The sequence below is a fragment of the Microcoleus sp. Pol1C5 genome, assembly GCF_036701115.1.
Lineage (GTDB): Bacteria > Cyanobacteriota > Cyanobacteriia > Cyanobacteriales > Microcoleaceae > Microcoleus.
On the sequence record NZ_JAUBQE010000023.1, the window covers coordinates 1 to 109,345 of the forward strand.

The 109,345-nt window shown below is 45.7% G+C and carries 86 protein-coding genes, 1 other RNA gene and 3 pseudogenes; 52 read left to right on the forward strand and 38 right to left on the reverse strand.

The features are described 5' to 3' along the window. The first annotated feature begins 241 nt into the window (after positions 1–241). Entirely contained in the window at positions 242–1,159 is a 918-nt protein-coding gene (locus QUA23_RS14370) for a fructosamine kinase family protein (RefSeq protein WP_333077148.1), read from the forward strand. Between the two features lie 79 nt (positions 1,160–1,238). Here the strand turns inward: QUA23_RS14370 and QUA23_RS14375 are convergent, their stop codons facing one another. Continuing rightward, entirely contained in the window at positions 1,239–2,939 is a 1,701-nt protein-coding gene (locus QUA23_RS14375) for an ABC-F family ATP-binding cassette domain-containing protein (protein WP_333077147.1), read from the reverse strand. Between the two features lie 411 nt (positions 2,940–3,350). Here QUA23_RS14375 and QUA23_RS14380 point away from each other — a divergent pair, with 411 nt between their 5' ends. Continuing rightward, positions 3,351–3,995 (forward strand): Uma2 family endonuclease, encoded by a 645-nt coding sequence (locus QUA23_RS14380; protein WP_333077146.1) that lies wholly within the window; start codon positions 3,351–3,353, stop codon positions 3,993–3,995. A gap of 112 nt (positions 3,996–4,107) precedes the next feature. On the opposite strand, the gene QUA23_RS14385 is transcribed toward QUA23_RS14380, so the two are convergent. The 4 genes from QUA23_RS14385 to QUA23_RS14400 all read right to left on the reverse strand — a co-directional run bounded on the left by QUA23_RS14385 (position 4,108) and on the right by QUA23_RS14400 (position 10,364). Next, the gene (locus QUA23_RS14385; protein ID WP_333077145.1) at positions 4,108–5,127 is read right to left on the reverse strand and encodes a hypothetical protein; all 1,020 of its coding nucleotides are present in this window, start codon (positions 5,125–5,127) and stop codon (positions 4,108–4,110) included. Between the two features lie 246 nt (positions 5,128–5,373). Continuing rightward, entirely contained in the window at positions 5,374–8,829 is a 3,456-nt protein-coding gene (locus tag QUA23_RS14390; protein WP_333077144.1) for a hypothetical protein, read from the reverse strand. A 118-nt stretch (positions 8,830–8,947) separates the two neighbouring features. After that, positions 8,948–9,673: a ribonuclease PH gene (gene rph, locus QUA23_RS14395; RefSeq protein WP_333077143.1), complete on the reverse strand. Its 726-nt coding sequence runs from the start codon at positions 9,671–9,673 to the stop codon at positions 8,948–8,950. A gap of 133 nt (positions 9,674–9,806) precedes the next feature. After that, positions 9,807–10,364 carry a nucleoside monophosphate kinase gene (locus tag QUA23_RS14400; RefSeq protein ID WP_333077152.1) on the reverse strand — a complete coding sequence of 186 codons (558 nt, stop codon included), beginning with the start codon at positions 10,362–10,364 and terminating at the stop codon, positions 9,807–9,809. Positions 10,365–10,720: 356 nt separating this feature from the next. Here QUA23_RS14400 and QUA23_RS14405 point away from each other — a divergent pair, with 356 nt between their 5' ends. Beyond that, positions 10,721–11,248, forward strand: coding sequence for a P-loop NTPase family protein (locus QUA23_RS14405; protein ID WP_333077142.1), 528 nt, complete (start codon positions 10,721–10,723; stop codon positions 11,246–11,248). A 128-nt stretch (positions 11,249–11,376) separates the two neighbouring features. Here QUA23_RS14405 and QUA23_RS14410 read toward each other — a convergent pair whose 3' ends face one another. Together QUA23_RS14410 and QUA23_RS14415 are read right to left on the reverse strand one after the other, a co-directional pair. Next, the gene (locus tag QUA23_RS14410) at positions 11,377–11,556 is read right to left on the reverse strand and encodes a hypothetical protein (RefSeq protein WP_333077141.1); all 180 of its coding nucleotides are present in this window, start codon (positions 11,554–11,556) and stop codon (positions 11,377–11,379) included. A gap of 302 nt (positions 11,557–11,858) precedes the next feature. Further along, positions 11,859–13,358, reverse strand: a complete 1,500-nt coding sequence (locus QUA23_RS14415; protein ID WP_333077140.1) for a GUN4 domain-containing protein — start codon at positions 13,356–13,358, stop codon at positions 11,859–11,861. A gap of 687 nt (positions 13,359–14,045) precedes the next feature. Between QUA23_RS14415 and QUA23_RS14420 the strand changes: the two genes are divergently transcribed. Beyond that, on the forward strand, positions 14,046–15,419 hold the full coding sequence (locus QUA23_RS14420) for a hypothetical protein (RefSeq protein WP_333077139.1): 1,374 nt from the start codon (positions 14,046–14,048) through the stop codon (positions 15,417–15,419). Here QUA23_RS14420 and QUA23_RS14425 read toward each other — a convergent pair. Continuing rightward, positions 15,419–15,539, reverse strand: a pseudogene (locus tag QUA23_RS14425) (IS5/IS1182 family transposase); the annotation flags it as partial. The gene QUA23_RS14420 and the pseudogene QUA23_RS14425 sit on opposite strands and share 1 nt — an antisense overlap. An 870-nt stretch (positions 15,540–16,409) precedes the next feature. Here QUA23_RS14425 and QUA23_RS14430 point away from each other — a divergent pair. The 6 genes from QUA23_RS14430 to QUA23_RS14455 all read left to right on the forward strand — a co-directional run bounded on the left by QUA23_RS14430 (position 16,410) and on the right by QUA23_RS14455 (position 23,728). Next, on the forward strand, positions 16,410–19,235 hold the full coding sequence (locus QUA23_RS14430) for an ATP-binding protein (RefSeq protein WP_333077138.1): 2,826 nt from the start codon (positions 16,410–16,412) through the stop codon (positions 19,233–19,235). Next, positions 19,232–20,623, forward strand: coding sequence for a response regulator (locus QUA23_RS14435; protein ID WP_333077137.1), 1,392 nt, complete (start codon positions 19,232–19,234; stop codon positions 20,621–20,623). The genes QUA23_RS14430 and QUA23_RS14435 overlap by 4 nt, the downstream gene beginning before the upstream one ends. 198 nt (positions 20,624–20,821) lie before the next feature. After that, positions 20,822–21,010 (forward strand): hypothetical protein, encoded by a 189-nt coding sequence (locus QUA23_RS14440; RefSeq protein WP_333077136.1) that lies wholly within the window; start codon positions 20,822–20,824, stop codon positions 21,008–21,010. A 325-nt stretch (positions 21,011–21,335) separates the two neighbouring features. Continuing rightward, a complete protein-coding gene (rimP, locus tag QUA23_RS14445) occupies positions 21,336–21,803 on the forward strand; it encodes a ribosome maturation factor RimP (protein ID WP_333040953.1) in 468 nt (155 codons plus the stop codon). 270 nt (positions 21,804–22,073) lie between these two features. Continuing rightward, complete coding sequence (gene nusA, locus QUA23_RS14450) at positions 22,074–23,363, forward strand: transcription termination factor NusA (RefSeq protein ID WP_333077135.1); 1,290 nt, start codon at positions 22,074–22,076, stop codon at positions 23,361–23,363. Between the two features lie 83 nt (positions 23,364–23,446). After that, positions 23,447–23,728: a YlxR family protein gene (locus tag QUA23_RS14455; RefSeq protein ID WP_333066666.1), complete on the forward strand. Its 282-nt coding sequence runs from the start codon at positions 23,447–23,449 to the stop codon at positions 23,726–23,728. 74 nt (positions 23,729–23,802) lie between these two features. On the opposite strand, the gene QUA23_RS14460 is transcribed toward QUA23_RS14455, so the two are convergent. Continuing rightward, complete coding sequence (locus QUA23_RS14460; RefSeq protein WP_333093896.1) at positions 23,803–24,072, reverse strand: hypothetical protein; 270 nt, start codon at positions 24,070–24,072, stop codon at positions 23,803–23,805. 72 nt (positions 24,073–24,144) lie between these two features. Between QUA23_RS14460 and infB the strand changes: the two genes are divergently transcribed. The 3 genes from infB to QUA23_RS14475 all read left to right on the forward strand — a co-directional run bounded on the left by infB (position 24,145) and on the right by QUA23_RS14475 (position 28,926). After that, a complete protein-coding gene (gene infB / locus QUA23_RS14465) occupies positions 24,145–27,312 on the forward strand; it encodes a translation initiation factor IF-2 (protein WP_333077132.1) in 3,168 nt (1,055 codons plus the stop codon). Between the two features lie 405 nt (positions 27,313–27,717). Further along, positions 27,718–28,458 (forward strand): low-complexity tail membrane protein, encoded by a 741-nt coding sequence (locus QUA23_RS14470; RefSeq protein ID WP_333077131.1) that lies wholly within the window; start codon positions 27,718–27,720, stop codon positions 28,456–28,458. Positions 28,459–28,701: 243 nt separating this feature from the next. Beyond that, on the forward strand, positions 28,702–28,926 hold the full coding sequence (locus QUA23_RS14475; protein WP_333040946.1) for a hypothetical protein: 225 nt from the start codon (positions 28,702–28,704) through the stop codon (positions 28,924–28,926). A gap of 507 nt (positions 28,927–29,433) precedes the next feature. Here the strand turns inward: QUA23_RS14475 and QUA23_RS14480 are convergent. The 7 genes from QUA23_RS14480 to QUA23_RS14510 all read right to left on the reverse strand — a co-directional run bounded on the left by QUA23_RS14480 (position 29,434) and on the right by QUA23_RS14510 (position 37,622). Then, positions 29,434–30,453 (reverse strand): glycosyltransferase family 4 protein, encoded by a 1,020-nt coding sequence (locus QUA23_RS14480; RefSeq protein WP_333077130.1) that lies wholly within the window; start codon positions 30,451–30,453, stop codon positions 29,434–29,436. Positions 30,454–30,958: 505 nt separating this feature from the next. Beyond that, on the reverse strand, positions 30,959–32,167 hold the full coding sequence (locus QUA23_RS14485; RefSeq protein ID WP_333077129.1) for a DegT/DnrJ/EryC1/StrS family aminotransferase: 1,209 nt from the start codon (positions 32,165–32,167) through the stop codon (positions 30,959–30,961). Between the two features lie 613 nt (positions 32,168–32,780). Further along, positions 32,781–33,356 carry an alpha/beta hydrolase gene (locus QUA23_RS14490; protein WP_333077128.1) on the reverse strand — a complete coding sequence of 192 codons (576 nt, stop codon included), beginning with the start codon at positions 33,354–33,356 and terminating at the stop codon, positions 32,781–32,783. A 597-nt stretch (positions 33,357–33,953) separates the two neighbouring features. Continuing rightward, positions 33,954–34,262 (reverse strand): DUF3493 domain-containing protein, encoded by a 309-nt coding sequence (locus QUA23_RS14495; protein ID WP_333057719.1) that lies wholly within the window; start codon positions 34,260–34,262, stop codon positions 33,954–33,956. Positions 34,263–34,431: 169 nt separating this feature from the next. Further along, entirely contained in the window at positions 34,432–35,664 is a 1,233-nt protein-coding gene (locus QUA23_RS14500; protein WP_333077127.1) for a DUF445 family protein, read from the reverse strand. An 85-nt stretch (positions 35,665–35,749) separates the two neighbouring features. Next, positions 35,750–36,457 (reverse strand): bifunctional demethylmenaquinone methyltransferase/2-methoxy-6-polyprenyl-1,4-benzoquinol methylase UbiE, encoded by a 708-nt coding sequence (ubiE, locus tag QUA23_RS14505; protein ID WP_333077126.1) that lies wholly within the window; start codon positions 36,455–36,457, stop codon positions 35,750–35,752. 220 nt (positions 36,458–36,677) lie between these two features. After that, the gene (locus QUA23_RS14510) at positions 36,678–37,622 is read right to left on the reverse strand and encodes a response regulator (protein ID WP_333077125.1); all 945 of its coding nucleotides are present in this window, start codon (positions 37,620–37,622) and stop codon (positions 36,678–36,680) included. A 156-nt stretch (positions 37,623–37,778) separates the two neighbouring features. On the opposite strand from QUA23_RS14510, the gene QUA23_RS14515 reads away from it, so the two are divergent. Beyond that, a complete protein-coding gene (locus QUA23_RS14515) occupies positions 37,779–38,873 on the forward strand; it encodes a RuBisCO accumulation factor 1 (protein ID WP_333077123.1) in 1,095 nt (364 codons plus the stop codon). Between the two features lie 104 nt (positions 38,874–38,977). Here the strand turns inward: QUA23_RS14515 and QUA23_RS14520 are convergent, their stop codons facing one another. Next, positions 38,978–39,979 (reverse strand): DUF4349 domain-containing protein, encoded by a 1,002-nt coding sequence (locus QUA23_RS14520; RefSeq protein ID WP_333077122.1) that lies wholly within the window; start codon positions 39,977–39,979, stop codon positions 38,978–38,980. A 284-nt stretch (positions 39,980–40,263) separates the two neighbouring features. Between QUA23_RS14520 and QUA23_RS14525 the strand changes: the two genes are divergently transcribed. Beyond that, entirely contained in the window at positions 40,264–42,726 is a 2,463-nt protein-coding gene (locus QUA23_RS14525; RefSeq protein WP_333077121.1) for an ATP-dependent helicase, read from the forward strand. 173 nt (positions 42,727–42,899) lie between these two features. Here QUA23_RS14525 and QUA23_RS14530 read toward each other — a convergent pair whose 3' ends face one another. Then, entirely contained in the window at positions 42,900–44,627 is a 1,728-nt protein-coding gene (locus QUA23_RS14530) for a pseudouridine synthase (protein ID WP_333077120.1), read from the reverse strand. Positions 44,628–44,923: 296 nt separating this feature from the next. Between QUA23_RS14530 and QUA23_RS14535 the strand changes: the two genes are divergently transcribed. Continuing rightward, a complete protein-coding gene (locus QUA23_RS14535; RefSeq protein ID WP_333077119.1) occupies positions 44,924–46,606 on the forward strand; it encodes a tetratricopeptide repeat protein in 1,683 nt (560 codons plus the stop codon). 268 nt (positions 46,607–46,874) lie between these two features. On the opposite strand, the gene QUA23_RS14540 is transcribed toward QUA23_RS14535, so the two are convergent. The 4 genes from QUA23_RS14540 to QUA23_RS14555 all read right to left on the reverse strand — a co-directional run bounded on the left by QUA23_RS14540 (position 46,875) and on the right by QUA23_RS14555 (position 50,544). After that, complete coding sequence (locus QUA23_RS14540; protein WP_333077118.1) at positions 46,875–47,939, reverse strand: aldo/keto reductase; 1,065 nt, start codon at positions 47,937–47,939, stop codon at positions 46,875–46,877. A gap of 82 nt (positions 47,940–48,021) precedes the next feature. After that, positions 48,022–48,174, reverse strand: coding sequence for a hypothetical protein (locus tag QUA23_RS14545; RefSeq protein ID WP_333077117.1), 153 nt, complete (start codon positions 48,172–48,174; stop codon positions 48,022–48,024). A gap of 326 nt (positions 48,175–48,500) precedes the next feature. Beyond that, positions 48,501–49,685 carry an L-dopachrome tautomerase-related protein gene (locus tag QUA23_RS14550; RefSeq protein WP_333077115.1) on the reverse strand — a complete coding sequence of 395 codons (1,185 nt, stop codon included), beginning with the start codon at positions 49,683–49,685 and terminating at the stop codon, positions 48,501–48,503. Positions 49,686–49,827: 142 nt separating this feature from the next. Further along, positions 49,828–50,544: an MBL fold metallo-hydrolase gene (locus tag QUA23_RS14555; protein WP_333110412.1), complete on the reverse strand. Its 717-nt coding sequence runs from the start codon at positions 50,542–50,544 to the stop codon at positions 49,828–49,830. Here QUA23_RS14555 and QUA23_RS14560 point away from each other — a divergent pair. After that, complete coding sequence (locus QUA23_RS14560; protein ID WP_333077153.1) at positions 50,425–50,778, forward strand: hypothetical protein; 354 nt, start codon at positions 50,425–50,427, stop codon at positions 50,776–50,778. The genes QUA23_RS14555 and QUA23_RS14560 overlap by 120 nt on opposite strands. 112 nt (positions 50,779–50,890) lie before the next feature. On the opposite strand, the gene QUA23_RS14565 is transcribed toward QUA23_RS14560, so the two are convergent. Then, positions 50,891–51,700, reverse strand: coding sequence for an SDR family NAD(P)-dependent oxidoreductase (locus QUA23_RS14565; protein ID WP_333077114.1), 810 nt, complete (start codon positions 51,698–51,700; stop codon positions 50,891–50,893). A gap of 944 nt (positions 51,701–52,644) precedes the next feature. Between QUA23_RS14565 and QUA23_RS14570 the strand changes: the two genes are divergently transcribed. Both QUA23_RS14570 and QUA23_RS14575 read left to right on the forward strand, forming a co-directional pair. Then, positions 52,645–52,959, forward strand: a complete 315-nt coding sequence (locus QUA23_RS14570) for an RNA-binding protein (protein ID WP_333077113.1) — start codon at positions 52,645–52,647, stop codon at positions 52,957–52,959. 409 nt (positions 52,960–53,368) lie between these two features. After that, positions 53,369–53,980 (forward strand): hypothetical protein, encoded by a 612-nt coding sequence (locus QUA23_RS14575; RefSeq protein ID WP_172191765.1) that lies wholly within the window; start codon positions 53,369–53,371, stop codon positions 53,978–53,980. Between the two features lie 112 nt (positions 53,981–54,092). On the opposite strand, the gene egtD is transcribed toward QUA23_RS14575, so the two are convergent. The 3 genes from egtD to egtC all read right to left on the reverse strand — a co-directional run bounded on the left by egtD (position 54,093) and on the right by egtC (position 57,574). After that, entirely contained in the window at positions 54,093–55,139 is a 1,047-nt protein-coding gene (gene egtD / locus QUA23_RS14580; RefSeq protein ID WP_333077111.1) for an L-histidine N(alpha)-methyltransferase, read from the reverse strand. A 379-nt stretch (positions 55,140–55,518) separates the two neighbouring features. Then, positions 55,519–56,814 (reverse strand): ergothioneine biosynthesis protein EgtB, encoded by a 1,296-nt coding sequence (egtB, locus tag QUA23_RS14585; protein ID WP_333077109.1) that lies wholly within the window; start codon positions 56,812–56,814, stop codon positions 55,519–55,521. After that, positions 56,786–57,574, reverse strand: a complete 789-nt coding sequence (gene egtC, locus QUA23_RS14590) for an ergothioneine biosynthesis protein EgtC (RefSeq protein WP_333077108.1) — start codon at positions 57,572–57,574, stop codon at positions 56,786–56,788. Before egtC ends, egtB begins: the two co-directional genes overlap by 29 nt. Positions 57,575–57,735: 161 nt before the next feature. Between egtC and QUA23_RS14595 the strand changes: the two genes are divergently transcribed. From QUA23_RS14595 to QUA23_RS14605, 3 genes are all read left to right on the forward strand, one after another. Beyond that, positions 57,736–57,954, forward strand: a complete 219-nt coding sequence (locus tag QUA23_RS14595; RefSeq protein WP_190736419.1) for a hypothetical protein — start codon at positions 57,736–57,738, stop codon at positions 57,952–57,954. A gap of 1,440 nt (positions 57,955–59,394) precedes the next feature. After that, positions 59,395–60,960 carry a methyl-accepting chemotaxis protein gene (locus QUA23_RS14600; RefSeq protein WP_333077106.1) on the forward strand — a complete coding sequence of 522 codons (1,566 nt, stop codon included), beginning with the start codon at positions 59,395–59,397 and terminating at the stop codon, positions 60,958–60,960. A gap of 637 nt (positions 60,961–61,597) precedes the next feature. After that, positions 61,598–61,885, forward strand: a complete 288-nt coding sequence (locus tag QUA23_RS14605) for an RNA-binding protein (protein WP_333040719.1) — start codon at positions 61,598–61,600, stop codon at positions 61,883–61,885. A gap of 269 nt (positions 61,886–62,154) precedes the next feature. Here the strand turns inward: QUA23_RS14605 and QUA23_RS14610 are convergent, their stop codons facing one another. Together QUA23_RS14610 and QUA23_RS14615 are read right to left on the reverse strand one after the other, a co-directional pair. After that, a complete protein-coding gene (locus QUA23_RS14610; protein WP_333077105.1) occupies positions 62,155–62,601 on the reverse strand; it encodes a hypothetical protein in 447 nt (148 codons plus the stop codon). Positions 62,602–63,029: 428 nt separating this feature from the next. Continuing rightward, positions 63,030–65,516: a putative PEP-binding protein gene (locus QUA23_RS14615; protein ID WP_333077103.1), complete on the reverse strand. Its 2,487-nt coding sequence runs from the start codon at positions 65,514–65,516 to the stop codon at positions 63,030–63,032. Between the two features lie 72 nt (positions 65,517–65,588). Between QUA23_RS14615 and QUA23_RS14620 the strand changes: the two genes are divergently transcribed. Beyond that, on the forward strand, positions 65,589–66,275 hold the full coding sequence (locus tag QUA23_RS14620) for a ComF family protein (protein ID WP_333060981.1): 687 nt from the start codon (positions 65,589–65,591) through the stop codon (positions 66,273–66,275). Positions 66,276–66,410: 135 nt separating this feature from the next. On the opposite strand, the gene QUA23_RS14625 is transcribed toward QUA23_RS14620, so the two are convergent. Continuing rightward, positions 66,411–66,965, reverse strand: a complete 555-nt coding sequence (locus QUA23_RS14625) for a 2'-5' RNA ligase family protein (protein WP_333077101.1) — start codon at positions 66,963–66,965, stop codon at positions 66,411–66,413. Positions 66,966–67,085: 120 nt separating this feature from the next. Here QUA23_RS14625 and QUA23_RS14630 point away from each other — a divergent pair, with 120 nt between their 5' ends. From QUA23_RS14630 to QUA23_RS14700, 15 genes are all read left to right on the forward strand, one after another. Next, a complete protein-coding gene (locus QUA23_RS14630; protein WP_333077099.1) occupies positions 67,086–67,352 on the forward strand; it encodes a YciI family protein in 267 nt (88 codons plus the stop codon). Between the two features lie 23 nt (positions 67,353–67,375). After that, an RNA gene (gene ffs / locus QUA23_RS14635) (signal recognition particle sRNA small type) lies at positions 67,376–67,472 on the forward strand. A 23-nt stretch (positions 67,473–67,495) separates the two neighbouring features. Then, positions 67,496–67,876, forward strand: coding sequence for a phasin-related domain-containing protein (locus tag QUA23_RS14640; RefSeq protein ID WP_333040711.1), 381 nt, complete (start codon positions 67,496–67,498; stop codon positions 67,874–67,876). A 198-nt stretch (positions 67,877–68,074) separates the two neighbouring features. Further along, complete coding sequence (locus tag QUA23_RS14645; protein WP_333060985.1) at positions 68,075–68,518, forward strand: hypothetical protein; 444 nt, start codon at positions 68,075–68,077, stop codon at positions 68,516–68,518. A 34-nt stretch (positions 68,519–68,552) separates the two neighbouring features. Further along, complete coding sequence (locus tag QUA23_RS14650) at positions 68,553–69,122, forward strand: Uma2 family endonuclease (protein ID WP_333077098.1); 570 nt, start codon at positions 68,553–68,555, stop codon at positions 69,120–69,122. A gap of 96 nt (positions 69,123–69,218) precedes the next feature. Then, a complete protein-coding gene (locus tag QUA23_RS14655; RefSeq protein WP_333066876.1) occupies positions 69,219–70,565 on the forward strand; it encodes a DNA phosphorothioation system restriction enzyme in 1,347 nt (448 codons plus the stop codon). A 203-nt stretch (positions 70,566–70,768) separates the two neighbouring features. After that, positions 70,769–71,044 (forward strand): hypothetical protein, encoded by a 276-nt coding sequence (locus QUA23_RS14660; RefSeq protein WP_333040705.1) that lies wholly within the window; start codon positions 70,769–70,771, stop codon positions 71,042–71,044. After that, positions 71,041–73,107, forward strand: coding sequence for an AAA family ATPase (locus tag QUA23_RS14665; RefSeq protein WP_333077096.1), 2,067 nt, complete (start codon positions 71,041–71,043; stop codon positions 73,105–73,107). Before QUA23_RS14660 ends, QUA23_RS14665 begins: the two co-directional genes overlap by 4 nt. Then, complete coding sequence (locus QUA23_RS14670; protein ID WP_333077095.1) at positions 73,097–73,753, forward strand: Uma2 family endonuclease; 657 nt, start codon at positions 73,097–73,099, stop codon at positions 73,751–73,753. Before QUA23_RS14665 ends, QUA23_RS14670 begins: the two co-directional genes overlap by 11 nt. 12 nt (positions 73,754–73,765) lie before the next feature. Beyond that, the gene (locus tag QUA23_RS14675) at positions 73,766–74,086 is read left to right on the forward strand and encodes a nucleoside triphosphate pyrophosphohydrolase (protein ID WP_333077093.1); all 321 of its coding nucleotides are present in this window, start codon (positions 73,766–73,768) and stop codon (positions 74,084–74,086) included. Positions 74,087–74,178: 92 nt separating this feature from the next. After that, positions 74,179–74,649, forward strand: coding sequence for a DNA phosphorothioation-associated protein 4 (locus QUA23_RS14680; RefSeq protein WP_333077092.1), 471 nt, complete (start codon positions 74,179–74,181; stop codon positions 74,647–74,649). A 10-nt stretch (positions 74,650–74,659) separates the two neighbouring features. Beyond that, positions 74,660–75,718, forward strand: a complete 1,059-nt coding sequence (locus tag QUA23_RS14685; RefSeq protein WP_333077090.1) for an endonuclease/exonuclease/phosphatase family protein — start codon at positions 74,660–74,662, stop codon at positions 75,716–75,718. After that, the gene (locus QUA23_RS14690) at positions 75,715–75,993 is read left to right on the forward strand and encodes a hypothetical protein (RefSeq protein ID WP_333077088.1); all 279 of its coding nucleotides are present in this window, start codon (positions 75,715–75,717) and stop codon (positions 75,991–75,993) included. Before QUA23_RS14685 ends, QUA23_RS14690 begins: the two co-directional genes overlap by 4 nt. A 185-nt stretch (positions 75,994–76,178) precedes the next feature. Then, a complete protein-coding gene (locus tag QUA23_RS14695) occupies positions 76,179–76,367 on the forward strand; it encodes a DUF6888 family protein (protein ID WP_333077086.1) in 189 nt (62 codons plus the stop codon). Then, on the forward strand, positions 76,354–76,569 hold the full coding sequence (locus QUA23_RS14700; protein ID WP_333077085.1) for a DUF6887 family protein: 216 nt from the start codon (positions 76,354–76,356) through the stop codon (positions 76,567–76,569). Before QUA23_RS14695 ends, QUA23_RS14700 begins: the two co-directional genes overlap by 14 nt. A 62-nt stretch (positions 76,570–76,631) precedes the next feature. Here the strand turns inward: QUA23_RS14700 and QUA23_RS14705 are convergent, their stop codons facing one another. Beyond that, on the reverse strand, positions 76,632–78,224 hold the full coding sequence (locus tag QUA23_RS14705) for a DGQHR domain-containing protein (protein ID WP_333077084.1): 1,593 nt from the start codon (positions 78,222–78,224) through the stop codon (positions 76,632–76,634). Positions 78,225–78,542: 318 nt separating this feature from the next. Here QUA23_RS14705 and dndB point away from each other — a divergent pair, with 318 nt between their 5' ends. The 5 genes from dndB (at position 78,543) to dndE (ending at position 85,315) form a co-directional block, all read left to right on the forward strand. Then, entirely contained in the window at positions 78,543–79,640 is a 1,098-nt protein-coding gene (dndB, locus tag QUA23_RS14710; RefSeq protein ID WP_333077083.1) for a DNA sulfur modification protein DndB, read from the forward strand. Between the two features lie 180 nt (positions 79,641–79,820). Then, on the forward strand, positions 79,821–80,789 hold the full coding sequence (locus tag QUA23_RS14715) for an HNH endonuclease (RefSeq protein WP_333077082.1): 969 nt from the start codon (positions 79,821–79,823) through the stop codon (positions 80,787–80,789). 22 nt (positions 80,790–80,811) lie between these two features. Beyond that, positions 80,812–82,527 carry a DNA phosphorothioation system sulfurtransferase DndC gene (dndC, locus tag QUA23_RS14720; protein ID WP_333077150.1) on the forward strand — a complete coding sequence of 572 codons (1,716 nt, stop codon included), beginning with the start codon at positions 80,812–80,814 and terminating at the stop codon, positions 82,525–82,527. A gap of 122 nt (positions 82,528–82,649) precedes the next feature. Next, a complete protein-coding gene (gene dndD, locus QUA23_RS14725) occupies positions 82,650–84,647 on the forward strand; it encodes a DNA sulfur modification protein DndD (protein WP_333077081.1) in 1,998 nt (665 codons plus the stop codon). Positions 84,648–84,913: 266 nt separating this feature from the next. Next, positions 84,914–85,315 (forward strand): DNA sulfur modification protein DndE, encoded by a 402-nt coding sequence (gene dndE / locus QUA23_RS14730; RefSeq protein WP_015179042.1) that lies wholly within the window; start codon positions 84,914–84,916, stop codon positions 85,313–85,315. A gap of 62 nt (positions 85,316–85,377) precedes the next feature. On the opposite strand, the gene thiD is transcribed toward dndE, so the two are convergent. Continuing rightward, positions 85,378–86,187: a bifunctional hydroxymethylpyrimidine kinase/phosphomethylpyrimidine kinase gene (gene thiD / locus QUA23_RS14735; RefSeq protein ID WP_333077080.1), complete on the reverse strand. Its 810-nt coding sequence runs from the start codon at positions 86,185–86,187 to the stop codon at positions 85,378–85,380. Positions 86,188–86,394: 207 nt separating this feature from the next. Here thiD and QUA23_RS14740 point away from each other — a divergent pair, with 207 nt between their 5' ends. Continuing rightward, a complete protein-coding gene (locus QUA23_RS14740; protein ID WP_333077079.1) occupies positions 86,395–87,159 on the forward strand; it encodes an MBL fold metallo-hydrolase in 765 nt (254 codons plus the stop codon). A 56-nt stretch (positions 87,160–87,215) separates the two neighbouring features. On the opposite strand, the gene ftsZ is transcribed toward QUA23_RS14740, so the two are convergent. Beyond that, a complete protein-coding gene (gene ftsZ / locus QUA23_RS14745; protein WP_333060508.1) occupies positions 87,216–88,490 on the reverse strand; it encodes a cell division protein FtsZ in 1,275 nt (424 codons plus the stop codon). Between the two features lie 334 nt (positions 88,491–88,824). Continuing rightward, a complete protein-coding gene (locus QUA23_RS14750) occupies positions 88,825–89,727 on the reverse strand; it encodes an FtsQ-type POTRA domain-containing protein (RefSeq protein WP_333077077.1) in 903 nt (300 codons plus the stop codon). Positions 89,728–90,065: 338 nt separating this feature from the next. Between QUA23_RS14750 and QUA23_RS14755 the strand changes: the two genes are divergently transcribed. The 4 genes from QUA23_RS14755 to QUA23_RS14770 all read left to right on the forward strand — a co-directional run bounded on the left by QUA23_RS14755 (position 90,066) and on the right by QUA23_RS14770 (position 99,349). Beyond that, complete coding sequence (locus QUA23_RS14755) at positions 90,066–91,397, forward strand: P-loop NTPase fold protein (protein WP_333066744.1); 1,332 nt, start codon at positions 90,066–90,068, stop codon at positions 91,395–91,397. Between the two features lie 683 nt (positions 91,398–92,080). Continuing rightward, a complete protein-coding gene (locus QUA23_RS14760) occupies positions 92,081–97,555 on the forward strand; it encodes a WD40 domain-containing protein (protein WP_333077076.1) in 5,475 nt (1,824 codons plus the stop codon). Between the two features lie 266 nt (positions 97,556–97,821). Next, complete coding sequence (locus tag QUA23_RS14765) at positions 97,822–98,625, forward strand: TPM domain-containing protein (protein ID WP_333077074.1); 804 nt, start codon at positions 97,822–97,824, stop codon at positions 98,623–98,625. A 100-nt stretch (positions 98,626–98,725) separates the two neighbouring features. Beyond that, entirely contained in the window at positions 98,726–99,349 is a 624-nt protein-coding gene (locus QUA23_RS14770; protein WP_015179019.1) for a precorrin-8X methylmutase, read from the forward strand. Positions 99,350–99,683: 334 nt separating this feature from the next. Here the strand turns inward: QUA23_RS14770 and QUA23_RS14775 are convergent, their stop codons facing one another. Together QUA23_RS14775 and dapB are read right to left on the reverse strand one after the other, a co-directional pair. Continuing rightward, entirely contained in the window at positions 99,684–100,394 is a 711-nt protein-coding gene (locus QUA23_RS14775; RefSeq protein ID WP_333077073.1) for a phosphate ABC transporter permease, read from the reverse strand. A 189-nt stretch (positions 100,395–100,583) separates the two neighbouring features. Then, on the reverse strand, positions 100,584–101,411 hold the full coding sequence (gene dapB / locus QUA23_RS14780; protein ID WP_333077149.1) for a 4-hydroxy-tetrahydrodipicolinate reductase: 828 nt from the start codon (positions 101,409–101,411) through the stop codon (positions 100,584–100,586). A 302-nt stretch (positions 101,412–101,713) separates the two neighbouring features. Here dapB and QUA23_RS14785 point away from each other — a divergent pair, with 302 nt between their 5' ends. Both QUA23_RS14785 and QUA23_RS14790 read left to right on the forward strand, forming a co-directional pair. Beyond that, complete coding sequence (locus tag QUA23_RS14785; RefSeq protein ID WP_333077072.1) at positions 101,714–104,233, forward strand: EAL domain-containing protein; 2,520 nt, start codon at positions 101,714–101,716, stop codon at positions 104,231–104,233. 130 nt (positions 104,234–104,363) lie between these two features. Beyond that, positions 104,364–104,705: pseudogene (locus QUA23_RS14790) on the forward strand (DUF6883 domain-containing protein). Positions 104,706–104,763: 58 nt separating this feature from the next. On the opposite strand, the pseudogene QUA23_RS14795 reads toward QUA23_RS14790, so the two are convergent. Further along, a pseudogene (locus tag QUA23_RS14795) lies at positions 104,764–105,613 on the reverse strand (IS630 transposase-related protein). 541 nt (positions 105,614–106,154) lie between these two features. On the opposite strand from QUA23_RS14795, the gene QUA23_RS14800 reads away from it, so the two are divergent. Then, complete coding sequence (locus QUA23_RS14800; protein WP_333076904.1) at positions 106,155–106,289, forward strand: hypothetical protein; 135 nt, start codon at positions 106,155–106,157, stop codon at positions 106,287–106,289. Between the two features lie 434 nt (positions 106,290–106,723). Here the strand turns inward: QUA23_RS14800 and QUA23_RS14805 are convergent, their stop codons facing one another. Next, positions 106,724–107,851 carry a tetratricopeptide repeat protein gene (locus QUA23_RS14805; protein WP_333076903.1) on the reverse strand — a complete coding sequence of 376 codons (1,128 nt, stop codon included), beginning with the start codon at positions 107,849–107,851 and terminating at the stop codon, positions 106,724–106,726. A gap of 27 nt (positions 107,852–107,878) precedes the next feature. Next, entirely contained in the window at positions 107,879–108,118 is a 240-nt protein-coding gene (locus QUA23_RS14810) for a hypothetical protein (protein ID WP_333076901.1), read from the reverse strand. A 100-nt stretch (positions 108,119–108,218) separates the two neighbouring features. Here QUA23_RS14810 and QUA23_RS14815 point away from each other — a divergent pair, with 100 nt between their 5' ends. Continuing rightward, on the forward strand, positions 108,219–109,046 hold the full coding sequence (locus QUA23_RS14815; RefSeq protein WP_333076900.1) for a GNAT family N-acetyltransferase: 828 nt from the start codon (positions 108,219–108,221) through the stop codon (positions 109,044–109,046). The last annotated feature ends 299 nt before the right edge of the window (positions 109,047–109,345 follow it).

A 109,345-nucleotide genomic window follows, 5' to 3' on the forward strand; every position in this document is an offset into this window, starting at 1 on the left:
AAGGCAGAGATTTTTGAGAAGAGTTATAATTCGCAAAGCCTTTGCCAGATAAGCTTTGCGAGTTTTGGGAGATGTCTTTTGGTTACTGGTTGATAAAATAGCTCGATGCCTGAGATATTATTTGATAATACACACCCTCTTTCTGAGCTTCAGATAGGGGTTTTGTTGTTTTTGCGGATTAAGTTGCCATACCTGTTAAACTAATTCCGATCGCCCTCAACCCTCAACACGATTTGATGCTATGTGGGACAAAATTGCCGCACACATCTGTGAAACAACCGGAGAAACATTTTCTCTCGACAATCGGCGTTCTGTCAGCGGTGGCTGCATCAATCAAGGCTATTATATCAGCAGCAGTTCCCGCGCTTACTTCGCGAAAATCAATCAAGCTTCCCAAGTCGCGATGTTTGAAGCTGAAGCGCTGGGTTTGCAGCAAATGGGGGAAACCCAGACGATTCGAGTGCCTGAGCCGATTTGCTGGGGAATAGAGGGAAATTCAGCTTATATTGTGCTGGAATGGCTGGATTTGGGAAGTCGCGGTGGCGATCGAGCTTGGGAAGAAATGGGGCGAGAACTCGCCGAAATGCACAAATACACCCCCCCCAACCCCCCCTTGCTAAGGGGGAGAGAAGAGCCTAATTCGGGCTTGTGGAGGGGAGTTTTTGGGTGGGATATTAATAATACGATCGGATCAACTATACAAATTAATAATTGGACGGCAAACTGGGCAGAATTTTGGACAGAACATCGGATTGGTTATCAGTTAAAACTGGCTAGGCGTCGGGGCGGTCATTTTCCGCAAGGGGAAGGTTTATTAGAGATGATTCCTGAATTGTTAGCTGGTTATGAACCTCAACCCTCGCTAGTTCACGGGGATTTGTGGGGGGGAAATGCGGGGGTGACATCTGCGGGGGAACCGGTGATTTTTGACCCGGCGGCATATTTTGGAGATAGAGAAGTTGATCTTGCGATGACTGAGCTATTTGGGGGATTTTCGGCGCAATTTTACCGGGGATATAATCAGGTTTGGCCTTTGGATTCAGGGTATGAAGAACGCAAAACTCTTTATAATCTATATCACATTTTAAATCATTTTAATTTGTTTGGTGGGAGTTACGAGTCCCAGGCGAATCAAATGATTAATCGAATTTTGGGTTAGTTAAGAATCAAATTCTTTTTTAACCGCAGATGCACGCAGATAAACGCGGATTTAAGGTTTATCTGCGAGGGTTACAAGTTTATTTTTGCTTAGCAGCAGCTTTTTTCTTTGCCTCTTTTTCGGCTTTTTTAGCCACTTTTTCTGCTTCAAGTTTGGCTAACTTAGCTAGCTCTTTTTCCTCAGCAATTTTATCGAGATAGTAGTGGTAATCTCCCAAATAAGGGCGAAATTCTCCATCCCGAATCTCGACAATTTTGTTAGCTACTTGGGAGATGAAATAGCGATCGTGCGAAACGATAATTACAGTACCGTCATAATTCTGAATCGCCTCTTCCATCATCTCTTTCGCCGGAATGTCGAGGTGATTTGTCGGTTCGTCCAAAATTAGCAAATTCACGGGAGTCAACAGCATTTTTGCCAAAGCGAGGCGGGCTTTTTCGCCGCCGCTTAAAGCGCCAACCTGTTTGAATACTGTTTCGCCAGTAAACAAGAACCGCCCCAATAAAGTCCGAACTTCTTCATTTTTCCAGTCCGGTACTTCGTCGTGAATGGTTTCCATCACGCTTTTATTCAAATCTAAGGCTTCTGCCTGATTCTGTTCAAAGTAACCGGGAATGACGTTGTGACCTCCCAATTTGACCGTACCTTCGGTCGGCTTTTCTAAACCCATAATCAGGCGCAGTAGGGTTGATTTGCCGGCGCCGTTGGGGCCTAGAAAGGCAATGCGATCGCCCCGTTCAATCAACAAGTCGGCTCCCAAGAATAGGATTTTTTCCCCGTACGTATGCACCAAATCTTCAATTATTACTACTTCGCGGCCGCTGCGGGGTGCGGGGGGAAAGCGGAAATGCAAAGTTTTTAATCCGCCGGTGGGCGCTTCGATGCGTTCGATTTTGTCTAACTGTTTCTCGCGGCTTTTGGCTTGGGTGCTGCGAGTGGCGCTGGCGCGGAATTTTTCTACGAATGCTTGCTGTTTTTCGAGTTCTTTTTGCTGGCTTTCGTAGGCGCTGAGTTGGGCTTCTCTGGCTTCTGCTTTTTGCAGTAAATAAGAGGAATAGTTGCCGAGGTAGGTACTGGAAACGCCGCGTTCTGTTTCGACGATTTGGGTGCAGAGCCGATCGAGAAATTCTCGGTCATGGGATACGATTACCATCGGGGTTGTCAGCCCTTTGAGGTATACTTCCAGCCATTCGATCGTTTCTAAGTCGAGGTGGTTGGTAGGTTCGTCGAGTAGCAGGATGTCGGGTTTTTGGAGGAGAATTTTGCCCAAACTCATCCGCATTTGCCAGCCGCCGCTGAACGCGCTGACTAATCGATCGCCATCTTCGGGTTCAAATCCGATTTCGGGCAGAATTTTCTCGATTTGGGCTTCTAAACCGTAGCCGTTTAAGCCTTCAAATTGCCGTTGCAGCCGATCCATTTTGTGGATCAGTTCGTCGAGATTTTCTGGGGAGGAGTTTTCCAAGTCTCGATGGACTTGCATCAGGGATTCGTGGACTTCGTTGGCTTCGCTGAAGGCACGCCAAAATTCTTCTTTGACGGTGCGAGTCGGATCTACTTCAAATTCTTGGGAGAGGTAGGCGATGTGCAAGCTGGCGGGGCGAATAACTTCGCCGGCGGTGGGTTCGATTTCGCCGGCGATGATTTTGAGTTGGGTGGATTTACCGGCACCGTTAACGCCGACTAAGCCGATGCGATCGCCCGGTTTGACTTCCCAGGTGACATCTTTGAGTACGACGCCTGTGGGGTAAATTTTACTGATGTGTTCGAGTCGCAGCATTGTTGTGGGGACTGGGGAAGGGCAGGTTTAGCGGCGGATGGGATGCCGGCGCTGAGGTCGAGTTAATCTTAACAAATTTTAATTATATTTAGACAGTGGCAATATTTTGATTTGGTGGGACTTACGCGAAGAAACGGGGTTTCTATGAAAAATCGCAGATTCTCCACTAGAAATCTACGAAGAAACCGGGTTTCTGGTCTCGACGTGGGTTCAGGACTATTTGGGTGGGGCGATCGCTGCCGATCCTACGAGTCAATAAACTTGTCAATAATCCGCTATGTTTTTCGTGGTTCAGCAGCCTCAATGCTCTTATAATGAAAGTTTCAGAGGCGTTCTCACCCCCTCAGTGCGTTTCGTAAAGCTGAGTTTTGCTAAGATTTTATAAATAAGCTAAAAAGCAAGCAGGTAGCCATGACAGCCACCCTGATTCAAACCCCACAACCGGGAGTTGTCCTGAAAAATATTAGTTGGCAGACTTACGAATCTTTGGTAAACGAGTTAGCCCAACAGCGGGGAATTCGTTTAACTTACGATCGCGGAACATTAGAAATTATGACTCCATCAGATCCCCATGAAGGTAATAAACAAATCTTAGGACGTTTCGTAGAAACTGTCACCGAAGAATTAAATGTAGAAATTTGCAGCTTGGGTTCTAGAACTTGCAAGCGGGAAGATTTGGCTCGCGGATTAGAACCGGATCAGTGCTACTATATCGAGAATGAGCGACTTATTCGAGCTGTAAATCAAATTGACTTAAATGAATATCCGCCACCTGATTTAGTAATCGAGATTGACCTTACTAGCAGTTCTATCAACCGCATGGAATTGTATGCGAGTTTGGGGGTGCAAGAGGTTTGGCGTTATGACGGTTCGCGTCTAATATTCTATCAGTTAGAAGGTCAGGAATATGTTGAACGGGAGGTTTCTCCTCACTTTCCTTTTTTGTCGCCATCTGAGATTATGGGATTTTTGGAAATGCAAAAAGATGTGGGTGAAACGTCGATGATTCGAGGGTTTAGGCCGTGGGTGAGGAGTCAAATTCAGTCAGAGGAATGAAAGGGCGATCGCCTACGGGATAGCTCCGCTTCACGCTCTTTTTTAAACCGATACTATCGCGCAGGCGGGAGGCTCGTGCCACGATGAAGGCGGATAGATAAAAGGGCGATAGTCAAATATTCGAGCTTTTGAGAAGCACATCGGGTTTTCTATGCCAAGTATTCAGCTTTTCTCCATCTATTACACCATTTTTTAGCCGATACACACCATAAATTTCTAGGCGTCCAGGCCATTCATTATAATTTCCACCAATCAATTGACGTTCTCCTAATACTGTCCAAATAATATCTAAATTATTTTCACTTAGAAAGTTAACCAGTTGATTTTTGGAGATTAAAAAGTTTGCTGGGGACAGTTGATTTAAAGGATTAAACGCCACAACTTCATTGTTTGAATTCCTAAACTTCAAATATTCTCCTGACCATCTTAATTCCCTATTCTTCATTAGCCAAGCGGAAGGAATTAAAGCAGATATTGTTTCATCTGTTGAACAATCAAAACTACTACTAAAAGAATATCCGGTTGTTGTTACAACGACTGGATAAGGTAAATCTCCGTCTGTACTATTTATTTGAGGAACCCAAGAATTAGCTTCAATCCATTTATGATAAGGTAAACCCCAAGAAAATTCGCCAATAAATATATCAGAAATTTCTCCAGATTCTGGCATCCATCTCCCTTCAAAATTCTTATCTTTTAACCATTGGTAGGTTTCTTCCATATTTTCACAACGCACAATATAGCTTCGTATCTGATACCACATTTGTCGTTGAGAACTTTGATATTTTTCTTCTTCTAAAGGTTCTTTTTCTTCCCAACTATAATGACCTTCTAGAGTTAACCAAACTGTTCGATCATTAGGAGTAGTTAATTCAATGAGTTGACATGGATCCGGACAGTCATCTTGTTGCTTTATCCAGTCTATCTGTCCTTGTTTATCAACTTCGTCAAATATATAGTCGATAGGTTTTAACCAACTTTTTTGATTATTTTGTTGAGATTCAGGAAGTTGTTTTAACAAAAAGGATGGATCGATATCTCGGATTCCTATCTGCCAAGTTCCTTCATAAACAGATGATTCAGATGCTTCATCCAACCCAGAAGAAACTGTAAACTCTAAATTATCTGCCATGCAACCAAGAAATTCATGAAGGGCAATCCATTGGTATTTCTTACCAATTCGTTCTGGTTTATCCGCAGCACGACCATTACTACCACAACGCCCATCAAACCAACCGAACTTTTCAATTGTCCATCCTAATTCAAGAACTCGCTTAACAATCCAGCGTTTTGCAATAGAAGTATCGAACCGACATTCATCTTCTCTTGGATTTTCTAAAAATTGTACAACATACTTTTCAAAAAATTCTGTTTTTTCCTAGTCAATAATTTCATAAAAAGATGCTTTGCCAGATGTAATAGCTTCCTTTAATTCTTCATCTGTAAACTCTTCTTCAAAATATTTTATACGACTTTCAGGCTCTAGTTGTTTATACAACTTGACATTCTCGGATATTGTTTTATATTCTTCCCATACTGGTTTCTGTGTAGTTGTAAGAGAGTCTATAAATTGCTCATATCTCTGTTTTTTAGTGGGTTCATTTGGCTCTCCTAATATAGAGGAAGACCAGTAACGAGTACGATATTCTATAACATACCGAGAAAAATCGCCTCCCATAAAATAGTCCATAACTGATGTATAGAGAACATCAAGGCTCCATTTAGGATCTTCTTTAAAACTATTAAATTGAGTTTTCTTTGAAACCCTTCTTAGCTTACATATAATTAAAGACTTTGACTCCCATGACTTAAATAATAAAAGTAATAGTAATAGAGGTATATTGATGTCAAAATCAAGCTTTATTAATTCAATATATAGTTTTAATTCTTCTTCTGTTGGTAGATCGAAATTCCAATCACTTTTATAAGGGGGATGAGTTTTATCAATATCTACCTTGTCTGATAAAGTACCCAGATGATTAGCTACTTCAATAACACCACGAGCATAATCACGCAAAAGTATATGTACTGGTGGTGTACCTTCTTTAAATACCCATTCATAGATTTTGTTTGCAAGTTCTCCTATTTTGTCAGCATCATTGCTAACCATTGCGACTCCATAAGCAACAGCATAGAGCCGTTCTAATACATAAATATCATCAACTTCTAAAAACTGCTCGATAACTTTGACTAAAACTTGAGGTCTTGGATGTAGCATTGAAACAAGAGCTTTTGTTGCACGATCGCGAAGAAAACGATGAGATATTGTTAAAAACCATGTCAAAGCAATTGCACAAAGTTCGATGGATTCATCTGAGATATGGTCTTTTTCGGCTTCCCAGACCCATTCAAGTAAACGATCGACTGCCCCTTTTTGTTCATACTGATCGAATAAATAAATAGACCAAATTGCATCGCGATCTGGCATTCTGAGATTTATGAGATGACGATGAAGAGATTTTGCATTTAAAGGATGTTCAGGATCGGTAGCTACTGTCAGTAGTACATTATAAACTTTTTCTTCGTTTCCTTCTTCTTGGAATATTTCATCAAGATAATCTTTGGTTGTTTGAGTTATTTTAGTGGGATTACGCCAAATAAGACTTTGTAAAAATGGATGTTCAAACCACCATAATCTAATTGATGTTAATTCCATTACTTCTTTTCCAAGTCGTTCAGGAATTTGAATACATAAAGCTTCCAGTAAACCACTTATACTCTGTGTATTCCATCTAGCTGCTACTAACCTACCTAGCGGTTTATTTTCATCAAATGATTCAGTTGGCTTGTCTTTATCAAGGTAGTTTTTCAGCAAATAACGGACTATTAAATGATCGCTAAATTTTTCGTAGGGAAACTTAATAATATCAATCTTTTGATTTTGTTCTTCTTCATATTCGTCTTCTGAGGCACGATAAATTAAATCTTCTGATAGTAACCCCTCAGCAAGCAGGTGAGAAAATAAGCTCTGTGAAAAAATCTTATTAGGCAAGAAATAATTAACAATACTTTTTGCTTCTTCTCTATGTATCCAAGGCTGTTCTTTTTCTGCTATTCTACAGGCTAAAGCTTCTACTGATTTTCTTACTAAATTAGTCTTATCATCATAATCGAGTCGTACACATAAAACCTCATTAACTGAATCTATAAATAGATTAAAAACAGCAGTAATCCCCTTCATGCCTTTAGGGATTCGTGTTAATTTACGATTTTTAATACCTTTACAAAGTGTTTTTAAGAAAAGTGGATTAGAAAACTCTGGAACTAACAAAGGAACGTTAGGATGTTCAATGCCATAATGAGAAAAAAAGGTTTTAGTAGCAATATATTCATGGTTAGCAAATCCATGATGTTCAACTGTAACTAACTTTTCTGGAACAATGCTTTTTGGTATTGTTACGCTTTCGTATGAAGTACGACAGCTTACTGCAATAGTAATGCGTGGATAGTTATGCAAAACAGCTAACATACCTGCTAGTTCCTTTTTCCATAAACCTTTATCATCACTCTCATTAAGAGCATCAATCAAAATCATTGCATGACTACCACAAGCTTGTGCAGCAGCATCTAATGCGCCTAAAAACTCGTCACGCTGACAAGAAAGGTGCAATCTCTGCATTATTTGAATCCAAGGGTTGCCTTGACAAAAGTGCTGACCCAATAAAATTATGGTCGGAAGTGAGTTATCAAGACGATGTTTAGCTATATCACAGAAGAGATGAGTTTTACCTGTTCCAGCTTCACCCGTAAGTAGAAGTGCGCCTTGATTACACGCAGCAGTAATATCACTGGTAGCAAAATCGTAAATTTCAATTCCTATTTCTTTTACTTTTGAAATTTTATAACGAACTGTTTGTAATAAGTCTTCAATTGAACGATGAATGTCTCTATTTTCTATTTTTTCTCCTTGGTCTTCGTTATGAGATGGATTCACTTGCCGAATTTGTGTGTAACTATCATATTGAAAAACTTTTTTTGACCAACAAGCAATTAAATCAAAATCAATGGGTGACAATTCCTGTCTATCAGATGCTTTTTTCAATGCAGTGATGAGTAAGTTGACATCTTTACTCAGATCGTTTAAAGAGTTAGCTACATTAGGAACTTTCTCCTGTAAGTCTTCTGATAGCTTGGCATCTTTCCACTTTCGACAAAGCTGACTGTATAAGTTATCAATGCGGTCAAAGAAAATATCTGTTCTACCAAGTCCTTCAAATATTTGAGCTTGTGGTAAATCAACATGAATTTCTGGTGTGTATCGTGGGCAAGCATTTTCTCTAACTTCTTGAAAACGCTGAATCATCCATTCATTAGTTAGTTCTTGTTTATTAAACCAAAAATAGGCACGACCAGCATACTGAGGTTGTGGGCGAGAAAGCCTTTCAAGAATTTCTGATTCTCCCCAATAAACAAACTGAACTGTCATATCACGTTCTTTAGCCCATCCTTTCCATTTTTGAACACCCTTATCCCAGCGATCCATTTGGGATTGTTTTCCGTCCTGGCGTCCTTCAGTACGGTTAATGGGCAAACAGACTATATATTCAGTTAAATTTGGATGTTTATTCAAAGCTGTTTCAACAGAGTCATCAATTTGTGTCCATTGACTAGAGCCCAATCCATCAGGAAAATATTTTGCTTGCCAAGCCTTCTCATTTCCATTAGGTAATCGCCAGTAACATTCAACACCACCATCTCCTCCAGCACCTTTGCGACGAAAAATAGAGCCTTTTGGTACTTCCTCAAATGATGCAAGTTGACAGCATAGTTCTTCAAATCCTTTATCTTGACTACCTTTGTGAGTGCGAATGTCTTTTAAATCGATTTTAGTCATTACTAATACTCTCCTAGACAAAACTAACGTTCTACTTAGCTAATCTCTGATTCACGGACAGGCTTATATTTTATTCATCTGCCCGATCGAGTACATAAAACTGACTGCTGACTAATGACTAATGACTGCTGACCAAAGCTTGCCGCTGAGCGTCCAACAATTCTTGAATCCCGGTTTCTGCCACATCCAAAATTTGATTTAACTGACTCCGGCTGAAACTTCCTGCTTCCGCCGTTCCCTGAATTTCGATGATATTCAAATCTGCATTCATCACCACATTGCAATCAATTTCAGCCGCCACATCTTCCAGATAATTCAAATCTAAAAACGGCTCCCCTTCCAAAAGTCCGACAGACACCGCCGCTACTTGACGAATCATGGGCGATCGCACTAAATCACCTTTTTGCACCAACTTATTCAAAGCATCAGCCACAGCCACAAACCCGCCAGTAATTGAAGTCGTGCGAGTCCCCGCATCCGCTTGCAAAACATCCGCATCCACAAGTATGGTGCGTTCCCCCAATAATTGCATATCCAAGCACGATCGCAAACTGCGTCCAATCAACCGCTGAATCTCTTGAGTCCGTCCCGATAATTTCATAAATTCCCGCTCTTGTCGCTGCGGGGTAGAACCAGGCAACATTCGGTATTCCGCTGTCAGCCAACCTTGTCCGGTATTCTCCAGAAATCTCGGCACTCCCGGCTTGATTGTAACGCTGCAAAGTACCTGAGTATCGCCACTTTTTGCTAGCACGGAACCGCTAGCAAATTTAGTAAACTGTCGATCGAAACTAATCGGACGAAGTTGATTTGGTTGTCTGCCATCTGGACGCTGGAAAGACATAATATTTAGGTGATTGGTAATGGGTAATTGGGCATTAAAAATTTAAAATAGGGTATTAATCTTCCGGTTTTTTTTTATTCGGTAAATATGCAGTCATTCAATCTAAAATCTAAAATCTAAAATGCTATGACGATTAGCCCTTAGCCTCGATTAACTTGAGAATATCCTGCTGGACTTGTTGTGGGGGTTGAGCGCCATCAATAGTTAACAATTTGTTGCGGTATTCGTAATACTCTAAAAGAGGAATAGTGCGTTCGTGGAACAAATCGAGCCGACGCTGTAAAATTTCAGGGTGGTCATCCGATCGATCGCGCTCGATCGACCTGCTCAGCAAAACCTCGATCGGCACTTTCAGCCAAACTGCCCAATCTAGCTCCTGCGCCAACTCCTCTAATAAAAAATCCAACTCCTCAGCTTGAAAAGCAGTTCGCGGATAGCCCTCCAATACCCAGCCATTAAAGACATCCCACAGCAGCAGTCGGCGGCGAAAGAATTTAATCATAGTTGCGTCGGGAACTAATTCCCCTCTTTCGACATAAGACGCCGCCAACTTGCCTAAATCTGTGTCTTCTGCGATCGCCTCCCGTAGAATGTCCCCCACAGCCAGCAAAGGAAGGCTCAAATTGCTGCACAGTAGTTCAGCCTGAGTTCCCTTTCCCGCTCCTGGCCCTCCCAGAATCACCACTCTCACAGTCCCTGCTCCTAGTGCCGCGACATTCAAATTTTACGCGATGTGTGTACCTTTTCTGAAAAGCCCTAGACGCAGCGAGACTCTCATCACCTTGGTTTTTCACCCTATAACTGTATAAATGTCAAGCTCCACGCCGTATTTTCCTAAAAAACCCCGTTTCTGTGTAACTGCTAATTGAGTTCAAAAATCGCACAAACGACTGCGAATGCCACTGCCGCGAGCTTTTGACAACTTGTATATCTAGTGTTCGATCCGATGTGCACTCGGCCCCGTACACTATATATTGTCAAGCAGGCTTCAGCCACGCCAAGGTCGGAGCTGCACTCAAGACTTAGTTGCTGATTAAATATTGCCCTATGGTTGCTCAGTTACAAACCCCTAAACTAAATTTAAACCACAGCTTGCCCTACACAGTTCAAGGGCTGGTGCAAGTCTTTACAGGCCCGCACCGCTGCTTTTTTACCAGTGTGATGGCTCAAGCCCTCAGAATTGCAGGACAGGGAGCTCCCGTGCTAGCTGTGCAGTTCCTCAAAGGGGGAATTAATCAAGGGCATCAGCATCCGGTGCGGCTGGGGCAAAATTTAGATTGGGTGCGCTGCGATTTGTCACGCCCGATTGAGAATGCTGATTTAGATGAGCTGGAGACGCGATCGATCGAACAATTGTGGCAGTATGTTCAAAATGCGGTGCGCGAAGGTCGTTATTCCTTAGTTATTCTCGATGAATTGAGTTTAGCTGTTAATTTGGGGTTGATTCCCGAAGCCGAAGTGGTGGCATTGATTGACAGCAAGCCGCATCATTTGGATATGATTTTTACCGGGCCATCCATGCCCCAAAGAATTTTGGATGTTGCCGACCAAATTACTGAAATTCGCCGCAGTTAAGGACAATGATTCAAGTTGCGATCGCTTTTTTAGCGGTCGCATTTTTTATGTAAAAAAACAGTATCAAAAAAAAGAGGCGATCGCTTAGCTCAAAGAGCGATCGCACGCTGATCAATTTACCAGCGACGTTACGCTTGAACTACCGGATCGAAAACAACACTCAATCGATCCGCCGGCACCATCCGCTTGAGAATTTTCAAGTGACCGTCTGCATCAGACCAACTGCGAAACTCACCCACAACCACCTTTTCCACATTTGGAAGCGAGCGAACTATAGTCCACGGCTTGAGACGTTTTTCTTGCAACATACTAGATAAATCTCCTTGGTAAATTGGAGCAAAAGCCAGTCCCCATGGTTGGCCACGGTCGAGGACTGGCTTTTGACTTTGCAAACTTGCCCTTCTCTAAGAACATAGCACAAAAAAAAGGGTTTGTGATTATATCTTATTTTTCGCTTTTTTTAGAGCTATTTTCTACATAACAGATGATTAAACTCAAAACTTGTTAACTCTTTAATTCCCAACTCAAAACTATTTCATGACAAACACTTCGACTTCGCTTGGGGTGCAGCCTGACTAATAAATTCTGCCTTCTACCTTCTACCTTCCTTCTACAAATCCCGCCGCGACAGCAGAAACCAGATCCCACCCAAACCCAAAACACCGCACAAAACCCCGCCTTCCCACCCAAAAACAGTCCCCCCCGGCAAATGTCCAGGCTTTGCTTTAGAAGTAAAATTCAGCTCCGAATAGTATACCCACTGGCTGTTAACCCGCCAGCCCACGCGATCGCCAAACTTCTCCCAAACTGTAGCATCATAAACACCAGGCTTTCCCCCCAACTTGAGCCACAAACCCTTTTGCACAGAAAAACCAAATCTGCGGTGACTGTGCCGCACCCAAAGTTGATCGATAGTCTGCAAATCCTTAGCTGGAAACTTCCTAATATCTTCCTCGCTCAAATAACCCCGTGAATTTTGCTGCATCACCTCCAGCATTTTCGCAGAAGTTTCCTCATCAGCACCCCGCCAATTTTTAGCAGCCAGCAGCCTTGCCAAGTGAGAATAATCAATACCTTTTTCCGACTCTAAATTCACAGAAATTAGCGGAGTCTCAGTCACAGGTTGAGTCGGAACCGAAGGACTAACAACAGTTGCCTGCTGCGACTTTTCCAGCACGGGGACAACAACAACAGGAGGTTTTAAAGCATCCAAAACTTCCACAGCCGATTTGTAGCGATCTTTAACATATTCCTGAATCAACTTATCCAAAACCCGACCTAAATCCTCGCTAATTTGTGTTCCTTTTGGCAAAGCCTCCCTCCAAAGCCAGCGGCCTTCAAGTGGATCGTAAAGGTCATCGTGAATGTCCCCATAGATATCCAGGTAAGGCATAACAGAAGTCAGCAAGCGGATGCAAGTCACCCCCAAACTATAAAGGTCGCTAGCAGGAACAGCCCTACCGTGACGCTGTTCAAGAGCCGCGTAGCCGGGAGTTCCCAACTTAGTTCCTGTTTTGGTCGGAGCAGCAGCTACTACCTGTTTAGAAACCCCAAAATCTATTAGCACTAACTTACGATCGCGAGATCTGCGGATCACATTCTCAGGCTTAATATCGCGGTGAATTACATTTCTGTCGTGAACAAACTTCAGTAAAGGCAACAAATCTAACAGCAGTTCGCAAGTTTTAATTTCGCTATAAGCACCGTAGTTATCTAACTCATCCTTTAAATTATTGCCATCAATAAACTCTTGGACTAAATACAAGCGCCCATCTTCCTCAAAATAAGAAATTAACTGAGGAATTTGCGGGTGCTTCAGTTCGTATAACCGCCTTGCCTCTTGTTCAAACAGTCGAACATATTTTTTAAAATGACCGGGCTTCCGCTGAAATTCTTGAGGGGGTGACAACTGTTTAATCACGCACAATTCCTCAAATTTTCCATGATTAACAGCTCGAAAAGTCCTACCAAATCCCCCGTCGCGCAGCGGCTCAGTTGCTGAATAAAGGTCTTTTAGCAGCAGCTTTGAACCACAATTAAGACAATACTTTGTGCCTGGTGGGTTCTGACGCTTGTCTCTTGGGCAATCGAGATTAAGGCAGTATGTCATATATTAAAAAAATGCGAACAAAATTATACTCAGGGTTTTATATTATTCAAGAGTCCGATCGCGAGCTGGTTTTTGTAGAGGCGAGACCTCGAACCTTACGGAGACGGCAGCCACCCTCGCGCTCGGAGGGGGCGCTCTCACCAAACTGCCCCTGAGCAAGTATAACTCTCTTGAGGGTTGGACCTCAAACTCGAAGTCCATATCTAACCTTAGACTCCGCTCCGTGCAAAACATTTGATTTAGCGGTCAAAGAGCCAGCAGATCAAACAGAAATAGTAATTTATTACCAGCCCCGTGAGTTCTGCAACGCCAAAAAAACTGAGGATTCCGCCTGAGATATAATTTTATTGCCAGAGAGAAGCACGCTAACGGGAGCCACAGCTTCCGTCAAGTTCGATCTACTTTAATATCTTACCCGGATAATTTTTAACTTAACCAGGCATAATTAACAACCCAAAAATCCCCAACAAACGCACGTTAAAATCAATAATAGCTTCCTCGATCGCAACCCGATCCAGACCAGACACTTAGCCAGTTTTCCCTGTTTCCTTTTTTCAGCTATTACCAGTTATATCTAATTCGATCGGTCTACTTAATTAGGAATCGCCAGTGACACCAAAACTACAGCCCTCTCCCACTCCAAACTCCCGCATAAAATCACCAAAAGTACCATGGTTCGAGCGGTTCATGGCACTGGTCGCCCTAGGAAATTTAAGTCTAGTATTATTTGACATAACTTACGTCCCCGGTCGAGATTTCTACCTCCGGCAACTGCCAGTTCTAACTCAAGTATACGACCCATTTAAAGGAATTAAACCCCACCGAGACACCCAGCAATATCTAGAAACCTTAGAGGAGTTAAAAATTCAAGTAGTTCAAACAGGGTTGCCCTCTCCCCAAGTAGCAGCAAAATTGCAGGAAATAAACACTCTGAGCGCGAAAATGATCGACGAAGATCCCTTTCGAGTAGCATCAAAAAGCGGCACCCTAGAAAAAATCAAAGACCGGATGCGCCATCGCGTCCCAAATCCGCAAGACTCCGCTAAACAATCATTCCAAACATTCTGGAGTCCTGACTATTTAAACAAACAAGGCTGGCAAAAAGAAATCAAGTGGTTTGACTCCAAAATCAAGCCATTAATCGCCACCAACTATTTCCGCGAGATTGGAGAAAACGGCGAATTCACCGATAACTTCTGGCTAATTGACCTGCCATTCATTGCCATATTCGCGATCGAATTTCTCGCCCGTACCTACTTGATCAGCCGCCGCCACCGCAGCGTCACTTGGCGATCAGCTATGCTTTGGCGATGGTACGACATCTTTCTGCTCCTCCCATTCTGGCGCCTGTTGCGAGTATTACCTGTCACAATTCGCATCCACCAAGCCAAAATGCCGGATCTCCAACCCATACGCACCCAAATCAGCCGAGGTTTCGTCGCCAACTTCGCCCAAGAATTGACCGAAGTAGTAGTAATTCAACTCATCAACCAGATGCAACAATCAATTACCACAGGCGAACTAGCTCGTCAACTATTTCAATCTAAAAAACAGCGCTATCTAGACATCAACAATATCAATGAAATAGAAGCGATCGCCACCCATCTAGTCCAAATAACCGTCTACAAAGTCCTCCCCCAACTCCAGCCAGACCTAGAAGCCCTTCTGCGGTACAATATTGAAACCTTCCTCAAACAATCCCCCCTGTATGAAGGATGGAAGCAAGTACCCGGTCTGGGTAACCTGCCCGGACAGCTAGCAGAGCAATTAGTTGCAGAACTCTCAAAATTAGTCACCCTCGGCCCCCAAGATGCCTACGAAGCCTTCAAAATCGCCAGCGAAGACCCCATAAGCATCAAACTCTCCAGCCAGCTAGTCCAACATTTCGGGCAAGCTTTAGGAACCGAACTGCAACAGCAGCACACCTGGCAAGAAATACAACTGCTGCTGTGCGACTTCCTAGAAGAGTTCAAAATCAACTACATTCAGCGGTTGAGCGAAGAAGACTTCGAGAAAATTTTAGAACAAGCCAAAGAATTGCAACGGATAGCCCCGCGTTAGGGCAAGTCTCCCCAGGCGATGCCCCCTTGGTAGCGGTACAACACCGCTTCGACGAACAACCAATTGTAAGCAGACTGTCCCACCCACATCACCTTCACGTCCGCGCCACAAATCTTTGATCCTTTCCCACTGTTAATCCTGTAGGGCATAACGGCGACTTGTCATGGCGATGAAATCCTTCTAGTCGGCTGTATCTCTCCTTTACCTTTTTTTTCATCAACTGATGACAAACCCTAGCCTCTCGGATTTGAAGAACCTTAAAATCCTTGCCAGCCATGTGTTCACCTCTAATACCAAATTCACTATTAAGCTGAGAAAGTGTCGCAGAATTAAAAGAATAGCCTCAGCTTTCTCCTGTGTCATAATCCCCTCTGCTCCCTCGCTCTAGTTATTTTTTTCTTCCCCAATTAGCAATTAGCAATTACCCTGCTGTAACTCTTGCAAATAAAACTTGCTGGAATTGTAAAGTTTCATCTGCGATCGGCATTCTCTACGAGAGTCATCTACAGGTTTGTGCATCAAATCTTCAGCGCGGTAGTGAGTTAGACCGCCGTTACGGTTCTCAGCGGCCTGCGTGTCATTTTTTTAGCGAGAAAGGTCTATTTTTTTTAGACGTATATTATATCACTTTATATGTAAGTTTAATGAAATTATACTTTTTAGTAGCACTGTGTAAAGTAAAGTTAAAAACTACTACAAATATCTCTAAACGAGGTAATCTATTAGATAGGGTTTCTAACTGCTTTGCTAAGCGATAAAAAACTTACAACTGCTAGAAAAAAATAAGCGAGTCAGGATTTTAAGTCAGCTATAATTATAACACTTTCAGGGAAAATACGTAAGTAGCAATGCTTGTTTAAGCAAGTTACTGTCTCAAACTTTTCACTAACTATTAGAGATTGCTTTTCAATATATATTTCCTCAGCCTCATTTCACTAAATCCACTGAGATTTTTCAGCCAACTCGTTACCTCAGGAGTAACACGAATCAATGTCACAGACCTCTCCAAGCACTTTCCTGTCAAATCGTTCTAAAAAAAAGGTGTCCCTGCGCCTGATTTTAGTATTGCCATTCGTTCTGCAAATATTTGCTGCCGTCGGGTTGACAGGCTGGCTATCCTTACGCAACGGGCAAAAAGCAGTCAACGAAGTGGCCAGCCAGTTGCGGAGTGAAATTACGGCCCGCATCCAGCAGCAGCTCAACACTTACCTAGATACAGCCCCTCGCGTCAATCAACTGAATGCCAATGCCCTTCGCCTAGGATACTTAAATCCCGACAAATTGGAGAGTATGGAGCGCTATTTGTGGGAGCAACTTCAAGCTTTTCCTTCTCTGCCCCAGATGGGTTTTGCTACTAAAACGGGAGAGTTCATGGCGATTGAACGCCAAGAGAATGGCAAAATATTTTTTAAAATAGCAGACAAAGAGCATCGGAATGAACTTCATATTTATGAATCTGATAGCAAAAACAATCAAAGAAAGCTCTTACAAGTCTCCCGCAACTACAATATACTCCGCCGTTCATGGTATAAAGACAGTGTACGCTTAGGCCAGCCCACATGGAGCGAAATTTTTCCGCTTACAGGTCAGAAAACGCTCTCCCTCCCTGCCGGACATCCAGTTTATGACGAAAGTGGCGAACTGCGCGGAGTATTCGTTGCTAATTTTTTGATCTCTTTCCTCAGCGACTTTCTGCAAAGCATAAAAATCGGTCGATCGGGACAGACATTCATTATGGAACGTTCTGGACTCCTAGTAGGGAGTTCCACTCTCAAAGAAGCATTTATCATCAACAATGGCAAACTAGATCGCCTGAATGCTTTAGAGAGCACAGATGATTTAATTCGGCTGACAACAGCGCATTTAAAAGAACACTTTGGCGACCTCACTAAAATTAATAGCTCTCAGCAATTGGATTTTACGATCGCCGGCCAGCGAGAATTCCTCCAAGTTCTGCCCTTTCAGGATAGCCGAGGATTGGACTGGCTGATCGTCGTCGTAGTTCCTGAAAGCGATTTCATGGATCAAATTAACGCCAATACCCAGACTACGATTTTGTTGTGTTTGGGAGCCTTGGCGCTGGCTACAGTTTTGGGAATTTTAACCGCACGCTGGATTACCAGCCCGATTCTCGGTTTGAGCGCAGCTTCGAGAGCGATCGCCACTGGCGAGTTAAAAGAAAATGTGCAGGTAAAAGGCATAGAAGAACTAGAAGTTTTGGGTCAGTCTTTCAACCTTATGGCACAACAGTTGCGCGAATCCTTTGAGGCGCTAGCCAAGACCAATTCCGAGCTAGAAATCCGAGTAGAAGAACGCACCGCTGAACTGACGGAAGCAAAACAAATCGCTGATACTGCAAACCAAGCTAAAAGTGAATTTTTAGCGAATATGAGTCACGAATTGAGAACGCCACTCAATGGAATTTTAGGATACGCTCAAATCCTAGAACGCTCAAAAACGATGGCTCCGAAAGATATCCAAGGCATCAGTATTATTCACCAGTGTGGTTCCCACCTGTTAACCCTGATTAATGACATCTTAGACCTCGCTAAAATTGAAGCTCAGAAATTGGAACTGTACGCGAAAGATTTCCATTTTCCTTCCTTTTTGCAGGGAGTCGCGGAAATCTGCCGCATCCGAGCCGAACAAAAAGGAATTGCTTTTGTTTATCAACCCAGTTTGGAAATTCCTGCTGGCATCTACGCTGACGAGAAACGCTTGCGACAGGTACTAATTAACTTACTGAGCAATGCAATTAAGTTTACAGACTCGGGACGAGTGACTTTTAAGATAGAACATCTGGAAAAGGGGACAGGTGAAAAGCTACAAACCAATGAGCAAATGCCAGACTCACCAATTCACAAAATTAGATTTCAAATTGAAGATACTGGCGTGGGTATGACACCCGAACAATTAAAAAAAATATTTTTGCCTTTTGAACAGGTAGGAGACAGCAAGCGTCAGGCGGAAGGAACCGGGCTCGGTTTAACAATTAGCCAGAAAATTGTTGAAATGATGGGTAGTACAATTCAAGTAAAAAGTCAGTCAGGAGTCGGCAGTGTTTTTTGGCTAGATTTGGATTTACCGGAAGCGGCAGACTGGGCAAATACAGCCACGGTTGCCAAGCAAAGAAAGCTGGTTGGCTACCAAGGTAGAAAGCAGAAAGTTTTGGTTGTGGATGACAAATGGGAAAACCTCTCGGTCATTGTCAATCTCCTGGAACCCCTCGGCTTTGAAGTAACCGAAGCTAAAAACGGTCAAGAGGGTTTAGAAAAAGTAGAAGAGTTTAAGTTTGATTTGATTATTACTGACTTGGTGATGCCAGTGTTAGATGGCTTTGAGATGATGCGCCGTATCCGAAATTTGCCCCACTATAAAGACGTGGCAATCATTGCTTCATCTGCCAGTGTATTTGCTACCGATCAACATAAAAGTTTGGAGGGGGGAGCCAACGATTTTCTCGGTAAGCCAGTGCAGGCAGAAGAGCTATTTGAGATATTGCAAAAGTATTTAAAACTTGAATGGATATATGAGGAACGAAAAAATGAAAAAATCAGCGCTATTCCTTTTTCATCAGATCCTCAATCACTTTCTGAATCTACCTCTGTAGTTGCTCCCCCGCCCGGAGAAATGGAACTTTTATTTGAACTGGCTATGAGAGGCAACGTGAAAGGAATTGTGAAGCGCAGTGAGCACCTAGAGAAGTTAGATCAGCAATTTGTGCCCTTTGCTGTTGAGCTGCGCCAGTTAGCCCAAGGTTATCAAGTCAAAAAAATCAAAGAGTTTATTACATCCCACAGGATAGAAAAAGAATGAAGGCAGCAAATATGGAAACAAGTAGCATCTTAATCGTCGATGACAATCCTAGCAATCTGGACGTGCTTTCTGAAGCTTTAGCTGGTTCAGGATGGGAGATATTGGTAGCAACTGATGGCGAAACTGCCATCGAACAGGCTGAATATAGTCAGCCTGATTTGATTCTGTTAGATGTGATGATGCCAGGAATTGACGGGTTTGAAACCTGCCATCGGTTGAAGGCAAGTCCGTTGACGAACGAAATTTCCGTAATTTTTATGACCGCTCTTTCTGACATAGGAGATAAGGTCAAAGGCTTTAATTTAGGGGCGGTGGATTACATTACTAAGCCCTTTGAACAAAAGGAGGTGTTAGCTCGCGTCAACCTCCATTTAAAACTGCGTTCTTTGACTAAAATTCTCGCCGAGCAAAACCTAATGCTGAAACTGGAAATAGAAGACAGGCTCGCAGCAGAAGCAGCGTTACATCAGCTCGCGCAGGAGTTAGAAAAACGGGTGGAAGAACGAACGGCTGAACTTTCTCAAGCTTTAGAGAATCTTAAAAAAGCTCAAGTGCAAATCGTTCAAAGTGAAAAGATGGCTTGCCTTGGTCAACTTGTAGCTGGGGTGGCTCACGAAATTAACAATCCAGTTAGTTTTATATCCAATAATATCCCTATTGCCAAGGAATATATTGCCGATTTGATCGGGATGACTCGGCTTTGCCAGCACAACGTTACTTCGACATCAGAATTTGAGGATAAGTGCCAGGAGATTGAGTTAGATTTTATTGTTGAAGATTTGCCAAAAATTATTGATTCAATGGCGGTCGGAACAGAGCGACTTTACAATCTTTCTATGTCACTGCGTAATTTTTCTCGGTTGGATACATCGGCACTAACGCCAGTGAATATTCACGATGGGCTAGATAGTACCCTGTTGATTTTAGGTCATCGATTGAAAGGTAAAGGCACTCACCCAGCTATTAAGGTTATTAAAGAGTACGGCGAATTACCGCTGGTAGAGTGCTATCCTGGGCAAATCAATCAGGTGTTTATGAATGTATTAGCGAATGCAATTGATGCTTTAGAAGAGTCTACGATAAGTTGTCCGCTCTGCGGGGAAAAGCAACAGAGCAATGACAATCCACAGATTCGGATATCTACTGAAATGCTTCAGGGCGACAGAGTGGTGATTCGGATTGCTGACAATGGGCTGGGGATAACGCCGGAGATAATGCAGCATTTATTTACGCCGATGTTTACTACAAAATCAGTGGGTAAAGGGACAGGTTTAGGCTTGTCTATTAGCCGTGAGATTGTAGAAGCAAAACATGGGGGTACGCTGACCTGCATCTCCTCGCCCAAATGGGGGGTAGAGTTTGTAATTGAGCTTCCTATTCAGCATTAGTAATGGGGATTTTTTATGGTGAATCTTAGTTTGGCTGTTTTGTCAATATACCGTTAATTTGGCGATCGCCCATGTCGAATCTACCAATCACCCTCACTGTCAAACTCTTCGCCACCTATCCAGAAGCAGAGGGCTTGTCCGAACTAAAATGAGAATTTCCCAAAGAAACTCCCGTATCGCAAGTCCTAGAACGCCTGAGTGACCATCGCCAACAGTTTTAGGGACGATCGCACCGGCTTCGGTATCAACCAGGAATTTGCCCTCGCCCCACCCCACTCCAAAACGGTGATCGAGTCGTCCTTATTTCCCCTGTCAGCTCTCCTCTTCTGCCCTCGGACAGTCCGCCAATGCCGATTCGGTTTGTCACCGGACGGGCGATCGAGCTAAACTGAGAACAGAGGCCTCCCTTCGATCGGAAGAAGTCCTCAAACTTCTTGGAAGAAATTGTTTTACCTAGGAGTGGGTCAAGCCCACTTTTTTTGTTGCATTAGTCGCAGGAAAAGAGCTCGGGGCGTCTGACTTGCAAGTTGAGGACTGATTTAGTAGGGGTACCCCCCCGCTTGAGATCCCCTGCTGGGATGTTGGGTAAGTCCCAAAGTTGAAGACGAAAGTCGCAGCCACCTAATCAAACCACCTCAAAGCCAAGCAATCTCAACACCAAATTTTTCCTTGCCCCTGTCCGAGTTTAGGAGTTTTAACTTAAGTATTCGATATGACTCATCCCCTAATCCCACAAATCATTGACTTAGCTACCCCCGTTGCGGAAACACTGGGATTGGAAGTAGTGGGAGCAGTGTTTCACACCAACCAAAATCCTCCCGTGTTGCGGGTAGACATCCGCAACCTCCAACAAGACACTGGTTTAGCCGACTGCGAGCGCATGAGCACAGCCCTCGATGCTGAGTTAGAGGCAGCCGACATCATACCCGATGCCTACGTGCTAGAGATTTCCAGTCCCGGAATATCCCGATTGCTCAGCAGCGATCGAGAATTCATTACCTTTAAAGGTTTCCCCGTGACAGCCAAAACCACCGAACCGGACTCGCGAATCAAAGAGTGGAAAGGACTACTCCTGGGCCGGGATGAAACAGCGGTTTATCTCAATCAAAAAGGGCGACAGGTTAAAATTCCCCGCCCTCAAATTGTCAAAGTTGAACTAGACGAAGGAAAGGAGATGTAGAGGGAAATTTTGAGTTTTGAGTTTTGAGTTTTGAGATTGCCTCGCAGCAAGCTGAAAACGCTTGGCTGCGAGTTAATTTTTAACAATCACATCTCTAGCAGCAGGTTGAACAGGGACAACAAATAAATTGTTACAGCACCGAGTTCCCCTAATCCAATCCAGTAACTCATCACTCCTCTGTCATCACTTTTTCTTGAAAATTTCCAAGTACCAATTACCGATTACCAGTTACCAGTTACTTATTACCACAGCAAAAAAGGAGAGTTTTATATGTCAATGGTTCCCCTGCCCGGACTAAAAGAAATGGTCGAAGGTATTAGCAAAGAACGCAATTTACCCAAACACGCCGTCCAAGCAGCCTTGCGAGAAGCCCTGCTCAAAGGATACGAACGCTACCGCCGTACCCAAAAACTCGATCACTTCAGCGAAGAATACTTCGACAACTTTGATGTAGAACTCGACGCAGAACAAGAAGGTTTCCGCGTTTTAGCCAACAAAACTATTGTCGAAGAAGTCATCAATCCCGATCACGAAATCTCACTTACGGAAGTGCAAGAAGTAGCCACGGAAGCTCAGCCTGGGAGCATCGTGCTCGTAGACGTAACACCAAATCAAAAAGAATTTGGTCGCATGGCCGCGATCCAGACCAAACAAGTCCTGGCTCAAAAACTGCGCGACCAACAGCGCAAAATGATTCAAGAAGAGTTTAAAGATTTAGAAGAAACTGTTCTTCAAGCAAGAGTGCTCAGGTTTGAGAGGCAGTCGGTAATTTTAGCAGTTACCAGCAGCTTCGGTCAGCCAGAAGTAGATGCCGAACTCCCGAAGCGCGAACAGTTGCCCAACGACAATTATCGGGCCAACGCTACATTCAAGGTTTATCTCAAAAAAGTAGGCGAAGGCTCTACTAGAGGGCCACAGTTACTTGTTTCTAGAGCCGACGCAGGTTTGGTGGTTTACCTGTTTGCTAACGAAGTACCAGAAATAGAAGACGGGGTGGTGAGGATTGTCGCCGTAGCCAGGGAGGCAAATCCGCCCTCCCGGCACGTCGGCCCCCGGACTAAAATAGCAGTTGATACTCTCGATCGCGACGTAGACCCCGTAGGAGCCTGCATCGGAGCGCGGGGATCGCGGATTCAGGTAGTAGTCAACGAATTGCGCGGCGAAAAAATCGACGTGATCCGCTGGTCTCCAGACCCAGCAACTTATATTGCCAACGCTCTGAGTCCCGCTAGAGTAGATGAAGTGCGTTTAGTCGCTCCAGAAGGCAGGAGAGCTCACATTTTGGTCGCTGAAGACCAACTCAGTCTTGCCATTGGCAAAGAAGGTCAGAACGTCCGTCTCGCGGCCCGCCTAACCGGTTGGAAAATCGATATCAAAGATATTGCTAAGTACGATCGCGCCGCCGAAGACAGCAAATTGGCCGCAGAAGCAACTAGGCTCGAAGAACTAGCAGGCGACTACGACGCAGACGAAGCGGGCGACTACGACAGCGACGAGGAAACCGCAGAATTTGAGGAAGAGGAGGCAGCCCCCACGGAGGAAACCGAAGCCACAGTCTAAAAACTGTGACATTTACAAGATTTTCTCTATTCGGGAGACAAGCAGGACTTGTCCCCTACTCCCCTCTCTCTCCCTCACAAGAAATGAAACCGAACTACCGGTGCTGTGCAAGTTGTCGAAAAATAGCTCCTAAGGAAGCTTTTTGGCGAGTAGTCAGGCTCTATCCTTCTCATCAGGTACAATTAGATCGTGGCATGGGCCGTTCTGCTTACCTTTGTCGGGAAACAGAATGCCTCAAAGCAGCTCAGAAAAAAAATCGACTTGGGCGATCGCTCAAAGCGCCTGTGTCTGACGAACTGTACCAAACACTTTGGCAGCGTTTAGCCACATCTGACTGTACATCTTACTCTGGCTCACCCGGATGAAAAACCGACAATAGTTCGGCATCGACTGTATAAACCCTCTTGGCAGCCCTACCAGTAATTACCGGTAGCGCCAGCTATAAAACCCCAATCCGATCTGCCCACCAGTCTGGAAAGATTTGTGTCAGATTAGATAAGGGTAGGGTACTAGCAGAGGTATCCTCAAGGTGGAAAGGCAAACTTTGAAGCTTGAGAGAGTGGGTTTTGCCAAAACTCAGACTTCGGAGTTCCAAGTTGCCAAACAGACTTGAGAATTCTTCAACCGCAGACTTCAGCGAGTTGCATCTTTCTAGATAAAATTGCTGAGAGAGTACCGCAACCCCGATTCCTGACACTGAATCAATCACACCGAATGATGTCGTCATTAGCACAAAAAATCACAATGTAAAAACTGGTTGGCATAAAAGAGGGCAGAGTGGATGAACAACGGCAAAGTAAGAATTTACGAATTATCACGGGAACTAAATTTGGATAATAAAGACATCTTGGCAGTATGCGAGCGGCTCAATATTTCAGTCAAGAGCCACAGCAGCACAATTACAGAATCCGAAGCAGAGCGCATTCGCAAAACGGCGGAAAAATACGTAGCCAGTAGCCACTCTTCCCCCGGCAAGCCAGCTCCACCCGAAAGAGCAGCAGCGCCATCTAGAGAATCTGGCCCTCACCCTAACGACCAACAAAAAAAGCAGCAAATTTTAGAAATACGCAGTCCAAAAGTACGCCCGGCTGGTGCTTCCTCCCAGCCTGCAGGCAACGAGGAGAACAAAAACCAGCCCGCGGCAACCGTGGCAACTCCTCCCAAGTCGCCTGCAGCTCAACAACTCCAGCCTCCAGCTAAACCGAATATCAATAGACCTGTACTGTCGAAGCCAAATGTCGCAGTCTCGGCAGCTCCGTCAGAAGTGTCGGAAACTGTAGGTGCGATCGCCCCGGAAACCACCGCCCAGGCTCAGGCACCTGCGGCACCTCAACCGCCGTCGGAAAAGGCTCCAGAACGCATCCCGCAACCGCCGATCGCCCCTCCCGCGCCTTCGGCTAAACTCACGTCGCCGCCAGTCAGAGGGGCGTCCGAGTCTGCTAGCCGTACCCCACAAAATCTGGGAAACAAGCCGGTACTCAAACTTGCAAGAACCGAGCAAGAGCAATCAGAACAGTCAGAAACTCTGGAAGCGCCAGCTAAACCGAGCCGCCCCAGCAGACCTGCACCAGGAGCTCCTACCGAATCTCGCGACGCGCAAAGACCGCGCCGGGAAGGCGCTGGTGGCCCAGTCAAAACTCCACTGGCCGCTCGACCACAGCCCGGTGGACCGCGCCGGAGCCTTGCCCCCGCAACGTCAGCTACCGGGCTGCGTAGCCGCGGCGGTGACACCGGAGCAATAGGGGATGACACTGATGACAATGAAGAAGATAATACGCCGTTGCTGGAGATTCCTCTCCTCGAAAGGCCCTCCCTCCCTCGTCCTGCCAAAAAGACATCGGTTATTTGGGAAGAAGATGATGACGAAAACTCAGATGCTGCCAAAGCTGCCAAGGCAGTTAAGGCAAAACGTTCTCGCCTCAAACCCATAGACGAGGATGACGATGACTTAGAAAACGGCTTGGATCTGCCAGCACCAGTCACGGTCAGCCTGTCCCTAGCCCGCCCAGCTAAAGCGAAGGGACAAGCAGCACCCAAGTCAACACCAACTCCGGGCGCACCCGGAAGCAGCGGAAAAAATAAGAGACCAGGCCCTTCTCACGATAAAAGTTCTTCTTCAGGTTCCAGCGGGGGACGCGGCAACCGGGGCAAAACAGCCGAAGCTAAGGTAGAACGTCCAGAAAAGCTCCTGCTGAGCAGGCCGATGACCGTTCAAGAACTAGCACTTACTCTGGCTGTTCCCGAAACCGAAATTATTAAGCGGCTTTTCTCTAAAGGAATTGCGGTAAATATTACCGAAACCCTGGACATTCCAGCGGTGAGGATGGTAGCCGAAGAAATGGGCGTAGAGGTGGAAACCCCAGAAAAAGTAGCGCCAGCTATCAAAGTGATCGAGATGCTGGACGAAGCGGATTTGGAATACCTCGAACGCCGTCCGCCAGTAGTAACGATTATGGGTCACGTGGATCACGGTAAAACTACCTTGCTCGACTCGATCCGCAAAACCAAGGTGGCTCAGGGAGAAGCTGGGGGCATTACCCAGCACATCGGTGCTTACCACGTGGATGTGGTACACGAAGGCAAGAGCCAACAGGTGGTATTTTTGGATACGCCCGGTCACGAAGCCTTTACAGCGATGCGGGCTCGGGGAACACGGGTTACGGACATCGCCATCTTGGTGGTGGCGGCGGACGACGGCGTGCGACCCCAGACAATTGAAGCGATCAGCCACGCGAAAGCGGCGAAAGTGCCAATTGTTGTGGCTATCAATAAAGTTGACAAGGAGGGTGCTCAGCCGGAACGGGTGAAGCAAGAGCTTACTGAGTACGGCTTGGTCGCAGATGACTGGGGCGGCGATATCACGATGGTGCCAGTCAGCGCGATCCGAGGCGAAAACCTGGATACGCTGTTGGAAATGATTCTGACAGTCGCGGAAATGGAAGACCTCAACGCTAACCCGCACCGACCGGCTAAGGGTACTGTGATTGAAGCTCACCTCGACAAGGCAAGGGGGCCTGTGGCAACTCTGCTGGTGCAGAACGGCACTCTGCGAGTGGGCGATATTGTGGTCGCAGGCTCGGCTCTGGGCAAGGTGCGCGCCATGATCGATGACCGGGGCGAACGCGTAGAGCAAGCAACTCCATCCTTCGCGGTGGAAGTGCTCGGCCTGCGGGAAGTTCCTCGCGCCGGAGACGAGTTTGATGTCTTCGCAAACGAAAAAGAAGCTGCGGCGATCGCCACTGGAAGAGCTACCTCCCAACGAGATTCCCGCCTGTTGCAAGGCGGCCGGATCAGCCTCAGCGGCTTCTCTCAACAAGCTAAGGAAGGCGTTCTCAAGGAACTCAACTTGATCTTGAAGGCAGATGTCCAAGGCTCCCTCGAAGCAATTGTCGGCGCTCTGACTCAACTTCCTCAAAAAGAAGTTCAACTCCGACTGCTGCTATCTGCTCCTGGGGAAATTACAGAAACGGATATTGACCTCGCCGCAGCCAGTAATGCTGTAATTATCGGGTTCAATACTACTCTCGCCACCGACGCTCGCCTCGCGGCTGACCAAGCAGGCGTAGACGTGCGGGAATACAGCATCATCTACAACCTCTTGGATGACATTCAAGGGGCGATGGAAGGCCTGCTGGAACCCGAATTGGTGGAAGAACCTTTGGGTCAAGTCGAAGTCCGCGCTGTCTTTGCGATCGGTCGCGGGGCTGTGGCTGGATGTATGGTGCTCTCTGGCAAAGTCATCCGTAACTGTAAGGTGCGGGTGCGCCGGGGCAACAATGTCGTTTACGAAGGTGTCCTCGACTCCCTAAAACGGATGAAGGAAGATGCCAAGGAAGTCAATGCTGGCTTTGAATGCGGCATTTCCTTGAGCGGGTTTAGCGACTGGGCGGATGGCGATATTATTGAAGCCTACCGGATGGTTACTAAACGCCGGACTCTCTCTCAATAGTTTTGAGTTGTGAGTGTTGAGTGGGAAAAGAATTTTTGAGAGATCGCAACCAAATTGCCGATCGCTCGCAACTCTTCTCTTCACTCAATACTCCCAAACTTATCACTCGCAACTTTGGTTTTTAACTTATAGCAGAAGGAAGAAGGTTTTAGTTATCGAGGAAAGAATGAAGAAGCAATAAAAGCAAAGATGTTCGCAATTAACAAGGTCATAATCATCTTGGCTGTTGCTGAAAATTCAAAATTTAAAACTAAAATAAGACTTACGCAAATCAACCGAGTTTCCTCCCAAAATGCTCGGTTTGACCGCTAGAAATGTACTCTTCGCACCGGGTTTCTGGGTCAAGAGTGCGTCCCAGACTCTCAAAATTCAAAACTCATAACTCATAACTGATAATTATTTAAAGTGCGTTCTTTTTGGTCAGATACTTTTTTGTGGATTCACCTTTCTGGGGCTGCTACACTGCCGATTTTCCTGGGACTGTGCTTGCTGGGACTCGCAGTGGGCTCTCCCTTGGTCCCTGTCTGGTTAGAAATATTTTTAGTGGGTGTAGCAGGTATTGTTCCTGTGCTGTGGATGCAGTGGTTCCGCCCTTTTTACATTTTTAGTATTTTAGTTGTGGCGGTAAAACCGCAGAATTTAACTTCTGTGCAGCACCGGCTTCTGACTCGGTTTAAAACTAAGTTAAATCAAGGAATCGCTGTTTTTGTCGCTGTTTTGCTGGCAGTAATTTTGTGGCAGCTTTACCGATGGGCTCCCCTGGCGGCTTCGGTGGCTCCCTTTCCTCCTTCCTGGCGGTGGGCTGGATTGTTGTTGGCAGCTTCTGCTTTTTTCGCTAGCAATTTGTTTTTGCAGGTGTCTGCTAGTGTCATGGCGGTTTTGCTGACGCCGGAATCAGAATTTGCAGCGACAAAGCCTCATGTTTTAGAAAAAATTCGGCAGGATTTTACGATCGCGCCTTGGCAAGTCGATCGACTTTTGCCGGCTTTGGCAGCCGAGACAACTGCCACTGTGGTTGCACCCCCAGAGTCAATTGGGTCAGCATCCGGCATAGGGAATTCGTCAGTCGGCAGTAGTGTCAACACAAAACCTGCTGACACCAACGGCGTTACATCTCTACCCGAACAGTCTAGAAAAAAAAAGTGAAATAAAAAATTAAGAGGTGGACAATTGTAATTTAAGCTACTTTAATTTGTACAGATGTATGCTGTGAAAAAAAAATAGGTAAGGCCCCTCTTCGGATAGAGATTATTAATAGTCTTAATATTTAATTTTTAATCGCAGGTTGTGGATATATTATGTTGGCTCTTTGGAGAGAAGAATCTATAATAGAGAGTGTCAAGGTCAGCTTTCAATCCTTACAAGGGATTAAAACAGAGGTATAACAATATGGCGAATTATCTACCGCTCGCACAAGAACCTCAAGCCGCAGAGCCGATCGAGCTGTGCGAAGATTCTGAAATCTGGGGCAGTCTCAAATCCGCGATCGGCGCAAGTTCAGGATTTCAACGCTGGCAGCTAGAACTCAATTTTGAGCGTCAGCAGCAAAATGCCACCATCGATCAGCAAGTTCGTTCTTATCTGCGGGAAACTTTAGAAACTTTGGCTTATTGAGTACCATAAAACCAAATATGGCCACGGTTTGTGAATTTTACAGGCCAATTCTGCTGGCATCCCCTCCAATATGCTATGTGAGTGTCGAGAGTGAGTGTCGAGCTGAACTTCGGGCCTCAAATTGCAGGGGACAGTATTTCTGCTTACGCAGTGCGGATTAATTTCGTCAGCCTACTGGCGACACACTCTCAGAGATTTCAAGAGAAAATTAGCCTGAAACCCCCAGACAGAGAGATTGCGGCTGCTATCTGTTGACTTGGCTATTGCCAAAATTCTTTATAATAAGGCTGAACAAAAATAAAATTAACAGTGCTAGAGTGGCAGTACATCAAACCGTCCACATCAATCTGATTACAAACCTTTTGCACCGTAAGCCCTATTTATTTTTCGGCGTTGCTGATTTACGGTATGAAAGGCTAAATATGCCAGTCATAGAAACCAGTATCGACAAAGCTTGGCGATTTTCAACCGATCTTTTTCATACCCTGATTAAGCAACGCCTATTTTTCATTTTGCGTTCATTTTCTGCAGAATCTGCTCTTGGCGCTTAGCAGCAACTTGTGGCCATGTCAACTCCAAAGCTCGCTGACGGGCGGCGGCTCCCATTTTAGCCCGCAAATCAGGAGAATTAGATAGTTTTCGCAGTCCCTCCACCCAGGCGTCAGTATCGTAGGGAGGAAGAATTATGCCCTCAATACCATCACGCACAACACCACCTCCTCCCATCGGTGAAGCGAGAATGGGCAAACCATGACCCATTGCCTCATAGATGACGAGTGGGCTACCTTCCTCAAGACTGGGAAAGGCAAAAAAGTCAGCTTGGCGATAGGCAGAACTGTAGTCCAAAGCATAATCAAAGTAAACTACATCAGAACGTTTCAGCAAATCCCTGCAAGTTTCAGCGATCGCCGGTTCGAGTTTGCCAAAAATTGTCAGCGATCCCTTAATGCCAGCTCGCTCCCAAGCCTGTAAGAGCAGGTGAACCCCTTTGCGGACGCAGGCAAAACCTAGGAAAAGGACGTTAACTTCCTCTGAAGGCGGTTTTTGGGATTGATAATTGGGGAAACGCTCTGGCGACCAACCTTCAGTCGTTAAAAGCAGTTTCTCTTCAGAAACTCCGGCTTCTTGAAACGATTTTACTACTATCGGACTAGGACAAAACAGAAAGTCAATTTCCTTGAGTTTTTGCTCTTCTCTCTGAATTTTCTCTGGGGTAATGTGGTGTTGAGGTTGCAATCCCAAGCGAGAGTAAGCATCGTCAAGGATACTCTTAGCTTGCCTTTGAGAATTATTAACTCGCTCCCAAAAAATCGCCTTATTCTGCTTGTTAACGCTCTTTACAGTATCTACTGAGGTACCGGGCCACAAGTAGGCAACATCAAATTTTTTGAGCTCTTTGATAAAACGCTTCTCTGCCTTAATTCTGGGTGCACTAGGGCTGCGGTAATACAATTGTGTCAGAAATGACGGAATTGCTTCAACTATATTGGAGTCGCGGCACTCGCGATCGCAACTCGGGACAACCATAAGTGCCTTCAGATCAGGGCCTTGCCATTCTTTGCACACTGAAAAAAATACGTGGCTGATGGCTCGGTTATTACAATGAAATGGCAATAAAGCACTAAGTTTTAACATAGCATTAATTTTTAATCAACTCAACTTTGTCTGCTTTCATCTAAAAATTAGACCTCTTGAATAATAACTTGGACGGGTTCTCCTGTCCATTTCACAAGAGTCATTTTTTTGTGGGGGGCGCCCCGCCTGCTCAATAAAGTGATAAAAAAGAATTTGGCAAGAAGCCTATTCACATAGGAGAGGAGTGCTCAGTTTATAGAGCTGTCTTGTTTTATCTTGTTTTATTTAAAAGCAGATTCAGGAACCTGAAAGTGATTGTACTGTAAAACGATAACATTTAAGTAAAATGACTGCCTTGGCGCTAAAAACTAAGAAAGCGTTGGGGAGTTAAAAAACATCCTACTTGCTTTTTGTAAAAAACAGCTAGGATGTTTTAATGACAACCTATTTAACGACTTTAGTCTGCTGTTGCTAAAACTAGACTTTTAGCTTGGCCGATCGCCAAACACTTTTTAACAGCAGCAATTACATCTTCCACATCTGCATCTGTTAATTTTGCAGAAATCGGCAAGCTAACTGTATGCCGCCCGATGTAAGCAGCGTTCGGATAGTCTTCCGGCTGCCATCCAAACATTTCTTGATAGATAGGATGTTCCGGCAGACTCATGTAATGTACGCCGACACCGATATTTTCAGCATTGATAGCGTTGAGAAACTCGTCGCGGCTGATTCCTGTTTTGGCTTCATCTACCAGAATGGTGTACAGGTGATAAGCATGAATTGTATCCGGTTCGGGGTTCGCGGGCAAAGTAATCGGCAGATCCGCAAATGCTTCGTTGTAGCGCTGCCAAATCTGCTCCCGTCGCTGCCAATAAGGAGTGACTCGTTTCATTTGATGAATGCCGATCGCAGCTTGCAGATCCATCATATTGTATTTAAAACCGACTCCCACCACTTGGTAGTGCTTGTAACCCGAGTCTCCGAATCGCTTCCAAGCATCTTTGCTCATACCGTGCAGGGCTAAAATGTTGAGCCTGTCGGTATCTTCTTTACTGGTGACCAGAATCATTCCTCCTTCGCCCGTCGTAATGTTTTTAGTAACATAAAAGCTGAAGCATCCGAAGTCGCCAAATGTGCCTGCTTTCCGTCCCTTGTACTTTGTTTCGATCGCGTGAGCACAGTCTTCAATTAACTTCAAGTTGTGACGGCTAACAATCTCGCAAAGCGCATCCATATCGCAGGGACGACCCGCGAAGTGAACCGGCAAAATTGCTTTTGTTTTTGGAGTTATTTTAGCTTCGACTTGAGCCGGGTCAATATTCATTGTCACCGGATCTACATCCGCCAGTACCGGTGTTGCCCCGGCGTGGATGATCGCATTAACTGTAGCGCAAAAAGTCATTGGAGTAGTAATGACTTCATCTCCCGGTTGTAACGAAGCAGCAAGGAGGCTCAAGTGCAGTGCCGCAGTACAAGAATTGACTGCAACCGCGTACTGGGAACCCTTGTAAGCATTGAATTCGTCTTGAAAACGCATGACTTTCGGGCCTGTCCCCAACCACCCTGTTTTCATGGTCGATACCAATTCTTGAATTTCAGCATCTTCGATCGCCGGAGCGCCGAAAACCAAAAAACGGTCTTTTGAACGAATAGGATTGTTGTTCATTTTGCTAGTGTTACCCAGTAAATAGAGTCGAGCGAGTGAAAGTGTAGACCCCTAAAAAGTAAGGTTTTATTGGGATTTGAGGTGCTGTTAATTAATCCAGTCTCTCACCTTTTTTTTCAATTTTTTTAGTCAAGAGTTTTGGGGATGCGTGGTGCAATGGCATTTGTTATAGCACGAGCTTACTAATGACAAGCCGTTTTTCCACAAGCGCCTGACTCTGACAGCGTTTCTCTATATTAATATAGATAATCTCCAATGTCCACCCGATATTATTTCAGTTTATGGGCGATACACAACCTCTTGCCTGCATTTTTTGTTTTAAATACTTTCATTAAAAAATTTAAGTCTTCGATACACTTTTTGTAAGCTCTCGAACATCTATCCCGATATAGATTTGACAGCGAAGTTATCGGATTTTAGATGTTAGATTTTAGAATTAGGAATGACTGATTCCCGTCTGGTTTGGAGCTTGCCTGGAGTTAGATTTTGTTTTTAACTCGTGTCAAAATTAGGCAAATTTTGCACAAAAAAAATGTAACTCCCCTGTAATTGATGCAGGTTCAGCAATATTCTGCGATCGCTCGAAGCAATCAACCGTCCTTCCTAACAGCAACTACAGTCTAGGCAGGCGAATCTTATTTAAAATATCTTGCAGCCGTTCTGAAACGCCGCCCAATTGTTCTGACAAAGCTACAAGTTTACCGTAAGCTTCAACTAAGCGATCGCCCTCAACATAAACTTCTGGAGTAGGATAATTCTTCATCGCTTCCAGCAGCGTAATCTCGTTATCATTAGTTGCAGACAGCACCAATGCCTCGCGCAAAGCTTCTCGATTTGCATTCCCAGAAGGAGTGCGAATTACCTGACCGACTTCATCGAGAATTATTTCGCCAACCTTGCTCTTAAGCGTCCGATCCAAAAAGCTTTGACTGACTTTTACTGGTCTCATCAGACTGTTGCGAACCGCTTCTGGGTCTTTTTTTGCTTTCCCCAGCAGCATTTCTAACGCGGGCGACATTTGCCCAGTTTCTGCAAAAATTTCTAATTCGCTGACGGGTAAAGTCATTCGGATCGCACTATATTTGAGCACTACCTTTTCGGCAGCCGCCGCAGCATTGCTGTATAATACAATCCCCGCCCCCGCTGCTAAAAATAACGTCCACCGCCCTTGGAAAAATGATCGGCCCATAGTAAAACCTCCCAACATCTTTTTCTACTTAGACTTTGACACATCTCATTAGTTACTGCACAGGCTAATGTCTTCGGGAAATGCCAAATTATTCGATCGCCCCAGCACTTATACCATTTGAGATTTTAGAGAGATTTTAGATTTTAGATTTGCACATGACTGATGATTATCCGGGTTTAGATCACGGGCCTACTGTTGCAGGATTTTTGGGAACTGGTATTACCTATACGGATGCTAGGGACAAAACTGGGTTCAGGGCGCTTATAGGGGCCTCTCTGTGCGCGGTGCACACCCTAGTGATTCTCTCTCCCAAGCTCCAGAGCCTACCAAAATGCCGAACGCCAGCTCTTCTATCAGTGAAGGCTGGCGCTGGGCTTAAATTTATTTTATATATTTAGGGTCTTTATGAAAGCTGACCCCAATTGAACGAATTACAAGCGGTTTATGATTAGGGCCTTTAAATTTGCTGACCCCAATTAAAGCCACATTCTTATAATGACAGGGATCGCTGACAAACCAGGATTTCATAATAATTTCTTTATATTTCTAACTTTTCCTTGCCTCAGATAGATTTTTGTCTCGATTTGTAAACTTTTGTTACTTCGACTTCGGGGATCGGCCCTCGGCGCGCTGCTCCCAGCGAAACAGGAACACCATCAAGGCCACCACTCCGACTTGAAGGGCAAAATTAGGCAAAGCAGAACCAATTTCCCGGCCAGAGGCAATTTTAGCGAGGAAAACCAAGCCGCCGATAAAGCCCGAAGCGCCACAAGCTACGTAAACAAACTGTCGCAAAGGCCGGTAGGGAGTGGCCATTTCTGCGGTTAAACGCTCGTATTGTTGGCGGCTGAGGTTGCGCGGGTTTTTTGGGATGTTTGTACGATCGTCCGAATTTGGGGCTGGCATAGATTTAGGAAATAAATAAATTAGGATTGGGCCTCAAAAACCCGGTTTGTACCAAAAATCATCTGGCTGACGCGGCAAATAGTAGCGAAAAACCTGGTTTTTGGTACTGGGTGCGCCAGAGAGAGCGAATATTAGACTACAACAAATATCTCACAACTGCCGAAATAAATCACCGTTGAATCCAAACCACAACTGTCTGCAAACAGCCGACAAAAACACCCAAAATTCCTCCTAAATTTACAATTCCCTGCAACTCGCTTTGGACAATGCCTTGAATAGCTAACTCCAACTCTTCAGGAGAAGTACCTTTTACTCGATCGACAATCACCTGGTCTATATTCAAAATCGGGATAGCCTGAGCTACAATATTTTCTAAATCCCGCTCTAAATAGCGCTCTAAAACCAAAGCCAGTTCTTTGCTAACAATTTCCAGGGAAGCGCTCATCACCGCTGAAGTTTGCAATCGATTGAGAAGCAACCGCGAAATATTTTCCCAATCAATAGATTTGCTCAACCCCTCAAGTACGTCTGTACCGCGCTGTTGAACGTAACTGCGAACGCTGTCGCGCATAGTTTTTCGCAACTGTCTCACAGTCGAAACCGGTAAATTTTGCATCGACAAATTTTGCAGCCATTCCTGAATTCGCCCGCGAATCCCCAAAGAAATAGTTAACTCTGCTAAGCGCTGATTGGTCGCTTCTCTGTCATCAAGACAAAAAGTCCGCAGCCGAGTTAAAGTGTTCCGCAAACCAAACAAATTTGCTACTACCCAATAAGTGCCGCTGGTTTTTTCTCGAAACCCTTCATCGATGATCGAAATATTGCGATCCGTCAAAAAGTCAATTAAAGCCTGCCGCAGCACTTCCGGCGGTATTACTACCTGCAACAACCACTCAGCAAGCTGAGCCGCCTGAGCTTCCGTTAGCTGAATCTCCAGCAAAACTTGATCGAAAATTTGATTAAGCTGAGCTTCTAAAAAATCTTCCCGGCGCGCCAAAACTTTGAGAATTCGCGGCATAGATTCCCCCAGCAAATCTCGCAGAATGTTTGCGAGAATTTTAGCGGTTTTTTGCTCGGCGTCGGCTTTTACCTGATCCAGCGCCAACTGCAACAGCCAGAGAATTATCGACTGCATCCGCTCGGTTTGCAGGAGGCGGCGCGCCAAGTTTTGCAGTTCCTCCGGCGTCAGCAGGGAACCCATAATTGTGTCGGAAATTCGCTTTGCTAAACGCTCTTGGTTGCGGGGGATCAAACCGGGAGTGAAAGGCAACTGCCGCCCTTTGATGTAAATAGCTCGATAGGGGCGGAACAGCATTTTGATAGCTATATCGTTAGTGAAATAGCCAATAATTCCTCCCACTACAGGTGGGGCCAACAACAGCCAAATTTCAGACGGATTCATAAATGATTAAAAATAGAGTAAGGTGCACAGGGATCGGTGCACCCTATAGTTAGATAGCCGATCTAGACTGCAAGCATTTTTAATTTTAAATTGCTTTGCCCAGTACCAATACTCCCATCATAGCTCCGGCAATGGGGTAGTGGGTGGCGGAGGCAAATCCGGCTTGGCGGGCGATCGCGACTTGCTCCTGACCGATCGGGAATTTTTCTAAACTAGGATTAATGTAAGCATATTCTTGAGTCATACCAAATTGCTGAGCAATGGGCACTACGAGACTGTCTAAATAAAACTGCTGAAAGCTCCGCATTAGGGAATTGCTGGGGCGGTGGAGGTCGAGAATAGCTGCTTTGGCACCGGGTTTGAGTACGCGGTGCAATTCCTGAAGACTGCGGGGGATGTCAGTCACGTTACGCAGGCCGTAACCCATTGTGGCGCAGTCGAAGTAATTGTCAGCAAAAGGCAAGTCTAGGGCGTCAGCTTCTACCCAGGAAATGGGACTTATAGGGGTGAGAAAAGGTCGATCGCGCCTGGCAGCTACGGCCAATTGTTCGGCGGAAAAATCTACTCCAAATACGCAACCGGTGGGCCCTGCTTGTTTAGCCAGCAGCAAAGCTAGATCCCCGCTGCCGCAGCACAAGTCTAAACAAGTATTTCCGGGGCCGGCACTGCTCCATTTCACCGCCATTTGCTTCCAAATCCGGTGTTGCCCAAAGCTCAACCAGTCGTTCAATTGATTGTAAACTGGTGCTATTCGATTAAATATAGTTTTAATTTGTTCGGCGTTATTAGTCATTTCTCATTTTTCATGGGTGATTGATAATTGGTAATTTATCAGCCGAAAAAATAATTGATCCGTGCTTTCATGTCATGCTGTCGTCAGTCATTAATGCTTTTTTCTTTGTTAGCGAGCGGTGAGCTTTTGTCGAGAATCATTGGTTTGCTATCATTTTAAACTCAAGACTTAGAGCCGACTAAGGACTAATGACTGATGACTGATGACTCATGACTGATGACTAATGACCCTGAAAACTCGTCAATACCAAAGCAACTTCTTGAGCGGCGAGGTGAACTGTTGTGAGTTCGTCGGGGCGCAGGGAACAAGGTTGTTTCCACTGCATGGAAATCAGGGCGATCGATCGACCTTTGTGAATCACCGGGATGCTCAGGTGAGCTTGAATGCCGGAGTTCTGATAGTGTGGCAGACTAGCTAGGGCGGTGTCGAGCCCAATATTCACAGCACCCTGAATAGTTTGAGAGCTAATTGCTTCTCGAACCAGAGGGTCATCTGCCAGCCAATTTTCCACAGTGGAACCCGTGGTATGAGTGCCTTGGAGTGGTATTAAAACATTTTCTTCCACCAGTTGTAAAATGCAATAGTCCGCCAAAAAATTATCACTTATAGCAGTAGCAATTGGCTCTAAACTTGCTTCCAAACTCGGATAATCCACAGCCGTTTGCATGATTGTTGCTAACAGTTGTATTTGATTTTGGGCGCGATCCAATTCCTCAGTCCGCTGCTTGAGAATTTCATAAGTCTCGGCAGCCTTTTGCACCACCATTTTCAGTTCGTTTGGGTCCCAAGGCTTGGTGATATACTTGTAAACCTGTCCTGAGTTAATCGCATCCACCAAGTCTTCAATGTCCGTAAAACCAGTCAAGATAATTCTGACCGTATTCGGAAACTGGGGCACGGTTTTGCTCAAAAACTCCGTCCCCTTCATTTCGGGCATCCGCTGGTCGGAAATGATGACGGCGACCTCGCCTTCAATGCCGAGGACTTCCAAGGCGCGAATTCCGCTCTCAGCTTTGAGCACGTTAAAATCTCGTCGGAAAGTGCGGTAGAGTAAATCCAGATTGTCTGGTTCGTCGTCTACTACCAGCATTTTGGGCTTTTTCGGTCTGTGTAGGGTCATGAGCTGGCGTTTAATTTGATCGAGCTCTGAAATGGCATTATCCATAACAATACGATAAACTCCCCTTTGTAAATTTAGGCGAGCAACTATTCTGTAACAATAGTCTCATAACTCACTTACTATTAATCTATCGCTCTGCCGCGACACGAGCCTTGCCGGTATCCAATCACACATAACTTAGCGCTAGTTTTTGATTCAATTATGACTGATACACCGCAAGATTCATCCCCTCCTGCATCTGCATCCTCCACAACTGCTGTGGATGCCGAAAAGTTAATTCGATCGCTCCGCCGAAAAGAAGGCACTTGGGTAGAGTGGGGACAGGCCTGCACTGCACTGCTAAAAGCTGGCTACAACTCTCAAAGGATTTTTGAAGAAACAGGTTTTGAGCCAATTCAGCAAAATCAAGTGAGCGTCGCAGCCCAAGTCTACACCAGCATGGTAAATGCTGGGGCTTCAGACGAAGTTCGATCGCACTTTTTGGGCAAAGGTAGCGATATCTTATACGAGTTTCGGATTCTCTCTCAAGTAGAGCGGGCCGGGGCGGCTGCTTTGATGCTAACCCACAATTTGGATGTTGACGATGCTCGCCAAGTTGCTAAAGCCATCAAGGAGTTTTCGCACTTTGGGAGTCTCCCCCAAGGGTTCACAGACACCCCCGGCGATGCTATGGCTTACCAATGCTGGCAATTGGCGAGACAGAAAAGCGATTTGCAAGAGCGATCGCGCTTAATTGCTCGCGGTTTAAAATTAGCTAGCAGCCAAACCGCTAGGGCGCAAATAGAGCAATTGCTCGTCGATTTTACCGTAGTTCCGAGACGGGAAGCGCCCCGATTGCCCGTCTACCGGCTCGATACCGAAGAACAATTGCCGCGCGTTGTCCCGGTTGTGGGCAAATTGCCGCTTTCTACTACAGATTTGGTGGCAGTGCCTTTGCCGGAGGAAATCGAGCCGTTCCGAATGGTAAAATTTTCCGGAGCCGGAGCTTGGGTGGCGATTCCCGGATGGCAGGTAATTTTGAACGCTGAAGATCCGGTGGCGGTTTTGGGAATGAGTGATAAATTGCCGGTACCGCTACAAGGCAAAGTTGAAGAAGTTTTGATTATTGCCGATCGAGCCCAAAGACAGTGGGATGCTGACAGTTATTTCCTCGCCGATAGCGCTGGCAATTTAGAATTGTACTGGTTTGAACAATCCCCGGATCTTCCTATTTTGGGGCGAGTTGTTCTGGTGATGCGTCCCAAAAAGATTGTGGATGAAGACTATACCAAAGATGGATGGCAAATTGATGATTAGTCAGTGGTCACTGGTCAGTTGTCGTTGGTTTTAAGAACGGGTTCTCCGGCCGTTCCACAATACATAAATTTTATGTGGAATGACTGCTGACTAATGACTAATGACTACTGAGGCGGTTTCGGTTCTGGAGTTGTCGGATCAGAATGCTGTTTCTTAAATCGATTAAAGCCGTAAACCGCCGCCGCAATTAACAGAAAATAAGGACTGTAAGCCAACAGCCAAATACCCAAAGCAAACAAACCGAGCGTCAATTCACCAACCGAATGAGTCGCTTTCCCCCAAGTTTCCTGCACCCGCAAACCTAGAGAGGGTTCCTGAGTTTGTTGAGCCGATACTGCTGCTTCTAGAGTTAAGCTAATAGTAGAATAGGCTACTTGATTTCGCAAACTTTTTAACTGAGCGTCAATGCGTTCGATCGACTCCCGAATATTGCTCAACTCCTGAGCAGCTTTGAGCACGTCGCCGACAGAGCCCGATCGCTCCATAATTTTTAACACCATTTCCTCGGATTTGCGGAGGTTCCGCAGCCTAGCCTCGCTGTCAACTAATTGATCGGTAACATCCTCAGCCATCAGAGAACGGTTCTCTACAGTTCCGAGTTTTGCCAAAGCCTCTAAAGTCGTTTCTAAACGTTCTTGAGGCACGCGAATCTCCACAGACGCCGTTTGGCGGACACTGGAATCCGGGGGTTTTTGATTTTGAAAACCCAAGATATCGCCTTGCTGTTTTTCGACAATATTGGTAACAGATTTAGTGCTGGCGTCAATAGATTTGACAACTACACTGAGTTCGGCTTTTTTAATCAGTTGGGGACGGGTTGCGGTCGTTTCTGCTGCTTTTTTTGATGAACCAGAAGCTTTTAGCCTTTGGGCTGCTGGCTCGGGTGCGGCTGGTGGTGGTGGAGCCGATGTGGGAACTTGGTTTTCACGGATGCTAGATGAAGCTTCGCCGCCTGTAGCGTTGGGCAGTGGAGATCCGCAGCTAGGCAAAGCAATGGTTGAAGATAAAGTTAAGAATAACGCCACAGCAAAACGAGTTGTGCTTTTGTTAGCTGGGTTTGGGTTTGGCTTGGGCGGGGGCGAATTGGTTTTGAGGTGAGTTTCCATTTGGGTGATTCCTATAAAAAAGGCTTGGGTATTGAATTTTATGCTGGTTTCAATTTAAGCTTCAATAGATAGTGTTAGTTTAGCCGATACCGAAATGGAAACGGTAGAGGTTGAATACTTGGGGATTTTTAACCGCAGATGTAGGCCGATCGATGTTGGCGCCATGACGGTTTGGGTTCTGCGCAGAGGCGATCGCAACTAAAGCAAGTCGGTTTCTGATACCGTTTGAAAATGCTGAACCCCACAAATATTTTTCTAATCTAAAATCTACAATCTAAAATCGCATGACAGATGAATTTGATACTGATTTTATGCGATCGACAACCCAGATCGATCGCCCGGATGTAGCCTCAACGCTTTCCGAATCAGGGTTTGCCGGAGTTTTGCGAGAACAAGCTTGCCTTAAAATTCGCGAAAGCTTGCGTGCGGGGCAGCAGGACATGGCGGATTGGCAAGGCGGCCCCCTTGCTGTTTCGGCGGTTCCGGGGGCCGGGAAGTCTACGGGAATGGCTGCTGCGTCGGCAATTGCGATCGCCCGCAACCAGCTTCACAGCCGCCGCCAGTTAATTGTCGTGACATTTACGCGATCGGCTGCTGCTAATATTAAAGCTAAAATTCGGGAAAGATTGGCAGAATTGTCTTTATCTCAAGGCGGTTTTGCCGTGCACACTTTGCACGGTTTAGCTTTGAATATTGCGATGCGCCATCCCGATTTGTCGGGTTTAAATTTAGAAAATTCAACTTTAGTTACTCCAACTCAAAGTCACCGATTAATTCGCACCTGTGTAGAACTTTGGATTGCCGAAAATCCCCGCCGATATCAAGTTTTGCTGGAAGGACAGCAATTCGACGGAGAGGAAACGGAGAGGCTGCGGCGACAATCGGTTTTGCGGACAGAAATTTTGCCGCAGGTAGCTAAAACTGTGATTCACGAGGCGAAATCTTCTGGTTTATTTCCCGAACAGTTGTTAGAAATGAACGCTCTTGATACAGGGGACGGTTATGAGATTTTAGCAGTAGCTGGGGGTTTATATCAAAAATATCAGGCTTTGTTGAGGAGTCGGGAATTCATCGATTACGACGAGATGATTTTAGCCGCTTTGCGGGTGTTGGAAAATCCGAGGGCGAGGGCGATCGAGCAAAAGCAAGTATTTGCTGTTTTCGAGGACGAAGCGCAGGATTCGACACCTTTGCAGACTCGGCTTTTGGAAACATTGGCGATCGATCCCGATCATCCTACTTTACCTCCCAATTTTATCAGAGTTGGCGACCCAAATCAAGCTATTAATTCTACTTTCACTCCCGCAGACCCGATTTATTTTAACCAATTTTGCGATCGGTGCGAAGTAGAGAATAAGTTAGCGACAATGGACGGCGCAGGCCGCAGCACCCAGGTGATTATCGATGCGGCTAACTTTATGTTGCAATGGGTAAATAGCTCGAAATTAGCGGGAACAGAACAGCCTTTTCGCGACCAAACTATTAAGCCAGTACCCAGCCATGACCCGCAGCAGAATGCAAATCAGGCTCCCATTGGTCGCGGCTTAGAATTGCATACTCCCCGCGATATTTACCATACAATTGAGTTAATTGGCAAGCGGGTAATTGAGTTAGTAGAGGAATTTTTACCCACCGATTTTGAATTCGCAAGTAATGAAAAAGCTATCGATTCAGGCGGGGAAGCGAGGGAGGGGGAAAATAGTGCCAAATTGCCGTTAGAAAATCTGAAATCAATGGCTATTTTGGTGCGGGAAAACAAACAGGGTAAGTTTATCAAAGAAGTGCTGGAAAATCCTCAAAAACACGGATTAAGCTTTGATTTGCGGAAATACGGGATTAAAATTGAGGATGTGGGAGAGCGGGACAGACATTCTCAAGTACCTTGGGAAATTTTAACACTGCTGCAATTCCTCGATCGCCCGCACTCTCCAGACTACCTGAAAGCAGCATTAAAGATTTTGAGCGATCGGCAACTGATCCCCAAACAAGACTACAATGCTTTTGCGACTAGCCCCGAGCAATTTCTTTACCCAGGCCCCCTAGACCCGCAGCAGTCAGATCCCGTTCGCAAATGCCGCTATTTTTGCTGCGGTTTGCTGCAAGCTAGCTTAGAATTGCCACCATACCAAATCATTTCCTTCTTAGCCTTAGCGCTGCAATACGACCAAACAGAATTAGCCACGGCCGACAAATTAGCAGAACGAGTGGCAATCCAAACAGCCGGCAACAATTCAATGCGTAATATTTTGGACGTACTGAGCGAAATTGTCAGTTCCGAAAGATTTGAACCTGTGGATGCAGACGACAAAATAGAAGAACGCTATACCAGCAAAGGTCAACTAACAATTATTACCATGCACAAAGCCAAAGGATTGGATTGGGATTGCGTATTTTTGCCGTTTCTGCACGAACAAACCATCCCCGGAAATTTGCGAGTTTTGCCGCAAACCCGATTTTTAGGAGATTTCACTTTAGCAGAGGTAGCGAGAGCACAAATTCGAGCAAGTTTGCACGAAAAATATCCTTTACCAAATCTAGGCGAAGCCTGGGAACAAGCAGGTTATTTGAAAACAGCAGAAGAGTTTCGACTGCTGTATGTGGCGATGACGCGAGCAAAAAGCTTGCTGTGGATGGCGGCGGAGAAAAAAGGGCCTTTTACTTGGAACAAACCGGAGAATTTGCAGGAGCAAAAACCTTGTCCGGTAATGCCTGTTTTGAAGCAGAGATTTCCGGGTAATGCGATATAAAAAAAGTAAGAAGTAATCAGTAATAAGTAGCTCGTTCCCTGCTCTACTCATGGGTGACAAGTTAAGCTGAAGTCCCCCCATTTGTTGCTCCGATTACTCAACAATAAATATGGCCTGCCTCTATCTGTAATTCCTACTGCTCAACTATCCTTCGTTGCCCGATCGCCCTTAGCTCAAAATGGTGTTTCTGCCTTTAAGTATAACCTTTCTCCCAACTGCGGATGCTCAAACGAAAGTTCCCGCGCGTGCAAGTGTAGCCGCTTTGCAGCAGCCCGACATCCATAAAGCCGATCGCCCAAAATCGGTATTCCTAACCCTCGAACATCCGCTGCATGAACCCTCAATTGATGAGTGCGTCCCGTCAGCGGCAAAAACTCGACGCGATCGCAATTTCCCTCTGTCGCCATTACCTGAAAGCGAGTAACACTGGGCTTTCCGCACTCCCAATTGACTTGCTGGTAAGGGCAATTTTCTGGATCGCCCCAAAGTGGGAGATCGATCGTCCCCGCATCAATTTTTACAGTACCCGAAAGCAGCGCTTCATAAACTTTGTGAACCTGCTTTGTTTCAAATTGCTGCCTGAGTTGACTGCTGGTTTCTTTGTCCCGCGCCAATAGCAAAATACCCGATGTTTCCCAATCTAAACGATGCACCGCATTCAAATCAAAACTATCCGGTAATAAGTTACGCAAACGACTAAAAACACTATCTTGATTTTCCAGATAACGACCGGGAACTGACAGCAAGCCAGAGGGTTTATTAACCGCAATCAACCATTTGTCTTCATAAATAATCGGTAGCATTTCCGTAACGGGCAAGATGCCCGTTCCACAAGAAAAATTATTCCTTGTGCCGTGGGTTTCTAGCCCGCCCGTCAAACCCTCATCCATATTAGAAACAGTCGGATTTTGAGCCAATCCTGACAGCAAAAAACCCATCAACGGCTGACACCGATCGCTACAAGCACCATAAAATTCTCCCTGTATCTTATCGCCCGATGGCTGCCCCCACCAAAACTCAGCCATTGCCAGCGGTTTCAGATTGTTTACTGCCGCGTAGTGGAGCAATTTTGGCGCGCAGCAGTCGCCGGTGCCAGTGGGAATAGAATTAGTTGGCATCAATGAAGAGAGCGAGATCGATTTTCCCAAAAAATTCACCAGAGTGTAAGCCGCGTGCATCTGCGTCTGAAGTTCGCGGGAAAGTTCTTTTCGCTGCTGTTTCAGCGCCCGCATCCGCCCATCTGCAGCTTCAATTAATTGTTTTAGCGGCTGCAATGTTTCATCCCGCTGCCGTTTTAATTGCCTGCGTTCCATTTTCTTCAAACGGCTTTCTTGATTCAGTTGTTCCAGGGCAACTTCTAGTGCTTCTGCTGCGAGAGTTTGACACAGTAACTGGCGTTTTTCATCTCGCTGCAGCTTGCAATTGCGGTGGCGATCGCTCAAAACTTGCAATTGCACTTCAAACTCCCGACATAAGGCTGCATACTCTTGTCGCTGCGGGAGTTGATTCAGTGCAATAAGTTCCTGTTTCATCGCCTCCAATTGAGTTAACGTGCGGGCTTCCTCAAAAGCAACTCGATCTCGTCCCGGAATCGGTGGCACCCAGCCCTCAACAATGCTGCAACCGTTCAGCAGCCCGGAAAATGCTTTGAGTATCCGCTGTTCCCCCGAAGGCATCTCCACCAGTAATATGCCGTACATCTTCCCTTCGCGATCGTAGGCACCGTCAGCCGCAAGGTACTGCATCAAACCGCGGGCGAGATCCTCGGACATTCGAGTGCGGGGCAGTCTCAGCAGCTCGCCGCTTTGAGGACAACGGCCTTCGTACCAATAATTCGGGTGCGAGTCGATCGACTCCCAATCGCAGTCAGTGAAATCTAAAAGCGTGTGCAACTCTAGCATCTTAAATTTGGTTTTAAACCTGAATTAGGGCATATGTGCTTGTGTCCTCGATGCTTTCGGTCAATCGAAAATCGAAAATCGAAAATCGAAAATCGACTTACCGTATCTTACAGGGGTGTACCGAAAGTGGGAAGGGTGCATAATTTTATACATACTCGAATTAAGTAAAAAGGATTTGTCGCACCAAGCCTGATATGCTAAATTTGTTTCAAAACAGCAGCGATATTAAGAAAAGCATAAGTTAATATATAAGACCGCAAGCTTGTTATCCCACTAAATTTTTATGTGAAAGGCGTATGCCAGACCTCTCGACTTCGGCTACAGAAAACTCCTCAAACCCCCAACCAGCTCTGCTGCCGCCGATTTTAAGAATTTTTGCAGCATTTCCAGACTACGATCGGGGCAATAGATTGTACGCCGCAGGAAGGTACGAAGCGGCAGTTCTTTGCTACGGAAAAGCGGTTCAAATTAAGCCGGACTGGGCCCGGGCGTGGCTGAATCTGGGCAAAGCTTACAAGCAACTGCATTCCTACGCAGAAACCGTAGCCTGCGCCGATCGAGCTACAGCAATTAATCCCGAAGAATACTGGGCTTGGATGCTGCGCGGCACAGGGCTGTTAAGTTTGCAAAATCACTCAGAAGCGATCGCGGCTTTCGACACCGCAATTCAAATCAATTCAGAAAAGCACGAAGCTTGGTATCAGCGAGGCCGAGTTTTAGAGGAATTGCAGCAGTGGGATGCAGCCGCAAGCTGTTACAAAAAAGCAACCCAACTTCATCCAAATTTGCCCGCCATGTGGTACCGGCAAGGTAACGTGTTGGTTCAAGCGGAGCGCTATCCTGAAGCCGTGGCCGCTTTCGAGCGCGCGCTGAAACTCGTCCCGACAAATTGGGAAGCTTGGCTGAACCGAGGTTTGGCTTTGATGAAAGCGGAACGCTACGCTGAAGCTGTAACTTCATACGATCGCGCCATTCAACTGCAACCACAAAATAGTCTGGCTTGGTTCAATCGGGGCATTGCTTCAGCAAAATTGCACAAATATGCAGAAGCCGTGACAGCTTACGATCGCGTACTGCAAATGCAGCCCAACGACTGCGAAGCTTGGTTTTATAAAGGAATGGCCCTCAAACACCAGTGGGCAGACGCGGCAATTGCTTGTTTCGATCGGGCAATTCAAATTAATTCTTTTTATCCCGAAGCATGGATCGGGCGCGGTCAAACACTGTCAGAATCGAGAGATTTTGAAGGGGCGATCGCTGCTTTTGACCAAGCCGTTCAAATTAATCCGAATTTTCCCGAAGCTTGGCTGGGTAGAGGCATCGCCCTGGCAGGATTGGAACGCTACAAAGAGGCAATTATCGCTTACAGCAATGCCCTACAAATTGAAGGTAATTTTCTAGAAGCTTGGAACTTGCGAGGCGAAGCTCTGGAAAAATTACAGCAATACGAAGAAGCGATATCCTGTTTTGATAAAGTAATCTCTCTGACTTCAGAAGCAGAAATTACATCAAAAGTAGGGTTGCAGCAAGGCGCAGCGCTGGAAAAATTGCAGCGTTACGAAGAAGCCGTCGCAGCTTACAATCGCGTACTTAAAATCGTCCCCGACAATTTTGAAGCTTGGTTGAAACGCGGCAACGCTTTGTCAAAATTGCAGCAGTACGAACAAGCTCTAGCATCATACGATCGAGCAATTACTGTCTGGCCGGATAACTATCAAGGCTGGGTACAGCGAGGTCTGATCCTAGGGGAAATGCAGAATTATTCCCAAGCACTCGTCGCTTTTGACCAAGTGATTCAACTCAAGCCCGACAACTGGGAAGCTTGGGCGCAGCGGGGCGACGTTTTGCAAAAATTGCAGCGAACTCAAGATGCCATTAGCTCTTACGGAGTCGCCCTCGAAATCAAACCCGATTACTACGAAGCTCTAGTCAGTCGAGAAGAATTGAGACTCAAGGGCGCGATGTCAGGAAAGTGGTAAGGGGAAATTGACGAAGAGTTTTGAGTTTTGGAATTGCTTTGTTCCTCGTAATACCGCGCTGGGGTAAAGTTTGAGCTATTTAACTTAAAACTAAAAACTTTCCGTCTTCTCTCCCTCTGCGTTCTCTGCGCTCTCTGCGGTTCATAAAAAAATCTAATTCCCACAACGCAAAAGAGCCGGAGACAACCTCTCCTCTAGCTTTGGTGGGTTATCTAAAGAAATAACTCTCCCCTCATCCTAGATTTGCTTAGGAATAATACAAAAGCGCTTATCCTAGCCACGATGGGTTCATGGCGGTACTATCAAATTGGTTGGTAGTTTTATACAGTTCGTATTGCCCTTTTGCCGCCGCCTCGCGAGTGCGATTAAGCATTGCTGTAACTTGTGCTCGATCCATCGGCTTAAACGTGCGAGCGGCCTCAAAGGCTTGATCGAGGATTTGCATACTATCAATGCCAGTAATCACAACTGAAGTAGGCAGATTCATCGCATAGTGGAGACATTCGATCGGACTTACTGTATTGCTTCTAAGCACGTAGGGGTCGCCCATAGATTTCATCCCCAATACACCTATTTGGTTCTTCACCAGCACCGGCAGAACTTGTTGCTCAAAACTTCTAAAATGAGCGTCCATCACGTTCAGTGGCATCTGTACCGCGTCAAAACGGAAATTGTTTTGAGCGGCAATTTCCATCACTCGCAGGTGAACCAAAGGGTCTTTGTGTCCTGTAAAGCCGATGTAACGAATCTTGCCCGCCTTCTGCGCTTCTACTACGGCCTCCATAGCCCCGCCGGGAGCAAAAATGCGATCGGGGTCTTCCATCCGAATAATTTCGTGATGCTGCATTAGGTCAATACGATCGGTCTGCAACGCCTTCAGTGACTCATCAATCTGCATCATCGCAGCGCCCTTGGTGCGGCCGTCAATCTTGGTCATCAGAAACACCTTTTGCCGGTAGCCATCCTTGAGCGCTGCACCCATCCAGCGGTGGCTGCGTCCGTTGTGATAATCCCAAGAATTGTCCATGAAATTGATGCCGCGGTCGATCGCACTGCGAATGAGCTTAATAGCTTCTTGCTCCTCTCGAAGGCGTCCGATATGGTGTCCCCCCAAGCCAATTGCAGACACTCGCTCTCCTGTGCGTCCCAGCGTCCTGTAACTCATCTCGCCGCTTTGGGTTTGAGCTTGGGCTACTTCATTTTTAACCTCTACTTGAGTCAGTTCATCTTGAGCTAACACGGGTTTCAACAACCCTTCTGAAGCAGCCAGCCCTGCTGCAACCAAACCTGAAGCAGAAGTTACTTTTAACAACTTGCGTCTGCTGATACCCATAAATGTCTCCTTCAAAAAACTACTAAGACCTATACTAAATCCCTACTCTTGACACCCTAACCGCGACAGCTACTGGCGTCTCTCAAAATCCCGATCGCAATCCGGCTGCAGCTTCGCCAACTGCCTGCTTTGCCTTATCCACCACGGCTCCCATGCCAAAGAACTCATGAGTTACGTTGGTATAATTGGTTGCCTTGACAGCAGATCCAGCCTCCCGTAGCCGATTGTCCTTCACTCCGCAACGGGTCAATGTCTGCGGCAATTACCGTCGCAGGGGGCAGACCACGTAGGTTTTCGGCTCGCAACGGTGAAGCGTAAGGATTACTCCCGTCAGCCTAACTTTTGAGATATTGGCTCCAGAGGATATTTTCTGATTCACAAACTTCTCCAATAAATAATAATGATGAAGCCTGCGATCGGGTCTTTCCAACGAACGAGCGCGCTTTGTGTGTTTGAGGCTACTTTTCTAGCATTGACCGCCACCGATCGTAGAATAGACGATCGCGCGATCGCCCGGAATGCAAACGCTTGACTGCATTTTGTGACTGTGAACGCGGTAGTTCACCGCAGTCCTACAGGTTGGGCATTAATCCGAACTCGAAACAGGCTGTAGGGTTTCTGTCGCAAATCCTGACCGTTGTGATACCTAGCTTGGCGGTGGAGTTGATTTGCCGTGAAATAAAGGTAACCATTCGAGGCGACGGAAAGCGTGTCGGGCCACAGCACTCGCGGGTCATGCACCAGCCGTTCAATCGAGCCGTCCGGCAGACGGCGCTGAATTGCATTCTGCTCGTAGTTTGTCAGATAAATGCGGTTTTGAGCATCCGACTCCAAGCCATCGGAAGCTCCTCCCTTCTCGCCGTGGTCTACCACTGTGCTGGCAACTTCTCCATCGGACATCGGCTCGTTTACTAAGGCATCGACAGCCACGCTGTAGAGTCGTCGTGATGCAAGTGGAGTGTAGAATAGTCGCTCTCCATCCGCACTAATTGCAATCCCGTCGGAACCAATTTTGATCTGACTGGGCGGTTGACCCGGTTCACGATTCATAATGGGCATCCCTTCCACACTGGGTAGAAAATTGGGGACTGCTTTCGTGGAAGGATGATCGTTCAACCGCCGCCAACTTCTGCCGGAGTCCAAGTCAACCACAATAATTCCATTTGGTCCTTTGTCGGACGAGTCGGTAATGAATGCCATTCCAGCCTTACCTCGCCGCAAATCAAAGCGAACATCGTTCAGGTAAGTTGTTGGCAATGCCACATTTGGGGGAAAGACAATGGTTTTAAAAATCTGGTTTTGCCCCAGATCCACTCCGACCAATTTTGCTCCACCGGGCTGTGGTGGGCCAAAGTTGATGCTAGCAGTATCTAAAATCCACAAGCGATCGCGCGGGTCAACCACCACACTTTGAACCGAAATCAGGGACTTTGATGGGTCGCTTGGGTTCGGGCGATTAATTTCAGGATTAGGATACGCCACAGTCTGACCATTTCTGACTTCAGCAACAGTGTACTCTACGCGATCGCCCCATTTAGGAAAGTTCACGAAGATGCGTCCGCTTTGGGAAACAGTAACACCTGTAGGCATCGGACCGTTGAAGACCGCAACGGGTTCAATATCGCCAACCGTTTGCTCTTTGGGCAGCGTTGTTCGATCGATCTGGGCGGGTTGAGACTGGGCATAAACAGCAGAGCCGAGAAAACCGACGGCTGCAAGAAATAGTAGGAGTTTAAGGATCTTCATAGAATACCTTCTTTATACTGATGCCATTGGCATGAGATTTTGTAGAAGATCGGACGAGTGCCGCGGACAAAAAAGCCTCGGACACGCCGATCGTCGATGATCGAACCATCAGAATCGGTTACCAAAAATAATGATGAAATTTCTAGTTTTGAGAGTTCCTAGGCCCGCCAGCGAAGGCTTTTAACTCAATAGCATCGTGACTGCAAAACACGCGCACATCTTTACTATGCTGTACCGATAATGCGTGCAGCCGACCTTGATTGAGCAACCTAGCCTTGCGATCGACCTCCATCATCCATTGGTAGGCGCGCAGACCGGGCGTGCAGCGCCGGTTAGCGGTATCCATCTCGTGTCGGTAGAAATAGGCATCGCCTGCGTGCAGGAGCCAGCCATCGGGTGTATCAATGGCAATGCCAGCATGACCGCGCGTGTGCCCCACCAACGGGATTAGCAAAATTTCCGGAGGCAACCCGTCGAGGTCGCGGACAGCTTCAAAACCGAACCAAGGTTCCCCACCCGCCGAATAGTATTTCCAGCGTTTGACTTCATCCCACTGCCCCGGACGATAGCGCCTTTTTGTGATGAAACCGTGCCGAGCCTGTGCTGCATCGATTTCAGCCTGCATGACGTGTACCGTTGCTTCAGGGAAATCCTCTAGACCACCGGCATGATCGAAATCGAGGTGGGTTAGCACAATATGGCGCACATCGCTTGGTGAAAATCCGAGCTGTTCAATTTGATGGATCGCCGTGTACTTGCGATCGAACTGGATGTTATTAAAGTGGACGAAAAACGGGCTGAGCCGAGAGTAAGGCGACTCGATATCCCGCAATCCGAAACCGGTATCAATCAGAACCAGTCCCTGATTCGTTTCAACGAGCAGACAGTGGCAGACGAGGTGAGCCGTCAAACCCCGACTGAAGCCATCGAAAAGCGCCCCTCCAATGGGACACATACAGCCACAATTGAGATGATGAATTTGCATAAATGTGCTGCACTAAATTACTTAGGCGAGAACCATTTATTCCTCAGTTCGCATCCAATGCCGATGCTGCATAATGCCATCGATGAACGCCTGAGAAAACTGTGCTAAATCGTCACTACTCGGAGAAGTAAACACGCTTTTATCGGCAGCAATCTTGCCATTATCTGCGATGTTTACGTCCTTTAAATCTGCACATAAGAATAGATAAGACGGGCGCGAATTATTTGTTAGCAGATCCCGGTTCAGTAAGCTGGCGGTGCATTTCGGCATTAACGGTATCAGGCAAAACCTTGCTCGCGCTGGCCAGAATCTTTGTCTTGAGTGAACCGGCGATAATGTCGTCCTTACCCGCCATCAGCGCCTCGAAGCCCTGCTTGGCAACTTCTGCCGCGTCGTCTTTCTTGTCTGCGCCCGCCTTCGTGTCGTCCATTCCCGCCCGATGGAAGAAGTTGGTATCCGTCGGCCCTGGCATCAGCGCGGTAACGGTGACGCCTGTGTCCTTTAACTCGTTACGCAGCCCTTCTGAGAAGGAGTGTATAAATGCTTTAGATGCCGCGTAGACTGCCTCGAACGGGCCGGGCATCAGGGCGGCAATGGAGGAAGTGAATAGAATCCGTCCCTGGCCGCGATCGACCATATCCTTAACTACTCGTTTAGCCAAATGCACAGACGAGACAACGTTGAGGTTAATCAGATTTAGTTCGTCCTTCAAGTCTGTCTCGCGGGCAAAGTCGCCGCCGACGCCGACACCGGCATTAATGGCGATCGCATCCACTGGCCGATTAGTCGCTTTTATCTGGTTGTAGAGCGTCTCAACACCGTCGTAGGTAGCGAGGTCTGCCTCCACTGTCTCGACTTTGGCACCGAGCCCCTCACAGGCTTGAGCCGTTTCTTTGATGCTCGCTCCGGTGGCGGTGACTAGGAGATCGAATCCGTTTTGAGCGAACTGTTTGGCGAGTTCGTAGCCGATACCGTTAGAGGCACCCGTCACGACAGCCAAGGGCCGGGTCAACGAACTGTTTATAACCATTTAAAATCCTCTGTTACTGCTTCACCCTCGTTTGTCTAGACTTGCTTTTCTCTGTACCAGACAATCTTTGTGGACTGTGGGCTTTCAACTTTTACAATGCTAGGGAGGTAGGAGTGCGATCGCATCTTTCCCAGGACATAAGCTTTTAGGCATTTAAATACGGTATAATCGAAAACAAACTTCATGCAATTAGTGTAAAAATGACAGCCGAGAATCATCTTAGAGAAAGAGCAAATAGAGAAAATACATAAAGCCTTAAAAAATGAATAAAATGGAAATATTATAGAAATAATTATACTTAGATAGCAATCCTTGCAGGAGTAGTAAAATTTTTACCCCACCCCAACCCTCCCCGCGAGATCTGGGAGGGAGTAAGAAATTCACAAATGATGCGAGGATTGCTATATATGTATAAAAAAATGCGAGTAGATATGGGTAATAACTCTTTTGATAATTATTTGGGAACCGTTATTCTCTGCTGCTAAATTGGAGGCGATGAGAAACGGGAGATGAAAGAGGGGAGATTGACTCGGAAGATTAATCCTGGGCTAAAAACATTTATCTCTGGGGAAAGGGGGAGGATGCTTGCCCAGGGAGAACAGTGCGTGATGTTAGTTATAAGTGAATCTCAGGCACTGTTCTCAATCAGACCCAATCAACCTGGTAACAGCGACGAAAAATCTCAGATATCAGGTCGATCGCGCAGCAAGAAACCAAGCGCATGACGCCCAGAGTGTAAGATGTCAGTTATCAGGAATACTTTCGGTTGGCGATTGCCCGATCTCCCCCAAAATTGAAAATTATGACAGCCAATTGCTGATTCTGCTGGCTTCATGTTATAGTGGTTTTCCAAGAATTAAATTCGGTTGCGTAGTTTGTTGGTATTTATTTACAAGCGTCTCTCCGAATCTAAGTCTCTGCACCCTAATGATTCTGGAGATTTTATGTCGATTTACGTGGGTAATCTTTCATATGAGGTAACATCAGACGACCTCAACGAAGTATTTGCCGAATACGGTACTGTAAGCCGCGTCCAAGTGCCAGTGGACCGGGAAACAGGCAGGATGCGGGGTTTTGCTTTTGTGGAAATGGCAAGCGAGGCAGAAGAAGCAGCAGCCATCGCAGCTCTAGACGGTGCTGAGTGGATGGGCCGTGACTTGAAAGTCAACAAAGCCAAACCTCGCGAAAACAACAACAAACGCTCTTCGGGCGGCGGCGGTGGCTGGGGCGACAACGATCGCTCTTCACGACGCTACTAAGCTTTGAAACTGAAAATTTGAGTTTTGGTAGTTGACGGCAGGTGCGAATGCTGCTTTTTTTTCCAGTTGTTCGATCGACCCATCAAATAAAACTCCCAAACCTCTAAATCAGTTTTGCCCCCTCTCAGGAGGGGGCTTTGTTTTTGGCGAAAAATCCCACCAGGTACGTCTGCGATGCAGTTCCCACTTTAGTTCGTGATTCGATGCCCTCTTAACTGCTTTCTTTAAGAGGCTGTCGGGATTTCGCGGTTCGACTCCTGTAAACTATCAAACTAGAATTAAGCAGCAAGAAAAGTTAGAATAACGGCAAAACTGAATATTGCCCAGAACAGCAAAACTATCTTTACCGAAGATTAGTCGAGAAAACCAGCCGAATATCAGCCAATATCTTGATTTTGCCTCAATAAAGATGTCCAAGGTCTACAGCACGGCGGAACTCATTAAAATCCTCGAAGAAGAGCGCCAAGCCTGCTTGCATGGGCGGCGCCTCAACTTGACTGAAACTCCTGCTACAGGCAACCCCGTGATTGACCGTTTTCTCAAATCTGAGGGAGTTCAGAAGTTCACTGCTTATCAAAATTTTAAGGCTGCCGTACACGAATACCAGCGGGAACATCAAGTTTCTGGGATTGTCTGGCGGGAAATGGCGGTTAAAGGCAATACTCTACGCTATCCGGCAGTGGATGACGAATTAATAGCTCTACCGGTTGATTTGATTACGTTGAAGGCAGCTAAGATTGCTATGTTGGAATTCTGGCAGCAGGTAACTGCCGGGATGGATTTGTATTTAAGCATTAACAGCGGGAAGGATTTTCGATCGATCGAGCCGGTTGATGTAGAGGCTATAGCCCAGCGCACAGAATGGGCCAGTCTCTCGAAGTGGGAAAAGTTGGATTTTCTAGAAATTTTGTTGCAGTTGGGCTGGGGGAAACCGGAGGAAGCTTATTATAAGCGGGGATGGCCGACATCGGGCAGCGAATACATTCACGCCGTAAAACCCGGACAGCGGCCGATTTGTTAATTGGTAATTGGTAATTGCTAACAGGATAAGCTGAATTCAGAACAATCGACAACACAGAAATTGAGGACACGGCGCCGTGCCGTGTCCTGAGTGTAGGTAATATCTGAAGAACTCATTTATTAACTTCTGACATCTGACAAAGCATCAAGCCAAACCACTGATTTGGATCTGTCCAAACTTGCACCGGCATTAAACCACGCTGCGAAAGTTCTGCCTTTACAGTATGGAGATTAAACTTGCGAGATATTTCGCTGCGGATAGTTTCTCCCGCTGCAAATTCAACCGTTAAATTGAGAGAACGCAACTGCACTGTTTGCGCTTTTTTACTTTTTAAGTGCATTTCTATTTGACATTCCTCTTGATTGTAAAAAGCCCAATGCTCGAACTGTGCTAAATCAAAATTTCCCTCAAATTTTCGATTTAAATGCCGCAGCATATTCAAGTTAAATGCCGCCGTTACTCCTTGACTGTCATCGTATGCAGGCTCTAAAATATCCTTAGATTTGTCCAAGTCAATTCCCAGCAAAAAATACTCTCCCGGCTGCAATGCACCGACAATTTGCGAGAAAAACAAATCGCATTCTTGAGCGTTGAGATTGCCGAGGGTACTGCCGAGAAAGCAAATCATTCGGGTTGGCAACGGCGACGGTGCAATTTTAGCTAAGGCTAATTCGTAAGTGCTGACAAGTCCGTGAATCTGGAGCGACGGATAATCTGCCAACAGTTGACAAGCGCTGCTTTCTAGGATACTAGGACTGATGTCGATCGGCAAATAGTGCAGGGGATATTCCAGTTGACTGTAAGCATCAAGGAGAATCCGAGTTTTGGTGGAACTGCCGCTGCCGAGTTCCACAATTTCGCAGGGGCCCGTTAAATTTGCGATCGCCCCCGCGCACCGCTGCAAAATAGCCGTCTCAGTGCGCGTCAGGTAGTATTCCGGCAACTGGCAAATCAACTCGAACAGGTTTGAGCCGCGATCGTCGTAGAAATACTTGGGAGGCAGGGATTTGGGGGTTTGAGTCAACCCGCTAACTACATCGCTGCCAGCATTGATTTCTGCGGGTGTCAGTGCCGCAGCGCTCACCAGTCGCTCTAAGTGCAGTCGGTTTTCTTTCGTTGAGGCTGAGTTTGTCGTGTCGGACAGTCTTGGGGATTTCATAAAGTAATTTTTAGATGCACATATCGGTATAGCACGCAGTCGCGTTGCCAAATATCGCGCTCAAGTCAGATTTTTCATACCGATCTCGGTTCTGTATTTTCTCACCGGATGCCGATCGCATCCACAATTAAAACTTAAAATTTATCCACAAAAATTATTGAATACTTAACCAAACTTGTTTTCTTTGAGCTTGTTACATGGAAAAAAGTTGGGCATTTCGCAAACAATTTTTTTCCCAGTTTCCTCTCCAGTCATTTATCTGATGTTCGTCAAATAAGCTTTGTAATGCAATTGTTAAGGAATTTGTTCATCGGAAAAGTCGGATGACTAAATTCCTTAATACGAACAAATTTGATAGTAGTTATAATTACCTATCAAACTACTTAGCGCAGCGAAAACCAGCAATAATTTGCCGCACGCCCGGATAATACCAATTCCGAAATGTCGATCGCAGTGCCTGCGGAAAAGTCGCCCAACTCCCGCCTTTCAAAACCCGGTGTTCTCCATCAAAATAAACTTGAGAATAGCCCCTGTAAGGATAACTTTCAAATCCCGGATAGGCGTCAAAGGTTGAAGCAGTCCACTCCCAAACATTCCCCAACATATCATAGCAGCCGATCGCGCTTGCTCCTTTGGGAAAGGCATCAACTGGCGAGGTATTTGCAATATTATTGCCGTGATTGCACAGGCTGCCCTTTGGCGGTTCTTCTCCCCAAGGATAGATGCGATATGTTTGATTTGTGGCGTCCCAACTCGCAGCTTTTTCCCATTCGGCTTCCGATGGCAAACGCTTGCCGATAAAGTTGCAGTAAGCTTCGGCTTCGTACCAACTGACACCGCAAACTGGATGGTTGTTGAAAGCTGGATTTTCTGACCAGTAAAGCGGTTGAGAGACGGCTTCGCCTTGCAGCCATTTCCAGCCGTCCGCTGACCACCAATCAGGGTTTTGATACCCGCCGGATTCCATGAAATCTCGGTATTGACGGCAAGTGACGGGATAGCGATCGATCGAGTATTCTTCTAAATAACACAGGTGGCGCGATCGCTCGTTATCCAAAGCCTCAGCAGCATCGCTTCCCATGTAAAATTCTCCGCCCGGAATTTCAATCGCCGGGGAATCGGTAATTGGTAATTGGTAATCGGCAATTAATCTTCCCCCTTTCTTATTCCTTCTATCCGTTACGTCCCGAAAATCCGTTAAATCCGTTGCCGAACTTCCTTCTTCCTTCTTCCTGTGCATTTGCAACACGAAAGCAACAGTTTCGCAGTGCTGGCTTTCGTGCTGAATAATAAACCGCCAGAGACGTTCTTGCTTGTCGATCGGCGCTACTTCCAAATAATCTAACACCTTTTTTCTTACCGCGTCCAGATATAATTCAACTTCAGGTAACGTCGGCAGAAAAACCCGTTGTTTTTTCGGCAAAATATCAGCAGCAAACAGTTGGTGATACTGAGGCAAGACAGGTTCCAAGCCAGCACATCGCTGCAACAGCCACAAATCTTCAGTATAAGCAATATGACCTAAGTGCCAGCCAACAGGACTGAAATCAGGATGAGCTTGGCGGCAAAAAGTATCGTAGTCGATGTCTGTAAATAGCTTGAAAGTGCCGCGGCGACACTCCTGCAAATCGCGATAAATTGCCTCTCTACAAGATTGGATAGATTTCGATATCACGCTCTACTCCGGTACTGATAATGCTCTGGACTGGACACTCGTGCCAATTGCCAGCAAATAAAGGTTCAGAAGCAATGATGACAGAATCCGGGAAATTCAAATCGTCCCGCAACCAATAGAGGGAAGGAGGGGTTTTTTGGGAAGCAAAGCGAGAGGCAACAAGCTGGTGTCCATCACTGATAATGATATTAGCTGAAAATTCTACTTGGTGAAAGTTTGCTAGCTCTGCCACAGTTTTCAGCGTGTTTTGCAAAGCAGCTTCTAGAGTCACATTGGCGGCTGTCAATTCATTGACAAACAAGCCGAAAATATGCTCTGAATCTGTAGTGCCGTTAATGGATTGATAAATGGTATCGGTGAGTCGAGCGCGAATTGGTCTGTAAAGAGTTTGCCGAAAATTCTTCACAAAGCCGTTGTGTACGAACAGCAGGCGATCGTTCTGAAACGGCTGACAGTTGCTCAAATCTACAGCTTGTCCTGAAGTTGCACTGCGAACGTATCCGATCGCGCATCCAGATTCAACATATCGACTGATACTCGGAAGGTTAATGTCGCTCCAAATTGGCTGTACATTTTTATATGTAAACGGATCAGTATCTAAGTGCGGGTGATACCAACCAAGACCAAAACCGTCAGCATTGAGTACGCCAGAAGTCATTTCGCGGGGCTCGTAACTCTGCACAATTAGGGAATGTTCCGGCTTGTACAGAATAGCATCGAGTAAAATCGGCTCCCCGAGGTAGCCAAGCAAACGGCACATAAAATTTTTGCAGCAATGTGATTAGCATTGTAAGTCATTAGCCGAAAAATTGCCCGATCGGGCATCTTCAGCGCTGGAAGGTTTTTTGTAACCCGCTGCCAGCATCGCAGTACAAACGATACAGTTAAGGTAGAACCCCTGCAGCACAAGGAGACTCTTGAATGTTCCTCGACGAACTCATCCCAATGGCGAAAGAATTGATCGAACAGCCGATCGCCTTCGCGGGCGGATTTTTATCTGGCCTGCTTCGACTCAACCTTCACGAAGATCCCGTTAAAAGCTGGATCGACGAGCAAGCTGGTTCAACTTCCTACACTACTCCCCCAGCCGAACCCACCAACGGTAAAAGCACGGGGCCTCAGTCAATCTCGATCGACTAAGGAAAAGCAGTAACATCCTCCCAACGCCAAACTGATTACAGTTATGGCGTGGGCTTCCAAACATCACAGTTTGGCTTTTCGCGTTTTTCTCTTACGGGATTTGCACACTTGGCTAGACTGAATTTCTCTGTGTCCGCTAAAAAGTCTGCACAGACACTTAGACACTTTCGATTCCCGTATAGCCTTTCTCAGATAGATAAAGTACAATAACAGCAGTATGTAAACCCGTTCCAAATATTTTGGTGAGAAAGTTGACGGAATGCCAACTCTATCGCCTTTCCTAATTATTGATAATGTGTTGTTTTGATAAAACTGAAAATATATTTAAGTTTTAACCGTAACTTCTCAGGTTTGTGATAAATCGGGCGAAGGGGGCGAAAAGTATATTATTACTTTAGCTCTTTTTCTTGACTACTTTATTTACTTATTTTGCCTATTTGTATGATCCTTCTCCATCACTACCAAAGCATTTTTTATAATTTCTGTAGGTGACCGGATCGTAAAATGCTCAAATGTAATTGTATCATGTTCCTTCTTAAGTTAACTTAACTTATATAAAAAATGTTGACACTTATGTATTATACTATTTGTGGAAATATTTTACACGTTTTTTAGTTTTAGGTATCGCAATTAAACCTTTTATTGATAGAGTTCAAGGGAAGTTATTCAAAATTTTAATCATTTTTATTTTCAACAAGCTGCTAAAATTATCAGTTATTTTGCATGAATTTTACATAATTGCACAAATTAGCTCGCCGAAGAATATTTTTGGTTTTATAGCCCTGTTTAAGTAATCTTTTTTTTGAGAAAACTGAGAACTCTCCAAAACACTGAGCTATGAATTTTTGTGATATTGCTTGCGTAATGATAAACATCGATAATTTTTTGTCTAAAATCAAGATAATCAGCTTTCATTGCTAGTAATGTATGATGTTTTCGATGGGCAAATAAACCTGCTGTGAGTGGAGGGGACTTCCCCTCCACTTATGGTGGTGCTGTGACTTTTGAGCGAATTAGAGTTCATTTATTTTATATTTTACCGTTATGAATACCTCAGCAATATGATACCTCATCTGTGTGACAAAGCCTATATCTGTGCACTCCGAACTTAATTATAATCCTACCACTGTTTATAGTTGGCGTGGGCCGGCTTGGTTTGTGTAACGCCAGGTTTTAACCTGTAGACTAAAGGGGTTTATAAAAATGAATTCAGGATGATGACAACCAAAAAGCTACCGTAACTGCCTTGTCACCCAAAATCGATAGCGACTTTCAGGCTCAGGATTTACTCATCAATTAATTACTAATTTTAAAATCTCAAATCTCAAATGTCAAATTTTAATAGGTACTTGATCTACCTGAGAAAAGCTATAATATCTGTTCATGAGTGCAGCGAGGATAACTTTAGGAGAAGGAAACAGAAATAGTATGTTGAGAAAAATGAATTTACAAACCAGACTTATCAGTGCATTTTTGATGATGGGAGTATTAGTATTTTTCGTTGCCTGGGTAGGATGGAACTCAACATCTAATCTCAGTCAACACATAGATACTATAGGTAAAAATAATTTACCGAGTATTGAAGCATTATGGAAAATTAACGAGGGACAAACCCAAATTGAGTCATCCGAGAGAGCGCTAATTAATCCGGCGCTCAGTCAAGCAGAAAGGCAAGATGCCTTAAACAGAATGGACAAGGCTTGGCAGCAGATTCAAGATGGGTTTAAAGCATACGAAGCTACTCCACGTACCGCAGAGGAAAACGCACTATATCAACAAATGCTTAAGTATTGGGAGAAGTGGAAGCAAGAAGATCAAGAACTCCTGCGAATTAATCAAGAATTTGAGAAACTGGGAATTTTGAATCCTTTGAGCTTGCAGCTAAACCTAATTACTCAAGGTAAAAAGAATTCGCCAGAAATGGCAAGAGCAAACACAGCTAGTAACCTTTTGAATAAACTCAGTCACCAATCTAAGCTAATTCGCCTTGAATTTATCAAGGCCGAAAAAGCAAATTTAGCCGTAGCTGCATCCAACAGAAAGCAAGCCAACGATGCTTATACAACCGCCGAAAATGATATTAGGAAGACTCAAGTAGCTGTATTTTTGGGGATGACAGTTGGGCCGCTAATAGCGATTATTTTAGGCATAGCTTTAAGCATAGCGATCGCCAAACCTTTAGATAAAGCGCTGAAAGGTATTATTAATATGATTGTCAGTTCTTCTACCGAGATCGCTGCTACAATTGAGCAACAGGAACGTATTGCTGTACAACAAGCTGCTTCTGTTAATCAAACAACTACCACCATGGATGAATTGGGCGCATCATCGAGGCAATCAGCTATGCAAGCTGAGTCAGCTCTTGAGAATGCCAGTAATGTCTTAAACTTGGCAGCAGAAGGCAGTAAAGTAGTGCATAAAACCCAGCAGGGGATGTTGAGTTTGACTGAAAAAGTCGGAGCGATCGCCGATCAAGTTTTACATTTGAGCCAGCAAACCAATCAGATTGCTAATATTACCAATTTAGTCAGCGATTTGGCTAATCAAACTAATATGCTGGCAATTAACGCTACAGTGGAAGCAGTACGCAGCGGAGAACAAGGAAAGGGGTTTGGGGTGGTGGCGACGGAAATTCGCAGACTGGCCGATCAAAGCAAAAAATCGTCGGATCAGATTAATGATTTGATAAACAGTATTAAGAATTCCATTAATAAAACAGTGATGGTAACAGATGAGGGCAAGAAAACTTTAGATAATAGCCTAAAATTGACTGAAGGTACGGCGGATAATTTTAACAATGTTGCTAATGCTATTAACAGTGTAGTTGTGAGCAGTCAGCAAATTTATCTGAATACCAAACAGCAGGCGATCGCTATTGAGCAAGTGGTAGATGCGATGAATGTTCTGAATAAAGGAGCAACGGAAACAGCCAGCGGTATTACCCAAAGTCGAATTGGCACTCAAACACTTAACAAAGCTGCTTTAAATCTTACATCCTTAGTTTAATGGAGAAAAGTAATATCCTAAACTAGCGATTAAGGAGATGGGGACAAAATTTTCCCTATTCCCCATTTCCAATTTCCAATTCCCAATTTTGCCAAAGTATTGAAGGTGAGATATCCCCGTATATGAAAGGGCTGGGGAGGTTTGAAGTATCTTTTCTAAAAGGGCTATGTAGATGTGTATAGCAATTCTCAAGTGAATCAAGTACCAATTTAGATTTTAGATTAAAGAATTGAAGAAATGGGGAATGGGTAATTAACTGGGAAGTACCTCACGAAAGTTGAGAACTGCTATATCAACGATCGTGGTCCTGAGCAACTTAATATATTATACCTTGTTAGTCGCTGTGTTACCGAAGATGCTTGGTGATTCGTCGTCCACCCATCAGTGATCTGATTAAAATCAAATATTGTTCAGGGACGCGATTCCTCGGCGCCCCAAACCTCATCTCCTGACTCGCCCTGCGGATGAGTGAGGAGATGAGTTTGGATTAAGCTAACTATTGCAGCCAGTACCAAGGGTTGGTCAGTGCGGCAAACCCTTTGAGTCAGAGTCGATCGCCCAGTTGTATGCTAGATAGCACTTGAAAGTTAAATTAAAAGGTTATTATGTATAGCACAATAAGTTCAGTTCGATCGACATGACTATCTACATTGGAAATCTGTCTTACCGCGCCACCGAAGAAGACCTGAAAGCAGTATTTGCAGAATACGGCACAGTCAAGCGAGTTGTCTTGCCTACCGACAGGGAAACCGGTCGGATGCGCGGTTTTGCATTTGTTGAGATGATGGAGGATGCCCAAGAAGACGCTGCAATTGCCGAATTAGACGGTGCAGAGTGGATGGGGCGCCCCTTGCGAGTGAACAAAGCTAAACCGAAAGAAGAGGCAAATCGAGGCGCAGGTTTCAAGAGAAACGACGGATATTAGTCCGCGATGCGGCGGTTGACATCCTGTCGGAACCCACCTGATGCACCAGTGCGCCACTAGCGCCGAATTGCAAGCAGCAGTTGATTTTGGGGATGCAATGTCAAATCCGCTGCACAAAAACATCGATTCTTTGTGGGCTGCACTTGATTCATAACTTTTTGAGAAAGACAGAATTTATGCACGCTAGTCTAGAAACCCGATTTCTTCCGCGATACCTCGCTGCTAAAAGCAAAATTTATCAGGAGAAACCGGGTTGATGAGCGTTAGTCTTAGAAAGAGTAAACTCGCCCTTTTTCATCAATATAAACTGACCGGTCTTGCCTAGTGCGGGGGTCTGATCTGGTGATGCGAACCGTCACAATGTTTGTCTGCGAATCAACGTTATAGTCATATTTCAAAGTTGTGCTTCCTCCTGTGGCATTAATGGGAATATTGGCAATGTCGCCTGTGCGATTGCTGATACGAACAATGATGTTTTTGCTGGTTCCGACGGGCAAGGATGACAAGCTGGCACCTGATTGACCGTATTCTAGGTTTAATCCTGTTTCATTTAACAGTCTGAGGGTTATGTTGCGAGTATTGTCAACCTGCGCTTGAGGTTGCCAGAATCCGGGTTTTTTGCCACCGTCAGCTGCAGGTTGAGATAATGCTGGGTGAGGATGCAGAAAGGCCAGGGCGGCAAGTATTGCTGCGGTTGCAATAATTTTTGATTTCACGGTTTGTACCTCCGGGTCAAGAATTGGTGATATTTCTATCCTAGCTTTAAAATCGGATGTTAGTGGAAGGAAGAAGGAAGTTCGGCAACGGATTATTTAACGGATGTAACGGATGTAACGGATGTCAGGAAGAAGGAAGAAGGAAGAGGCAAAAAGGAAGAAGGAAGAAGGAAGAGGGAAGAGGGAAGAAGGAAGAGGGAAGAAGAAAGAAGCAATAAAAGGAATAAAAGCCAGGGTTTGAGAAATTAAGAATTTCCTAACCGTCAGGGCGGTTGCTATATCTATTCAGAAACCGGGTTTCTGTAGTTGTTAATATTCCTGGACGCACGGGTTGTCTAGAAATCCGATTTCTGAGCGGGTGCCTGCTTGCCAAAGCTATGATTTAGAGTAGAAACCGGATTTCTGGGGTCAAGTGGGTCCGGAAGTGGTTAATTGTTAATTATCGATCGAGCGGCTTCTAGCAGCAGGCGCTGTTCAGCGCGGACGATCGCTCTGGAAGTTTGTTCTGCAGCATCGACATTGACCGAAATAGACGAAATTCCCCACCGCACGAAGGATTCAACTGTATCGGGATACAATGCGGGAGCGTCGCCGCAGATTGAGCAAGGAATGCCGGCGGCCCGGGCCTGTTTGATTAATTGTTCGATCGCCCTCATCACTGCTCGATCGCGCCCGTTGAAAGCACCTGCTACCTGGTCGGAGTTGCGGTGAACTCCTAATAGCAATTGGGTTAAATCGTTAGTGCCGATAGAAATTCCTTGAACTCCGGCTTTTACGTAATCGGACAATAAAAATAACACCGAAGGAACTTCCGCCATAATCCACATTTGAAACTCGGTTGAGCGGTTTTTCCAAACTTTTTCTAAGCGCTGGCGGCAGTATATAAACTCGTCAACCGAGCGCACGAAAGGCAAAATTAAATTAACATTGGTATGGCCTGACTCGCAGACTTTTTGAAGTACGCAGAGTTCCCAATCAAATAATTGCGGTTCAAAGGTATAACTGAAACTGCCGTCGGCACCTGACTCCCGTAAATCGAGCGATCGATAAAATATTGGCCGCGGCGAAACAGCAGCAGCAAATAAACTGAGGCAATCCGCCATGCGATCGACAAATTCCGATTGGCGGCCGTCTTGCAGCCACACTTTGGGGTTTTGACAGTCCAAAGCTTCTAATGCCATTAATTCCGATCGCAGCAATCCGATGCCGTCTATTGGCAGATTTTTGAGGCGGTCGATCGAACTTGTTTGGCTGACATTAACTAGCAGTTGAGTCGCCGTTGGTGGGCCCCAAACATATTGAGTAGACTCAGATTGTCGAGATGTAGGGGTGGAATTGGACGATCGATCGGAGGTAGAAGATTGGTGCTTGGCTATTGACATTTTCGCTGCTGTACTGTAGATATTTGTCTTTTTTGCTGTGTCCCGAAGTCGGCGGCTGTCTCCTGTCTCGATCGCATCCTGTTGCGCGAGGGCAAAAACTTCTCCGCTATCGCCGTCTACCAACACCGAATCGCCCGAAGCGATCGCTCGCGTGGCTCCGGTCACTCCCACAACGGCGGGAATCCCCAATTCCCTCGCTAAAATGGCGCCGTGGCCTGTCATACCTCCTTGTTCCGCAACCACCCCAGCAGCAACCTTCAGCCAAGGCAGCCAATTCGGCTCGATTGTCCGGGCTACCAAAATGCCTCCGGCTAAGAATTCCGCGTTTTCTGGGTGGGAATTAGTCATAACTTGGGCAATTGCTTCGGCTTTTCCTGATGCTGCTGCCACACCTCTGAGTATGGCAGGAGTTCGGGCTGGGGCGATCGAGTTTGGCTGCGGGAGGGCGATCGAATTTTCCTTTATCGCCGCGACTTTTTCCCCTTTCACAAGACGAACTTGAGTGAAATAAAACTGCCGTTCGCCACTGTTTGCTGTCTGGTTTAGCGTCCACTCCAAAATTAAATCTGAGTCAAATTCTGCGATCGCTTTTTTACTCAATTCAATGATTTCTTGCAGTTGCGATTCCTCTAAAACATATTCTGTTTGTGCTTCCTCTCCCAGCGCTAAAACTTGCACGCAACAATCAGCAAAATCAGGAATTATAAATGGAGAATCGGAAATTGGGAAAGCAGCAAACTTGCCCAACAGCAGTTTTTTTTTCGGTTCACCATCGCCGACTTTGAGATTGTAGGCTAATGTTTTGTAACCGATCCGCTGGAATTTAACCGCGCTTGTTTCTGGCTGCACTTGATAGTAATCGGGGATGGTTTCTCCCCTAGCGAGGGACAATCCCAAACCGCTGGTGGCTTGGATTTCCCACTGTGCACCCGCCTTTGTTTTCACCTCGCCTGCGGCGATCGCTTCTTGAAGTGGCTGCACCAAAACTGCGGGATTAATTTGCTGTACCCGCAGGCCGCACCGCTGCCAGTAAAATAGACTTCGGGCTCTGAACATTTCTGCCCAAGCTCGTTTGAGTCCGTCCCCAATGGCTTCGGGTTCTGCCCGTACTGCCTGAGATTCCAGAATGCCGACTGTTTTCGGGTTCCAGGAAGTCAGGGAAGGGCGAAAAATTAAGGCTGTGGAGTTTAAGTTTGACTTTGAGTTGAGTTGACTAACAGCAGACTCTAGGGTGGAGAGCAGTGAATCTGGCAGTTTGCCGGCGAGGATTTGGTGGCGGATGCTGCGGGCGATCGATTGCAGTTGTCTGGGTTCATCGACATTCAAGTGCAGGGAAGAGTGTGGCCAGTCAGCAAACAGCGGTTCTAGGCACTCGATCGACTCTAAAAACTGCCAGAATGTGGTAGCCGGTACGACAAAACCCGGTACAACAGGATGATTTTTCTGGAGCAAACAGCTCAAGTAAAATGCTTTTTCTCCCACTGCATCTCTGTCTGAAGGTTGAATTTTGTCTAACCAGTAGAGGTTTTTCACGCTGCGAGCCTGTCGGTGGAAACTGATTGAAGTTGAAAGTTTTTCCCATTAATCACTTACGACAATTTTAGGATGAACAAGCGACAATGGACGGGATTGGTCAAATCTTTTCTCAATCTATTTCTTAAGTCTAACTGTCCTCTTTGTCAGCGACCGGCCGCCGGAGAGTTTTGTTTGTACTGTCACAAGCAACTTCAGCGATGTCAGTTAAGCGATTCCGGTCGATTTTGGAATTCTGAGCAGCGTGTTTTTGTGTGGGGTGAGTATGGCGGGGCTCTCAAACGCGCGATCGCAGCTTTGAAATATGACGGCAATCCGCAATTAGCCAAACCTCTAGGCGGCTGGCTGGCAGAAGCTTGGCTGAGTTTTCCGGAGTTAGCTATAGACAATCTAACAGTTGTACCGATTCCCATGCACAAAGAAAAGGTCAAGGAGCGCGGTTTTAACCAAGCGGAACTGTTGGCTGAAAGTTTTTGCGAGCTGACTGGTTTGCCTTTGCAGCGACACGGTTTGGAGCGGGTGAAAAATACTCAGGCTTTATTCGCTCTGACGCCACAGCAGCGCCAAGCAGAAATGAAAAATGCTTTAAGTTTGGGGAAAGATTTTCGTCGTCGCCTCCCGCGCGATCGAGTGCTGTTAGTTGATGATATTTACACTAGCGGTACTACGGTTAAGTCGGCAATTAAAATATTGGAACAGTCGGGAATTTCGGTTTACGGAACTGTGGCACTTGCAACTCCGAATAAGAGCGATCGGTAGGCTATTTTGTCTTTAATTTTAAACAGGTTTGTAGTGAGGAAATGTTATTTCTCAGGATTTGCTAATAAGATTTTTTTGGGAAAACGAACCGCGAAGACGCGAAGTCCGCGAAGGAAGAGAAAGAAGAGAGAGAGTTTAGGCGGAAAGGGGGAATTGGTTGCTGATGTTCCACCGGCTGCCGTCGTGAAGCAGCAAAGTTAATGCCGAAGCGGTAAACTCAAAGTGGAGCGATCGCCCGGAGAATTCCAACCAAGCCGTTTGAAAATTCTCCTTAGTTAAATCGCGAAACGCTACTGTCATGTGTGGTACAAATGGGCGAGCCTGAGAAACTCGATCGACTATTCCCAAAGTTGCCTCCAAATAACTCATCAAATCTTTGTGAATCTCCAGCAATTCGGGCGATTTGACAACATCAACGTAAATGACGCGCGGCGCGAAAGCAGCAAAACTGGATAGAGTAACGGGAATTGACAGCCGATTTGCCGAAAACTCCTTCAAACTTTCCTCTAATTTGGGAACATCCTCCGCTAACGAGTGAAAAGGAGGTTGCAGCGTGATGTGCGGCGGCGACTTCAAAGCACTGCGGCTGTTGTAGTGTTCCGCAAAATACTGTTGAATCTCAGTAATGTGCTGTTCAATATCGGGAGGTGGCACTAGGGCAATAAAAAATCGCTGTTTTGACTGGTTCATCGGATAACATCGCAGTTAAGAAAGGATGGTGCAAAATGGAATAGAGAGCATTTGCCCTAGATCCCATTGGTGATCACCCATTCCCAATCTAAAATATAAAATCTAAAATCCCAAATAAAAATGCCTTGGTTTGTCAAAATTGAGCAAGGAATTGTCGAAAAGCCTGTCTTTGACCAATACGTGCCAGCTCACAGAGCTTATGTCCGAGAGTTGATTTCTAAAGGACACCGAGCGAAAACTGGCTACTGGGGGAGGCGCGGCGGCGGTATGTTGATGTTTGAGGCGGGTTCGATGGATGAGGCAAAGGCGATCGTCGCTGAAGACCCGCTGGTGAAGAACGGTTGCGTTATTTATGAAATTTATCACTGGTGTGTGGTTGAAGAATAAATAACTGTGTTATACTCATATATGAACTGGACCCACGCGATTCCAACGCCCAAATCTTGTCAGGACCGGAAGGTAGCAGCAACACGGGATGCTTGTAATAGGCGTGGTCTCCGGTTCACCCAGTTTTATGAGGTGTAGCTCCTATGCCTGGTTTCGGAGATATTTTACAAAAAGCAGTTTACCTTGGTGTCGGGCTAGCTTCTTACGCTGGTGAAAAAGCTGGCAGCAAGTTAACTGAATTACGCACTGAAGCCCAAAAGCTGGCAGACGAATTAGTCAAGCGTGGTGAGATGTCAACGGAAGAAGCTCGCCGCTTTGTTGATGACATGGTGCAACAGGCTCAGCAGCAGCCCCCCGTAGCATCGGCTGGGAACGAAAAACCGGCTGAACCTCGGCGGATTGAAATTATTTCTGAGGAAGAAGATGTCTCGGCAAAAGATGCTAAAGAGACAGGCGGCGTAGACAAGCTCCGCGAACAGGTGCAGAATTTACAAGAGGAATTGCGGCGTCTGAAGCGAGATTAAACTCAAAAAAGCTCGCTCCGTAAAGCATGAAGGGAACTCAGGATAATACTCTTGAGTTCCCTTTTTGAATATCTCCCCTGTCAGATGTGGACGGATATCAGGCAATAGGTAATAGAATTGAAAGTAGGTGCAAGCACTTCACTTGAGGCTGGCTGCACTTGTCTGTAAAATATTTTGTAATAGCCAACTGTCAAATTCATGGAAGATTGGTCTAAAGATTTTTTTGGAGCAATGGAAAATGCTGTTACTGAAGTAGAGCATTTTTTCAGCGAAATGGGCGAAGAGTTTGTCGAAATGCTGGACGTTTTGGCAAAAATGTCGGAAGAGTTTACTGAACAAGTACAAAATAATCTGATTAACGACATTGACGGTTATTTCAATGAATTTGACGGTTTATTGAATGAATTTATCGAACCGATAATTGAAATTTGCCGCGACTTCGACCCGCAATTTGATGAGATAGATTTGTCGATGGTGACTTATGTAGACCCTTCGCCGACGCAGCAGCCGGCTTGTCGCGGTTGTCGCAACTATCACGGTCAAGTTTACGGGGGAAATTTGTTGGTTTGTGCGATGCACCCTACTGGTGTGGAATCGGAGAGTTGTGCTGATTGGGAAACAGACGGCGATGCAGATTTTTGATGGCCCAGTTGAGTTGTTGAGGGGTTAATGGCTTATGGTAACGTCAATTCAGTCTCCGTCAAAGATTTCTCTGGAAGAGTTTCTGCTGCTTCCAGAAACGGAGCCGGCTAGCGAGTATGTTGACGGTCAAATTTATCAAAAAGCTATGCCCCAAGGAAAACACAGCACGTTACAAATCAAATTTTCATCGGCTATTAATCAACTTGGCAAACCGCAAAAGTTAGCTTTTGCTTTTCCTGAATTGCGCTGCACTTTTGGGGGGTGTGCTGTTGTTCCAGATTTAGCAGTATTTGAGTGGTCACGCATTCCTCTGAATTCTCAGGAAGAAATTGAAAATAGGTTTGAAATTGCGCCCGATTGGACAATTGAGATTTTATCGCCGGATCAAAGTTCAACTCGCGTGATTAAGAAGATTCTGTTTTGCCTCAAGAATCATACTAAATTAGGTTGGCTGATTGACCCGGAAGAAGAATTGGTAATTGTTTTTAAACCGCACCAGGAACCTGAGATTAAAGAGAATGAAGATATTTTACCTGTACTGGATGTGCTGTCGGATTTGCAACTGTCGGCGGCAAATTTGTTTGAGCTGTTAAGTTTTAATTAGAAATGAGTTACAGTTGAGTCAGGGTAAGTTGGCATCTAACGACATTTAAAGGTGAATCGCTCAACGGCTAATAATTCGCAATTTGGGTTTCCGAAAATGCCGCCATCGCTGCAATTGCGACAGTATCAGCGAGTGGCGGTTGCTAATTGGTTTGCCAATCAGGGACGCGGTACGCTGAAGATGGCGACGGGTAGCGGCAAGACGATTACTGCACTGGCGATCGCCACTGAATTATACAATAAAATTAACCTGCAAGTCCTGCTCGTAATTTGCCCTTACTGCCACCTGGTGAATCAGTGGGCGCGGGAATCAGAGAAATTTGGTTTAAAACCTATTTTGGCTTTTGATAGCGCCCGCAGTTGGCAGAATAAGCTGGCTGCGGGTTTGTATGAAGTGCGCTCTGGCGAGCGAGCATTTCTCACAATCATCACTACCAATGCTACCTTAATGGGAGATAGTTTGCGATCGCAACTGCGCTATTTCCCAGAAAAAACCCTGATTATTGGAGACGAAGTTCACAACTTAGGCGCGCCCCGTTTAGGAGAAAGTTTGCCGCGCAATATTGGACTGCGACTCGCCCTTTCCGCCACCCCAGAAAGGCATTTCGACGAACAAGGAACCGAAGCTATTTTAGATTATTTCGGCCCTGTTTTGCAGCCGGAACTCACCTTAGCAGACGCCATCCGCCAAAAAGCATTAGTACATTATTTATACTATCCAATTTTAGTAGAATTGACAGAAGCCGAAACCCGCAAGTATTCCCGCTTAACTCAAAAGATTGGCTGGGCGCTTTGGGGCGATGAAAAAGTAGAAGAAAACGATGCTTTAACGACTTTATTAATGCAGCGAGCTCGGTTAATTGGGGCAGCGGCTAATAAATTAACAGCTTTGCGAGAATTAATGATTCACCGTCTGGACACAGCCCACACTTTATTTTACTGCGGCGACGGTGCGATCGAAGGAGGTGCGCGCCGAAATAACAACCGGCAACTAACAGAAACCGCGAAGTTATTGGGTTCAGAATTAGGCTACCGAGTTAACACTTATACTGCGGCAACTCCTTTAGCAGAAAGAGAACGATTGCGCCAGCAATTTGAGAGTGGAGAATTGCAAGGTTTGGTAGCGATTCGGTGTTTGGATGAAGGCGTGGATATTCCTGCAATTCGCAATGCTGTAATTTTAGCAAGCAGCAGCAATCCGCGCCAGTTTATTCAGCGCCGGGGACGCATTTTGCGGCCGCATCCGGGGAAGGAAAGGGCAACTTTATTTGACATGATAGTTTTGCCTCCAGATTTGGGCAGAGAAACCTTAGAAGTCGAGCGCAATTTGCTGCGAAAAGAGTTGAAGCGGTTCTTGGAATTTGCCGATTTAGCCGACAATGCTGGGGAAGCTAGAGTCAAATTGTTGCAACTTCAGAAGCGTTACGGGCTATTAGACATTTGACATTTATTAAGGTTCGGTTTATGTTTGAGAATATAGAATTATTTGATCGCAGTTTTAGTTGCTAGTTTAGTTCGCGATCGCACGCAGAGTTCAGAAACCAGGTTTCTTTGTAGATTTCTCGTGACTGTTGACAAAACTCGTAGAAACCGGGTTTCTCGCCCATGAGCCTAGGCCCTGTATATTTTAATATTTGCAAAAAAAATATGACTGAAAATCTGAATGAAAATCTGATTATGGCATTTAGATATGAAGATAGTGCGATCGCAGCCTTACCGACAAGCATTTTAGCAGAAAAACGTTCTTCTTATCAAACTCATCAGGAATTCAGCGACGTACAGCAACCTATTACTAGCGCGCCACCGGAAGTGCGACAAATTATTGAGCGGGTATTGGAAATTGAAAAAGATAAGTTGTACATGAGAGCCCCCCGCCACATTAACGATGACATTTTAAAAATCATTAAGGAAGCAATTGTATGAAGTTAATCTCAATTACTCTATGCAACTTTCGTCAATTTTACGGCAAAAGCCCTGAAATTAAACTAGCTTGGGGTAGGCAAAATATTACAGTAATTCACGGTAATAACGGCGCGGGAAAAACGGCTTTAATGAATGCCTTTACGTGGGTACTTTACGGAGAATTTAGCGCCGCTTTTGCGGCAGAAGAACAATTAGTAAACAAGCGCGCTCTGGCTGAGGCAGAAATGGGAAAAGCCGTAGGTTGTTGGGCGGAAATTGTGTTTGAACACGACAGCACGCGCTACCAAGCAAAACGCATATGTCGTGCTTATAAAAGTGAAAATACTGTAGAACATGGCAAGGCTGAATTGTTTCTGAGTGTAGCAAAAGATAACGGTCTCTGGCTGAAGCCGGATCAGCATCCCGATGATATTATCGGGCGGATTTTGCCGGAAAGTTTACATAAATATTTCTTTTTTGATGGGGAGCGAATCGAGCAAATTGTCCGCTATGACAAGAAGGCAGAAATTGCGGAAGCTACTAAGGAGTTGCTGGGGGTGGAAGTCTTGAATCGATCGATCCGGCATTTAGGAGAAGCAAAAAAATCTCTAGAGACAGATTTAAATATAATTGGGAATGCTGAAACGAAACAACTTTTAAAAGACAAGCAAAAAATTGAGCAAGAAGTTGAGCAAATTTCAAGCAGACAGGTAGAAATTGAGCGGGAATTGATTAACCAAGGAGAGTTAAAAAAAGCAGTTAATGGTAACTTGTTGGAACTTAGCGGTGCTGCGGATTTACAAAAGTTGCGAGACGAATTAGAAAGTCAAAAAAGTTTATTTAAGCAACAAATTGCACAAGCTACAGATGCTCTAAAACGCTCAATATCTATGCGGGGTTATGGAGTATTTCTGTCAGAGGCGGCGGCTGAATTTCAACTAATAGTAGGAGGCTTCCGAGAAAAAGGCGAGTTACTTTCGGGGATTCAGCGGCCGTTTTTGGAAGAGTTATTAGCGCAGCAGCGGTGTATCTGTGGTGCGGAATTAGTGGAGGGTTCTGAGTCTCGCCAACAGGTTAGCGGTTGGATGGAGAAGGCGGGAATTGGGGATGTGGAAGAAACAACTATTCGGATTAGCGATCGCGTAAATGAAATTGATAGGCAAGTGACTGATTTTTGGGAGGAAATTGACCGACAGCAAGGCAATATCAGCCGTGACAGAACCGAACTTTCTAGGGTAGAAAATCAGCTAGACGATATTCACAACAAGCTGCGAAATTTTCCTGACGGCGATGTCAGCCGCTTGCAAAAGCGCTTGGATGAAATTGAGGCAAAAATTGGCGATTTGCACCGGGAAACAGGCTCTAACCAGCAGCAGATTGAGAGTTTGAAGGCGTCGATCGCGAATCTGGACAAGCAAATCGACAAGCAGCAACTGAATGAGCAAAGGCAAGTATTAGCCCAGCGCCGGATTGCTGCGACTCAGGATGCGATCGATCGCCTAACTGAAGTGCGATCGCGCTTAGAAAAACAGTTTTGTTCTCAGTTAGAAAAGCGGGTGCAAGATATTTTTAGTCAAATTTCGTTTACTCCTTACATCCCCAAGTTGAGCGATAAATACGAACTGACGCTAGTAGAAAATACGTCGGGAAAAGAATCTTTGGTTGCCGCTTCTACAGGAGAAAATCAAATTCTCAGTTTATCGTTTATCGGCGGGATTATTGAGGGCGTGCGGGAGTGGAGTCAAAAGAATACTTTGATGGGCCCGGATAGCAGTACGTTTCCAATTGTGATGGATTCTCCCTTTGGGAGTTTGGACGAGATTTATCGCAAGCAAATCGCGAATAAGCTGCCGAAGTTGGCGAATCAATTGGTAGTTTTGGTAACTAAAACTCAGTGGCGCGGAGAAGTTGCTCAAGAGATGGAAAGTTGCATCGGTAGGGAATACGTGCTGGTGTACAATTCTCCGAAAGCTGATTGTGAAGAAGATGCGATCGAACTGGGCGGGACGCGCTATCCTTTAGTTAAGCGCAGTCCAAATGAGTTTGAATATACAGAAATTGTAGAGGTGGATTATGGCTTCTAATTCGGCAATTACGCAGGTTTTGGAAACGGATATTTGGGTGGAGGCGACGTGGGAAGAGTTTCTAAATTTTGCTGAGGATTCAGCATGGGAAAAGGGCAAGTTTTATTACTATCAACAACACATGACGGTAGAAATGTCACCCGTAGGGCCATTGCACGGGCGTCATAATTCAATCATTCCGTATGTAGTTATTCTGTTTGCTACATTGAGAAATATCCGAGTAGTTCAACTTGCTAATGCCAGTTTTAGGAAAGCAGGTATTCGCGAGTTTCAACCTGATTTAGCTTACTACATCGGTTCAGATTTGAGAGTTCCTCCTAATGACAGCAACTCACCTGTTGATTTGGATGAATACGATCCGCCTAATTTGGTAATAGAAATTGGTGCATCTTCTTTTAACGATGATTTAGGCAGTAAACGGTTGCTTTACGAAAATGCAGGAATTAGTGAATACTGGGTTGAACGTGCAAACACGCGGGAGGTTTTTGCGTTTGCGATTAATGGCGGAGGTAGCGGGAGAATTCAAGAGTCGCGGGTTTTACCAGGGCTGGAAATCCGGTTAGTTGAGGAAGCTTTGAATCGGAGTCAAACGCAAGATGATGGGGAAATTAATCGCTGGTTGATTCAAACTTTTAGTCAAGGTTGAAAGGAGTTTGACGTGAAAAAAGAGTATCATAAGTTGGTGCGCGATCGCATTCCTGAAATTATTCGCCAAAGCGGGAATGAATGCGAGGTGGTAATTTTGTCGGAGGCAGAATACCGTCAAGCTTTGCTGCAGAAATTGATTGAAGAAGCGGGGGAAGCGGCGGCGGCTGATGAAGAAGATTTGGTGGCGGAATTGGCGGATTTGTATGAGGTGATAGATGCGGTGATGGTGAGTTTTGGCATTTCGGGCGATCGACTTTTGGCGGAACAAACGAAGCGGCGGGAAGCAAGAGGAGGTTTTGCCCAAAAAATTATGTTGTTGCGGACATTCTGAAAATTATCTGCGTTAATCTGTGTTTATCTGCCTCTAATCTGCGGTTACTCTATCAATCAAATTACTTAGTTAAAAATTACATATTAATCCCAATGGCTGCTAACAAAATTAGAATTGCTAAAGATAAAGCCGAGTTAGTCAAATCATTAACTTTATCGGATAACAACTCCGCGCCATTTCAGACTTACGCCGATGTCATCGCTTTCGCCGCATCCTTGGGAAATCAGCGGAAAAAACGATCGCCTTTGGGGGAAATTTCTAAACGAGAACCGGGGGCGATCGATGTTGATATTTTTGTATCCAGGGGTTACGATATGGCGATTAAATTAATTGCGATCGCCGAAACCAAAAATCCTCAAATTCTCTCCCATCTCGACGAAAAATTGGAAGCAGAACGCTTGCAAATTTTTGAAGAATATGCTAATGGTGGGCTGGAAATTTTGCGCGAAGAGTTGCGGGGTGCGGCGGATTATACCGATCGCCTTTTGTTGGTTTTGATTTCAGAAAGAGACAACCAACATCGGTCAAATGAAGAATTCGATTTAAGCAAGTTCTTATTTTAATAGGTTTTCAATGAAGCACATCCCAAAAAATATAATCAAGAGATGCTTACAGAAATCTGCAAAATTTCTTGCTTACAGTTACTCAGCATTTATTATCTGCTATTTCATTCTCAAACTAATCTTTTGGGATAGAATAGGAATTCTTGCCTTAATTAGCACTTTTAGCCCCTTAATTTTCTTCCCTACTTTCCTGCTTCCCCTCATCGGATTGTTAATTATCAAAAAAAGATGGTTTACTGTTATTTCTGCGATCGCCTGCTTTCTTCTAATAAGTTGGCTGCACGTCAAATACTTTTCTCCCGCACCCATCAACATCACAGATTCGCAGCCCAGCATCAAAATTTTATCCCATAACCTCAGTTGGCATAAAACTCAGTCACCTACTTTATTTAAGCTGATTGACCAGCAAAAACCCGATATTATATTTTTACAAGAAATTGTTAGGAAACATACTGAAAGAGCTTTCACCTGGTTAAAAGCAGACTACCCCTATCAAATTGGCACTCCCCCTGTAGGAATTCTCAGTAAATATCCCATTGTATCGAGCGAAATACTGCACTTAGCCGACCATCCAGAAACGCAGCAGCGGGCAATTATTAAATTTAAGGAACAAGAAGTAGTGATTTATAATATGCAAGCTACCGGGCCGTGGTTGAAAATATCTAAAAAATGGCGTTTTCTCAAAATTCCAGTTTACAAATATGACAAACGTTCGCCGGAAATTCAAGACTTAGTGCAGCGAGTTGAGCGAGAAAGTCTGCCAGTAATTGTCGCAGGCGATTTTAATATGACAGACGAAACCCAAGACTATGACAGGGTGCAGAAAGTCATGCAAGATTCTTTCCGAAAATCTGGATTTGGGTTTGGTTTTACCTGGCCTCGCGGTTGGGAACTTAAATTCTTGGTAAAAAGGTCGAATTGGAGATTAAATTATCCCGTTTTTCGGATTGATTATATTTGGCATTCCAAGCATTGGGGTGCTAAATCGAGTTCGGTTTTGAAGGCCACGGAGTCCGATCATTTGCCTGTAGGAGCAAAACTTATTTTGTTAAAGGAAGCCAGATTGTGAGAATTGGCCTATACTATTTAAAGCCAGAGGCAAACCCCATGCAAATTACCCTCACCATCCCCGATCACTTAGAACAGCAGCTTCTTCAGAAAGCTAGCCAACTCAACTTGCCGCTCGAAACCCTGATTTTGTCATCCCTGGATCAACTATTTCAAGAAGACGAAGAGGAGCTATCTAAAGAAGAGATCCTCAACAGCCTCCGGATTGCGCTTCAGGAAGTAGAAGACGGCAAAGTTCACCCGCTCGCAGAACTTTGGGATGGTATTGATGTCTGAACCACCCAGCATCCAGGTTCTGTTTGCAGATCAATATCAAGCTATCTAAATGGGAAGGTAAACTTGGCTGCGAGCGGGATCTGTAGTATTGTTCTAGCGACTAAAATTGCTAAAAGTGATAATATAAATATACAACTTTCCTTGAACTCTATGTTAAAATAAGTATTAGGTTGAGTGATTGACAAATGCCTACTGCTGCCCAGCTAGAGAGTTTATATCGCATCAGTTATCAACTGACCTACACGATGCTTCAGCCTATACATCTGATTTGTGTTGACGATCGCACTCGTAATGTATACATATTGGCTGGGTACGATGAAGAGCTTGAGTTCCAAATTTTACCCAATGGGGAATTTGCTGATGAGCCAAGTTAACTATAACGCCATGTCGAATACTGAATTGAAACAGTATTTTCTTAAACATCGTGGAAATCGAGCCGCTTTTCAGGCGTACTTAGACAGAATCAATCAGCATCCGCTGAGGATTATTGCAAGTCCCGGCGATCCAGATTTTGATGAGAAAGTTCAAGCCGCAATTCGCCGCAAGTTAGAAGCGACAAGAAATCGCAGCACTTGAATGAAGCTAGGGATACGGCACTGCCGTATCCTGTATTTCATCATACTCGATCCAAGAAAAACTTAGCTAAGCACTGGCGGCAATCCTACCTCTTGCGGTGGCACAAACCTGCCATTAAAACTAACAGCTTTATCCTCAAAAGTCCTCGCTTCCGCTACCGCTTGCCGCAAATGAGCTCGCTCCATATCGTCCTGAATTCCCCCCACCAAATATACAATTAGCTTCGTCGCTAAATCCTTTCCAGAAACTAGCACTCGCTTTTTGTTCGGATCGTACAAAATCCCGTACCAGGCAGACTCAGGATTGTCCATGTGGCTAAATCCTTCATCGACATCGAATCTGCGGAGTTTGTCGAAAATAGATTTCAGGGAAAGTTTCTTTCTAAATACTAGAATTCCCAAAGCATTAGCTAAAGCAATTTGGCCGACTGGACGGAACAAAATATTTCCCTCGCCCCCAGGTTTTTCAAAACTAAATCGGCGCAATTCGGCCGTTTCTTCGCCGCTTTCAATTCTTTGATAGCTGGGTAAAGTTGCTAAATGATCGAACAATTTTTTAAACTCTTCAATTCCCTCTTTTAGTTCTTCATCTTCGGGACGCATGGGAATTAAACCTTTTCGTTCCGGCTTCCAATGGGGGAATTTGTATTCTAAATACCGTTCGGACATATCTTGCAGCGCTTGCAATGTGGTTAAGACAGTTGATTTTGCTGCGACTGTGGCGCTGTCCCAATTGACGCGGGGGTTTCTGTCATCTTGTTCTTTTAATAAGGGATGGGTGACGGCAATTTTTCTGGCTGCGATCGCAAATCCGTTATCCTCGTTCAATAATGCTAGCTGGCCCTGACTCAGCGTTACCGCCATTAGGTTAACGTGCACAAAGATCGATCGCACGCGCCGTTGTGCTTGCTGTCGCGTTTCCCCCGCTACCGCCGCCGGGATAAACTCAATCCCGATTTTTTCGTGAGCTAATTTATACACTGTTTCGGGGTTGATTTGATACTCTTCTGCTAAATCTTCCAGAGTAATTGCAGCGCCGACAGGTTTTTTATTTTTGTTGTATCTTTGCAGGATTCCGGTTTTAATTAAACTCATTAAACCTTGAACTCCCATCAGCCGATGCTGGCCGTCTAAGGCAAAAATTGAGACTTCTTTAGAAACATTCAAAAGGCCTAAGTTCTCGTTTTTATCAAAGGATGTAAATTCAGTCGCGGATTTGGTTGCTACGCCATTTTTATCCCATTCCTCGGCTAAAGGATTATCTACCCACGGGGGACTGACGACTACTAAAACTGCGGGGAATTTGTGCGATTTTCTGGCTGCTAAATATTGAGTGAGGGCGGCTTGGCGCGACCAATCTAAGGGACGCTGGATAATTTCGTCAATGGTTTCGTCGTCGCGGACGATGTTGTTGGTTTGGAGGTCGAATTTTTGGCGGAAAAGCGGCATTTGGGAGGCGAAACGGACGCGAGAGTCTAACCATTCTAGGGTGACTGAACCGATGTATGCTTCGCTGTTTCCCATCTGGGTTTTTTGTACGAAAATGCGATCGTCCTTTCCTAAATAATTATCTAATAAAAGTGCGATTTCCTGTCTGTCGCTATTTTCTTTTTCTAAAATTTTGCTAGCGAGGTCATCCGCTGGGTTGGTTGTCATCGGCGGTTTTTATATAAGTATGATATTTTTTTAAAAATATCATAGGTTAAATTAGATGTCAACACTTGTTTTTAAAAAAACATTGTGAAATACTTAACTTATGCCCTAAGAGCCCACCTGACACCCATAAGTTAGCAAAAAGTCAATAAGTATTAATACTTAATTTTTAGACCCAATGCCCCATGCCCCATGCCCCATGCCCCATTCCCCATTCCCCATGCCCAATGCCCAATGCCCCATGCCCCATGCCCCATTCCCAATGCCCAATGCCCAATGCCCCATGCCCCATGCCCCATTCCCGATGCCCCATTCTAAAATATGTCTACTCCTTCTTTTGAATACATTTTGCCGGTGATCCGGGGAATTCAAGCGGGCCGGGAATATTACGTGTCGATGTGTCCGGTGCGTTTTTTGCCGAAATTGTTTCCCTTTGAATCTGAAGATTTGCCGCCGTCTATGCGGGCGAAACGCGCGCTTAACAAAGCTAGGATTCCCGAAATTGCTGATTACTTTGTTAAGAATCCTACAAATTATACTTGTGGGGCTATTGCTGCTTCGATTGATGCGGATATTACTTTTGAAGCAGTGGGAAATGAGGCCGAAGAACGGAAAATCGGTCGCTTGCGGGTGCCGATGGATGCTAAGTTTACTATTAATGACGGACAGCATCGCCGGGCGGCTTTTGAGATGGCTTTGAGGGAAAATCCGCAGTTGGGATATGAGACGGTGGCGCTGATTTTGTTTCTCGATATTGGGTTGGAAAAATCGCAGCAGGTGTTTGCTGATTTGAATAATTTTCAAGTTCCTTTGGAGGCGTCGCTAAGTCTACTTTACAACCACCGGGACGATCGCGCTTTTGTGGTGAAGGCGGTTGTTAAGCAGGTTGAGGTTTTCCGCTGTTTGACTGAGATGGAGAGGGGGAGTTTGAACGGGCGATCGCACAAATTGTTTGCGCTGAGTGCGATCGATCGTGCGATCGTGGCTTTGCTGTCTAATATTCACGGCAGCGAACAGGCAAAACCCTCTGGTTCTCGCACCAAAAAAGAACAGAAAGAGGAAGAACTCGCTCAAAAAATACAACTGGCGGTTAGTTATTGGAATGCGGTTAGCAATTTTATTCCAGATTGGCAATTAGTTCTGCACAAGCAAGTGGCGGCGGGGGAAATGCGCCGGGATTGCGTGCACTGTCACAGTGTTGTGCTTGAGAGTTTGGGGGAAGTTGGGGCGGCTTTGCGATCGGTTTTTCCTGAGAGTTGGGAGGAACGTTTGGCTGTTTTGCGCGAGGTTGATTGGTCGATTTCTAATCCTGATTGGGAGGGTGGAATTTTGTTGAAAGGGGGGATTTCTAAGTCGAGGGCGAGTGTTAGTTGGATGACTGATTATTTGAAAAAGCGGTTGGGTTTGGAAACCGCATAGGCACGCGGACAGTGATATAATTATCTCCTGTTTAGGCTGGAAAATTACTTTTTAGTGTGCTGACACTGCTTAAATTGTCTAGTTTATGCGTTATGGTTGTGCCTTGCGGTGCTGAACTTTTTGTTGAAAAGAGTGTAAAATTTTAGATCGGATTGTATTTAATCATAGCCGGAGGAGGAAATGACTACAGGAGAAGAGTCCGAACATAAGAATTTAGCATACTATCGCCAACGTTTTGCCGCTCTTAATGTAAGTAAGACACGGCAACGCGGTCAAGCTAATCATAAGCCAATATTACTATTGTCAATCATCGATCTAATTGCTCAAGAAATAATTAGGGAGAATCGAATTTATGTTTCGGACGAGTTAGTTAAAACATTTAACAAGTATTGGGAAATTTTAGGTTCTGATTCTCACAATCGTGGTTTGTACTATCCATTTTGGCATTTGGAAGGTGATGGATTCTGGCATAAAACATTGAAATCGGGATTTAACGGTTCAAAGCCTAAAACAACTAACAAGCTAAGAGAAGCTGTAGAATACGGTAGTTGGGATAATGAATTATTCGATTTACTCCAAGACCAAAATTCTAGATCGGAATTAATAGATACACTGATTGCTAAATGGTTTTCATTAAATAGGGACGCTCTGGGAGAGATTTTGCAAGTTAATCAAGAATTTGAAAATGTTACTCAGACAGAAAGTAAAATATCTGACCCAGCAGGAATTTCGGACGGACAACCGAGATTTTATTTAACCAAATCTGCGGTTAGAAATGCGTTTTTCAGGAAAGCCGTAGTACATACCTATGATTACAAGTGTGCATTTTGTCGATTGAAAGTCATGAAAAATTTAACCCAAAATATTGTAGATGGCTCACATATTAAGCCGTTTTCAAAATTTTATGATAATCAAATTAATAATGGGATATCATTGTGTAAAAATCATCATTGGGCTTTTGACCAGGGTTGGTTTGCTATAGATGATAATTACAGAATTATCGTCGCTAATGACTTAGAAGAGGAATCCCCCAATGCCAGATGTATGAAAGATTTTCATAGTGAAACTATTCTCCTGCCCACTTCAGAGCAAGATTTACCAAGACTAGAATCGCTAGAATGGCATCGGCTGAATGTATTTAGAGCTTAATGAAGTAACTGAGGTTGAAGACATGACAGAAACAATGCTACCACTTTTTCCACCCCGTACCGTTAGCGACTTAGTGGAAGAAATAAAAAAATTAAGTCAAGAAATTAGAGATTTATATTGTTTAGATGATCTACCTTGGGTTTTAGGATATTCCGGTGGGAAAGACAGCACTGCGGTAGTGCAGCTTATCTGGTATGCAATAGCAGAATTACCACCTGAAAAAAGGACGAAAAAAATTTATGTAATTACCACAGATACACTGGTAGAGAACCCGATAGTTTCTACTTGGGTACGTCAGTCATTAAAACAGATGAAGTCTGCGGCTATAAAGCAGCAGCTCCCAATAGAGCCTCATATGCTTTATCCAGATGTCAAAGATACTTTCTGGGTCAACTTGATGGGAAAAGGCTACCCAGCACCGAGACATGGATTTCGCTGGTGTACTGAACGCCTGAAAATCCTTCCTTCTAATCGGTTTGTTCGTGATATGGTGAGAATCAATGGAGAAGTGATTCTGATATTGGGTACTCGCAAAGCTGAAAGCATTAAACGCGCTGTTTCAATGGAGAAACATGAAGTAGGTCGAATGAGTGACCGTCTAAATGATAAATCTAGTTCCATTAAATCTATGCTTTATCAGAGTCCTAGTCTGCCTAATTCCCTAATTTATAGTCCGATAGAAGATTGGCGAACTGATGAAGTTTGGATTTATCTGAATCAGTGGCCTAATCCTTGGGAAAATAGCAATAAAGATTTATTTACCATGTATCGAGGCGCAACAGCAGACAATGAATGTCCTTTAGTTGTCGATACGTCTACACCTAGCTGCGGCAGTTCTCGCTTTGGCTGCTGGGTTTGCACAATGGTAAGCCAAGACAAATCTATGGAGGCAATGATTCAAAACGATGAGGAAAAAGAATGGATGCAGCCTCTCCTCGATATTCGCAACGAATTAGACATAAAAGACGATCGCCCAAAAAGAGACTTCCGACGCATCTACGGTAGAGTAGAACTGTTTGAACGCAACATGGGCGACGACACAACCTCCGTCGAACCCATCCCAGGGCCCTACACCAAATTCTGGCGAGAACACTGGCTGAGACGAGTCTTGGAAGCACAAACCCAAATCCGCAAAACCGCCCCCCTAGAAATGCGCGACATCACCTTAATTACCCCAGAAGAACTTAGCGAAATCCGCCGCATTTGGCTGGAAGAAAAGCACGAATTCGACGATTCTTTACCCCGGATTTACGAAGAAGTCACCGGCGAACCTTTTGAAGATTCCCGTCCCGCCGCCGAAAGAAAACTCCTCGGTAGCGATGAATGGACTGCGATCGAAGAGATTTGCAGCGAGGACAAAATGCACCTCGAATTGATGGCAAAACTCCTTGATACAGAACGCCAATACTACACGAAATCCCGCCGTACAGGCATTTACGGCGATTTGGACAAATGCTTTGAAACCAGTTCGCGATCGGAAACAGAAGCGATAGGCAACGCCCACTATCAACGCAACTTAAAAACAGCCCTGGAAGCTGTTAAAGCAAATCCGACGGAAAACATTCAGCAATTCAAAGATGCGATCGCCCAAACCAACAGTTCCGCCAAAAACGATACCGTTGATATTGCCAAACTTAAAGAAGAACTCGAAAGCAACAGCAATCAAAGCAGACAGCTATCTTGGGCAGACATCAAATTTTCTACTGCCGATGTAGGAGATAAAAATACCAAAGATTAAATCTGTTAAATCAAAATTTCCCCTGCGTAAGGTGCGTCAGCTATCATTATTCTCGACATAATCGATAGCCCAATCGCTGACGTACCTACCAAACAAATCAGCAACCACCGACAACATCTACAATGCAATTCCTCGAACTCGTCCTCAAAAACTTCGGCCCCTATGCAGGCACCCAAACCATCAATCTCCGCCCCGAAAAAGACGGAAATCCCTGCCCAGTCATTTTATTTGGCGGCATGAATGGCGGTGGCAAAACCACCCTCATGGACGCCATTCGCCTCGCCCTCTACGGTGGCCGCGCCCAATGTTCCACCCGAGGCAATTTAAGCTACAGCGACTTTCTCAATCTATGCGTCAACTACCACACTTCCCCATTAGAAGATACCCGCGTCGAACTAACATTTGAACAAGTCCAAGACGACAAATTAGCTCAATTTAAAATAGTTAGATATTGGAAAAAACCAGAAATAAAAGATAACTTAAGCATTCTCATATACAGCGAAGATGGCAGCGATTGGTGGCCTGACAAAGCAATTACTAACACCTGGGACGAATACATCGAAACCCTTTTGCCCGTTGGAATATCCAATTTATTTTTGTTTGACGGCGAACAAGTAAAAGCACTTGCAGAACTCGAAACACCGCCGGAGTTTGTCGTCGGCGCGATTAAATCTCTTTTAGGTTTAGAATTAGCAGAACGCCTCGCCGTCGATTTAGAAATTTTAGCCGGCCGCAAGCGGAAAGAAATTGCTGGCAAAAAAGACTTGGCTGCTTTAGAGAAAATCGAACAAACTTTTAAGAAAATTACTGATGAAATAGACTCAGCTAAGCAAGAACAAGCCAGCTTTAAAAACGAATTAGATAAAGCTCAAAAAAATCAGCAACAAGTATCAGAAAAGTTTATTTATGAAGGCGGGAAAATTGCCGCCGATCGCAGTCAGCTAGACAGACAGCTAAACGACTACAGAAATCAGGCAGATAAAACCCGTCAAGCCATGATGGAAGTAGCCTCAAATACGCTACCACTAGCCTTAATTTCGCCCTTGCTAAGTGAAGCAAAAACGCAAGCAGAAACAGAAGCCAGCCAGCAGCAAGCAAAGATTGCCCAAAATGTTATCAAACAAAGAAGCGATCGCCTCCTCAACTACATCGCGGAAATCTCGTTAAATCCCCAACAGCTAGATAAAATTCAAGACTTCATCCGCCAAGAAAACCAAGAACTCGAACAGCAAGCGGCAACAGACACTCCGCCCTGGATGAACGCCGACAACAACAGCATCCAGCAACTAGAAAACCTCCTTAGCTACCAAATCAAAGCCCAGCAAATTTTAGCCCGCGACCAAATAGAAGAAATCAAAAGCATCGAAGCAGAAATCGACTTCACAGACAGACAACTCGCAGCCGCCGCTTCCCCCGAAGCCTACGAAAAACTAGAAGAAGAAGTCAGGAAAGCCCAAAAAGCAGTCGCTATCGCAGCCGCAGCCTGCGAATCAGCCAACCGCCGCGTCGATGAATTAGAGAAAGAATTAGCCAAAAACCAAAAAGAACTAGAAAGCTACAGCAGCGAATACATCACAATCAGAAACAGCCAACACGTCATCGCTTCAATCGCCAAAGCCCAAGCCACCCTGAAACTCTTTAAAGAAAAACTCACCCTCAAAAAACTCAACAAACTCGAAATAGAAATTACCGACTGTTTTCGCTACCTGTTGCACAAAACCGACCTCGTGCACAGAGTTGCGATCGACACTCAAACATTTAGCCTCTCCATTTACGATCCAGAAGGCAAACCTGTACCCAAACACCGACTTTCAGCCGGGGAAAAACAATTGCTGGCGATCGCCTTTTTGTGGGGATTGGCTAGAGTATCCGGGAGACAATTGCCAGTGGCGATCGATACTCCCTTGGGCCGCCTCGACTCCTCCCACAGAAACAACCTAGTGGAACGCTATTTCCCCTCGGCCAGCCACCAAGTGATCCTGCTTTCTACCGACACGGAAATTAGAAAAGTAGAATACGAAAAACTCCAAGAGTTAGAGGCTATCGCCCACAGCTACCTCCTCAAATACGACTCCGCCAAACACCAAACTACCGTCGAAAAAGGTTACTTCTGGGAATAAAATTTCAGCCTAAAAAATAGCGCAACCCCCTTGACTTTGCTGGGGAGTTGCGGTAGTATATATAGCATAATGGGATGGTGGCGAAAATTTTATTTTTGCCACCATCCCATTATTAAGGATAAATCTTACTACCAATCAAAATACCAAAAAAAACCGATTTAATCAAGTCGCGCCGTGTAAAAAAATGTTAATTATTTCCAGTTATCTAGAGGCTTTGCTTCCTCAATATTAACACTTTTTACAATATACCAAACACTCTCAAACTCATGGAACCACCAGTCGATCGCATCCGCCTATCCCAAACAGGCAAAGACCAACTATCAAAACTGAAACGATCGACCAAAATCGATCAGTGGAATATTCTATGCAGGTGGGGATTTTGCCGATCGCTCGCCGAACCCAGCATCCCATCGCCAGTACCAATTCCCAGCGACAGCAACGTCGAATTAAGCTGGGATGTCTTCGGCGGCGACATGGCAGATATCTTGATAATGGCCCTCAAGCAGCGGTGTCACCAAGACAATTTAGGCACGGAAAAAGAAACTCTAGCCAAACAGTTTCGCCTGCACTTGCACCGAGGGATTGGTTATTTGGCCGGCGATCCGAATATTAAGAAAATCGAAGACTTGGTGGCGATCGCTCTATCGCCTGAGAAATTAAGAAATTAAACGAACCGCGAAGACGCAAAGGATGCGAAGCAAGAAGGGAAAAGAAGGGATGAGTTCACAATTTACTTCAGTAAAAGTGGGAAAAAATGACCTACTGGCCCTTGACCTTCCCCAATATCCAAAGCATATTTGAGAGCAGTAGTCACATAATCCTTAGCCAATGTCACCGCTGTAAATAAATCTTTACCTAATGCTAAATTAGCGGCGATCGCAGCACTCAAAGTACATCCAGTTCCATGAGTATGGGGAGTATCAACATTCTCAGTTTTTAACACCTCCAACCCTCTACCGTCAAACCAAACATCAACTCCCCGTAAATCTCCTTTCATTCCCCCGCCCTTCACCAAAACCGCCTTCGCCCCCAAACTGTGAATTCTTTCTGCAGCCGATCGCATATCATCCACAGAATCAATCTGCAAACCGCTCAAAATCTGAGCCTCAAACCGATTCGGAGTCACGACAGCAGCCAAAGGAATCAAAACATCCCGCAAAAAAGCGATCGCCCCCTCATCAATCAATCGATCGCCCGATCGTGAAACCATCACCGGATCGACAATTAAATTCCCTATTCCCAAAGCTTCCACCTGTGAAGCCACCGCCACCATAATTTCCCGATTCAGCAGCATCCCAGTCTTCACAGCATCCACCCCAATATCCCCAACCACCGCCTCAATTTGAGCCGCCACAGCCTCCGCAGACAAAGCATCCACCCGCGTCACCCCCAAAGTATTTTGAGCCGTCACACAAGTCAAAGCACTCGTACCGTGTACGCAGTGAAACGCAAAAGTCCGCAAATCCGCCTGAATCCCGGCCCCGCCGCCACTATCGGAACCAGCCACAGTCAAAGCCACATGAATCCTCGATTTAATCATCTTTTTTGCAACCGCAGATAAACGCAAACAAACGCAGATAAATCCCATCATATCCGTGTTCATCAGCGCTCATCCGCCCTCATCTGCGGTTAAAACTTCCCATCATATCCGCGTTCATCAGCGCTCATCCGCCCACATCTGCGGTTAAAATTCCCCAACAAAATTAGCTATGATTAAAACAAATGTAAAGAATTATTGCAAACACCTGTGAAAATCACCCGAATCGACCTCAACTCTTGGATCTTCCACATCGCAGGCCAAACCATCCTCGTCGATCCCTGGCTGGTCGATCCCCTGGTATTTTACGGTCAACCCTGGCTGTTCACCGCCTACCACAACACGCCCGTCGCCTTCACTCCCAGCACCTTACCGCCGATCGACCTCATCCTAATTTCCCAAGGATTAGACGACCACTGTCACAGACCAACGCTCGAAAAGCTCGATCGCACAATTCCCGCGATCGCCTCACCCACCGCCGCCAAAGTCCTCAGCAGTTTAGGCTACACCAATATCACATCTTTAGCAAATTGGCAAGAGTTAAATTTTAAAGAAAAGTTACAAATTACCGCCGTACCCGGAGCCGAAATCCAGCCCGGACAAGAAGAAAACGGCTATTTACTCAAAGATTTAAGCAGTGGCGAGACACTTTACTACGAACCGCACCTGCCACCATTAGACAAAGTTAAACAGAAAATAGACACAGTAGACGTAGCGATCGCCCCAGTCATCGGTCAAATCTTCCCATTCCTCGGACAAGTCATCATCGGCCCTTCGGAAGCCCTCAGCCTCGCCCAAACACTCAAACCTCGGTTTTTCCTGCCTACAGCGGCGGGAGACATCCGAGCCACAGGCATTTTACAAATGTTAGTGCGATCGGTCGGCAGCATCCCCGAATTTCGCGATTTACTAGCAAAATCGGGACTTTCCACCCAACTCCTCGAACCCGAACCAGGCCAAACCCTAGAAATTTGAGATTTGAGATTTTAGATTTTAGATTTAATCCGCCATCCAAAATCCCAAATCCACATTTATCTAGGCGGACGACGGTTGCGTAAAAACTCAGGAATATCCAATCCCAAATCCTGCGGCGGTTTCGTTGTCGGATCGGGCGTTTGTTGAGCCGGAGTCGTCGGCCCAGTTGCAGCCCGCCAAGGAGCATTAACATTTTGCGTCCGCCCCGGAGTCGGAGGGGGGGCAACTTCCCCCGAAAAACCAGTAGCGATCACAGTAATCTTAATTTCGCCCTGAAGCCGCTCGTCAATCACCGCTCCAAAAATAATATTGGCATTCGGATCGACAACCTCGTAAATCGTCTCAGCCGCCGCATTCACCTCGTGCAGCGTCATGTCTGTACCGCCAGTGATGTTAAACACCACACCTCTAGCGCCCTCAATAGACGAAGCTTCCAGCAGAGGCGAAGAAATAGCCTGCATCGCAGCCTCCCTAGCCCGCGACTTCCCAGAACCCACGCCGATGCCCATCAAAGCCGAACCCGCATCAGCCATTACTGCCCGCACGTCAGCAAAGTCAACATTCACCAAACCGGGAATAGTAATAATGTCAGAAATACCCTGAACCCCTTGGCGCAGGATATCGTCAGCAACTCGAAAAGCCTCTTGTACCGGCATTTGTTCGGAAATCACAGACAGCAGCTTGTCGTTAGGAATTACGATCAGCGTATCCACCCGGGTTTGCAAAGCCGCAATCCCTTCTTCAGCTTGGCTGGTGCGCCGCCGTCCCTCAAACGTAAAAGGCCGCGTCACTATGCCCACAGTCAAGGCGCCCATTTCCTTAGCGACCTCAGCCACGATCGGAGCCGCGCCTGTACCGGTACCGCCGCCCATGCCGGCTGTGATAAATACCAAATCCGCATGATTCAGAGCATTAGCAACCTCGTCGCGAGATTCCTCCGCAGCCTTTTGACCGATCGCCGGATTGCCCCCCGCGCCCAAACCGCGCGTCAACTTCTGTCCTACTTGCAAGCGTTTCGGAGCATTTGAGAGAACTAGAGCTTGAGAATCTGTATTCACACACCAAAACTCGACACCAGAAACCTCGCTGGCAATCATCCGGTTAACGGCGTTGCCCCCACCGCCGCCGACGCCAATTACTTTGATTTTCGCGGCACTGCTGGGCATTATGTCTTTGGGATTGACCATAGGATCGATATCAATACTATCTACATTTACATAACCAGACTTGCGTCTAAAGGGATTGGCGGAATCTGCAGCCACCGGAAAATTTTTTACTTCTTCCGAAGGGGGACTGTCTTGGTCAGACCCCTGTCTATTATTAAGCTTCATTAGAGTCGGGGATAGTAGATTACAGCTTGTTAACTAAACGCCAATTCACAATCAACTATAGGCTAAGTTGCGCGAAAAACTAACACTGGTCGATGCTTAATGTTAGCAATCTCGGATTTGGCCGACCTCGCTAGCCCAGACCTCGCTTGACGCCATCCAGGTACTTGACCGGATTAAGGCAGTTGTAAGCAAGGCAGAAGGAAAAAAAAGGATACTAGCCCCAAACGCGGGGTGCTATCCAAAAACTCGGCTGATTGCAAGCCCTGCCTATCGATCCTGGTGGGCAAAAATTCTGCCTATCGATCGATACCTTCTACCTTCTGTTGACAGAGGATCAATTTCGGGCGCGAGTGGGTGCCGGAGTTGAACTCTCCAAACTGCCGGGTAGTTCTGGCAAATGGACGATCGGCGAAGCAGGATTTTTCAAGTCAATGTAGGCTATTTTGCTTGAATCTATCTGTTTTGGCAATTGTCGCATTCGGTCTAAAACCTTAAGTTGCTCCGCAGTCCTGGAACTGTACGGCCCTAAGTGTACGGTACCGATCTCTGTTTTCAAGATCAAGTTGTTCGGGTTTTGCCAATTAATCTCAAACACTTTCACCGTCAAGCCACTGAGTCCTTGGTAAAACTTCGGCCAATAGGCGCGATACTGTTCCAAAGGCCCGATGACTTTTAAAGTGGGCAAAGAACGCTGAGGCTGCGTTCCCGGAATGCTGCCGGGCCCGATCGAACTATTCTGCGATCGTACAGCAGTATAACTATCCGACGGCATCCAACCTCCGCGAGCGTCCAGCCACCCCACTTTTTCCTTCTCACTGTTCGATCTCAACACCGCAGTCGGCTGCGCCACCGCCACTGGCAGGCGTTCTGCCACTTCTACAGTCAAACTCGGCGGAAACAAGTTGCGAGTCACCTTCGCTTTGGCGATCGGTCCCGTGGACTCCAGCTTTTCGGCCAGGGCCTGCGGTTGAATCCCCCACAGCGACTGCGGGTAAGACAGCGGCACCAAAGACCGCACCGCCTTATCCGACAGCCACTGATTGCCCTCCACTTTCACTTGTTCCGATCGGGCTATCAACCAAGCCGGCTGAGCAATCCACCACAGCAAACCTCCAGCCATTGCGCTCGCTGCCAGCATTTGCCACACAACAGCCGCCAATCGAGCGCGCCTCTGCTGCCGCAACTTTTGGCGCCTGCGCCCTAACTCTGTTTGAGAAACCGCTCCAAAACTAGCCATCTACGTCTTGACAATATAGTAATTAAGGATTAGCACAAATTCAAAACTGTTTAATCTTTGTCTCTTGAGCCCTGTTTTCCCCTACCATTTAACCAGATCCCCGCAAATTTACCCAGCCTCCTGCCAATATCAGTAATATCACTGATCCCACTAAGTAATAAAAAATTATTAATTAAAAATTCCCAATTCCCGCGCCGGGAAAACCCCTTGCCCGATCAAGGTTGTTTGGGTATTTAGGGCATTACCCCACAGGGCAAAAGGTTACAAATCAAACTAAACTCAACTAAAGAAAGTTTAGACTTTCGATTAACTTTTTTAACTTTTATTCGGCTTCAATTGTGATCGCACTCGAATTAGACAGATTCTATAAAGCCTGCAACCCGAGCAAGACCCTTGTTGCGGGAGACCCAGGAGATTATCAATACTACATTGATTTTGGTTCCGTGCGCGGCGGGAAAATCATTGAATCTTTACAGCGAACCATTACCCGCATCTCCCCCAACGAGCCAACCTGTCAGCTATTTACAGGACATATTGGGTGTGGCAAATCTACGGAATTGTTTCGACTAAAAGCTGAGTTAGAGCAAGAGGGTTTTTGCGTCGTCTACTTCGAGTCTTCCCAAGACTTAGACATGGGTGATGTAGACATTAGCGATATTTTGCTGAGCATTGCGCGCCAAGTCAGCGAAACTATGGAATCGGCTAAAATCAAACTCAGACCGAGCTATTTTACAAATCTGTTTGCAGAAGTAGCAGAATTTTTGCAGACTCCCATAGATTTGTCAGCGGAAGCCGAGTTATCTGTAGGCATTGCGAGAGTTACTGCTAAAACTAAAGACTCTCCCAAACTGCGATCGCAACTCAGGCAATATCTCGAACCCCGCACCAACAGCATTTTGCAGTCGATCAACGAAGAACTCCTCAACAAAGCTAACGCTGAACTTAAGCAGCAAGGCAAAAAAGGACTCGCAGTTATCGTTGACAACCTCGACCGCCTCGACGCATCCCTCAAGCCCAGCGGACGCACCCAGCCAGAATACTTGTTTTTAGACCGTGGCGAACAGTTGAAAAAACTCAATTGCCACGTCGTCTACACGATTCCCCTGACTTTGATTTTTTCCAACGACTTCGGCCGCCTCGCCAGTCGATTTGGAGTCAAACCCAAGGTGATGCCGATGGTACCGGTGCAAATGCGATCGGGCGACGACCACATTGAAGGAATGGCACTGCTGCGGCAGCTAGTATTAGCTAGAGCTTTCCCCGCAGTTGCTCCCCATCAACGCATCGATTTGATTTCCCAGGTGTTTGACTCTCCCGAAACTTTAGATCGGCTTTGTCGGATTAGCGGCGGTCACGTTCGCAATCTACTAATGCTTTTGTATAGCTGTTTGCAGCACGAAGACCCTCCCTTCTCTCGCGAATGTCTCGAAAGCGTCATTCAAGAATATCGCGATGACCTTTTGGGAGCCATCAATGACCTGGAATGGGAATTGCTGTTTCAAGTCGTCAAGCGACAAAGTGTAACAGGCGAAGAAGAGTCTCAAATCTTGTTGCGAAGTATGTTTGTCTTTGAATACCGCGATCAAGAAGGTCGTTGGTTTGGGATTAATCCAGCTCTAGCAGAAACCAGAAAATATAAGGAGTGGCTGCAGCGCTGTGAAGCAAAATAGTTGGGATTTGTGAGATAGCTTCGTGACTCTAAGAACCCTTAACCACGAGGGAATTAGAAAGTATTTAACTGAAAATTCATCACTTACAACTCCGAAATCTTACCATCCAATACAGAAATCAGTCAGCGGTTTTTGCCACTGGCTTATTTCTGTTGAATGCTGGCTATAGGCGGTGAATGTTATTGTCGTGTAAAACTTTGCCACCACTAAGGACTTTGCCCACTCTCAACTCTCGTATCTGCAATGTCAGACCCCCTATTTCTGTTTTTATCTGTTGCTCTTAATTTCACATAATCTCATCTCAGACGACATTTTTTTTGCGTTTTTTTTAAATGCCTGCTACAGATATATCGAAGTTGTTTACTAATAGCTAGCCGTCGGTACGATCGTGAACTTAGCACTTGGCTATTTATGCTCCCAAGTCCTTTATATATAGCTGAATCAAAAAATCTAATGGTGAGCTTAAATTTTTATTGGGAAGTCTAGCATTCTCTGAGATTGAGCGGTATGATATCTTTACATTGGCTCTAATAAGTATGTAAGTATTGATAAGACAAGTACGAAAAACTACGTATTTATACAGAGATAAAGCGTCAAACAGAGACGGCTATGTCTAAGTAGATACGCTTTCAGTCACGATTGGCGAGCGTTAGGTAATTGATTAATGCAAAAGAGGTGCACGCATGACCGATCTAATTAAGGTACAAGAAACTGCCAACTACAACGAGCGCTCGCTCAAAACTCTGGTCAGGTCAATCACAATGTCTCAACACCAATTCTCGCTAATTTTGGTGCGCTGCAACTACGAGCAGTTGCGGCAGCAAATAGCGCAGCGGCTGCGAGAAGTGTCCCCAGTTCCAATTCAAGATCTCCTCCTGCCAGCTTCAGTCAAAACCCTTTACACTACTCTGCAGGCAAGCACTTTCCAGGAAGGGTACTCGCCTGTCGGTGCCGCCTCAGCTTTGATGGTATTCGGTTTAGAAACAGTAGTAGCGATCGACGAACTGATGGCTTCTACCAATCAAGTGCGAGACGAATTTCGCAAAAATTTTTCCTGCCCAGTGATTTTGTGGGTAACAGATGACATCGTGACCAAAATGATTCGTCTGGCCCCGGATTTTAAAAGTTGGGCCGCCGCCACAATTAAATTTGAAATGAGCGTTGACGAATTAATTAATTTCCTCGCTAAGCGGGCCGATACTATATTTAAAATAGGCGAACTCAATCAAGAACTCGCCAGCAGCAACGTCAGCAGCATAGCTAATTGTGAGACCTGCGAAACCTCGTGCGAAAAACGCGGTCTGGAGCGCGAAATCAGCTCTGGAGAACGCTTTCTAACTTTTAACTCAGCGCCCCAAAACCGACGACAATCAAATGTCCACTCGTATTCGCCATTGAGTCCGGGCAATACCTTCGATTTGGCGATCGGCTCTTTGCCACGCCGAGAACTAGAATTAGCTTTAAGAGATTTACAAAATCGCGGTGAAGAATTAGAACCCGCCCTCAAAGCCAGCCTGCAATTCGTTCTCGGTCGAGATTACTATGTCAGCGACCAAACCGAAACTGCCTTAATTCACTACCAAGAAAGCTTAGTATTTTGGCAGCATCAAACTGGCAATTGGGAACTCGCAAACTGGGAAAATTCCGAAAACCCAGAAACCCTCTCCTGCTCATTGTCCAATCCTGTCCCCAACATCCTATTTTTAGAGAGAGAAGGGATAGTGCTATTTCACATAGCCCTGTGTCACCGCTTGCAAGCAGCCAGAAATCCGGTAGCCAACCGCCAACACTGGGAACAAGCTTGGATTAGCCTGGAACAATCTAGAAACGCTTTCTCCCTTGCCTCACGCCCCGAATTGGTAGCTGAGGTGACAGCACACCTCGGAGAAGTGCTGCAGCGCCTGAAAGCGTGGGGAGAGTTGCAAGCATTAGCTGAAAATTCTTTGCAGTTGCACTTCACTTACGGTACTCCCAGCCAACTAGCTCAAGATTACGGCTTTTTGGCTGAAGTTGCCCTGCAACAGTCGAGGTGGAGTCAAGCCCGCCAGCTAGCCGAGTTGGCTTTGGCGATTTTGGATCAAACACCTAATGATTTGAGATTGCTGATTGAAGATTTGAGATTGGGGTTTGAGGGAAATTATCCAGAAATTGTGGGATCTAACGAGTTAAGTAACGAACCCAAATCTAAAATTCAACATCCTAAATCCGACAGGAGTTCGTATCTTTTACTTTTAGCCCGAAGTTTGCGGCAGCTAGGCCAGTGGGAAGCGGCGGTTCATTCTTTGGAGTTGGCTCAATCTCAAAGCGAGCCGAAGTACGACCCCCGACTTTACATCGATATTTTGACAGAACTGCAAGCGGTTTATTTCGAGCAGGGAGAGTATCTTAAAGCGTTTCGGATTAAAAAAAGCCAGCGGTCGATCGAATATCAATACGGATTTAGAGCTTTTATCGGAGCCAGCCAATTGCAGCAGCAGCGACAAGCCGTCAATCCTTCGGGCCCCTCAGCTCAAAATCAAGCCGCGATCGCAGCGTCCATGACAGCTTACTCGCGCCAAACAGATATCAATAGCTTGCTAGAAAGAATTAGCAGGGACGACCATAAATTAACTATTATTCATGGGCCCAGCGGCGTCGGGAAAAGCTCTCTAGTCAATGCCGGCTTAGTACCAGCTTTGAAAAATATTACTCCTGGTGCCCGCGATACATTGCCCGTAGTAGTCAAAGTTTATACCGACTGGCTGGTGGAGTTAGAAAATGCTTTGAATGGCGCACTGTACGACAAACAAGCCGAAGAGGAAAGTAAATTAATCTCCAAAGGAGTACAGGAAATCCACAAAAGAAGTGGCTCGGTTATTCCTGCTCGCAGCTCGGAAGTCTCTTCTTTTATTCTAGAGCAGTTGCGCGAAAATGCCAGAAATAATTTGTTGACTGTGCTGATTTTCGATCAATTTGAAGAGTTTTTCTTTGTTTCTACCTCAGTGGCACAAAGACAACTTTTTTATAAATTTTTGCGCTTGTTTTTGAATGTGCCTTATGTTAAGGTAATTCTGTGCTTGCGTGAAGATTACTTACACTACTTACTGGATTGCGATCGCTTCCCAAATCTTGACGCTATTAACAATAATATTCTCGACAAAAGCATCCGCTACCAACTGCGCAGTTTTTCTATCAAAGACGCGCGGGCTGTCATCGGACACTTAACGGAACGGGCGGAATTTTATTTAGAGCCGGCACTGATCGATGCCTTCGTGGAAGATTTAGCAGACGAACTGCAAGAAGTGCGACCTATCGAATTGCAGGTAGTGGGAGCGCAACTGCAAGAAGAAGGTATTACCAGTCTCGCACAATACCAGCAATTGGGCGACAATCCTAAAGCGGAATTAGTGAAGCGATCGCTCGAAAGAGTCATCTCTGACTGCGGGCCCGTTAACGAAGACGCAGCTTGGAAAATCTTGTTTTCCCTGACAGATGAAAGAGGCGTTCGCCTGATAAAAACCAAACACGAACTCTCATTAGTTACAGGCCAGCAGCCAGCAGATGGTCGCGAAACCGAATTATCGGCGATCGGCAGAAACCGAATTCCCTTACATCGACAGTTCGCAAAAGACTCTGAAAACCGACAAAATAAAACCGACAACCTCGACTTAATTTTAGACATTTTAGTTGGTCATGGTTTGCTGTTTCTGCTACGGGAAGCGCCCGAAGACCGCTATCAATTGGTACACGACTATTTAGTGCGACCAATCCGCCAAAGATTCGGCTTAGAAGCCAGACTGCACAAAGCAGAAGCAGACAAAAAAATGAGTCAAGCACAGCTCTACCGAGCCAATACTTTTCTCAAACAACTGCTGGGAGTAGCAGTAATCGGCGTCATGCTGCTAACCAGTTCCACCATCGCCGCCGTAAACTTTTGGTGGCGGGCCGTTGGTCAAAAACAGCTAGCTGTCGCTCAAACTCAGCGAGCCGAAATCAGTACCCTGACAGCAGCTTCGGAAGCACTTTATTTTTCAAACAACAAATTTGACGCCATGATGGAAAGTTTGAGAGCTGGTAAAAAGTGGAAACAGATCGAACACTCCCAAAAAATGTATACTCTCAAAGACACCGAAATTTTGATTTCTGCTGCCCTCCAACAGGCAGTTTATGGAGTCAAAGAACGCAACCGCTTGGAAGGACATGGCGATGTAGTTTGGGGTCTTAGCTTCAGTCCAGACGGCGAAACAATAGCTTCTTCCAGTGTAGATAAAACCGTCAAACTTTGGCGGCGCGACGGCAGTTTGTTGGCCACTTTCAAAGGCCATACTAACAGTGTCTCCTGTGTGGCGTTCAGTCCCGACAACAAAACCATAGTCTCGGCAAGTTTAGATAAAACTGTCAAAATTTGGCAAACTGACGGCAGTTTGCTGGCAACTTTCAAAGGGCATACTAATAGCGTTACCAGCGTTGCTTTTAGTTCTGACGGTCAAACGATCGCCAGTGGCTCTACAGATAAAACTATCAAACTTTGGAAAACCGACGGCACGCTGCTGCGAACGATCGAACAATTTGCTCCCGTCAATTGGCTAAGCTTCAGCCGCGACGGCAAAATAATCGCTGTGGCTAGCGATGACGGTAGTGTGAAACTGTGGAGTTCTGACGGCAGGTTAATCGCTAATTTATGGCACAGCGAAAACAGACAACCCTCGAAAATTTACACCGTCAGTTTCTCCCCCGATGGTGAAACGATCGCCAGTGCGGGTGAAGATAAAACGGTGAAAATCTGGAGCATCGCTGCACTCAAACACCCACCAACAGAAAATTCAACACAAGCAAAAAAAGGTGAACTGCTAACAACTTTGCGCGGACACACCAAGTGGGTATTTGGTGTCAGTTTCTCCCCCGACGGTCAAACACTTGCTTCAGGAAGTGCAGACGGGACTGTCAAACTCTGGAGTCTTGCTGGTGTTGGCGACAAACGTCCAACCGATGCTAGCAACATTAAACCAGAGAGTCGCTTACTGAGAACTTTTGAGGGACACGCCGATCGAGTTACTCAGGTGAGTTTTAGCCCGGAAGGCAAAACCTTGGCTTCGGCGAGTTTTGACAAAACTATCAGGCTGTGGCGACTCGATGACGTGCCGCTCAAAACCCTCGACGGACACCAAAACCGGGTGCAAAGCGTTACTTTCAGCCCCAACGGCCAAAGGCTGGCTTCTGCTTCTACGGACAACACTATCAAACTCTGGAGCCGCACGGGGGTTTTGCTGGAAACCTTGGAAGGACACACTCAGAGAGTCGCCAGCGTCAGTTTCAGCCCCGACGGTCAGCTACTTGCTTCTGGGAGTTACGACAAAACGGTGAAAGTCTGGAGTTTGACAGAAGATGGCATGAATAATATTCTCCCTTGTCCATCGGCTCCGCTATTCCCGTGTTCGCCTTCTGTGCTGTTCACTCTCGACGGCCACGCCGACAGCGTGATGAGCGTGAGTTTTAGCCCCGACAGCGAGGTTCTGGCTTCGGCGAGTAAGGATAAGACTGTGAAACTCTGGACTAGAAACGGCAGGCTGATTAAAACTTTAACGGGACACACAGGCTGGGTGACTGGGGTGACTTTCAGTCCCGACGGCTCGATGCTGGCTTCTGCCAGCGATGACGGTACTCTCAAACTCTGGAATCGAGATGGTCGTTTGCTGAGAACTTTTGAAGGAGCTCACAACAGTTTTGTGTTGGGGGTTGCTTTTAGCCCTGATGGCAAAATGCTGGCTTCGGCTGGTTACGACAATTCGGTGAAATTGTGGAAGGTAGACGGGACTTTGGTGGCGACGCTGCTGAAGGGTTCTAGCGACAGCGTGACTAGCGTGGGTTTTAGCCCGGATGGTTTGTTGGTTGCTTCGGGCAGTTACGATCATAAGGTGAAGCTTTGGAGTCGCAGCGGGACTTTGCTGAAAACTTTGACGGGTCACAAGGATAGCGTGATGAGCGTGAGTTTTAGCCCGGATGGGAAGGTTCTGGCTTCTGCAGGCCGGGATAATCGGGTGATTTTATGGAATTTGGATCTTGACGATTTGCTGGTGAGGGGCTGTGACTGGGTGGGAGATTATCTGAGAACTAATCCTAATGTGAGCGATCGCGATCGGGGTCTTTGTGAGGGGGTTGGGGCAAAATCTCAATTGTAGTCTGAAGGAAGAGGGAAGAAGGAAGAAGGAAGAAGGAAGAGCGAAGAAGGAAGAGCGAAGAAGGAAGAGCGAAGAAGGAAGAGCGAAGAAGGAAGAGCGAAGAAGGAAGAGGGAAGAGCGATTCCAAACTTTCCTTACTCGAACTCTTCCCCTTGGTCTCGGCTTCCTGTAAAGTAAATAATTGTAAAGAAATATGAGTTTTCTCTTATCCTCTGGTTAAGACGGCCAGCTAGCATTCACAATTAAGACCCGGATTATAAGTTCCTATGTCACAGCTTTTCCCGCGAAAATTTCTAGCATCTGTTGTCGCATTTTGTCTGGCTTTGTCCGTGTGGACGATCGCACCTGCAGCCCACGCTTTCAATAATCCCGATTTGTTGCCTTCAACTCAGACGCCGATCATTGACTTAGCTAAAGCCCTTACGGATATTGAAGAACAAAATTTGGCAAAAAATTTAAAGGCATTTGAAGCCGAAACCGGTTGGAAACTGCGAGTGCTGACTCAGTACGATCGCACGCCCGGTTTGGCTGTCAAAAGTTATTGGGGGCTAGATGACAAGAGTGTGTTGCTAGTTGCTGACCCCCGAGGGGGCAATTTGCTCAATTTTAATGTGGGCGACTCGCTGTATCCGCTGCTGCCGCGAACTTTTTGGGTGGAACTGCAAACCCGCTACGGTAATCAATTTTTTGTACGGGACAATGGCGAAGATCGAGCAATTATTGAATCTTTGGAGTCGATAGAAGGCTGTTTGCGTCAGGGCGGATGCCGCGTGGTTCCCGGTTTGCCGAGGGAACAGTGGGTTCTGACGTTAATTACGTCGGTGGTTGGCGGCGTCATCTGCGGCTTTGCGGCTCAACCTCGGAAGCCGGGACAGGTTGTGGCTTGGCAGTGGGCGCTGATTTTTTCGCCGCTGTGGGGAATTCTGTTTTTCGCTTTCGGACTTGGGCCGGTGGTGACTCGGACTTCTGACTGGTTGCCTGTGGTTCGGAATGTGGCGGGTTTTGCGATCGGAGCTTTGGTGGCATTCCTGACTCCGGTGTTGGGCAAATCTTCTTCGTCGGAAACTTAGTTGTCAGTTGGCAGTTGGCAGATTTTACTCAACAGTCAACGAATGACTAAAAGCTGGTAAGCTGATACCTGACAACTCACAGGCGACAGCTATCCAACAAATGGAATGGCACGTAAGCGATGCCCAGAGTCTGGGATTAATCGATAACGAAATTGGCGACCACGGTTTTTCAGCGGCGGAGTACGAAATAGTCCGCCGCGTGATTTATGCGACTGCTGATTTTGAGTACAAGTCTTTAATTAGTTTTTCCGATCAGGCTTTGCAGGCTGGGGCGGCGGCTTTGGCTGCTCGGACTACGATCGTGGTAGATGTGCCGATGGTGCAGGTGGGCATTACGCCTCTGATCCAAAGTACCTTTGCGAATCCGGTTTACTGTTCGATGGAGGCTTTGACACGCCCCCAAAAGGAAAGGACGCGGGCGGCTTGGGGGATTGAAACTTTGGCAAGACGCTATCCTGAAGGGATTTTTGTGGTGGGCCAGGCTCAAACTGCTTTGTCGGCGATCGTAGATTTGATTGAATCTGAGGAAATTCGGCCGGCTTTGGTGATTGGGACGCCTTCGGGGTTTGTGGGGGTTGACGTGGCGAAGTCGCGGCTGCACGATTCGATGATTCCTCACATTCGGATTGAGGGCCGCAAGGGCTCTGCGGTGGTGGCTGTGGCTATTGTTAACGGGCTGGTGGATTTGGCTTGGCAAGCTTACGGCCAAGAGGGGAACAGTTGATCGAGAAGTCAATCGATTTTAGATTTTAGATTGACTCCACAGATCAATCTGAGAGTTCGAACTAATACTAAATTCGGTTTAAAAACCCCCTGTGTAAGACTCGGTGGTTGAAACGCCACTTCCCCCGCACGCGAGGGAAGTTTCGATTAAGGCAAAATTTGGTAAGTTGCCGATCGCGCTTAACATGAATTTGGGGGGGTTCGCCTCGATCGGAACTAAAAAAGATGAAAATGTAGGGGCTAACCTGAAAAACCGTAGGCATTAGCCGCTATCTTGTGAATTTTGTCAGGATTTTTACTTGCGATCGCTCTTAAATTTGTCGCTACTATCCATATTAATAATCAGCGGGCGATCGCCTTTTTACATCTCTGCTTTGATTAGTGCGATCGCGGTCTTTTTTCCTGCCTTTTTTAATTTGCTGGCTCATCTCGACAAACAAATCTCTGCGTAAATAAGGATAGTCGCTCACCCACACGTCACGGCTGGGAATGTAAATATCTGAAACTTTGGCAATCCGTCCCAAATCTTCTTGATTCGACATGATTAACATTAAAGCAGCTTGGCCGGGGGCAATTCCTTGGTGATCTTTCCGCAAGGGAGCTCGAAGTGTAGTAGTAAATCCGGTTTTGTCGCCGACTTCTAAATTAATTCGCGGTTCTAAGTTGTCAACTATTACGAGTTGTCCTTTTTGATTGACAGTTTCTTCTTGACTGGTGACTTCATCTGTAATATATATATCCAAAACTCGTCCTTGCCAAAAACCGCAGTATTGATATTTGCGGCATTCTGCATTCCGCAAACTCGCCCACAAAATCGGCCCCCACAGCCAGTACAAACCAGCTATCAATCCGGTGATTAAAACTAGCGGCCCGACATCGGAACCGGCGAAGTTGTAAACTACCAGGAGGAAAACTACGGTGACGGCAGAGATTAACATTCGCCTCAAAAAATCTGGCGGTTTTCCCCAGATATATTTGTATTGCGCTCCCGTGGCGACGGCGGGAATTAGTTCTTGAAAGGTTTCGCGGGTTAAGGGAATTAGCATAGGAAGTTCGGCAACGAGCAATGTACGGGATGCAACGGCTGTCTGTTCGGAAGCGGATTATATTAAGGGATTTAACAGATTTAAGGGATGGATGTTGAAGTCAAAAATCAGAAGTTAGAAGTCAAAAGTTAGAAGTTAGATTAATTCCACATTACTCATGACTCATGACTAATGACTAATGATTAATGACTACAATATTTTTTCCAGGCCGTAAACGAGCGATCGCAATTCAAGGACTTTGCGTATAGACAGCAAGACTCCGGGCATATAACAAGCGCGATCGCTCGTATCGTGTCGTAAAGTATAAACTTGACCGGCGCCGCCAAAAATTACCTCTTGGTGGGCAATTAAACCGGGTAAACGGATGCTGTGAATGCGAATCCCTTCATCCGCCACTGAACCTCGAGCTCCGGCTAATTTTTCGGTTTCCTCAACTTCTGGCGGATTGAAAGTTTTTCCCATTTCTGCTAACATTTGGGCAGTTTGAATCGCCGTGCCGCTGGGGGCGTCGGCTTTTTGATTGTGGTGCAGCTCGATAATTTCTACGTGTTCAAAATACTGAGATGCCGTGACGGCAGCTTGTTGGAGCAAAACCATGCCGATAGAGAAATTGGGTACGATCAAACAGCCGATGCTGGCTTTGTCAGCAAATTCAGCTAAGTTTTCAATTTGCTTGCTGCTCAAGCCGGTAGTGCCGACTACCGGGCGAATGCCGTAAGCTATGGCCGATCGCACGTTTTCATAAACTGACGAAGGGTGCGTAAAATCTACCATCACGCCTAACTGCTTTTCCTGAGCTGCTAATACCAGCATTCCTTGCAAGTCGTCAGTGATGGGAACTTCTAACGGGCCGCATCCGGCTAATTCGCCGGCATCGGCGTTGAGGCACTCAGGAGAACGGTCTACAGCCCCAAATAAGGTCATGTCACTAGAATGGGCGATCGCCTTAATTACTTCACGGCCCATTTTGCCTGCGGCACCGTTAACAATCACCGGAATCGGAAGTTGATTCGCCATAATCTCAAAAATATCCTGAAAGTTCGATCGACTAAATTTTAACGCTTGTGCGAAATTGGGGAAACAAGGAATGAAAGACAGGATTTGTCGGCAAATCTTCAAAAACCAGGTTCCCATTCGAGAAATACTTTGCCAAATCGAGTAATTAGCTTAAAGAAACTCGGTTGCGACACAAGTTCTGAAAAAATTATATTCAATCTCATATTAAGCCCAATTCTGTAAGAACAGACTTGTGCGAAGCGAATTTGCACCCATATATTTTTTCTGTGACTGCCAACTTCTCTCGCAATCTTCGTTGTGTAATGTCTGTCGCAACTGGCTTCGACCTGAGTTCTCAAAACCGACGGGTCAGGATTTTGCCTGCAATGCTTGCGGGCGCGACTGTAACGCTGCTAAATATGGGAGTTCGGCAGTTGGGAGGCCTGCAAAGCTGGGAATTGGGGAGTTTTGACTCGTTAGTGCGCTTGCAGCCAGATGCCGGCCCCGATCCGCGGCTGCTGGTAGTGGGAATTTCTGAGGCCGATATTCAAGCTTTGGGGAGATTTCCGATTTCCGACAAAGCGATCGCTCAAACCTTGACAAAACTGCAAAAGTATCAGCCAAAAGTTATCGGTTTGGATTTGTACCGGGATTTGCCTCAAGCCCCGGGACACCAAGAATTGCTGGCCGGGCTGAAAGCACGGAATGTTGTGGCGATTTATAAATTGAGCGATTCAGAAAGTGAGGGAGTGGCTGCGCCCCCGGGGATACCGCCCGATCGGCTCGGTTTTAACGACTTCGTGCTCGATCCTGATGGCGTTGTACGCCGCAATTTGCTCTCAGTCTCGCAACCAGACAAAAAGATTGCTTTATCGTTTTCTGTGCAAGTGGCTTTGCTGTATCTCAAAGACAGAGTACAGCAGAAAAATAGTCCTGTTCATCCCCACCAAATCAACTGGGGAAAGGGAGAATTTGTGCCTTTAACTTCTCACAGCGGCGGCTATGCAAATCTCGACGCCAAAGGCTACCAAATTCTGCTCAAATACCGTTCTGGTAAGGATGTGGCGCGACAAGTCAGTATCACGCAGGTATTGAAGGGGGAAATTGAACCAAGCTGGGTTAAGGACAAAATTGTGTTGATCGGGACGACTGCACCGAGCACCAGAGACGTGTTTCTGACGCCCTACAGTCCAGTTAAAAAGCAAAGTCCGAAAATGCCGGGAGTGCTGCTGCACGCGCAAATGCTCAGCCAAATATTGAGTGCTGTTTTGGATGGGCGATCGCTCTTTTGGGTGTGGCCGGAATGGGCGGAAATTTTGTGGAACGGTGCTTGGGCGATGGTTGGCGGGGTTTTGGCTTGGCGGATTCAGCATCCTGTAAAGGCTGGATTGGCTGGAGGTGCGGGATTGATGGGACTGCTGGGGATTAGTTATGGGATTTTTACTGGGGGTGGGTGGGTACCGTTAGTGTCGCCGACTTTGGGTTTGGTGGTGACTGGTGTGGGTGTCAGTGCTTACAGAAAGCTTTACGATGCTTTTCACGATTCTCTGACGGGTTTGCCCAACCGGGATTTGTTCGTGGATTGTCTGGGGCGGGCGATCGCCAATACTAGGGGCCGGCGTAGCTATCTGTTTGCGGTGCTGTTTCTGGATTTAGACAGGTTTAAGGTGATTAATGATTCTTTGGGCCATTTGGCGGGGGACGAACTGCTGATGTCGGTGGTGCAGCGGTTGAGGGCGATTATTGGCTCCGGGGATACTGTGGCGCGGGTGGGGGGTGACGATTTTGCGATTTTGGTGAGGAATGTTGATGTTGGCAGTGCGGTGGATTTGGCCGGTCGCATTCACCAAGCTTTAATTGTGCCTTTTGATTTGAAGGGGCAGGAGGTGTTTGTGACGGCAAGTATCGGGATTGCGGTGGGCGGCGAACCTGCTACTGTCAGGGAACAGCCGGAACACTTGCTGCGGGACGCCCACACGGCGATGTACCGGGCGAAGGCTTTGGGAACGGGAAGGTATCAGGTGTTTAATGCTTCGATGCACGCTTTGGCGGTGGAGAGATTGCAGTTGGAGACTGATTTGCGGGTGGCCTTGAAGCGTCAGGAGTTTTTGCTGCATTACCAGCCGTTTGTATCTTTGGCAACTGGTAGGATTATTGGGTTTGAGGCTTTGGTGCGCTGGCAGCACCCGCTGCGAGGTTTGATTTCGCCGGTGAAATTTATTCCGGTGGCTGAGGAAACGGGGGCAATTGTGCCGCTGGGTGAGTGGGTGTTGGAGGAGGCTTGCTGGCAGTTGCGGCTTTGGGAGGGAATGTTTGATTTCGATCAACCTTTAATTATGAGTGTAAATTTGTCGGGAAAGCAGTTTGCCCAGCCGGATTTGGTCGATCGCATTCAGATGATTTTGGAAACAACGGGTTTGAGTGCCGATAGTTTGAAGTTGGAGATTACTGAGAGTGTGGTGATGGATGATGTGGAGTCGGCGATCGCGGTTTTGAAGCAGATGAAAGCGTTAAATGTCAAGTTGGGAATTGATGATTTTGGCACTGGTTATTCGTCGTTGAGTTATTTGAGTCGGTTTCCTACGGATACTTTGAAGGTTGATAAGTCGTTTGTGGGGCGGATGGAGATCGAAAGCGAGGGGGAGAATGTGGCGATCGTGCGGACGATTGTGGCGCTGGCTCACGCTTTGGGTATGGATGTGATTGCTGAGGGTGTGGAGACGGCGGCACAATTAGCTAGGTTAAGGGCGATCGGCTGCGAATACGGTCAGGGTTATTTTTTTGCTAAGCCGTTACCGAGCGAGGCTGCGACTGCTTTGATGGCTTCCGAGCCACAATGGTAGTTATTAGTTATTAGTTATTAGTTATTAGTTATTAGTTATTGTACGTTAGAGCTAAAATTGAAAGTCGATCGGGTTCCCAAACCAGCTCTTTAATCTGTTGGATGCTAAAATTAGTGTTATCTAAACAAACATGAAGCAGAAAGAACTTGTCAGTCATCTCGTTATCGATTCTCGAAAATTAACAGAGTATGCTCTTAATTTAGATAATCCAGTCGGTAGCGATCAAGCTGTAATATTTCAGCGTCGTTTAGAATTGTATCAATAAAACTATGAGTTAAGGTTAGCACAGATTTTAACTAAAACTCTTGATACGGAAGCAGTTTTAGGACTAAACGACAAACACGGACAGCGCTATACTTTAGACTTGGAAATTATGGGCATACAAGGACAGCAGGAGATTTTCCGTACAGCTTGGATCGTAGAACCGGGTAGTAATAGGGCGAGACTGGTAACACTATTCGTTCGGAGGTAAGCACGATCGTGCCAGAAGTATTTGATGTAGTATAGTCATTTCAAATAAAAAAGAGACACTATTGAGCGCAGTAGGCACAGATGAGTTCATCTAAAGATGTGCCAGGAGGAGCATACATTCTAGCTCGCTTTAAGGCAATAAAATCGTGTTCAATATCGTTCAGATAGGCGAGAATATTTTGAGAGAAAAAGAACTTGATGCTCCGTTTCCTCTACCAGTTCGCGAATGGCTGTTTTTCGATGAATCGGTGCATTATCCATGATTAAGATAGATGGCTTGGTCAGAGAGGGTAATAAATATAAAGATAACCACCCTTCAAAACCTTCTGCATTGAAGCTGTCCGTAAAAACCATTGGGGCAATTAAGTTCTTTTTTCTTTTCCTTCTTCCAGCTACTAAATTTTCTCTTTTCCCCCGTTTTCCTGACTTTTCACCCCAGATTTTTTTGCCTTTTTTTGAGCATCCTAATGCACAATTTTGAAACTCTTCAAATCCTGACTAATCAATAAAAACCAGACTTTGACTTCCCCATACTTTAATTAACTCTCGGAGATATCTGTAGTAGTTTATTCTTTCTTCTCGATTTCTTTCGTGATAACGAAGTTGTTTTTTTTTCGAGTAATTTTCATTTCTTTAAGAGCATAAGATATGGCACTTTGTCTGACCCCAAACTTCTTGGCTCTGTCAATAAATCTGGCATCTGGGTTCTCTTTTACATCGTTTTCTAAGGCTTTCCAATCTAGCTTTCTCTTACGTCTTTTTACCTGGGTGGCCAATACGGTCTGTCCGACCCAGCCACCGATATATCGTTGCCCTCCCTACCTGAAAAATTCTGGTTGCTTTAGCGATACGACCGCCATTTTCTACATAATCCACTACTCTTTTTCTCAAATCAATACTATAAGACATTTTCCTAACTGGTTCACTATTTTTATTAATTTTACCTCATTTTTAAATAGTCTCATACTTATTTGAAATGACTATAAGTGCGCGCGACAACAACCAACTTGTGTCGCTCGAAAGCTTGGTAAAACGATTCAGGATGAAAATGTGCGCTCGTGTAAAGGAACAACAAAAACCAGTCGTCCTCTGTGCAGCGCTGCGGATAAAAATAGTCTAAACTCAGGTGCCTTATGTCAGCACAGGTATAGCCCGATACAGTGGGCGATGCAAGCGTAAAACTGTAGAATTGATTTGAAGCGAAAGGTAAAGGGCGTTGCTGATTTAGGGTATGACTGGCTCAATATGCAAGTCAGAGAAACCAGTATCCACAAAACTTCGGGATTTTCAAGTTATTTTTTTCATACCTTGATTAAGCAACGTTAGTAGCAGATGTTCCTTCACCGCATCAGACACAGTGTTATCACGGCGGCACTAGACGCAACAGACAGGGATGTGCGGAAGGTACAGAAGTTAAGCAGACACAAGAATCTAAACACCTTGATGGTGTATGACGATAATCGCGGCCGCGACCAAAGAGACGTTACTGATTTACTTGATGGGATGTTTTGAGCGATCGGCGGTTGCCCGCGTTCTCGACGGGCGATCGGTGCAACTTGGTCGGGAGATACTTATGACAAACTGACGAAGTTTCTATTATTATTGGCAAAGTTTAAATCAAAGTTCGCGTATGTGGTTAAGTCGCTTCTCGTGGTTAAAGCGTTTATCAGTGATAATTCCGGCTTTCTCCCTGGCTTCTGTACAATCAGTTCAAATAGCCTTGAGCTTTCAGCCCAATCATAATTGGTCTTTTTCTGACACTTTTTCCCAAATTTTAATGCCAGTATTGGGTCCGCTGGCAATTTTTATTTTTCCCTACTCCGCTGATATAGTCCTAATTTATTTTATTTTAATTGTATTTTTTTTGCCTATGGTTCTTGCTCATCCCATTTGGTTAAAGTGGTGGGCTGCAATTCTCACAACGATAGGGGCTTTTATTTGGGTATTTTTGGGTAAAATCCTTGTTTATTCAGGGGTTTAATTTCATGGCGATCGAGCTTCATCACATTGCGTTGCTTTTTAAGGATTTGTAGCACGTTTTCTGGCTTCGGATGCTTTGATATCATAACCGGAGTTAGGATTAGTTTTGTGCAATTGCATTAACAAATCGATGTATAATTCGTAGTAGTCCTGCACTGTGGCAAGGTATGAGCTGCGGAGTTCTGCGGTGAGTATTTTACTACGGAGATTTTCAATTATTTTAATACAAGCTTCAATATCATTGAGAGCTTCGGTAAAATTGCCTAGCGATCGTTTGATAAAAGCCATGCTGTAGAGGGTGAGAGCTTCTTCCTCGGTTGCGCCGATTGCTCGAAAAAGAGGAAGGGACTGGTTGTAAGACTCTAGCGCTTTCTGCTTTTCTCCCAAATTGGAGTATAGTAAGCCGATGTTGGTGAGCGTAAAGGCTTCCGCACGGCGATCGCCTATAGCCCTGCTCAAGGGAAGGGACTGGTTGAAATACTCTAGCGCTTTTTGTTCTTCTCTCACCTGATTGTATAGACCGCCGAGGTTGTTGAGGGTTAGAGCTTCCCCACGGCGATCGCCTACAGCTCTTCTTAAGGGAAGAGACTGGTTGAAATACTCTAATGCTATGTAGTATTCTCCCAATTCTGCGTATAATAAGCCGATGTTGTTGAGGGTAACGGCTTCTGCACTGCGATCGCCCACTCCCCGACTCAGAGGAAGGGACTGCCTGTAATACTCTAGCGCTTTTTGTTTTTCTCCCAACTTATTGTACAGTAAGCCGATATTGTTGAGGGTAATAGCTTCTTGCTTGCGATCACCCACTCCCCGACTCAGGGGAAGAGACTGGTTGAAATATTCTAGTGCTTTCTCTTTTTCTTCTAAATCATTATAGACAACGCCAATCCTGCTGAGGGTGCTAGCTTCTCCATCCCGATCGCCTACCGCCCGATACAGTTTTAATGCTTCTTCATATTTGACAATCGCACTTCTTTTTGCTTCCGCTGTTCCTTGTTCGTAAAGTTTCTCGGCTTCTTCACATACTTTGTCGGCAACATCACTACTGTTACTTTGTGCTGTTTGTAAGCCTTTACCAACTGATACGGCTACTGCCACTGGCTGACTTAACTGAAGCGAAAGTGCGATCGACATACCGACCAAAAACCATTGAGCGCGATCGAGCATAGCCACCCTTTTGTATTTTTGTTAATCTTAATCACTAGCCTGCGTAGTGTAAAGCAGGAAGAAGTTATGGGGATCGAGCTTCGCCAATTTCCTCAAGTCGGTAGCTCGATCGGCGCAACAAATGGCTGAAATGCCTGCATTTTTCGGTTGGTCAGTAACGAGCAATTCTTCTGCTAGATTGATTGTACGTTTTGCGCGGTCGAACGGCTGCAACGGTTCGCACAATTGCACCGCAGCCACGGTTCGCACGTCTGGCACTGTCGTCACGGCTCGGAGCGCACTTCCATTCGCAGGGTTAAGGCTAACGGCATTTTCACACCTCTAGCCCAGTTTTGTATATAAAATTGACAGAAAGGAGACGGTGCAGATGATAGAGGAAAAATTTAGAATACACGACCAAATCCAGTTAGTTTTGGCAGGAATCATTGGCAAGAATATTTATTTTCCACTCCAATTCGTTCCCGACATGAAAGTCGAACAAACAGAAAGTTACGTTCTCATTAATTCTGGCTACAAGACAGATACTTTTAATCTCGTTATTAGTAAAAAGTTCGATAGCGAAGACGGAAAGCGTACTATTGCCAAGGTGTGCGAAGAGTTTAATTCAGCTCGTTTACCAGCAGCTTGGTGGACTTGTGAAGAATTTCGGGATGCTTATGTCTTTTCAACCTTAGAAGAGTATGGATTTATCGAAGATGAAGTGGATATGGGTATGGTTGCAAATCTTGATGGTTTACCACAAGACGTTCAGTATCCTCTTAATCTCAAGTTCCGAATGGCCACCTCTTTCAAAGAAATCAATGAGTTTGGAAAGATTATCGCTTCACTTTTTGAGCCATCAGATGACTTCGTTATGCCATTTTATCGGCGGGTGGGCAAGTTGGATAATTTGGAGAATCGTCCTTTGAGATTGTTTCTGGGGTATGTCGATAATAAGCCTGTTTGTACGAGTTCAATCTTTTTGCTTGGTCAGACAGCAAGCCTCTTTGATATCAGTACGCTGCAAGAATTTAGAAATCGGGGTTACGGCTCGGCAATCACACATTATACGCTCAGTTATGCCAAAAAGCTCGGAGCGCTTTTTGCCACCCTTCAGGCAGCACCGGATGGTGTAAATATTTACAAGCGAATGGGCTTTAAGGAAACTTGTACTTTCCGAATCCACTCAAACAAAAGGAGGATTTTAGGATATTAAAGAAGTAGCCCTCAACATCTTTTTGCACGAGTTGCCCAGAAAGCCGATCGCCCCTGGTTGTCTCTTCAGTTTTTAAGCATGGAAGGAACAGGCTAGCATTGATAATATTGTTAGTAGCTGCGCCCCGCAACTATTAGCGGGCTACCCGCCTAAATTGTTCCGGACACAATTGAAGACCTTCTTTAAGCAAGATATTGTCGGCAACAAATCTAGAATCTGCTCTATACAGCACTTTGCTTAACGATTAGGTACAATATTAGAGGTGGTAAGAAAGAGAACAATGAAACCCTACTCCCTAG

What these genes read in the sequence shown, in the direction of transcription:
- QUA23_RS14665 (WP_333077096.1), top strand. Translation starts at nt 71,041, where the DNA reads ATGAAGTTAATCTCAATTACTCTATGCAACTTTCGTCAATTTTACGGC.
- QUA23_RS14715 (WP_333077082.1), top strand. Translation starts at nt 79,821, where the DNA reads ATGACTACAGGAGAAGAGTCCGAACATAAGAATTTAGCATACTATCGC.
- QUA23_RS14560 (WP_333077153.1), top strand. Translation starts at nt 50,425, where the DNA reads ATGGATCGCCGTGTACTTGCGATCGAACTGGATGTTATTAAAGTGGAC.
- QUA23_RS14670 (WP_333077095.1), top strand. Translation starts at nt 73,097, where the DNA reads ATGGCTTCTAATTCGGCAATTACGCAGGTTTTGGAAACGGATATTTGG.
- QUA23_RS14525 (WP_333077121.1), top strand. Translation starts at nt 40,264, where the DNA reads ATGACAGATGAATTTGATACTGATTTTATGCGATCGACAACCCAGATC.
- QUA23_RS14455 (WP_333066666.1), top strand. Translation starts at nt 23,447, where the DNA reads ATGAAACCGAACTACCGGTGCTGTGCAAGTTGTCGAAAAATAGCTCCT.
- QUA23_RS14575 (WP_172191765.1), top strand. Translation starts at nt 53,369, where the DNA reads ATGTCCAAGGTCTACAGCACGGCGGAACTCATTAAAATCCTCGAAGAA.
- QUA23_RS14750 (WP_333077077.1), bottom strand. Translation starts at nt 89,727, where the DNA reads ATGGCTAGTTTTGGAGCGGTTTCTCAAACAGAGTTAGGGCGCAGGCGC.
- QUA23_RS14765 (WP_333077074.1), top strand. Translation starts at nt 97,822, where the DNA reads ATGTCACAGCTTTTCCCGCGAAAATTTCTAGCATCTGTTGTCGCATTT.
- QUA23_RS14645 (WP_333060985.1), top strand. Translation starts at nt 68,075, where the DNA reads ATGGAAGATTGGTCTAAAGATTTTTTTGGAGCAATGGAAAATGCTGTT.
- QUA23_RS14565 (WP_333077114.1), bottom strand. Translation starts at nt 51,700, where the DNA reads ATGGTTATAAACAGTTCGTTGACCCGGCCCTTGGCTGTCGTGACGGGT.
- QUA23_RS14385 (WP_333077145.1), bottom strand. Translation starts at nt 5,127, where the DNA reads ATGGCAGATAATTTAGAGTTTACAGTTTCTTCTGGGTTGGATGAAGCA.
- QUA23_RS14435 (WP_333077137.1), top strand. Translation starts at nt 19,232, where the DNA reads ATGAAGGCAGCAAATATGGAAACAAGTAGCATCTTAATCGTCGATGAC.
- QUA23_RS14680 (WP_333077092.1), top strand. Translation starts at nt 74,179, where the DNA reads ATGGCTGCTAACAAAATTAGAATTGCTAAAGATAAAGCCGAGTTAGTC.
- ftsZ (WP_333060508.1), bottom strand. Translation starts at nt 88,490, where the DNA reads ATGAAGCTTAATAATAGACAGGGGTCTGACCAAGACAGTCCCCCTTCG.
- QUA23_RS14370 (WP_333077148.1), top strand. Translation starts at nt 242, where the DNA reads ATGTGGGACAAAATTGCCGCACACATCTGTGAAACAACCGGAGAAACA.
- QUA23_RS14660 (WP_333040705.1), top strand. Translation starts at nt 70,769, where the DNA reads ATGACTGAAAATCTGAATGAAAATCTGATTATGGCATTTAGATATGAA.
- QUA23_RS14595 (WP_190736419.1), top strand. Translation starts at nt 57,736, where the DNA reads ATGTTCCTCGACGAACTCATCCCAATGGCGAAAGAATTGATCGAACAG.
- dndE (WP_015179042.1), top strand. Translation starts at nt 84,914, where the DNA reads ATGGAACCACCAGTCGATCGCATCCGCCTATCCCAAACAGGCAAAGAC.
- QUA23_RS14535 (WP_333077119.1), top strand. Translation starts at nt 44,924, where the DNA reads ATGCCAGACCTCTCGACTTCGGCTACAGAAAACTCCTCAAACCCCCAA.
- QUA23_RS14430 (WP_333077138.1), top strand. Translation starts at nt 16,410, where the DNA reads ATGTCACAGACCTCTCCAAGCACTTTCCTGTCAAATCGTTCTAAAAAA.
- thiD (WP_333077080.1), bottom strand. Translation starts at nt 86,187, where the DNA reads ATGATTAAATCGAGGATTCATGTGGCTTTGACTGTGGCTGGTTCCGAT.
- QUA23_RS14410 (WP_333077141.1), bottom strand. Translation starts at nt 11,556, where the DNA reads ATGTTGCAAGAAAAACGTCTCAAGCCGTGGACTATAGTTCGCTCGCTT.
- QUA23_RS14390 (WP_333077144.1), bottom strand. Translation starts at nt 8,829, where the DNA reads ATGACTAAAATCGATTTAAAAGACATTCGCACTCACAAAGGTAGTCAA.
- QUA23_RS14375 (WP_333077147.1), bottom strand. Translation starts at nt 2,939, where the DNA reads ATGCTGCGACTCGAACACATCAGTAAAATTTACCCCACAGGCGTCGTA.
- QUA23_RS14600 (WP_333077106.1), top strand. Translation starts at nt 59,395, where the DNA reads ATGAATTTACAAACCAGACTTATCAGTGCATTTTTGATGATGGGAGTA.
- infB (WP_333077132.1), top strand. Translation starts at nt 24,145, where the DNA reads ATGAACAACGGCAAAGTAAGAATTTACGAATTATCACGGGAACTAAAT.
- QUA23_RS14760 (WP_333077076.1), top strand. Translation starts at nt 92,081, where the DNA reads ATGACCGATCTAATTAAGGTACAAGAAACTGCCAACTACAACGAGCGC.
- QUA23_RS14625 (WP_333077101.1), bottom strand. Translation starts at nt 66,965, where the DNA reads ATGAACCAGTCAAAACAGCGATTTTTTATTGCCCTAGTGCCACCTCCC.
- QUA23_RS14800 (WP_333076904.1), top strand. Translation starts at nt 106,155, where the DNA reads ATGACGATAATCGCGGCCGCGACCAAAGAGACGTTACTGATTTACTTG.
- QUA23_RS14685 (WP_333077090.1), top strand. Translation starts at nt 74,660, where the DNA reads ATGAAGCACATCCCAAAAAATATAATCAAGAGATGCTTACAGAAATCT.
- QUA23_RS14630 (WP_333077099.1), top strand. Translation starts at nt 67,086, where the DNA reads ATGCCTTGGTTTGTCAAAATTGAGCAAGGAATTGTCGAAAAGCCTGTC.
- dndD (WP_333077081.1), top strand. Translation starts at nt 82,650, where the DNA reads ATGCAATTCCTCGAACTCGTCCTCAAAAACTTCGGCCCCTATGCAGGC.
- QUA23_RS14655 (WP_333066876.1), top strand. Translation starts at nt 69,219, where the DNA reads ATGCCGCCATCGCTGCAATTGCGACAGTATCAGCGAGTGGCGGTTGCT.
- QUA23_RS14415 (WP_333077140.1), bottom strand. Translation starts at nt 13,358, where the DNA reads ATGACATACTGCCTTAATCTCGATTGCCCAAGAGACAAGCGTCAGAAC.
- QUA23_RS14815 (WP_333076900.1), top strand. Translation starts at nt 108,219, where the DNA reads ATGATAGAGGAAAAATTTAGAATACACGACCAAATCCAGTTAGTTTTG.
- nusA (WP_333077135.1), top strand. Translation starts at nt 22,074, where the DNA reads ATGTCAATGGTTCCCCTGCCCGGACTAAAAGAAATGGTCGAAGGTATT.
- QUA23_RS14805 (WP_333076903.1), bottom strand. Translation starts at nt 107,851, where the DNA reads ATGCTCGATCGCGCTCAATGGTTTTTGGTCGGTATGTCGATCGCACTT.
- QUA23_RS14500 (WP_333077127.1), bottom strand. Translation starts at nt 35,664, where the DNA reads ATGAATCCGTCTGAAATTTGGCTGTTGTTGGCCCCACCTGTAGTGGGA.
- QUA23_RS14485 (WP_333077129.1), bottom strand. Translation starts at nt 32,167, where the DNA reads ATGAACAACAATCCTATTCGTTCAAAAGACCGTTTTTTGGTTTTCGGC.
- egtC (WP_333077108.1), bottom strand. Translation starts at nt 57,574, where the DNA reads ATGTGCCGTTTGCTTGGCTACCTCGGGGAGCCGATTTTACTCGATGCT.
- QUA23_RS14695 (WP_333077086.1), top strand. Translation starts at nt 76,179, where the DNA reads ATGCCTACTGCTGCCCAGCTAGAGAGTTTATATCGCATCAGTTATCAA.
- dndC (WP_333077150.1), top strand. Translation starts at nt 80,812, where the DNA reads ATGACAGAAACAATGCTACCACTTTTTCCACCCCGTACCGTTAGCGAC.
- QUA23_RS14530 (WP_333077120.1), bottom strand. Translation starts at nt 44,627, where the DNA reads ATGCTAGAGTTGCACACGCTTTTAGATTTCACTGACTGCGATTGGGAG.
- QUA23_RS14700 (WP_333077085.1), top strand. Translation starts at nt 76,354, where the DNA reads ATGAGCCAAGTTAACTATAACGCCATGTCGAATACTGAATTGAAACAG.
- ubiE (WP_333077126.1), bottom strand. Translation starts at nt 36,457, where the DNA reads ATGACTAATAACGCCGAACAAATTAAAACTATATTTAATCGAATAGCA.
- rph (WP_333077143.1), bottom strand. Translation starts at nt 9,673, where the DNA reads ATGTCTTTCCAGCGTCCAGATGGCAGACAACCAAATCAACTTCGTCCG.
- dapB (WP_333077149.1), bottom strand. Translation starts at nt 101,411, where the DNA reads ATGGCGAATCAACTTCCGATTCCGGTGATTGTTAACGGTGCCGCAGGC.
- QUA23_RS14620 (WP_333060981.1), top strand. Translation starts at nt 65,589, where the DNA reads ATGAACAAGCGACAATGGACGGGATTGGTCAAATCTTTTCTCAATCTA.
- QUA23_RS14495 (WP_333057719.1), bottom strand. Translation starts at nt 34,262, where the DNA reads ATGCCAGCCCCAAATTCGGACGATCGTACAAACATCCCAAAAAACCCG.
- QUA23_RS14475 (WP_333040946.1), top strand. Translation starts at nt 28,702, where the DNA reads ATGGCGAATTATCTACCGCTCGCACAAGAACCTCAAGCCGCAGAGCCG.
- QUA23_RS14605 (WP_333040719.1), top strand. Translation starts at nt 61,598, where the DNA reads ATGACTATCTACATTGGAAATCTGTCTTACCGCGCCACCGAAGAAGAC.
- QUA23_RS14405 (WP_333077142.1), top strand. Translation starts at nt 10,721, where the DNA reads ATGGTTGCTCAGTTACAAACCCCTAAACTAAATTTAAACCACAGCTTG.
- QUA23_RS14775 (WP_333077073.1), bottom strand. Translation starts at nt 100,394, where the DNA reads ATGCTAATTCCCTTAACCCGCGAAACCTTTCAAGAACTAATTCCCGCC.
- QUA23_RS14770 (WP_015179019.1), top strand. Translation starts at nt 98,726, where the DNA reads ATGGAATGGCACGTAAGCGATGCCCAGAGTCTGGGATTAATCGATAAC.
- QUA23_RS14705 (WP_333077084.1), bottom strand. Translation starts at nt 78,224, where the DNA reads ATGACAACCAACCCAGCGGATGACCTCGCTAGCAAAATTTTAGAAAAA.
- QUA23_RS14380 (WP_333077146.1), top strand. Translation starts at nt 3,351, where the DNA reads ATGACAGCCACCCTGATTCAAACCCCACAACCGGGAGTTGTCCTGAAA.
- egtD (WP_333077111.1), bottom strand. Translation starts at nt 55,139, where the DNA reads ATGAAATCCCCAAGACTGTCCGACACGACAAACTCAGCCTCAACGAAA.
- QUA23_RS14570 (WP_333077113.1), top strand. Translation starts at nt 52,645, where the DNA reads ATGTCGATTTACGTGGGTAATCTTTCATATGAGGTAACATCAGACGAC.
- QUA23_RS14650 (WP_333077098.1), top strand. Translation starts at nt 68,553, where the DNA reads ATGGTAACGTCAATTCAGTCTCCGTCAAAGATTTCTCTGGAAGAGTTT.
- QUA23_RS14480 (WP_333077130.1), bottom strand. Translation starts at nt 30,453, where the DNA reads ATGGTTGTCCCGAGTTGCGATCGCGAGTGCCGCGACTCCAATATAGTT.
- QUA23_RS14510 (WP_333077125.1), bottom strand. Translation starts at nt 37,622, where the DNA reads ATGGATAATGCCATTTCAGAGCTCGATCAAATTAAACGCCAGCTCATG.
- QUA23_RS14515 (WP_333077123.1), top strand. Translation starts at nt 37,779, where the DNA reads ATGACTGATACACCGCAAGATTCATCCCCTCCTGCATCTGCATCCTCC.
- dndB (WP_333077083.1), top strand. Translation starts at nt 78,543, where the DNA reads ATGTCTACTCCTTCTTTTGAATACATTTTGCCGGTGATCCGGGGAATT.
- QUA23_RS14540 (WP_333077118.1), bottom strand. Translation starts at nt 47,939, where the DNA reads ATGGGTATCAGCAGACGCAAGTTGTTAAAAGTAACTTCTGCTTCAGGT.
- rimP (WP_333040953.1), top strand. Translation starts at nt 21,336, where the DNA reads ATGACTCATCCCCTAATCCCACAAATCATTGACTTAGCTACCCCCGTT.
- QUA23_RS14420 (WP_333077139.1), top strand. Translation starts at nt 14,046, where the DNA reads ATGGCACTGGTCGCCCTAGGAAATTTAAGTCTAGTATTATTTGACATA.
- QUA23_RS14550 (WP_333077115.1), bottom strand. Translation starts at nt 49,685, where the DNA reads ATGAAGATCCTTAAACTCCTACTATTTCTTGCAGCCGTCGGTTTTCTC.
- QUA23_RS14520 (WP_333077122.1), bottom strand. Translation starts at nt 39,979, where the DNA reads ATGGAAACTCACCTCAAAACCAATTCGCCCCCGCCCAAGCCAAACCCA.
- QUA23_RS14490 (WP_333077128.1), bottom strand. Translation starts at nt 33,356, where the DNA reads ATGGGCCGATCATTTTTCCAAGGGCGGTGGACGTTATTTTTAGCAGCG.
- QUA23_RS14785 (WP_333077072.1), top strand. Translation starts at nt 101,714, where the DNA reads ATGTCTGTCGCAACTGGCTTCGACCTGAGTTCTCAAAACCGACGGGTC.
- QUA23_RS14640 (WP_333040711.1), top strand. Translation starts at nt 67,496, where the DNA reads ATGCCTGGTTTCGGAGATATTTTACAAAAAGCAGTTTACCTTGGTGTC.